The organism is Bradyrhizobium sp. AZCC 2176, assembly GCF_036924645.1.
Taxonomy (GTDB): Bacteria; Pseudomonadota; Alphaproteobacteria; order Rhizobiales; family Xanthobacteraceae; genus Bradyrhizobium.
On the sequence record NZ_JAZHRX010000001.1, the window covers coordinates 6,272,952 to 6,386,212 of the forward strand.

Annotated in this window: 116 protein-coding genes (1 of these 116 only partly in view); 54 read left to right on the forward strand and 62 right to left on the reverse strand. The window is 62.9% G+C overall.

Translation table 11 applies throughout. The features are described from left to right. Positions 1-176 precede the first annotated feature (176 nt). Together V1288_RS29655 and rnd are read left to right on the forward strand one after the other, a co-directional pair. Entirely contained in the window at positions 177-1,649 is a 1,473-nt protein-coding gene (locus V1288_RS29655; protein ID WP_334360395.1) for a protein adenylyltransferase SelO, read from the forward strand. A 613-nt stretch (positions 1,650-2,262) separates the two neighbouring features. Continuing rightward, positions 2,263-3,411: a ribonuclease D gene (gene rnd, locus V1288_RS29660; RefSeq protein ID WP_334360396.1), complete on the forward strand. Its 1,149-nt coding sequence runs from the start codon at positions 2,263-2,265 to the stop codon at positions 3,409-3,411. A gap of 138 nt (positions 3,412-3,549) precedes the next feature. Here the strand turns inward: rnd and V1288_RS29665 are convergent, their stop codons facing one another. Beyond that, a complete protein-coding gene (locus V1288_RS29665; RefSeq protein ID WP_334360397.1) occupies positions 3,550-4,677 on the reverse strand; it encodes an autotransporter outer membrane beta-barrel domain-containing protein in 1,128 nt (375 codons plus the stop codon). 380 nt (positions 4,678-5,057) lie between these two features. Between V1288_RS29665 and V1288_RS29670 the strand changes: the two genes are divergently transcribed. After that, complete coding sequence (locus V1288_RS29670) at positions 5,058-5,261, forward strand: cold-shock protein (RefSeq protein WP_334361437.1); 204 nt, start codon at positions 5,058-5,060, stop codon at positions 5,259-5,261. Between the two features lie 64 nt (positions 5,262-5,325). Here V1288_RS29670 and V1288_RS29675 read toward each other — a convergent pair whose 3' ends face one another. The 3 genes from V1288_RS29675 to purM form a co-directional block, all read right to left on the reverse strand. Beyond that, on the reverse strand, positions 5,326-6,057 hold the full coding sequence (locus V1288_RS29675; RefSeq protein ID WP_334360398.1) for a glutathione S-transferase family protein: 732 nt from the start codon (positions 6,055-6,057) through the stop codon (positions 5,326-5,328). Between the two features lie 63 nt (positions 6,058-6,120). Further along, positions 6,121-6,774 (reverse strand): phosphoribosylglycinamide formyltransferase, encoded by a 654-nt coding sequence (gene purN, locus V1288_RS29680; protein WP_334360399.1) that lies wholly within the window; start codon positions 6,772-6,774, stop codon positions 6,121-6,123. Further along, positions 6,771-7,844 carry a phosphoribosylformylglycinamidine cyclo-ligase gene (gene purM / locus V1288_RS29685; protein ID WP_334360400.1) on the reverse strand — a complete coding sequence of 358 codons (1,074 nt, stop codon included), beginning with the start codon at positions 7,842-7,844 and terminating at the stop codon, positions 6,771-6,773. Before purM ends, purN begins: the two co-directional genes overlap by 4 nt. A gap of 148 nt (positions 7,845-7,992) precedes the next feature. Here purM and V1288_RS29690 point away from each other — a divergent pair, with 148 nt between their 5' ends. The 6 genes from V1288_RS29690 (at position 7,993) to V1288_RS29715 (ending at position 15,428) form a co-directional block, all read left to right on the forward strand. After that, entirely contained in the window at positions 7,993-8,535 is a 543-nt protein-coding gene (locus tag V1288_RS29690; protein WP_334360401.1) for a CDP-alcohol phosphatidyltransferase family protein, read from the forward strand. Positions 8,536-8,573: 38 nt separating this feature from the next. After that, positions 8,574-9,251, forward strand: a complete 678-nt coding sequence (locus tag V1288_RS29695; RefSeq protein ID WP_334360402.1) for a chromosomal replication initiator DnaA — start codon at positions 8,574-8,576, stop codon at positions 9,249-9,251. A 147-nt stretch (positions 9,252-9,398) separates the two neighbouring features. Next, positions 9,399-11,594, forward strand: coding sequence for an RNA degradosome polyphosphate kinase (locus tag V1288_RS29700; RefSeq protein WP_334360403.1), 2,196 nt, complete (start codon positions 9,399-9,401; stop codon positions 11,592-11,594). A 12-nt stretch (positions 11,595-11,606) separates the two neighbouring features. Beyond that, positions 11,607-13,109 carry an exopolyphosphatase gene (gene ppx / locus V1288_RS29705; protein ID WP_334360404.1) on the forward strand — a complete coding sequence of 501 codons (1,503 nt, stop codon included), beginning with the start codon at positions 11,607-11,609 and terminating at the stop codon, positions 13,107-13,109. Between the two features lie 209 nt (positions 13,110-13,318). Beyond that, positions 13,319-14,761 carry a HAMP domain-containing protein gene (locus V1288_RS29710; protein WP_334360405.1) on the forward strand — a complete coding sequence of 481 codons (1,443 nt, stop codon included), beginning with the start codon at positions 13,319-13,321 and terminating at the stop codon, positions 14,759-14,761. Beyond that, the gene (locus V1288_RS29715) at positions 14,667-15,428 is read left to right on the forward strand and encodes a methyl-accepting chemotaxis protein (protein ID WP_334360406.1); all 762 of its coding nucleotides are present in this window, start codon (positions 14,667-14,669) and stop codon (positions 15,426-15,428) included. The genes V1288_RS29710 and V1288_RS29715 overlap by 95 nt, the downstream gene beginning before the upstream one ends. A gap of 78 nt (positions 15,429-15,506) precedes the next feature. On the opposite strand, the gene V1288_RS29720 is transcribed toward V1288_RS29715, so the two are convergent. The 7 genes from V1288_RS29720 to V1288_RS29750 all read right to left on the reverse strand — a co-directional run bounded on the left by V1288_RS29720 (position 15,507) and on the right by V1288_RS29750 (position 21,300). Beyond that, positions 15,507-16,832 carry an NAD(P)/FAD-dependent oxidoreductase gene (locus tag V1288_RS29720; protein ID WP_334360407.1) on the reverse strand — a complete coding sequence of 442 codons (1,326 nt, stop codon included), beginning with the start codon at positions 16,830-16,832 and terminating at the stop codon, positions 15,507-15,509. 306 nt (positions 16,833-17,138) lie between these two features. Continuing rightward, on the reverse strand, positions 17,139-17,750 hold the full coding sequence (locus V1288_RS29725; protein ID WP_334360408.1) for a class I SAM-dependent methyltransferase: 612 nt from the start codon (positions 17,748-17,750) through the stop codon (positions 17,139-17,141). A 217-nt stretch (positions 17,751-17,967) separates the two neighbouring features. Next, complete coding sequence (locus V1288_RS29730) at positions 17,968-18,183, reverse strand: hypothetical protein (RefSeq protein WP_334360409.1); 216 nt, start codon at positions 18,181-18,183, stop codon at positions 17,968-17,970. Between the two features lie 273 nt (positions 18,184-18,456). Beyond that, on the reverse strand, positions 18,457-19,161 hold the full coding sequence (locus V1288_RS29735; RefSeq protein WP_334360410.1) for a c-type cytochrome: 705 nt from the start codon (positions 19,159-19,161) through the stop codon (positions 18,457-18,459). After that, positions 19,158-19,292: a hypothetical protein gene (locus tag V1288_RS29740; RefSeq protein ID WP_334360411.1), complete on the reverse strand. Its 135-nt coding sequence runs from the start codon at positions 19,290-19,292 to the stop codon at positions 19,158-19,160. The genes V1288_RS29735 and V1288_RS29740 overlap by 4 nt, the downstream gene beginning before the upstream one ends. A gap of 412 nt (positions 19,293-19,704) precedes the next feature. Beyond that, entirely contained in the window at positions 19,705-19,962 is a 258-nt protein-coding gene (locus V1288_RS29745) for a hypothetical protein (protein ID WP_334360412.1), read from the reverse strand. Between the two features lie 204 nt (positions 19,963-20,166). Beyond that, on the reverse strand, positions 20,167-21,300 hold the full coding sequence (locus tag V1288_RS29750; protein ID WP_334360413.1) for an alpha/beta fold hydrolase: 1,134 nt from the start codon (positions 21,298-21,300) through the stop codon (positions 20,167-20,169). A gap of 172 nt (positions 21,301-21,472) precedes the next feature. Between V1288_RS29750 and V1288_RS29755 the strand changes: the two genes are divergently transcribed. Both V1288_RS29755 and V1288_RS29760 read left to right on the forward strand, forming a co-directional pair. Continuing rightward, positions 21,473-21,595, forward strand: coding sequence for a hypothetical protein (locus V1288_RS29755; protein ID WP_334360414.1), 123 nt, complete (start codon positions 21,473-21,475; stop codon positions 21,593-21,595). A 68-nt stretch (positions 21,596-21,663) separates the two neighbouring features. Beyond that, entirely contained in the window at positions 21,664-22,203 is a 540-nt protein-coding gene (locus V1288_RS29760; protein WP_334360415.1) for a hypothetical protein, read from the forward strand. 162 nt (positions 22,204-22,365) lie between these two features. Here the strand turns inward: V1288_RS29760 and V1288_RS29765 are convergent, their stop codons facing one another. The 6 genes from V1288_RS29765 to V1288_RS29790 all read right to left on the reverse strand — a co-directional run bounded on the left by V1288_RS29765 (position 22,366) and on the right by V1288_RS29790 (position 29,152). Beyond that, the gene (locus V1288_RS29765; protein WP_334360416.1) at positions 22,366-23,010 is read right to left on the reverse strand and encodes a DUF1109 domain-containing protein; all 645 of its coding nucleotides are present in this window, start codon (positions 23,008-23,010) and stop codon (positions 22,366-22,368) included. Further along, entirely contained in the window at positions 23,007-23,564 is a 558-nt protein-coding gene (locus V1288_RS29770; RefSeq protein ID WP_334360417.1) for a sigma-70 family RNA polymerase sigma factor, read from the reverse strand. The genes V1288_RS29765 and V1288_RS29770 overlap by 4 nt, the downstream gene beginning before the upstream one ends. Positions 23,565-23,697: 133 nt before the next feature. Continuing rightward, on the reverse strand, positions 23,698-26,892 hold the full coding sequence (locus V1288_RS29775; protein ID WP_334360418.1) for an efflux RND transporter permease subunit: 3,195 nt from the start codon (positions 26,890-26,892) through the stop codon (positions 23,698-23,700). Next, on the reverse strand, positions 26,889-28,292 hold the full coding sequence (locus V1288_RS29780) for an efflux RND transporter periplasmic adaptor subunit (protein ID WP_334360419.1): 1,404 nt from the start codon (positions 28,290-28,292) through the stop codon (positions 26,889-26,891). The genes V1288_RS29775 and V1288_RS29780 overlap by 4 nt, the downstream gene beginning before the upstream one ends. Then, positions 28,289-28,696 (reverse strand): FixH family protein, encoded by a 408-nt coding sequence (locus tag V1288_RS29785; RefSeq protein ID WP_334360420.1) that lies wholly within the window; start codon positions 28,694-28,696, stop codon positions 28,289-28,291. Before V1288_RS29785 ends, V1288_RS29780 begins: the two co-directional genes overlap by 4 nt. Positions 28,697-28,777: 81 nt before the next feature. Next, positions 28,778-29,152 carry a hypothetical protein gene (locus V1288_RS29790; RefSeq protein ID WP_334360421.1) on the reverse strand — a complete coding sequence of 125 codons (375 nt, stop codon included), beginning with the start codon at positions 29,150-29,152 and terminating at the stop codon, positions 28,778-28,780. 216 nt (positions 29,153-29,368) lie between these two features. On the opposite strand from V1288_RS29790, the gene V1288_RS29795 reads away from it, so the two are divergent. Next, on the forward strand, positions 29,369-29,773 hold the full coding sequence (locus V1288_RS29795) for a four-helix bundle copper-binding protein (RefSeq protein WP_334361438.1): 405 nt from the start codon (positions 29,369-29,371) through the stop codon (positions 29,771-29,773). Between the two features lie 16 nt (positions 29,774-29,789). On the opposite strand, the gene V1288_RS29800 is transcribed toward V1288_RS29795, so the two are convergent. Beyond that, entirely contained in the window at positions 29,790-30,428 is a 639-nt protein-coding gene (locus V1288_RS29800) for a class I SAM-dependent methyltransferase (protein WP_334360422.1), read from the reverse strand. A 256-nt stretch (positions 30,429-30,684) separates the two neighbouring features. On the opposite strand from V1288_RS29800, the gene V1288_RS29805 reads away from it, so the two are divergent. From V1288_RS29805 to V1288_RS29825, 5 genes are read left to right on the forward strand one after another with little or no spacing between them, the layout of a single operon-like run. Then, positions 30,685-31,008 (forward strand): ArsR/SmtB family transcription factor, encoded by a 324-nt coding sequence (locus tag V1288_RS29805; protein ID WP_334360423.1) that lies wholly within the window; start codon positions 30,685-30,687, stop codon positions 31,006-31,008. Continuing rightward, positions 31,005-31,436: an SRPBCC family protein gene (locus V1288_RS29810; RefSeq protein WP_334360424.1), complete on the forward strand. Its 432-nt coding sequence runs from the start codon at positions 31,005-31,007 to the stop codon at positions 31,434-31,436. Before V1288_RS29805 ends, V1288_RS29810 begins: the two co-directional genes overlap by 4 nt. Before the next feature lie 50 nt (positions 31,437-31,486). After that, positions 31,487-31,708 (forward strand): hypothetical protein, encoded by a 222-nt coding sequence (locus tag V1288_RS29815; protein WP_334360425.1) that lies wholly within the window; start codon positions 31,487-31,489, stop codon positions 31,706-31,708. 12 nt (positions 31,709-31,720) lie between these two features. Next, the gene (locus tag V1288_RS29820; protein WP_334360426.1) at positions 31,721-32,185 is read left to right on the forward strand and encodes a DUF1801 domain-containing protein; all 465 of its coding nucleotides are present in this window, start codon (positions 31,721-31,723) and stop codon (positions 32,183-32,185) included. Positions 32,186-32,216: 31 nt separating this feature from the next. After that, complete coding sequence (locus V1288_RS29825) at positions 32,217-32,648, forward strand: DUF1801 domain-containing protein (RefSeq protein WP_334361439.1); 432 nt, start codon at positions 32,217-32,219, stop codon at positions 32,646-32,648. Between the two features lie 31 nt (positions 32,649-32,679). Here V1288_RS29825 and V1288_RS29830 read toward each other — a convergent pair whose 3' ends face one another. The 3 genes from V1288_RS29830 to V1288_RS29840 form a co-directional block, all read right to left on the reverse strand. Then, on the reverse strand, positions 32,680-33,675 hold the full coding sequence (locus tag V1288_RS29830) for a Bug family tripartite tricarboxylate transporter substrate binding protein (protein ID WP_334360427.1): 996 nt from the start codon (positions 33,673-33,675) through the stop codon (positions 32,680-32,682). Between the two features lie 79 nt (positions 33,676-33,754). After that, the gene (locus V1288_RS29835; protein WP_334360428.1) at positions 33,755-34,972 is read right to left on the reverse strand and encodes a CaiB/BaiF CoA transferase family protein; all 1,218 of its coding nucleotides are present in this window, start codon (positions 34,970-34,972) and stop codon (positions 33,755-33,757) included. Continuing rightward, positions 34,969-35,925: a hydroxymethylglutaryl-CoA lyase gene (locus V1288_RS29840; protein ID WP_334360429.1), complete on the reverse strand. Its 957-nt coding sequence runs from the start codon at positions 35,923-35,925 to the stop codon at positions 34,969-34,971. Before V1288_RS29840 ends, V1288_RS29835 begins: the two co-directional genes overlap by 4 nt. Positions 35,926-36,028: 103 nt before the next feature. Between V1288_RS29840 and V1288_RS29845 the strand changes: the two genes are divergently transcribed. Continuing rightward, complete coding sequence (locus tag V1288_RS29845) at positions 36,029-37,003, forward strand: LysR family transcriptional regulator (RefSeq protein ID WP_334360430.1); 975 nt, start codon at positions 36,029-36,031, stop codon at positions 37,001-37,003. Between the two features lie 44 nt (positions 37,004-37,047). On the opposite strand, the gene V1288_RS29850 is transcribed toward V1288_RS29845, so the two are convergent. From V1288_RS29850 to ndk, 6 genes are all read right to left on the reverse strand, one after another. Beyond that, entirely contained in the window at positions 37,048-37,464 is a 417-nt protein-coding gene (locus tag V1288_RS29850) for a GFA family protein (protein WP_334360431.1), read from the reverse strand. A 35-nt stretch (positions 37,465-37,499) separates the two neighbouring features. After that, the gene (locus V1288_RS29855) at positions 37,500-37,964 is read right to left on the reverse strand and encodes an SRPBCC family protein (protein ID WP_334360432.1); all 465 of its coding nucleotides are present in this window, start codon (positions 37,962-37,964) and stop codon (positions 37,500-37,502) included. Between the two features lie 2 nt (positions 37,965-37,966). Continuing rightward, positions 37,967-38,281 carry an ArsR/SmtB family transcription factor gene (locus V1288_RS29860; protein ID WP_028346460.1) on the reverse strand — a complete coding sequence of 105 codons (315 nt, stop codon included), beginning with the start codon at positions 38,279-38,281 and terminating at the stop codon, positions 37,967-37,969. Positions 38,282-38,425: 144 nt separating this feature from the next. Continuing rightward, positions 38,426-40,738 carry a xanthine dehydrogenase family protein molybdopterin-binding subunit gene (locus tag V1288_RS29865; protein WP_334360433.1) on the reverse strand — a complete coding sequence of 771 codons (2,313 nt, stop codon included), beginning with the start codon at positions 40,736-40,738 and terminating at the stop codon, positions 38,426-38,428. A 165-nt stretch (positions 40,739-40,903) separates the two neighbouring features. After that, positions 40,904-41,740: a TerC family protein gene (locus V1288_RS29870; protein ID WP_334360434.1), complete on the reverse strand. Its 837-nt coding sequence runs from the start codon at positions 41,738-41,740 to the stop codon at positions 40,904-40,906. Positions 41,741-41,805: 65 nt separating this feature from the next. Further along, positions 41,806-42,228: a nucleoside-diphosphate kinase gene (ndk, locus tag V1288_RS29875; RefSeq protein WP_108519317.1), complete on the reverse strand. Its 423-nt coding sequence runs from the start codon at positions 42,226-42,228 to the stop codon at positions 41,806-41,808. 336 nt (positions 42,229-42,564) lie between these two features. Between ndk and V1288_RS29880 the strand changes: the two genes are divergently transcribed. From V1288_RS29880 to V1288_RS29890, 3 genes are all read left to right on the forward strand, one after another. Further along, a complete protein-coding gene (locus V1288_RS29880) occupies positions 42,565-42,828 on the forward strand; it encodes a sulfur globule protein precursor (protein WP_334360435.1) in 264 nt (87 codons plus the stop codon). Between the two features lie 206 nt (positions 42,829-43,034). Continuing rightward, positions 43,035-43,208, forward strand: a complete 174-nt coding sequence (locus tag V1288_RS29885; protein ID WP_334360436.1) for a hypothetical protein — start codon at positions 43,035-43,037, stop codon at positions 43,206-43,208. A 67-nt stretch (positions 43,209-43,275) separates the two neighbouring features. Continuing rightward, positions 43,276-45,150, forward strand: coding sequence for an ABC-F family ATP-binding cassette domain-containing protein (locus V1288_RS29890; RefSeq protein WP_334360437.1), 1,875 nt, complete (start codon positions 43,276-43,278; stop codon positions 45,148-45,150). A 276-nt stretch (positions 45,151-45,426) separates the two neighbouring features. On the opposite strand, the gene V1288_RS29895 is transcribed toward V1288_RS29890, so the two are convergent. From V1288_RS29895 to V1288_RS29920, 6 genes are all read right to left on the reverse strand, one after another. Further along, a complete protein-coding gene (locus tag V1288_RS29895) occupies positions 45,427-46,077 on the reverse strand; it encodes a septal ring lytic transglycosylase RlpA family protein (RefSeq protein WP_334360438.1) in 651 nt (216 codons plus the stop codon). A 764-nt stretch (positions 46,078-46,841) separates the two neighbouring features. Continuing rightward, positions 46,842-47,510: a hypothetical protein gene (locus V1288_RS29900; protein WP_334360439.1), complete on the reverse strand. Its 669-nt coding sequence runs from the start codon at positions 47,508-47,510 to the stop codon at positions 46,842-46,844. Continuing rightward, complete coding sequence (locus V1288_RS29905; RefSeq protein WP_334360440.1) at positions 47,476-48,141, reverse strand: adenylate/guanylate cyclase domain-containing protein; 666 nt, start codon at positions 48,139-48,141, stop codon at positions 47,476-47,478. Before V1288_RS29905 ends, V1288_RS29900 begins: the two co-directional genes overlap by 35 nt. 259 nt (positions 48,142-48,400) lie before the next feature. Then, the gene (locus tag V1288_RS29910) at positions 48,401-48,895 is read right to left on the reverse strand and encodes a hypothetical protein (RefSeq protein ID WP_442893994.1); all 495 of its coding nucleotides are present in this window, start codon (positions 48,893-48,895) and stop codon (positions 48,401-48,403) included. Positions 48,896-49,106: 211 nt separating this feature from the next. Then, positions 49,107-49,559 carry a DNA polymerase III subunit chi gene (locus tag V1288_RS29915; protein WP_334360441.1) on the reverse strand — a complete coding sequence of 151 codons (453 nt, stop codon included), beginning with the start codon at positions 49,557-49,559 and terminating at the stop codon, positions 49,107-49,109. 15 nt (positions 49,560-49,574) lie between these two features. Then, a complete protein-coding gene (locus V1288_RS29920) occupies positions 49,575-51,077 on the reverse strand; it encodes a leucyl aminopeptidase (protein WP_334360442.1) in 1,503 nt (500 codons plus the stop codon). A 346-nt stretch (positions 51,078-51,423) separates the two neighbouring features. Here V1288_RS29920 and lptF point away from each other — a divergent pair, with 346 nt between their 5' ends. The 7 genes from lptF to V1288_RS29955 all read left to right on the forward strand — a co-directional run bounded on the left by lptF (position 51,424) and on the right by V1288_RS29955 (position 60,161). Continuing rightward, positions 51,424-52,593, forward strand: coding sequence for an LPS export ABC transporter permease LptF (gene lptF, locus V1288_RS29925; RefSeq protein WP_334360443.1), 1,170 nt, complete (start codon positions 51,424-51,426; stop codon positions 52,591-52,593). After that, positions 52,590-53,687 (forward strand): LPS export ABC transporter permease LptG, encoded by a 1,098-nt coding sequence (gene lptG, locus V1288_RS29930; RefSeq protein ID WP_334360444.1) that lies wholly within the window; start codon positions 52,590-52,592, stop codon positions 53,685-53,687. The genes lptF and lptG overlap by 4 nt, the downstream gene beginning before the upstream one ends. Continuing rightward, positions 53,687-56,182 carry an LPS-assembly protein LptD gene (locus V1288_RS29935; RefSeq protein ID WP_442893873.1) on the forward strand — a complete coding sequence of 832 codons (2,496 nt, stop codon included), beginning with the start codon at positions 53,687-53,689 and terminating at the stop codon, positions 56,180-56,182. The genes lptG and V1288_RS29935 overlap by 1 nt, the downstream gene beginning before the upstream one ends. Positions 56,183-56,254: 72 nt before the next feature. Further along, positions 56,255-57,196: a SurA N-terminal domain-containing protein gene (locus V1288_RS29940; RefSeq protein WP_334361442.1), complete on the forward strand. Its 942-nt coding sequence runs from the start codon at positions 56,255-56,257 to the stop codon at positions 57,194-57,196. Then, positions 57,196-58,227 carry a 4-hydroxythreonine-4-phosphate dehydrogenase PdxA gene (pdxA, locus tag V1288_RS29945; RefSeq protein WP_334360445.1) on the forward strand — a complete coding sequence of 344 codons (1,032 nt, stop codon included), beginning with the start codon at positions 57,196-57,198 and terminating at the stop codon, positions 58,225-58,227. The genes V1288_RS29940 and pdxA overlap by 1 nt, the downstream gene beginning before the upstream one ends. Next, the gene (gene rsmA, locus V1288_RS29950) at positions 58,224-59,090 is read left to right on the forward strand and encodes a 16S rRNA (adenine(1518)-N(6)/adenine(1519)-N(6))-dimethyltransferase RsmA (RefSeq protein WP_334360446.1); all 867 of its coding nucleotides are present in this window, start codon (positions 58,224-58,226) and stop codon (positions 59,088-59,090) included. The genes pdxA and rsmA overlap by 4 nt, the downstream gene beginning before the upstream one ends. 12 nt (positions 59,091-59,102) lie before the next feature. Continuing rightward, positions 59,103-60,161: an alcohol dehydrogenase gene (locus V1288_RS29955; protein ID WP_334360447.1), complete on the forward strand. Its 1,059-nt coding sequence runs from the start codon at positions 59,103-59,105 to the stop codon at positions 60,159-60,161. Between the two features lie 123 nt (positions 60,162-60,284). Here V1288_RS29955 and V1288_RS29960 read toward each other — a convergent pair whose 3' ends face one another. From V1288_RS29960 to V1288_RS29970, 3 genes are all read right to left on the reverse strand, one after another. Beyond that, on the reverse strand, positions 60,285-61,172 hold the full coding sequence (locus V1288_RS29960) for a hypothetical protein (protein WP_334360448.1): 888 nt from the start codon (positions 61,170-61,172) through the stop codon (positions 60,285-60,287). Positions 61,173-61,255: 83 nt separating this feature from the next. Then, positions 61,256-61,630 carry a hypothetical protein gene (locus tag V1288_RS29965; RefSeq protein ID WP_334360449.1) on the reverse strand — a complete coding sequence of 125 codons (375 nt, stop codon included), beginning with the start codon at positions 61,628-61,630 and terminating at the stop codon, positions 61,256-61,258. 210 nt (positions 61,631-61,840) lie between these two features. After that, a complete protein-coding gene (locus tag V1288_RS29970) occupies positions 61,841-62,314 on the reverse strand; it encodes an Lrp/AsnC family transcriptional regulator (protein WP_334360450.1) in 474 nt (157 codons plus the stop codon). 39 nt (positions 62,315-62,353) lie between these two features. Here V1288_RS29970 and V1288_RS29975 point away from each other — a divergent pair, with 39 nt between their 5' ends. Continuing rightward, complete coding sequence (locus tag V1288_RS29975) at positions 62,354-62,962, forward strand: RBBP9/YdeN family alpha/beta hydrolase (protein ID WP_442893874.1); 609 nt, start codon at positions 62,354-62,356, stop codon at positions 62,960-62,962. A 116-nt stretch (positions 62,963-63,078) separates the two neighbouring features. Here the strand turns inward: V1288_RS29975 and V1288_RS29980 are convergent, their stop codons facing one another. Then, positions 63,079-64,059: a LysR family transcriptional regulator gene (locus V1288_RS29980; RefSeq protein WP_334360452.1), complete on the reverse strand. Its 981-nt coding sequence runs from the start codon at positions 64,057-64,059 to the stop codon at positions 63,079-63,081. Positions 64,060-64,194: 135 nt separating this feature from the next. On the opposite strand from V1288_RS29980, the gene V1288_RS29985 reads away from it, so the two are divergent. From V1288_RS29985 to V1288_RS29995, 3 genes are all read left to right on the forward strand, one after another. After that, positions 64,195-65,160 carry a Bug family tripartite tricarboxylate transporter substrate binding protein gene (locus V1288_RS29985; RefSeq protein ID WP_334360453.1) on the forward strand — a complete coding sequence of 322 codons (966 nt, stop codon included), beginning with the start codon at positions 64,195-64,197 and terminating at the stop codon, positions 65,158-65,160. 34 nt (positions 65,161-65,194) lie between these two features. After that, positions 65,195-65,995 (forward strand): class I SAM-dependent methyltransferase, encoded by an 801-nt coding sequence (locus V1288_RS29990; RefSeq protein WP_334360454.1) that lies wholly within the window; start codon positions 65,195-65,197, stop codon positions 65,993-65,995. 1,034 nt (positions 65,996-67,029) lie between these two features. Beyond that, entirely contained in the window at positions 67,030-68,145 is a 1,116-nt protein-coding gene (locus V1288_RS29995) for a hypothetical protein (protein WP_334360455.1), read from the forward strand. Positions 68,146-68,163: 18 nt separating this feature from the next. Here the strand turns inward: V1288_RS29995 and gmk are convergent, their stop codons facing one another. The 10 genes from gmk to V1288_RS30045 form a co-directional block, all read right to left on the reverse strand. Beyond that, the gene (gene gmk / locus V1288_RS30000; protein WP_334360456.1) at positions 68,164-68,817 is read right to left on the reverse strand and encodes a guanylate kinase; all 654 of its coding nucleotides are present in this window, start codon (positions 68,815-68,817) and stop codon (positions 68,164-68,166) included. A 3-nt stretch (positions 68,818-68,820) separates the two neighbouring features. Beyond that, a complete protein-coding gene (locus tag V1288_RS30005) occupies positions 68,821-69,708 on the reverse strand; it encodes a YicC/YloC family endoribonuclease (RefSeq protein ID WP_334360457.1) in 888 nt (295 codons plus the stop codon). A gap of 125 nt (positions 69,709-69,833) precedes the next feature. Then, positions 69,834-71,117 (reverse strand): endolytic transglycosylase MltG, encoded by a 1,284-nt coding sequence (mltG, locus tag V1288_RS30010; RefSeq protein ID WP_334360458.1) that lies wholly within the window; start codon positions 71,115-71,117, stop codon positions 69,834-69,836. 125 nt (positions 71,118-71,242) lie between these two features. After that, a complete protein-coding gene (gene fabF / locus V1288_RS30015; protein WP_334360459.1) occupies positions 71,243-72,508 on the reverse strand; it encodes a beta-ketoacyl-ACP synthase II in 1,266 nt (421 codons plus the stop codon). Positions 72,509-72,605: 97 nt separating this feature from the next. Next, positions 72,606-72,845, reverse strand: coding sequence for an acyl carrier protein (locus tag V1288_RS30020; RefSeq protein WP_006610957.1), 240 nt, complete (start codon positions 72,843-72,845; stop codon positions 72,606-72,608). A 303-nt stretch (positions 72,846-73,148) separates the two neighbouring features. Next, positions 73,149-73,886: a 3-oxoacyl-[acyl-carrier-protein] reductase gene (gene fabG, locus V1288_RS30025; RefSeq protein WP_334360460.1), complete on the reverse strand. Its 738-nt coding sequence runs from the start codon at positions 73,884-73,886 to the stop codon at positions 73,149-73,151. Positions 73,887-73,908: 22 nt separating this feature from the next. Further along, the gene (fabD, locus tag V1288_RS30030; RefSeq protein ID WP_334360461.1) at positions 73,909-74,862 is read right to left on the reverse strand and encodes an ACP S-malonyltransferase; all 954 of its coding nucleotides are present in this window, start codon (positions 74,860-74,862) and stop codon (positions 73,909-73,911) included. Positions 74,863-74,971: 109 nt separating this feature from the next. Further along, positions 74,972-75,598 carry a LysE family translocator gene (locus tag V1288_RS30035; protein ID WP_334360462.1) on the reverse strand — a complete coding sequence of 209 codons (627 nt, stop codon included), beginning with the start codon at positions 75,596-75,598 and terminating at the stop codon, positions 74,972-74,974. A gap of 66 nt (positions 75,599-75,664) precedes the next feature. Then, a complete protein-coding gene (locus tag V1288_RS30040) occupies positions 75,665-76,690 on the reverse strand; it encodes a fatty acid desaturase family protein (RefSeq protein WP_334360463.1) in 1,026 nt (341 codons plus the stop codon). Further along, complete coding sequence (locus tag V1288_RS30045; protein ID WP_334360464.1) at positions 76,687-77,406, reverse strand: TetR/AcrR family transcriptional regulator C-terminal domain-containing protein; 720 nt, start codon at positions 77,404-77,406, stop codon at positions 76,687-76,689. Before V1288_RS30045 ends, V1288_RS30040 begins: the two co-directional genes overlap by 4 nt. A 330-nt stretch (positions 77,407-77,736) precedes the next feature. On the opposite strand from V1288_RS30045, the gene rpsF reads away from it, so the two are divergent. The 4 genes from rpsF (at position 77,737) to rplI (ending at position 80,208) form a co-directional block, all read left to right on the forward strand. Then, the gene (rpsF, locus tag V1288_RS30050) at positions 77,737-78,213 is read left to right on the forward strand and encodes a 30S ribosomal protein S6 (RefSeq protein ID WP_334360465.1); all 477 of its coding nucleotides are present in this window, start codon (positions 77,737-77,739) and stop codon (positions 78,211-78,213) included. 5 nt (positions 78,214-78,218) lie between these two features. Next, a complete protein-coding gene (gene rpsR / locus V1288_RS30055) occupies positions 78,219-78,458 on the forward strand; it encodes a 30S ribosomal protein S18 (protein ID WP_002711478.1) in 240 nt (79 codons plus the stop codon). A gap of 124 nt (positions 78,459-78,582) precedes the next feature. Next, positions 78,583-79,554, forward strand: a complete 972-nt coding sequence (locus tag V1288_RS30060; protein WP_334360466.1) for a hypothetical protein — start codon at positions 78,583-78,585, stop codon at positions 79,552-79,554. A 54-nt stretch (positions 79,555-79,608) separates the two neighbouring features. Continuing rightward, a complete protein-coding gene (rplI, locus tag V1288_RS30065) occupies positions 79,609-80,208 on the forward strand; it encodes a 50S ribosomal protein L9 (protein WP_334360467.1) in 600 nt (199 codons plus the stop codon). A gap of 38 nt (positions 80,209-80,246) precedes the next feature. Here the strand turns inward: rplI and V1288_RS30070 are convergent, their stop codons facing one another. From V1288_RS30070 to V1288_RS30080, 3 genes are all read right to left on the reverse strand, one after another. Next, positions 80,247-80,711, reverse strand: a complete 465-nt coding sequence (locus V1288_RS30070) for a PaaI family thioesterase (protein ID WP_334360468.1) — start codon at positions 80,709-80,711, stop codon at positions 80,247-80,249. Then, complete coding sequence (locus tag V1288_RS30075) at positions 80,708-81,313, reverse strand: TetR/AcrR family transcriptional regulator (protein WP_334360469.1); 606 nt, start codon at positions 81,311-81,313, stop codon at positions 80,708-80,710. The genes V1288_RS30070 and V1288_RS30075 overlap by 4 nt, the downstream gene beginning before the upstream one ends. 101 nt (positions 81,314-81,414) lie before the next feature. After that, a complete protein-coding gene (locus V1288_RS30080) occupies positions 81,415-82,530 on the reverse strand; it encodes a hypothetical protein (protein WP_334360470.1) in 1,116 nt (371 codons plus the stop codon). 260 nt (positions 82,531-82,790) lie between these two features. On the opposite strand from V1288_RS30080, the gene V1288_RS30085 reads away from it, so the two are divergent. The 4 genes from V1288_RS30085 (at position 82,791) to alr (ending at position 87,636) form a co-directional block, all read left to right on the forward strand. Beyond that, positions 82,791-84,041 (forward strand): cyclopropane-fatty-acyl-phospholipid synthase family protein, encoded by a 1,251-nt coding sequence (locus tag V1288_RS30085; protein WP_334360471.1) that lies wholly within the window; start codon positions 82,791-82,793, stop codon positions 84,039-84,041. 330 nt (positions 84,042-84,371) lie between these two features. Further along, positions 84,372-84,536: a hypothetical protein gene (locus V1288_RS30090; protein WP_334361483.1), complete on the forward strand. Its 165-nt coding sequence runs from the start codon at positions 84,372-84,374 to the stop codon at positions 84,534-84,536. Between the two features lie 316 nt (positions 84,537-84,852). Then, on the forward strand, positions 84,853-86,352 hold the full coding sequence (locus V1288_RS30095; protein WP_334360472.1) for a replicative DNA helicase: 1,500 nt from the start codon (positions 84,853-84,855) through the stop codon (positions 86,350-86,352). Positions 86,353-86,400: 48 nt separating this feature from the next. Further along, complete coding sequence (alr, locus tag V1288_RS30100) at positions 86,401-87,636, forward strand: alanine racemase (protein WP_334360473.1); 1,236 nt, start codon at positions 86,401-86,403, stop codon at positions 87,634-87,636. Between the two features lie 48 nt (positions 87,637-87,684). Here the strand turns inward: alr and V1288_RS30105 are convergent, their stop codons facing one another. Further along, positions 87,685-87,903 carry a cysteine rich repeat-containing protein gene (locus tag V1288_RS30105; RefSeq protein ID WP_334360474.1) on the reverse strand — a complete coding sequence of 73 codons (219 nt, stop codon included), beginning with the start codon at positions 87,901-87,903 and terminating at the stop codon, positions 87,685-87,687. Between the two features lie 49 nt (positions 87,904-87,952). On the opposite strand from V1288_RS30105, the gene V1288_RS30110 reads away from it, so the two are divergent. Beyond that, positions 87,953-88,723, forward strand: a complete 771-nt coding sequence (locus V1288_RS30110; RefSeq protein ID WP_334360475.1) for an exodeoxyribonuclease III — start codon at positions 87,953-87,955, stop codon at positions 88,721-88,723. A 103-nt stretch (positions 88,724-88,826) separates the two neighbouring features. Further along, entirely contained in the window at positions 88,827-89,798 is a 972-nt protein-coding gene (locus tag V1288_RS30115; protein WP_334360476.1) for a tripartite tricarboxylate transporter substrate binding protein, read from the forward strand. A gap of 15 nt (positions 89,799-89,813) precedes the next feature. Here the strand turns inward: V1288_RS30115 and V1288_RS30120 are convergent, their stop codons facing one another. Then, complete coding sequence (locus tag V1288_RS30120) at positions 89,814-90,263, reverse strand: cupin domain-containing protein (protein WP_334360477.1); 450 nt, start codon at positions 90,261-90,263, stop codon at positions 89,814-89,816. Between the two features lie 164 nt (positions 90,264-90,427). Here V1288_RS30120 and V1288_RS30125 point away from each other — a divergent pair, with 164 nt between their 5' ends. The 11 genes from V1288_RS30125 to V1288_RS30175 all read left to right on the forward strand — a co-directional run bounded on the left by V1288_RS30125 (position 90,428) and on the right by V1288_RS30175 (position 102,818). After that, positions 90,428-91,156, forward strand: coding sequence for an adenylate/guanylate cyclase domain-containing protein (locus V1288_RS30125; RefSeq protein WP_334361443.1), 729 nt, complete (start codon positions 90,428-90,430; stop codon positions 91,154-91,156). A 145-nt stretch (positions 91,157-91,301) separates the two neighbouring features. Beyond that, positions 91,302-92,024 carry a sulfite exporter TauE/SafE family protein gene (locus V1288_RS30130; protein ID WP_334360478.1) on the forward strand — a complete coding sequence of 241 codons (723 nt, stop codon included), beginning with the start codon at positions 91,302-91,304 and terminating at the stop codon, positions 92,022-92,024. A 143-nt stretch (positions 92,025-92,167) separates the two neighbouring features. Then, the gene (locus tag V1288_RS30135) at positions 92,168-93,052 is read left to right on the forward strand and encodes a prohibitin family protein (protein WP_334360479.1); all 885 of its coding nucleotides are present in this window, start codon (positions 92,168-92,170) and stop codon (positions 93,050-93,052) included. Between the two features lie 212 nt (positions 93,053-93,264). After that, positions 93,265-93,954, forward strand: coding sequence for an HAD family hydrolase (locus V1288_RS30140; protein WP_334360480.1), 690 nt, complete (start codon positions 93,265-93,267; stop codon positions 93,952-93,954). 96 nt (positions 93,955-94,050) lie between these two features. Further along, positions 94,051-95,454 (forward strand): adenylate/guanylate cyclase domain-containing protein, encoded by a 1,404-nt coding sequence (locus tag V1288_RS30145; protein ID WP_334360481.1) that lies wholly within the window; start codon positions 94,051-94,053, stop codon positions 95,452-95,454. Between the two features lie 107 nt (positions 95,455-95,561). Next, positions 95,562-97,019 (forward strand): DNA repair protein RadA, encoded by a 1,458-nt coding sequence (gene radA / locus V1288_RS30150; protein ID WP_334361444.1) that lies wholly within the window; start codon positions 95,562-95,564, stop codon positions 97,017-97,019. 164 nt (positions 97,020-97,183) lie between these two features. After that, entirely contained in the window at positions 97,184-97,813 is a 630-nt protein-coding gene (locus V1288_RS30155) for a CvpA family protein (RefSeq protein WP_334360482.1), read from the forward strand. A gap of 29 nt (positions 97,814-97,842) precedes the next feature. Next, positions 97,843-99,348, forward strand: coding sequence for an amidophosphoribosyltransferase (gene purF, locus V1288_RS30160; RefSeq protein WP_334361445.1), 1,506 nt, complete (start codon positions 97,843-97,845; stop codon positions 99,346-99,348). Between the two features lie 154 nt (positions 99,349-99,502). After that, positions 99,503-100,243, forward strand: a complete 741-nt coding sequence (locus V1288_RS30165) for an SDR family NAD(P)-dependent oxidoreductase (RefSeq protein ID WP_334360483.1) — start codon at positions 99,503-99,505, stop codon at positions 100,241-100,243. A 187-nt stretch (positions 100,244-100,430) separates the two neighbouring features. After that, positions 100,431-101,498 carry a hypothetical protein gene (locus V1288_RS30170; protein ID WP_334361446.1) on the forward strand — a complete coding sequence of 356 codons (1,068 nt, stop codon included), beginning with the start codon at positions 100,431-100,433 and terminating at the stop codon, positions 101,496-101,498. A 93-nt stretch (positions 101,499-101,591) separates the two neighbouring features. Continuing rightward, positions 101,592-102,818, forward strand: coding sequence for an ABC transporter substrate-binding protein (locus tag V1288_RS30175; protein ID WP_334360484.1), 1,227 nt, complete (start codon positions 101,592-101,594; stop codon positions 102,816-102,818). A gap of 110 nt (positions 102,819-102,928) precedes the next feature. Here V1288_RS30175 and V1288_RS30180 read toward each other — a convergent pair whose 3' ends face one another. The 4 genes from V1288_RS30180 to V1288_RS30195 are packed head-to-tail and all read right to left on the reverse strand — an operon-like array spanning position 102,929 to position 106,821. After that, the gene (locus tag V1288_RS30180; protein WP_334360485.1) at positions 102,929-104,176 is read right to left on the reverse strand and encodes a TCR/Tet family MFS transporter; all 1,248 of its coding nucleotides are present in this window, start codon (positions 104,174-104,176) and stop codon (positions 102,929-102,931) included. Then, positions 104,173-105,558, reverse strand: coding sequence for a ribosome biogenesis GTPase Der (gene der / locus V1288_RS30185; protein WP_334360486.1), 1,386 nt, complete (start codon positions 105,556-105,558; stop codon positions 104,173-104,175). Before der ends, V1288_RS30180 begins: the two co-directional genes overlap by 4 nt. Before the next feature lie 55 nt (positions 105,559-105,613). After that, positions 105,614-106,138: a hypothetical protein gene (locus tag V1288_RS30190; protein WP_334360487.1), complete on the reverse strand. Its 525-nt coding sequence runs from the start codon at positions 106,136-106,138 to the stop codon at positions 105,614-105,616. A 29-nt stretch (positions 106,139-106,167) separates the two neighbouring features. Beyond that, complete coding sequence (locus V1288_RS30195) at positions 106,168-106,821, reverse strand: tetratricopeptide repeat protein (protein ID WP_334360488.1); 654 nt, start codon at positions 106,819-106,821, stop codon at positions 106,168-106,170. A 243-nt stretch (positions 106,822-107,064) separates the two neighbouring features. Between V1288_RS30195 and V1288_RS30200 the strand changes: the two genes are divergently transcribed. After that, entirely contained in the window at positions 107,065-107,943 is an 879-nt protein-coding gene (locus tag V1288_RS30200) for a hypothetical protein (RefSeq protein WP_334360489.1), read from the forward strand. On the opposite strand, the gene V1288_RS30205 is transcribed toward V1288_RS30200, so the two are convergent. The 6 genes from V1288_RS30205 to V1288_RS30230 all read right to left on the reverse strand — a co-directional run. Further along, entirely contained in the window at positions 107,940-109,544 is a 1,605-nt protein-coding gene (locus V1288_RS30205; protein WP_334360490.1) for a class I adenylate-forming enzyme family protein, read from the reverse strand. The genes V1288_RS30200 and V1288_RS30205 overlap by 4 nt on opposite strands. An 11-nt stretch (positions 109,545-109,555) precedes the next feature. Next, complete coding sequence (gene panB, locus V1288_RS30210; protein WP_334360491.1) at positions 109,556-110,377, reverse strand: 3-methyl-2-oxobutanoate hydroxymethyltransferase; 822 nt, start codon at positions 110,375-110,377, stop codon at positions 109,556-109,558. Position 110,378: 1 nt separating this feature from the next. Next, the gene (locus V1288_RS30215; protein ID WP_334360492.1) at positions 110,379-110,963 is read right to left on the reverse strand and encodes an NnrU family protein; all 585 of its coding nucleotides are present in this window, start codon (positions 110,961-110,963) and stop codon (positions 110,379-110,381) included. Between the two features lie 85 nt (positions 110,964-111,048). Next, the gene (locus V1288_RS30220) at positions 111,049-111,651 is read right to left on the reverse strand and encodes a hypothetical protein (protein ID WP_334360493.1); all 603 of its coding nucleotides are present in this window, start codon (positions 111,649-111,651) and stop codon (positions 111,049-111,051) included. Between the two features lie 70 nt (positions 111,652-111,721). Continuing rightward, a complete protein-coding gene (locus V1288_RS30225) occupies positions 111,722-111,970 on the reverse strand; it encodes a hypothetical protein (protein WP_334360494.1) in 249 nt (82 codons plus the stop codon). Positions 111,971-112,134: 164 nt separating this feature from the next. Further along, positions 112,135-113,261, reverse strand: the 3' portion of a protein-coding gene (locus V1288_RS30230) for a peptide chain release factor 3 (protein ID WP_334360495.1). Its footprint extends 493 nt past the window's final position; only the last 1,127 of its 1,620 coding nucleotides appear in the window; its start codon lies off the right edge, out of view; it ends in the stop codon at positions 112,135-112,137.

The window sequence follows — 113,261 nt, forward strand, 5'->3', positions numbered from 1 at the left end:
CAGATGTCGGAGGTCAGAATCGGGGCCAAAGGCCGCGCGGATTGCGGGAGGGTTTACCCGACGCCGCGAGGGGCGGCAACCAATGGCAGGGCCTGTTTTGCGCTCCGAAAGCGAGATTTCCGCTGCCGGCGGCCCGAACCGTTTGCCTATTCCCTGCCCGCGCCTATCTTTAGGCCATGACCGTCCATTTCCCGTTCCAGAACACCTATTCGGCCCTGCCGGCGAGCTTTTTCGCCCGCGTGGCCCCGACGCCCGTAGCCAGCCCGCGGCTGGTCAAGCTGAACCGGGCCCTGGCCGTCCAACTCGGCCTTGATCCTGACGTGCTGGAGAGCCCGGAAGGGGCCGAAATCCTCGCCGGAAAGCGCCTGCCCGACGGCGCCGACCCGATCGCGATGGCCTATGCCGGCCACCAGTTCGGCCAGTTCGTACCCCAGCTCGGCGACGGCCGGGCCATCCTGCTCGGCGAGGTCATCGATAAGGATGGCATCCGCCGCGACATCCAGCTCAAGGGAAGTGGCCCGACGCCATTCTCGCGCCGGGGCGACGGCCGCGCCGCGCTCGGCCCGGTCTTGCGAGAATACATCGTCAGCGAAGCGATGTTTGCGCTCGGCATCCCCACCACCCGATCGCTGGCCGCCGTGATCACCGGCGAGAGCGTCATGCGTGAGACCATGCTGCCGGGCGCGGTGCTGACCCGCGTGGCCGCAAGCCATATCCGCGTCGGCACCTTCCAGTTCTTTGCCGCGCGCGGCGACACCGATGGCGTGCGAGCGCTCGCCGACCACGTCATCGCCAGGCACTACCCTGAGATCGCCGGCGCCGAGCGTCCCTATCACGCGCTGCTCGAACGCGTCGTCGCCCGCCAGGCCGATCTTGTGGCGCGCTGGCTTCTGGTCGGCTTCATTCATGGCGTCATGAACACCGACAACACGTCCATCTCGGGCGAGACCATCGACTACGGCCCCTGCGCTTTCATGGACGAGTATAACCCCGCGCAAGTGTTCTCCTCGATCGACGAGTTGGGCCGCTACGCCTACGCCAACCAGCCGCGCATCGCACTGTGGAACCTGACACGGCTCGCCGAATGCCTGCTGCCGCTGTTTGCCGACGACCAGGACAAGGCGATCGAACAGGCGCAACTCATCCTCGGCGAATTCGCCGAAAAATTCACCGCCGCCTATCAGGCCGGCCTGCGCAAGAAGATCGGCCTGTTTACCGTTCGCGACGGTGACGAAGCGCTGGTGCAGGATCTGCTCGACGCCATGGCGAAGAACACGGCCGACTTTACCCTCACCTTCCGCCGCCTGAGCGATGCCGCTGCAGATGCCGATGACGACAGCGTCAGGGCGCAGTTCACCGATCCCACGGCCTTCGATGAATGGGCTACACGCTGGCACCAACGCCTCGCCGACGAACCGCAGTCTGCCGCCGAACGGCAGGCCGCAATGCGCGCGGTCAATCCAGCCTTCATCCCGCGCAACCACCGCGTCGAAGCCGTGATCGCGGCCGCCGTGAACAACGACTACGCGCCGTTCGAGGAATTGCTGACGGTGCTGTCGAAGCCGTATGAGGATCAGCCGGCTTACATCGCTTACACAGAGCCGCCGCTCCCCGACCAGCGCGTGCTACGCACGTTCTGCGGAACGTAGGAGCCACCGACCTTTCCACGTCATTGCGAGCGAAGCGAAGCAATCCAGTCTGCCGCGGAAAGAAAGAATAGATTGCTTCGTCGCTTCCACAATGACGATTGGGTGTCAGTTGCAGTGCCCCGATCCGTTAACCGAACTCCTTAAGCGCCCATCCACCATCCGCGCACGCGCATCTCTCCCAATTCCAAAAATTAAGAAACGGTCAACGCGCTCCCCACAATTCTAACGGTTTGTCGGGGAGAATTGCCGTGGACGCCTTTGCCTTCGAATTCATGGGAATGGTGATGATCGGGCTCTGCCTTGCCGTGCTCGCGATCCCGTCGGGCCGTCGACGGTCGCGGCGCGTCCGGTACGAGTAAGCGGTTTTTCGGAAAAGCGCCGTCATACCGCAAAAAGCGGGTATCCAGGACGCCGCGGCCTCTCCATTCATCACGAGCGTCTCCGGAATACTGGGTCGCCACGTCAAGCCGGCAATGATCAAGCCGTATCCGGCCGCCAGACGGACGCAAAAAAGCCGTGCTCAGGCTCAAATGCAGGGCTCAAATCTTCCGCGACACCCTTGACATATCAGCGTTTTCGGCAGAACGCCTGTCGGACGCGTCATGGATTGTTCATGGATCTGATTACGACCACTTCCGACCTCGCCGCCGCCTGCTCACGGCTCGCCCAGCATAAGGTCATCACCGTCGACACCGAGTTCCTGCGGGAGACGACCTACTACCCCCTGCTCTGCGTCGTGCAGATGGCGAGCGCGGAGGAAGCCGTCGTGATCGACACGCTGGCGCCTGGCATCGACCTCAAACCATTCTTCGACCTGATGGGGAACGAAGCGGTGCTGAAGGTGTTTCACGCCGCCCGCCAGGACATCGAGATCGTCTGGCACCAGTCCGGCACCATTCCGCATCCGATCTTCGATACGCAGGTCGCGGCGATGGTGCTGGGTTATGGCGACAGCATCGCCTATGACCAGCTTGTCGAGCGCGTCACCGGTCACCGGCCGGACAAGACCCACCGCTTCACCGATTGGTCGCGCCGGCCGCTGACGCCCGAACAGATGCATTACGCGGTCTCCGACGTCACCCATTTGCGCGACGTCTTTGCAGCACTCGATGCCGACCTGAAGAAGCGCGGCCGCAACGACTGGGTCAGCGAGGAAATGGAAGTCCTGACCTCACCCAGGACCTACGATTTCCACCCCGAGCGCGCCTGGGAGCGGCTGAAGACGCGCGTGCGCAAGCCGAAGGAACTCGCGGTGCTGATGGAAGTCGCGGCCTGGCGCGAGCAGGAAGCGCAAAGCCGCGATGTGCCGCGCTCGCGCGTGCTCAAGGATGATGCGGTCGGCGACATCGCCACCCACGCGCCGACCTCACTGGAGCGGCTCGCCAGTCTGCGCTCGCTGCCTAAGGGCTTCGACCGCTCGAAATGGGGCGCCGATATCATCGCCGCCGTGCAGCGCGGCCTCGCCCGTGATCCCCATACGCTGCCAAAAATCGAAAAGCCGCGCGGCAACTCCAACGGGGCTGCGACCGTCGAGCTCCTGAAAGTGCTGCTGCGGATGACATCGGAGCGCCACGCCGTCGCGAGCAAAGTGATCGCCACCGTCGACGACCTCGACCAGATCGCCGCCGACGACCACGCTGACGTCGCCGCCCTGCATGGCTGGCGCCGCGAATTGTTCGGCGAAGCGGCGCTGGCGCTGAAACACGGCAGGCTGGCGCTCGCGATCGAAAAAGGCCGCGTCGTCAGGGTGGATCGGGCTTAGGCCAGACGCTCGCGTTCCCCGGATGCTGCGCAGCGCGAAGCGGTGCGCTGCTGATCCGGGGTCCATACGCCGCAGCCATGGGTCCCGGCTCTGCGGTGCATCACTACGTGCTGCGCCGCGTCCGGGACACGAAGTCCACTACCACTTCAACTCCACCCCCACCGTGCCCTGATGCGACTGCATCAAGTTGCGGAATTTGGCGTCGTAGTTGACGTAGAGCCGCGCGGAATTGGTCAGGCTCAGCGACGCCGAGGCGCCGGCATCGGCGCCGTACTGGCTCTCGCCGATACCCTGGAACGTAATACTCTGCACGCCCTGGCTGACGGTGATGTCGGAGAAATTCTGCACGACATTGTCGACGAACTTGCCGTAGCCCGACAGGTCGAAGATCTTGCCATCGAAGATCCAGTAATGGCCGATCTCCGCGCCGATCAGCAGGCGTGCACGCTGCACGGTAGCGCCCGTCGCCATCACCGGGTCGAGGCCACCGATCTCCTGGAGCGCCCCGGTCTGGGCGCGGACATATTCGAACGCGGCCTTGGGCACGATGCGGCCCTGGTCCTTGGTCCAGTAATAGCTGATCTCGCTCAGGACGCCGTCGAGCTTCGCACTGTATCCGGCGGCCGCAAGACCGAGGCCAGTGTCGCGGCGCGAATTGATGTGGCCGAAACCGTGCACCACCGCGCTCGCCCAAGTCCACGGCCCGCTGTCGACGGAAGCGGTGAAACCGATCTGGGTCAGGTCGATTGCCGCCGACTGCAGTGCCAGCGGAATATCGATCGCGGAGCGGCTTTGGTCGATCGACAATCCGATATTGATGCCCGGCGCCACCCGCGCGCCGACCCCGGCCACACCGCCCCAGGTCTTTCTGCTGTCGCCGACGAAATCGCCGACTGCGCCGTTCTTGGTCGAGTTCCCGTAGCCTTCGAACCAGGTCCGGTAACGCGGCGCTTCGGTGCTCTCGGAGGCGCCGCCGCCGCCCGGATTGGTCCGCTGCAGGCGGTTGAAGCCGTTGCTCGACTGATTGCCCAGCCGTTCCAGGAAATTGTTGCCAAGATTGGTCACCGCCGCGCCCGACGACACCGTCGAGTTAATCACCGTAGGCGTCGGGCTTGGAGTAGGTGAAGGCGTCGGGGTAGGTGTCGGCGATTGCGCCTGCGCGGCAGACATGATGCCGACGAGAACGAACGCAATCGCAGCCAACCGCACGCACGCACGGCCGATGCCGATTTTTCGTGCCCGCGAAAGCCGCGATAAGCAGCGCATGCAATCCATTCCCAAAGGCAAAAGCGCCGGCCCGAAAAAATGCTCAAATCCCGATCAACCGGAGCGATTTGCCCCCAGTTCGCCGGAAGGGTCAATCGGTCAGCCCCCAGGCCGGCCGCCGAATACGCATCATTGTTGTTCGGCTGCCACAGCTCGCGCGACACGCGGCCACGCTTCCGGGCCCTGCCGAAACCTTGCGAACGCGCAAATTTCGTGTTGCAATCCGAGGTGCAATCGGATTCAGGCCGTTCGACTGTGCGTTTCGCGAGCAGGAAAATCTGGCAGCTACCGGGAAGCCCGTTTGTGGCGTGGCACGTGGAAAACGTGGCCGCGTCTTTTTTATATCTTATCTAGTCCAAACTTGGAGACAGGCGATGGCGATGCACAAGGGCAGCGTCAAGTGGTTCAACCCCACCAAGGGGTATGGGTTCATCAAGCCGGCGGGCGGCGAAAAGGACGTATTCGTCCACATCTCGGCCGTCGAGCGTGCGGGGCTCACCACTCTCAACGAGAACCAGCACATTGAGTACGACCTCGTCGAAAACCGCGGCAAGACATCCGCGGAAAACCTCAAAGTCACCTAGACTTGGTCATGCTGATTGCCCCCGGCCTCGCCGGGGGATTTTGTTTGCGCCCTGCCCTGGGCATTCAAGCCGCGGCCCGGCAACCGGCGATTTCGCCGAGTTCCGGATAGAACCGCGCGGTCATCCGGCCGACATACCGCCGCAAACTGTCATGGCTTGCGGCCGCCCGCTGCAGATCCGACTCGAACAGCGGACAAATCGCACTGACCGCGAAGGCAAACATTGTCGCATCGATGCCGGCGGGCGCGCTACCCATGAAGAACGGCTTGTCGCCGAGATAGGCCGCCATCGCGTCGATCGAGCGGATTCCGATCGCGGTGATCTCGTCGGCGGAGTGACGGCCGATCCCCTGCCCGTGCAACGTCTTGCGCAGGCGGCGGCGAACCATTGAGGCGACGACGGGCCGGACCGGCGCAGGGACCCCCTTGAAGAAACTGACCGGCCCTTTGCGGAAATTGTCGTCGATCATCCAGCGGAAATAGACGCTGGCCCAGTATAAATTATCCTCCGCCATTTTCTCGAACGCCCAGGAGATGGCGAGCTGCTCGGCGGTGAGGCCCTGATCGAAGTCGATGCCGTATTTCTTCTCGAGGTGCCAGCGGATCAGCGTGGAGTCGCCGAGCAACTGGCCGTCGTCCTCGATGTAGGGGATCTTCCCCTTGGGCGCCTTCGAAAAGCTCATCAGCGCCTTTTCGAACGGGAGTTTCGACATCCGCAACAAGGTCTCGGCCTTGGTCACGAACGGGCTTGCGTCGGGAAGACCGAAATTGGGTCCGGAGCCATAGAGCGTGATCATGGAACCTCCATGAATTTGCGGAGCGCGGCTATCGCGCTCGTTCGCGCACACCGGCAGATAATATCAGATCGTCCGCGGCGAAATCAGGGTGCCGTCGCGGTCGGCGCTGTCGGCGAACTTGCATATGTCGCCTTCGAGGCGAAGCTTGCCGCTCGCAAGCAAACGCAGCGCCTCGGGGTAGATGCGATGCTCGATGCCGAGAATGCGCTGCGACAGCGTCTCGGCCGTGTCGCCATCGGCCACCGTGACCGCGCCCTGCATTATGATTGGCCCGGCGTCGGTTTCCGGAATCACGAAGTGCACGGTCGCGCCCGAGATCTTCACCCCGGCCTGCAAGGCCTGGCCGTGCGGATCGAGGCCGGGAAAGGATGGCAGCAGCGACGGGTGAATGTTGAGCATCCTGCCGTACCAGCGCCGCACGAATTCAGCGGTGAACAGCCGCATGAATCCGCCAAGGCAAATCAGCTCGACCTGCTTTTCCTCCAGCTCCCGCTGCAGGACGGCTTCGAAGCCGGCGCGATCCTTGCCGAACGGCTTGCTCTCGATGACCCTGGTCGGGATGCCGCTCGCGGCTGCCCTCTCCAGCCCGGCCGCATCGGCCCGATTGGAAATGACGGCGACGATCTCGGCCGGAAAATCCACAGCCTTCGCCGCATCGATCAGCGCGGCCATGTTCGAGCCGCGCCCGGAAATCAGGATGGCGACACGGCGCTTCATTGCGCGAGATCAAGGTGACCGTTGTAGACCACGCGATGTTCGCCCGCCGCCGGGATCACTTCGCCGAGCAGGGCGACGGTCTCGCCGCTTTCGGTCAGCACCTGCGTCACCTGCTCGATCGCATCCGGCTTGACGATCGCGATCATACCAATGCCGCAGTTGAAGGTGCGCAACAATTCGAGTTCGGCGATGCCGCCTTGCTCCGCCAGCCATTTGAACACTGGCAGCACCGGCAGCCGCGCCAGGTCGATGCCGACGCCGAGATGCTTTGGCAGCACGCGCGGAATGTTGTCGGTGAAGCCGCCGCCGGTGATATGGGCGAGGCCCTTGATCGCGCCGGTCTCGCGAATCGCGCGCAGGCAGGACTTCACATAGAGCCGCGTCGGCACCAGCAGCGCGCCCCCCAACGTCATCACCGGCGAGAACGGCGCCGGTGCATCGAAGGTGAGGCGCGAGTTTTCCACGATCTTGCGGACCAACGAGAAGCCATTGGAATGCACGCCCGACGAGGCCAACCCGACCACGGCGTCGCCCACTGCGATGTCCGCGCTCGGCAGCAGCGTGCCGCGCTCGGCGGCTCCGACCGCAAAGCCCGCGAGGTCGTAATCGCCGTCCTTGTAAAGGCCCGGCATTTCGGCGGTCTCGCCGCCGATCAGGGCGCAGCCGGATTCCCGGCAGCCCTCGGCGACGCCGGCCACAATGGCCGCGGCCGCCTGGGGGTCGAGCTTGCCGCAGGCAAAATAGTCGAGGAAGAACAGCGGTTCCGCGCCCTGCACCACGAGGTCGTTGACCGACATCGCCACCAGGTCGATGCCGATGCCGCCATGCAGGCCGGTTTCGATCGCGATCTTGACCTTGGTGCCGACGCCGTCGGTCGCCGCCACCAGCACCGGATCCTTGAAACCCGCCGCCTTGAGGTCGAACAGGCCACCGAATCCGCCGATTTCAGCGTCTGCGCCCGCCCGGGCGGTGGCGCGGACCATCGGCTTGATGAGATCGACCAAGCGGTTGCCCGCCTCGATATCGACGCCCGAATCCGCGTAAGTGAGCCCGTTTTTGCGGTCGATCATGCCCAATTCCAGTATGATGACGGCTGGTTACGAGGAATTCCGCGATCCTGCAATGGCTCGCAAGCGCTTGGCGCATATACTATGTAGATAAGGACCGGCTGAACCCGCCAGGGGCCGGATTTAGGCCGGAAGCCGGGAAGCGACCGAGTTGAGCATTCCGAATATCATTACGCTGGGCCGCATCATTCTGGTGCCGGTCATCGTGTGGGCGATCGTTTCCAGCCAGATGGAGATCGCCTTCGCGATCTTCGTCATTGCCGGGGTCAGCGACGCCGTCGACGGCTTTCTCGCCAAGCGGTTCAACATGTCGAGTGAGTTGGGCGCCCTGCTCGACCCGCTCGCCGACAAGGCCCTGCTGGTGTCGATCTTCGTGGCACTCGGCATCTGGGGCGCGGTTCCGCGCTGGCTCGTCATTCTTGTGGTGTCGCGCGACATCATGATCGTCGCGGCCGTGATCGTCTCATGGCTGTTCGACAAGCCTATACCGATGAAACCGCTGATGGTGTCGAAGCTCAATACGGTGGCGCAGGTAGCGTTCGCGGCGCTGGTGCTGGCTTCGCTCGGTTTCAATTTCAAGCCGGCACCCTATGACGTCATCCTGATGGGTTTTGTTACGGTCTTTACATTGGTTTCCGTCTCGCTCTATCTCGTCGAGTGGGTGCGGCACATGAGCACGATCGAAGCGCGCTAGATCGTGTATTTGGCCAATATCCCGGCCTGGAGATTTGCGTGGCAGTCCGCGTTCAACCTCGTCAGCTAGCCTTTGCGCTGCCGCATGCGGAAAGCGTGACCCGCGACAATTTCCTGGAAGGGCCGGCAAATGAAGCCGCGCTCTCGCTGATCGAAAGCTGGCCCGACTGGCCGAACCGCATCATGCTGCTGGTCGGACCTGAGGGCTCCGGCAAAAGCCATCTCGCCGCGATCTGGGCCGAACAGGCCGGCGCGCGCGCGACATCGGCCCACGCGCTTGATCCCGCCGCCGTACCCGGCGCGCTCGCCACCGGCGCACTGGTGATCGAAGATTTGAGACCGGCCGATTTCGACGAACGCGCGATGTTTCACCTCCTGAACCTGGCGCGCGAGGACGGAGCCTTCGTCCTGATCACGGGGCGCATACCGCCTGTGGCGTTCGAGATCGAACTGCGCGATCTCAGGTCGCGGCTGCGCGCCGCACCCGTCGTGTCGCTATTGCCGCCCGACGACCTCCTGTTTCGCGGCCTGATCATCAAATTCTGCGCGGACCGCCAACTGAGCATCGACGAGACGGTGGTAAGCTACCTCGCGAGCCGGATCGAGCGCTCCTATGCCGCCGCCCGTCAGGCAGTAGAACTCCTGGATACCGAAGCGCTGCGGCTCGGCCGGCCGGTAACCCGGGCGCTGGCCGCGGAACTGCTGCGCGACGCCTGACCCGACGGGTGCGTGCTGCTTCCTGCCGCCTTGACGGCGGCTGTCGGCGGAACATCAATGTCATTGAAACGTCATCGGCGTATCACATGGTGTGGGCGGCATCCCCTTAGTCTAGCTCACACCTCTCCCGAGATGGATCAAAGCCTTATGGAATCGGCGCAAGTACTTGAAATAAAAGAAAAAGAACCGATTACCGAAGCTCCGCCCTCGATTGCCACGAGCCCGGAACGATTCATCAATCGGGAGCTGTCCTGGCTGCATTTCAACCGGCGGGTGCTCGAGGAGTCGGTCAATCCAGGCCATCCCGTGCTGGAACGGGTGCGATTCCTGTCGATTTCTGCCAATAACCTTGATGAGTTCTTCATGGTCCGCGTCGCCGGCATCAAGGCGCAGGTCCGCGAAGGCATCGCCGAGCGCAGTCCGGATGGGCTAACCCCATCCGAGCAGCTCACCCTCATCAACAAGTCGGTTTCGGAACTCGCGTCCGATCAGCAGGCAATCTGGCGCGATCTACGCAATATCCTGTCCGACACCGGCATCCTGCTGGTCGACGGCCATGATTTCACCAAGGCGGAGCGCGGCTGGCTCGAGGATCACTTCCTCCGCAACATTTTCCCGCTGCTGACGCCGCTGGCGATCGATCCCGCGCACCCGTTCCCGTTCATCCCCAGCCTCGGCTTCACTATCGCCCTGCAATTGTCGCGGACTTCCGACGGCAAGGCGATGAACGCGCTGATCCGCATGCCCGGCAAGATCGACCGGTTCATTCGCATGCCCCACAAGGACGGCGCAGTGCACCTGATTCCGCTCGAGCAGGCCACCGGCCTGTTCATCGGCCGCCTGTTCCCCGGCTACACCGTCAAGGGCCAGGGCGCGTTCCGCATCATCCGCGACTCCGAACTCGAAATCGAGGAAGAGGCCGAGGATCTGGTGCGCGTCTTCGAGACCGCGCTGAAGCGGCGCCGGCGTGGTTCGGTGATCCGGCTGGAGATGGAAGCCAAGATGCCGGAAGCGCTGCGCGCCTTCGTGCAGGAGGCGCTGTCCGCCGCCGACGACGAGGTGTTTCTGGTCGACGGCGTACTGGCGATGAACGAACTCTCGCAGCTCACGCGGCTCGACCGGCCCGACCTCGAATTCATGCCCTATGTGCCGCGTCATCCCGAGCGGGTGCGCGACCATGGCGGCGACATCTTCGCGGCGATCCGGCAGAAGGACCTCATCGTCCATCACCCCTACGAATCCTTCGATGTCGTCGTGCAGTTCCTGCAGCAGGCCGCGCGCGATCCCGATGTCGTCGCCATCAAGCAGACACTCTACCGCACCTCGAACAATTCTCCGATCGTACGCACGCTTGCCGAGGCTGCGGAAGCCGGCAAGTCGGTGACCGCGCTGATCGAGTTGAAGGCACGGTTCGACGAGGAAGCCAATATCCGCTGGGCGCGCGACCTCGAACGCGCCGGCGTGCAGGTCGTGTATGGTTTTCTCGAACTGAAGACGCACGCCAAGCTGTCGATGGTGGTGCGACGCGAGGGCGGTAGTCTGACGACCTATGTGCATACCGGCACCGGTAATTATCATCCGGTCACCGCGCGGATCTATACCGACCTATCCTACTTCACCTCGGATCCGATCATCGGCCGCGATGCGGCGCGGGTGTTCAACTACATCACCGGCTATGCCGAGCCGAGCGACATCGAGCGGATGGCGGTATCGCCGCTGACGCTGCGCAAGCGCATCATCGAACACATCAAGGGCGAGACCAATCACAGCAGGCATGGCAAGCCGGCAGCGATCTGGATGAAGATGAACTCGCTGGTCGACCCTGACATCATCGACGCGCTCTACGAGGCCTCGCAGGCCGGCGTTTCGATCGAACTGGTGGTGCGCGGCATCTGCTGCCTGCGCCCCGGCCTGCCCGGCCTGTCCGACAACATCCGCGTCAAATCGGTGATCGGCCGCTTCCTGGAGCACGGCCGAATCTACTGCTTTGGTATGGGGCAAGGCCTGCCCGGCCCGAAAGCGGCTGTGTATATCTCGTCGGCCGACATGATGCCGCGAAACCTCGACCGTCGCGTCGAGGTGCTCTGTCCATTGCAAAATCCCACGGTGCATCAGCAGGTTCTCGAACAGATCATGGTCGCGAACCTGAAGGATACCGAACAGAGCTGGCAGTTGTTGCCGGACGGGTCGTCAACGCGTATGAAGGCCGCGAAAGGCGAAGAGCCGTTCAATCTACACAACTATTTCATGACGAATCCGAGTCTGTCAGGCCGTGGAAAGTCTCTCAAGGAATCTTCGCCGCGTCGCCTCACGCGCCGTACCGAGCGCCAGCAATCGTCATAAGGGGCCGCGGCTGTGAAGCGGCCGCGCAAGCGCGCTTCCAGCGTCGCCGTCATCGACATCGGTTCGAACTCGGTTCGTCTCGTCGTCTATGAGACGATGGCGCGCAGCCTCGTCACCATCTTCAACGAGAAGGCGCTGTGCGGGCTTGGACGCGAGGTGCAGAGCACTGGTTTGTTGGCGGAGGACGCGGTTGCCAAAGCGCTGACGGCGCTCCGGCGATTCCGGGCGCTGTGCCGCATCCAGCAAGTGGGACGCGTCTTCGCCATCGCCACCGCAGCCTGCCGCGACGCCAAGAACGGTGCGGACTTCATCGCCAAGGCCGAGCGTATCTGCGGCGCCAGCATTCAAATCCTGTCGGGGCCGCGCGAGGCAAAACTTTCCGCGCTCGGCGTCGTCTCCGGCATCCACAATCCCGACGGCATTGTCGGCGATCTCGGCGGCGGCTCGCTCGAACTGATCGACGTGAACCGCAACCGCGTCAGCAGCGGCGTCACGCTGCCACTCGGCAGCCTGGCGCTGCAGGACCTGTCGCACAAATCACTGAAGCGCGCCGAACGCATCGTCAACAACGATCTGTCCGACGTGGCCCAGCTCAAGGCCGCCCACGGCCGCACCTTCTATGCGGTCGGCGGCACCTGGCGCGCGCTGGCGCGCATCCACATCGTCCAGAGCGGCTATCCGCTACGGGTGATGCACGGCTATTCGCTACCCGCCGCCGACGCGCTGGATTTCGCGCGGCGCCTGCGCCGGCTCGCAGCCGCCAACATGCTCGCCGATATCGAGGTGGTCGCCGACGCGCGGCGACCGCTCCTCACCTATGCGGCGCTGGTGCTCGAATACATCATCCGCGTCGGCAAGCCGAAGACGATCGTGTTTTCGACCTTCGGCGTGCGCGAGGGTCTGCTCTACGAGATGCTGCCGCCGCAGGAGCGCGGCAAGGATGGCTTTATCTGCGCCGCGCAAACCCTGAACGGGCTGCTGTCGCGCTCCGCACGCCATGCCGAAGAACTGGTCGCCTGGACCGATCGGCTGGTGCGAGTCGTGAGGCTGCGCGAGACCGAGGAAGATCGCCGCCTGCGCCACGCCGCGTGCCTGCTTTCCGATATCGGCTGGCGCGTGCATCCCGACCATCGCGGCGAGGAAACGCTGAGCCTGATCACCAACGGCAATTTCGGCTCGATCAGCCACCAGGGCCGCGCCTTTGTCGCGCTGTCGGTGTTCTACCGTTATGCCGGCCTGAGCGAGGAGAACGAACCGCCGACGCAGATTCGCGAACTGGTGCCGCCGGTGATGGACGAGCGCGCCCGCATTCTTGGCGCCGCCTTCCGCGTCGCGCATCTGATCTCGGCGGCGCGCACCGGCGTGCTGCCCGCGACGCATTTCCGATCCCGCAGCCGCAAGCTGATGCTGGTGTTCGAGCACCGCATGGTCGATCTCGTCGCCGACCGCGTCGGCAGCCGCTTCAAGCAACTGGCACGGCTGGTCGGCCGCGCGGGCTCGATCGTGCGAAGCTGAGAATGGCTTTCCCGCACTGCGCGCCACCGTCCCGTCTGCGCCTGCAACTTAAGGGACGTGACCAATCCGCGCGAATATCAGAAAATGTCGAAAAGACTTTCAAAACAGAGCCTTGGCAATACAACCGATTGCTAAGGTTAGCGGCTTGGTAACGGCCAACTGGTAGTAACGAAGAGGCCATCATCAGGGCCGCTACCGGGAGGTATCCCATGCATGCGAAGCGCGAGGCTGTTTCGGGCACCCTCACCGTCAAGACCACCCTCGCCCTCATCGTTGGAGTGCTCGCGGCACTGGTTCTGATCTCCTGCGCCATTGCCGGAACGGATGCCTGGCGCAGCTACGCAGCCGCCGTCCGTGTCGCCGAGGTGAATGCAAATGCCGATCAATTGCTCAAGGGGTTGGAGAACATTCAGCTCGAACGCGGCCAGACCAACACCGCCCTGCAGGCCCCTGCCCCGACAAACGCGGAGACGCGCGAATTGATCCAGAAACGCCGTTCGCAGGGCGATGCCGTCCTGGCACCGGCGCTCCGGCAGATTGCTGCCACCGCGACGCCGGAAGGCAACAAGCTGATTGCCGAACTCGAGCAGGCCTATGAACGCGTAAAGCAGCTCCGCCGCAGCGCGGATTCCGCCCTTCAGGCTCCGAAGGAGCAGCGCGACGCCGAACTGCTGAAATCCTGGTACCCGGCGGTCTCGGATCTCCTGACGCGGGTTCAATCGCTCTGGACCGCAGCCTCGCGCGAGATCAGCAAGGAAGACGCCATCGTCGGCGAGCTGACGATGGTCAAGCAGAGTGCGTTCCTGATGCGCGAATATGCCGGCCGCGAACGCGCTGTTCATGCCGGCAACATCTCGGCGAGCCGCGCGCTGTCGACCGAGCAGCAACGCGACATCGCCGGCTGGCGGGGTCATGTGCAGTCGAACTGGCAGACGCTCCGCGATCTAACCGCCGGTGCGGCGCCGCCGCTGACATCCGCGGTCGCCGCCGCGGAGCAAAACTTTCTCGGCAACTTCAAAGTTCAAACCGATACGGTCTACAAGGCCGGCGCGGCCGGCGCCAGCTATTCAACGACGGTCCAGCAATGGTACGACGCGTCGAACCCTGCGCTGGAATTCATCGTGCGTATCAAGGATGCCGCGGTCGAAGTCACCAACGTCCACGCGGCGGCCAAGGCTGCAGCGGCGCGGGCGCAGCTCCTTCTGGTCGCCCTCGTCACGCTGCTCGGTATCGGTGTCAGCCTGACGTCGATCTGGATTCTGTCTCGCCGCATCATCCGCCCGGTGACGGCCATGACGGCTGCCATGCAACGCCTCGCCGGCGGCGACATGTCGATTGACATTCCGGCGCTCGCGCGGGCCGACGAGGTCGGCGAGATGGCGCGGTCAGTCGCGGTCTTCCGCGACAACGCCATCAGGGCAAACACACTGGCTGCCGATCAGCGAGCGGGAGCAGCAGAAGAAGGAGCATCGCCAACAGGTGATGGAGACGCTGACGCAGGGCTTCGACCAGAATGCCACCCACGTGCTCGATGCCGTCGCCACATCGATTGTCGAGATGCGCGCCACCGCCGAAAAGATGGCGGCCGTCGCGAGCGAGAATACCAGCAAGGCGTCGGCGGTGGCATCGGGCGCGCAGGAAACGTCGAGTAACGTCCAGACCGTGGCGACCGCCACGGAGGAACTATCCGCATCCGTCACCGAGATCAGCCGGCAGGTCACCCAATCGGCGGTCATCGCAGCAAAAGCCGTGCAGGAAGCACAAGGGACCAACGCCGAGATCCAGGGGCTCGCCGCCATGGCCCAGCGGATCGGCGACATCGTCAAGCTGATCAACAACATCGCTTCGCAGACCAATCTGCTGGCGCTCAATGCAACCATCGAAGCGGCGCGCGCCGGCGACAGCGGCCGGGGCTTTGCCGTCGTCGCGGCCGAGGTGAAGAGCCTGGCCGAGCAGACCTCAAAGGCGACCGAAGAAATCGCCTCCCAGATCGCCGCGATCCAGGGAGCCACGCAGAAATCCGTCGTCTCGATCGAGGCGATCGGCAAAACCATCGGCGAAATCAGCGAGATCGCAACGACCATTGCGTCCGCCATCGAGCAGCAGGGCGCAGCCACCCAGGAGATCGCGCGCAATGTGCAGCAGGCCGCGGCCGGTACCCAGGAAGTATCCGCCAATGTCGGCGGCGTGACCGAGGGCGCCGCGGCCACCGGCCTTGCGGCAAACCAGGTCGAGACCGCCGCCAGCAACCTGTCGCGACAATCGCAGCAATTGCGCGAGCAAGTCGACGCGTTTCTCAGTCAGGTGCGCGCGGCGTAACCCCGCTCGGCCGCGGGCGCCGAGCCGGTGCTCCACATGATCGGCAGCAGTCATCTTCGGACGCACCCTCGTTGCCCATCACATCAGCGACATCACGCGCGCCGCGAGCGCCGGGTCGCGCAGCGCGGCCTGCGGCTTGAGCAGTTGCGAGACTTCCACCGTCAGCCGGTGCACCTCGGGATCCTCAGCGGCGAGCTTGGTCAAGGCCATACCGTATTGCAGGCGCTGCGCGAGGTCGGCGGGCCGAACGCCACGCGTGGCGGGATAGACGAAATCACTGACGGCAACGCCCCACGGCGTCGCGATGGTGTCCTGGATAGCAGCGAAGAAGTCACGCGCCAGCCGCTCCATGGGAACATCTTCCGCCAACAACCGGTCCAGGATCACGGCTTCCTGTGCTGCCACGCTCATGCCCTGGCCGAAGACGGGATTAAAGCGGCAGAGGGCATCGCCTATCGTGAGCAGCCCTGCCGGGAAAGACTCCAGGCGCTCGAAATGCCGCCGTATGCTGCAAGGTAGCCGGTAGCGGACAATATCCGTCAGCGGACGGGCTTGCCTGACTGCGTCATAGATGGTCGGGGTGCGTAGGTTCTTGACGAAATCCATGAATGCCGCGCGATCGCCCGGAGGCGCATCGCCATGATTGGCTCCGACGGAAAGCAACCATCGCTGCTTCTCGATCGGAAACAGGAACGCTCCGCGGCTGCTGGCAGGTGCGGACGGCAGGACAATATTGCCCAGCCAGTCGGCATTGTGATCGATTGGTCGCTCGACGATGGTGCTCGCGTAAGCCTGATCAATGCCGATCTCGGTCTCTTCGGGCGTCTGCAGAGAAAGCTCTTCGAGCAGCTTCAGCGTCAGGCCGCAGCGGCCGGAGGCATCAACAACCAAGTCAGCTTCCACGACCACGGCAGGCCGTTCTTCGCTATCGTAACGGACCGCCTCGATCCGCATTGCATCGCGCGATGCAACAAGCCCGATTACGCGAGCGCGCTCGCAAATGTGGACATTCAGGGTCCGCAGAACGCGTCGTCGGGTAACGGCTTCGAGCAGTGGGCGCGACATGCAGAAAATGTCGATGCCGAGATCGCGAATCGGGAAAGGATCGAACCCTGGGCGCTCAAACCTTATATCCTTACCCGTGCGGATCTTCACGGCGCCCGCTTCCGCCAGATCGTTCTCAAATCCCGGAAACAGGGTCTGCAGGGCCTTCAGTCCGCCCGCGAGCAGCATATGGGCATGCTGGGCCTGCGGCGTACCGCTTCGGGGCGCGGCCTCGGCGGGAAGCAGGTCCCGCTCGATGATCGTGACGTTCCCGAAATGCCTGGAGAGCGCCTGAGCGGCCGCAAGGCCGGCCATGCCTGCGCCAACGACCACGGCATGACTTCTTGCAGGATCTGGCACGTCTTCCTCCCAGAGTATGTCAAATAGGATCGAAAACGGATCAACCGACACGTACGCCCGGAGCAGTTGCTTCGGGTAGACCGAGCTTATCTGATCTCTTTTGGGGCAATAGTGAACGGCGTCACAAGTTTTGGTTCGGAGCCCGCCACCAACGGTCAGCTTAGCCAGCTTGCAAACAGCGCCTGGAATTCCACTGGCTCCTGCTGATGTTCGAGCACTGCATGGTCGATCCCGTCGGCAGCCGCTTCAAGTAACTGGCAGGACTGGTTGCTCGATCGTGCGAAGCTGAGGCGGAGCGCCACCGATCTAGCCTGGCCGTGCGCTGCCTTCGTACATGAAGGTCATCGGCTTGGGTCCGGGCATGTAGCCGGTTTCCACCCGATCAATCCTGAATCCGCCGCTCTCGATCATGGTTCGGATCGGTCGATTGAGGTGACAGCCCCCGCCAATGCGTTTCCAGGCAGGCGTCAGCCAATCCTGCCATCGCCGGACATTCCTGTCCGGCGCCATGCCGTGCTCCGCGAACAGGAGCTTGCCGTTCGGCCGAAGCACGCGACGCATTTCGGTGAGCGCCATGGCGGCATCTGGAATGCTGCACAAGGTCCAGGTCGTCACGACGGTATCGACGCTGTCGTCGTCGAGTGGGATGGCTTCTGCTGACGCTTCGATGAAGCTGACTTGCATACCCGGTTGCAGCGCATCCCGAGCCATCGCGATCAGCTTCGCAGACGGCTCCAGCGCCAACACCTCCTGCACCGGTGGCCGATAGAAGGGCAGATTCCGGCCCGAGCCGACCCCGATCTCGATCACCCGCCCTTCAGCCGCACCGACCACCCGCTCGCGATACGGCCGCAGTTGCTTGTTGCGCATCGCGAGATCGCAAACCCGCGGCAGGATATGGTCGTTGTAGAAGCCCATGCTTTGGTCCTCGGCCTCGTTTCCTCGGAGCTGGCGATGTTTGACATATTGATCAGCGGCGACTTCGGACGCCCGCTCCGCCCATTGCGACATGAAAGCCGATAAAGGCTGGGTTCAACAATTCAACTGTCCGTGGGGACGCCGGCGGCTTTCGCTCTCCGTGGCGCTCTCCTGCCTTTCCCCGAAGTGGCAGCGACGATCGCTGGCCCAATCATCCCTAGCGCCGAACGATCTGCAGCTCCAGCAATGCGAGCCTTTGCAGGATTTGCGGGTCGCGCTCTCCCTCGTCGGCGGCGCGCAGGATGGCTTCCGCCAGGCATTGAACATGGGTGGAATGGACGGGTTCGGGAAGCGAAGCCACCGCGGCATCAAGCGCCTCCTCCATCACCGAGATCACCTCGGGCGGGAAGGACGCATTGGCGAAATCCTTCATGGCGGCGGCGACGAAAAAGACGGCTGCCAATGCGCCCTGGGGGGCGGGACTGCATCGGCAGCCGCTCGAGTTAAGGTGTCCATCCCTTGGACAATTGCATAATTTTCCCGACCAAGAATTGTTCCTCGGGACGGCGAATTCGCGCACGTCGGATGCTTGATCCAGGCGCCGATGCCCGTCGTGGCCTGCATCGGCTGGTCTTTCAACCTTGCCGGGATTTCCGCTCGAGATGCGGCTTCGGCAACGTTGGCCGGCCGCGAAGGCACGCAACTCTCAGCATCGCGCCTCGATCGCCTTGCTGATTTCTTCCGGTGCGGCAAAAATCACGTCTGCCCGGTCACCCATCATTCCCGCGGGCACGAGGGCTGGTGCGCCACTTTGCGGACCATCTGTTCCGGAATCAGTTTTCATGCGCAGATTGCGCTCCCAAAAGGCGCGGGTCTTGCCATCAGCCGTGGTCACCCGATAGGTGTCGTGACAGTAGGTGATCGTCTTCACCAGCGTGTTCGACTCCAGGCTTTTCAGATTGGGAACGCGGCCGCCACCCATCATCCCGCCCATGCCTCCCATCGGTCCTTGAGCGCTCATTTGCGGCGCGGCTTCAGGCTTGGTTGCTTCCTTGAGAAAGGCGAGCAGGTCTGCACGGCGTTGCGGGTCCTTGATGCCGTTAAACGGCATTTCGTTGTCCGGCACCATGCGATCGGGATCGGTCAACCAAGCGTCCAGCGAACGATCGTCCCAGATGATGCCAGACGACTTGAGAGCATTGGAGTAGCGTTCGAAGCTCGGCAACGATCCGGCCTTGCGGTCCCAGAGACCGGCAAGGCTTGGTCCCGTCATGTTTCGATCGGCCTCCAGCGAATGGCATGGCGCGCACATACGGAAATCCCGTTGACCTCGCGCGACGTCGGCATACTGAGCGGATGCCGGGAATGACAGTGCAATCGTCGAAAGCCCAATGACAATGAGCTTGTTCATTGCCGACCGTCCTTGCTCCCGGTGCGAAGGTACTTGATCAGCGCCGCGGCCGCCAGGATCAGGACGATTACGACCAACAACCAGACGAACCCCATGCCCCACATCATTCCAGGCATCATATTGTCCATCATCGGCTCCCTCCGTCATCTCGCGGAGCAACCGCCTCTTGAGGCTGCCTGCAGCTCGCCCGTTTCATGCACATGAGCATCATGAACGTGCACGGCAGCGACGCCATGATCCGAAATATCTCGGCGCCTGTCAGCCAAGTCCAATTCCAGGCGACACTCAAGGAAACCGCCGTTGCAAAGACGACATACAGCGCCATCCGATAGCGGGCGAAATAATTGCCCAAAGTGACGATCAGTGAGGTCCTGCCCATAGGTGTGTCGTGGTCCTGACTTAAGGTCATAGGAACGCCTCTTGCTGGGATGAAAGGAAATCTGACGGGGGTGCGGAGTAGACGATCAACCGCCCCCCCTTGCTTCAGATCGCGCCAATGCTTCGGCCGGCGGCCTTCGTACGACAATATAGCGCCCGTGGGTATCAACGCCCCTTCGGACCGCCTTGGTAGCGGAACCCCGATCCGCCGCTGGCGGTGGCGGGCGCCAAACGTGATGCCGCTCGATCGTAGGCGAACGCTGAATACGGACCAGTTTGCGAGACAGCACCGATCGGCGTGCTCTTCCTGGCGTCGTTCGGCCAATAGCTCTTATCGGTAATGGTCGAGCCTGCCTGTGCAGTCGCGGAGACCGCCACGAGCGGCAACAAGAGGGACATCGTGAGAAGGTGTTTGGTTGACATGTTCCGGCTCCATGATGTTTGAAAGCGCCGCGATGTGTGCTTCTAACCATGAGTTCGGAGCCGATTGTCAGCCGGTTACAGGCTCACGCCGACGTGAAAACCGCTATCGCCGCAACAAGTCTTGGGCTCAATGCTGCGCCCGCGAAGGTGCGAAGCACAATTGCGCAATCAGGCCCCGTCCCAAGTTCAACCGAATAGGCACGATCAATGCACATCGTTGATCGCCTTCTTCCAGCCGCGGAATCGGTAGCCATGGCCTGTCACGGTTTCGATGGACGTTGCGAAGGGGCCAAGCTTCTTCCGCAATGATCCGACTACGGCATCCACCTTGTTCGAGCCCGCGAAGGGGGTGTTCCAGATCTCGGCAAGCATCTCGTCGCGCGTGACGACGCGTCCACTCGCCTGGATCAGGGTGAGCATCACAGCGTACTCCAGCCGCGTCGTTGGCCGACGTTGACCCTCCAGGACGATCTCACGATTGGCCTCGTCGAGCCGGCATCCGGATAACGGTGCTGAGGCAGCCGCGCGTACCTCATCGCCGGCAAGAAACGAATGGACCGCGTCGGCAATCGCGTCGCCGTCGATCCATGGCAGGTGTATGTCGCCGTCCAGTGTTATGAGGCGTGCGCGAGGTAATTCGGCAGTGAGCTTTTGGCCAGCTTCAAGGGGGATCACGCGGTCCCTGCGCCGATGTATGACCAGCGCCTCGGTCCGGATGCGTGAGAGGACATCTGCCGCAGCATTCATCTCACAGCTCAGGTGCAGCAATTGTGCCGCCTGCGGCGCATTCGCCCAGTCCCGCTGGTTTCGGGAGAAGTCCTCCGAATCCTGTATCGACGCGCCGGGTAGGAATAGCGCGGTCAGTGCGACTGAGCCAAGGCCCCAGTGCGCCTTCACGAGGTCAGTGAGCGCATCCCGCAGATCCGGCGTTGCGACATCGGACCCCCTCGCATACGAGCCATAAAAGCACAGGCGGCGGACGCGTTCCTGGTGCGTAGCCGCATAAGTGAGTGCAACCGGTCCCGCGCAAGACACCGCGAACAATGAGAACTCGTTGTCGCCAAGCTCATCAACGAGCGTTGCGAGTAGTTGCACCTCGTCCGCTTGCGTTCGCGGTGGAACGTCGCGATCGCTCAAACCGGTGCCCGGCCGGTCGTAGCGGACGACGCGAAAGCCCTCCGCGAGCCGACTGAAGAAACGCCGAAATCCCGGCTGCTCCCAATCGCGCTCGACGTGACTGACCCACCACGCGGGGCAGAGGATAAGCGGCCCTTCGCCGACCGTGGCATAGGCGATCCGGGCCCCGTTTGCGTCCCGAATGAATCGAATGACCTGCACCGCCGGTATCGATCTCCCATGGCTCTCATTCAATTCTCATAACAATTTCATTAGCTTTTCAAGCTGGGTCCGGCCGTCGCCCGATAGACTCGATGGAATCGGCGGGGCCGCTTTATCCTGGCGATCCTTCGATTGTCACCTCCCTCGAACGATAGGATGTTGGAGACAATTCATGACTATGGACATGACTACGATGGGCTCCGGCGCGTTGCTGGCAATGGGGATTTATCACCTCGCCATTTTCACCTTCGCTGTGCTTGGGATCGCGGCGTCGATCAAATACCTGCGCTCCTGATTTGTCAGGCTGCCTGACGTTCGGGATCACAGAAATCGCTCGAACGTGTGCGCCGGAGGGTAAACGACATGTTTGCGATTGATGGTGCTGCACGACGCACTGCTTCTGTCACGGTAACCGCAATCCGGACGCTGTGGAGCGAGCGAATTTCGTCGGGCACATTCCTCCTTGGTCTGCTGGCCGGTGCGGGACTGACCGTACAGATACACAAATGGTGGACCTCCTCCTTGAGCCTCTGCTTGTCCTCCGCTGGACTCCGTCAACTCAACGACACCCAATCCTATCTGGTCCTTGCGTTCACGTTGTATCCGGTCACTACGTCGGCCGGACAAATGGCAGTGCTCACTGTCGCGGTCGCCGCGCTTATTGGGTTTCTGCTCTGGACCAAGCGAGCGACCTCGGCCTCATTCTTTTTAGGCGTGCTCGCGGGCACTGGCTTCGTTTTGAGCTTCGATATCGTCTGGATCCATTGGATCTTTGGCCTCCATCACCTGACGAATACACAAATGGACCTCATCCTTGAACCCGTGTTCGTCCTCCTCGGACTCGCTTTCTTGTGGTTTGCGATTACGCGAGAGCATCGCCGCGCCCAAAGTAGCGGCACTTAGGAAGCACTCTCAATCGCGATCCGATTCGGCTCGTGGGGATGCTGGTTTCGACGTGAGCGAAGCACAGCGCGAGAAGTTTCCAGCGAGCTTTTGGTTACTCGGCAGCCCTTACCCCGGCGTCGCATCGGCGCCACTCGCGCCGATATGCATCACAGGCATCATTCACCAGCGCAACAGCCGCGGCCCCAACAACGCGCCAGCCAGAGTGCACAGCACAATCGTTCCGCCGTACCAGACGGCAATAAACGGCAGCGAATCGTCCGTGCAATGGAGCGCATAAGCCATTGCGCTGACGCCTCCCGCGATGAGGCCTGCGAACGCGCCGGCTCGCGAAAGATTGGTGGGAGCACCTTTTCGCACGGCCCAAATTGAAACAGCGAAAGGAACGATCGCAATGATCGGAATAGAGAGAAGACATTCCAGCCATTCATCGCCCACGATCATGGTTTCCCAATGCGACCGGGGTGCGGATCCAAGGCTGATGGCGGCAAGAACCATAATGACGAGAAACGGCACAGCGACAAGCAAGGCGGGGGAGATTTTCCGCTCCCCGCCCGGCCGGGCCAGTCTCGTCAGGTAAAGCAGCGCGAGGTCGACGATCCCGATTGCAAAGGCGAGCTTTATGGCGAGAAACATCAGTGCACGGGCTGTCATCAAGTCGGCGCGGAAGCCCAAGCCGACAACGGCGACGCCGAACGCCACGATCGATCCTGCAGCAATTGCCACGTAAAGCGTGCGAGCGACCGCTTTGCGGTCGACGGGCTCAAGATTCGTGCTCAGGAGTGCAACGAGATCGTTCGTTCTCATGTTCGCATTTTCCCGGCGATCAAGGCGGCCAGTGCCCTGAGTCCACGGTGAATATTTACTTTTACACCCGACTCGGACTGACCGCATTTCTTCGCCGCTTCAGCAATGCTCAGTCCCTCGATCTTCACGGCTTCGATCGCACACTGCATGGCTTTCGGCAGCCGCTCCAGCAGCCTCTTGACGTCATACGTACTTTCAGCGCTCGCATGGTCATCGTGCGCCATCATCTCGTCGGCGTCGTCAATGGGTACCTCGGCGTGCCCCACGCGATTTCGACGTAGAAAATCGATCAATTTGTAACGCGCAATGGCGTGCACCCATGGCGTCAACGGCTCCCCTGGATCGTAGGTATGCCGCTTGATGTGTATTGCCAGTACGGTTTCCTGAACCAGGTCTTCTGCCTCTGACGTGGCTTTACCGAGCGCTGCCAGCTTGGCCTTGTAGTAGCCGCGCAGACGGCGGCTCAATTGATCGAGTAGCGACCGGTGCGATGCCGCATCGCCATTCAGGCTCGCTAGCATTAGGTCTTTGAGCTCGATTTCGAGGCCCGTCATCTCCTCTATCTCGCTATTTCGGTGGGTCGAGCGATTTGGTTACACCTTTTCGCAATTGGGGCGGAAGGAAATTGGGCGCGGAAGTACCCTAGAATGCGACAACTGTGTGCGCGAATGGCCATGATGCGGTTCCTCATTGAGCGGGCTCCGGAACCGGCTGCTTGCGTTCAGGAGGCGCACTCGTCAGTGTCGATACCTGAAGTCCAGAATCGTCCCCATTCTTCAGCCTAAAGCCCTTTACGAGGCCGAAGATCGCCGGGATCACGATCAGCGTCAGTAGCGTCGAGGAGATCATGCCGCCGATCATCGGCACGGCGATGCGCTGCATGATTTCGGAGCCGGTGCCGGTGCTCCACATGATCGGAAGCAGGCCTGCCATGATGGCCACCACCGTCATCATCTTCGGGCGCACGCGCTCGACCGCGCCCTCCATGATGGCATCGTAGAGGTCGCTGCGCGTCAGGACGCGGCCCTCGGCTTCGCGACGGCCCTTGATCTCGGCCAATGCCTGGTTGAGGTAGATCAGCATCACCACGCCGGTCTCGGCAGCTACTCCAGCCAGCGCAATGAAGCCGACCGCGACCGCGACCGACAGGTTGAAGCCGAGCCACCACATCAGCCAGAGCCCGCCGACCAGCGCGAACGGCAAGGACAACATCACGATCATCGTCTCGGTGACGGACCGGAAGTTGAGGTACAAGAGCAGAAAGATGATGAGCAGCGTCGTGGGTACGACGATTCTGAGCCTTGCAGTGGCGCGTTCGAGATATTCGTACTGACCGCTCCACATCACATAGTAGCCGGGCGGAAACTGGATGCTGGCCTGCACCGCCCGCTGAGCGTCAGCAACATAGCCGCCGAGGTCGCGGTCGCGAATGTCGACATAAATATAGGTCGCCAATTGACCGTTCTCGGTGCGGATCGAGGATGGGCCGCGCGCCGGCGCGACTTTTGCGACTTCGCCGATCGGCACGGCACCGCCGGCCGGCATCGGCACCAGCACCTCGCTTGCGATCGCCTTCGGATTGTCGCGCAAATCCCGCGGATAGCGCATATTGACGGAAAAGCGCTGACGTCCCTCGACCGTCGTCGTGACCGTCTGCCCGCCAAGTGCCGTTGCTATCGTATCCTGGACATCCTGGACCATGATGCCGTAGCGCGCCATCGCTTCGCGGTCCGGCGTGATCTCCAGATAGTAGCCGCCGATGCCGCGCTCGGCATAGGCCGATGAGGTGCCGGGCACCGTTTTCAAGACCTGCTCGATCTGCTTGGCAAGCTTGTCGATCTTGGCCAGGTCGGTACCGATCACCTTGACGCCGACTGGAGTGCGGATACCAGTCGACAGCATGTCGATGCGCGCCTTGATCGGCATGGTCCAGGCATTGGAGACGCCGGGAAACTGTAGCGCCTTGTCCATCTCCGCGATCAGGCTGTCGATCGTCACGCCGGCCCGCCACTCCTGCTTCGGTTTGAGATTGACCACGGTCTCATACATTTCCGATGGCGCCGGATCGGTAGCCGTCGCGGCGCGGCCTGCCTTGCCGTAGACCGATGCGACTTCCGGAAAAGACCGGATGATCCGATCCTGGGTCTGCATCAGTTCAGCGGACTTGGTGACAGAGATGCCCGGCAATGTCGTCGGCATGTAGAGTAGCGTACCCTCGTTCAAGTTCGGCATGAACTCGGTGCCGAGCTGCCGGGCTGGCCACACTGTCACCGCCAGAACGGCAAGCGCGATCAGGATCACCAGTATCTTGGCGCGCATCACACCCTTGATGACTGGCCGGTAGATCCAGATCAGGAAGCGGTTGATCGGATTCTTGTGCTCCGGAACGATTCTGCCGCGGACGAAGATCACCATCAGCGCCGGCACCAGCGTAACCGAGAGCAGCGCGGCGGCGGCCATCGCGAAGGTCTTGGTGAACGCCAGTGGGCTGAACAGCCGCCCCTCTTGCTGCTCCAGCGTGAAGATCGGCATGAACGATACGGTGATGATCAACAGGCTGAAGAACAGCGCCGGTCCGACCTGCGATGCAGCCTCGATCAGGATCGCCACGCGGGGCTTTCCGGGCTCCGCTCGTTCGAGGTGCTTGTGCGCATTCTCGATCATGACGATCGCTGCATCCACCATGGCGCCGATCGCGATCGCAATCCCGCCGAGGCTCATGATGTTGGAGCCGATCCCGAGCAGCTTCATCGCCCCGAACGCCATCAGCACGCCGACCGGCAGCATCAGGATGGCGACCAGCGCGCTGCGGACGTGCAGCAGGAACACGATGCAGACCAATGCTACGACGACGCTCTCCTCGAACAGTGTGTGCTTGAGCGTATCGATGGCGGCGTAGATCAGGTTCGAGCGGTCGTAAACCGGCACGATCTCGACCGACTTCGGCAGGCTGCTGGCGATTTCCGTAAGACGCTTCTTGACGTTCTGGATTACGTCGAGCGCGTTGACGCCGAAACGCTGCAGCACGATGCCGCTCGCAACCTCGCCCTCCCCATTCAGTTCAGTGATGCCGCGCCGCTCGTCGGGGCCGAGTTCCACCCGGGCGACGTCGCGCAGCAGCACCGGCGTGCCGTTGTTCACCTTCAGTACGACGTTGCCGAGGTCGTTGATGCTCTTCAGGTAGCCCTTGCCGCGGATCACGTATTCGAACTCGGATAGCTCGACGGTACGGCCGCCGACGTCGGCGTTGCTGGCGCGGATCGCATCGCGCATCTTCTGCATGGTAACGCCGAGATCGCGCATGCGCTGCGGATCGAGGATCACGTTGTACTGCTTGACAAAGCCGCCGACGCTAGCCACTTCCGCGACACCCTCGGCCTTGGCGAGCGCAAACTTCAGATTCCAGTCCTGGATTGTGCGTGTCTCGGAAAGGTTCAGCTCCTTCGACATGATGGCGTATTGGTAAACCCACCCGACGCCGGTGGCGTCAGGGCCAATGGTCGGTGTCACGCCGGCGGGAATGCGCGAGGTCGCGCTGTTCAGGAACTCGAGCACACGCGAGCGCGCCCAATAGATGTCGGTACCGTCCTCAAAGATAACGTAGACGAATGAGACGCCGAAGAACGAGAAGCCGCGAACCACTTTCGACTTCGGTACCGTCAGCATCGCCGTGGTCAGGGGATAGGTGACCTGGTCCTCGATGACCTGCGGCGCCTGACCGGGGTACTCCGTGTAAACGATGACCTGCGTGTCAGAGAGGTCGGGGATGGCATCGAGCGGCAGATGGATAAGTGCATAGAGGCCGGCCGCTGCAGCGAAGCCGGTGCCGAACAGCACCAGCAGCAAGTTGCGGGCCGACCAAGCGATCAAGCGGGCGATCATTGCTGCGCTCCCTCGGCAAAGCCCTTGAGAGCCGCCTTCAGGTTACTCTCCGCATCGATCAGAAAATTGGCGGCAACGACAACGGGCTCTCCGTCTTTCAGCCCGCTGCGGATTTCGATCATTCCGCTGCCCCGACGGCCGATCTTGACTTCACGGGGCTCGAACCGGCCCTCGCCCCTGTCGACGAGGACGACCTGCCGAGCGCCCGTATCGAGCACCGAACTGTCGGGAACCGACAAAACGGATTCTGAGCCGCCGATCTCGATGTCGGCGTCGACGTACATATCCGGCAGCAACGCAAGGTCCGGATTGGCGAGTTCGACCCGGACGCGGGCTGTGCGTGTCTCGCGATTGAGCTGGGGGTAGACAACCGAGATTCTTCCGGAGAAGTCCCGCGCCGGGAAGCTACGGGCCCGAACGGTTACGGGCTGTCCGACCGCAAGCGAACCGAGGTCGCGCTCGGCCGCGTCGATCAACGCCCAGACAACCGAGGTGTCGGCGATGCGGAAGAGCACGTCGCCTGGTTGAGCTCGCATGCCCTGGACCGCGTTGCGTTCCAGCACGATGCCGTCGCGCGGCGCCGACCACTCGACAGTCACGGGAACGACCCGCGTCTTTTCGATCGTGGTGATCACGGCGTCGGGCACATCGAGGTTCATCAACCGCTGCCGCGAACCGCGTCCGTAGGAGGGCTCGCCCGCGGTCGTCCGGGACGTCAGCGTCGTCACGTACTCGGCGGCCGCACTGGAAACTGCGGGACTGTAGACCTGCATCAAAGGCTGCCCCTTCTTGACGAAGGTGCCGGTTGTGACGTCGGCAACCGATTGCAGGTAGGTTTCCGCGCGCATCGCGATGACTGAAACTCGGCGCTCGTCGAGCTGAATTACGCCTGGCGCGCGCACGACCGTCCGGATCGGACGGAGGGCCGCCGGCTCCGATCTCACGCCGGTTCGTTGAATCTTGCCGGGCGATAGCTTGATCGAGCCGTCGTCGGTGTCCTCGCCTTCGTAAACGGGAATGTAATCCATCCCCATCGAATCCTTTTTCGGCGTGGACGACACGTCCGGCAGGCCCATCGGATTGCGGTAATACTTGATCTTGCGAGCGGCAGTCCGTGCGGCTGCCACGTCTGCCGGCGTATCGTCGAAACTGATGTCGGCGCCCGGCGGGACGGCGCGGTAGTCGCGGCCGTCAGGCGTCTTCTTCGGCGTTAGCGAATAGAAAGGCTTGCCGTCCGGGTCCTGATAGTAGATCGCCGCGCCCGGTTCGGCGTGCGCCTGCTCCATGACGTGTGCGTGCTTCATCTCTCCGCTCGGCCAGACATATGGACGCGAGAGGACGCCGGCGATCGCCACAGCGGTCATGGCAGCGGCGATTCCAATTGGGACCGAGCGCTTCATTTGTCGGCCTGAATGACGAGCTTGTCTTCGACCGTGCCGGTCTCACCCTGCACCTTGGCGCCAAGCGACAATTGCCAGCGGCCGGCCATGCTGAAATTGGCCTTGAACCGGTAGGTGCCCGGCTCCGATCCCTGCACGGGAGTGAGCTTGGTGACCATCTCCTGCATGCCATCGGGTGCCATGTCGAGGCGCGTGGCGAAGATGACCGCGTCCGGAACAGCTTTGCCCGTCGTCTTGTTGACGAGCTTCACGGTGACGGTCTGGTCGGGGCCGGTCTTGACGGTCGGTTCGACCAGCTTGAACTCGTAATTCTTGACGTCGGCGAGCGCGACGGCAGCGGCGCACGTCAGGGCGGCGGCGGTCAGCGCAACCGCCAGGCTGCGCGAAAACTGATTGGCCTTCATAGTGATGATCCTCGATCTTCTGATCTGCTGCCCACGCAGCATGAACGCGGACGCCACGAAGCGCCGCGCGCGAATTCGGCGTTACGCCGAACGGACCAGGGATCGGGGAGGCTTTGGAGGGGGTGAGTATCCGACGCTTTCCACTTCGGGATCGCTGCCCGGAAGCAGCGTCCGAAGCGTAACGGGCTGGATTTCAACGACACCAGCCGGCAGCGGCGCCTGCAACGTTGTCGCGACGCAGAGCGCCATCAACGGGCACTGGTCGCAATCGGCCGGCGCCGACTTGTCCGGGCAACACGGCATGTCGTCGGACATGGCGGCCGTGTCATCGGACATCGACGTCATCGCCATCGATGCCGTCGCGCCCGTGTTCGCCCGCGCTGTGAGCGGGGCGATGACGAGGCCGACGATCACAAGGACCGCCAGCAGCCGGCAAAGGTGGATCGAGCGTTTCACGGAGCCAGTTTCGCACAAACCGACCCGCGATGGGAAGCAAAGTTCCATCACGAAACCGCGGGTTTCGTTAACATATCCCGGTCGGGATAGATCGCATTGTGTTGGATCAATCGGATCTGGTCCCAAATGCCGGAATATCGCCGAGGGCCAGAACATTTTTGCCCGCTGCGGCTTGAAATAGCGGCCGCCCGTTGGCCCTCAAGCAAGGAGCCCGCCATGCACGCCCGCGAAATGATCGGCACCCACCCGGCCGTCCAAGGCCAGATCAATGACGCCCTGATCCGCTGCATCGAGGAATGTTATTCCTGCGCCCAGACCTGCACCTCCTGCGCCGACGCCTGCCTGTCGGAGCGCATGGTGCAGGACCTGACCCAGTGCATCCGCCTGGACCTCGACTGCGCCGACATCTGCAATATCACCGGCCGCATCATGACCCGGCGGACAGGTTACGATGATGAAGTGATGCGCCGCATGCTCAGCGTCTGCGCTGCCGCCTGCCGGCTTTGCGCGGAGGAATGCCAGAAGCACGCAGCCCAGCATGATCACTGCCGCATCTGCGCGGAAAGCTGCCGCCGCTGCATGGAGGCCTGTCAGGAATTGGCGCGCGGCATGGCGCATTAACGCGCTTGGATCCGGATCAGCCCTCGTGCCTGAATATGCTGAACTGGAAGATCTGCCGGGAGTCCCACGGGGTCGCGTGTTCGTGCCGTTGCGTGTGCACCAGCGTAAACGCGGCGCCGAGCGTCTGCCCCAGGCTTGCGCTGTCATAACGCGCGACCGGCAGGCCGCTGCACTTTTCGGGGCCGTCGAGCGCGAAGGTAGCCATGATGGCGTGCCCCCCGATTTTCAGGCCGCGCTTAAGGCGCGCGATGTAGTCGGCGCGATCGCTCGCGTCGGTGAGAAAGTGAAACGCAGCCCGGTCGTGCCAGATGTCGTAGCGCCTGGCCGGCTCCCAAATCGTCGCGTCGGCGACGATCCAGCTAACCCGCTTGGCGCTGGCGCCAAGGCGGCTCTCAAGGCGGCTTTTGGCGGCGGCCAGCGCCGCGCCCGAAAGATCAAGCACAGTGACATCCTCAAACCCCTGCCCGACGAGATGGTCGACCAGCCGCGAAGCACCGCCGCCGATGTCGATGATGGCTGACTTGCTGGTGGCACCCGCCTGCACGATCAATTCGAGCGAGGGCGCCGGCCTCTGCTGAAACCAGCTCACCTCGTTCTCGCCCTTCGTCGTGTAGACGCTCTCCCAATGGGCCTGACGACGGCTGGCATCTCCCATAAGACCCTCCCTTGCTGTCCGGACGCTCGATATAGGCCATCCCTAACGCGCGAAGACCAGACCTTCGGCGGTCGCACGCGCGGCGGAGGGCGCCGGCCAAGCCGACCATAATGTATAACCAGTGGGATATGGAGACTTCCGAAGACGGACCGGTCGCAGTTTTGGGCGATTTCGTGTCGCTCCGTGTTCCCTCTTGACTAATACATATCTCCGCGGTTATGAGTTTGATCAATAACCCAAAGGTTATCGATCCCAGATGCCGAACCCGCACGACGTGCTCTTCAGAACCCTTGCCGATCCCTCCCGTCGGGCGATCTTCGAGCGGTTGTGCCGCGAAGGAGAGCAGACGGTGGGGGCCCTGACGGCGCAGGCCGGGATCTCGCAACCGGCCGTCTCGAAACATCTCGGTGTTCTCAAGCAGGCCGGGCTGGTGCGTGATCGCCACGAAGGCCGACAGACCCACTATAGCGCGCAGCTCGGCGCCCTGGCCCCGCTGATCGACTGGACCAGCGAGATGGCGGGGTTCTGGCAAAGGAAATTCGACGACCTCGAAGATCTGCTCAAACGGATGGACCAATGACCAATACTGCAACCGAAGCCCGCTCCGTCATCATCGAACGGGAGATCTCTCATCCGCCGGAAAAGCTCTGGCGCGCGCTCACGCAGCCGCATTTGATCGAGGAATGGCTGATGAAGAATGACTTCAAGCCAGCCGTGGGCCACCGTTTCAATCTTCGCGGCGAATGGGGCGGCGTGCTGGACTGCGAGGTGCTTGCCATCGAGCCGAGCCGGACGCTGTCCTACACCTGGAATTTCAAGCACGAGGATGCGGCCTACGATCTGCAGAGCGTGGTGACGTTTACGCTCACCCCAACAAGCGCGGGGACACTCCTGCGCATGGAGCAGTCGGGCTTCCGGCCGGATCAGAAGCGGGCCTTTGGCGGCGCCAAGGTCGGATGGCAGCAGTTCTTTGCGAAACTGGAGGAGGTTTTGGCGCGGACGGATTGAATTCTGCCACGTCGCTGCGTCCGGCTCATTTCAAATCAAGGGAGGTCTCATTGAACTGGAATACGTCCATTCGGCAAATCCACCGCTGGCTGTCCATTGCCTTTACGGTGACCGTCATCGCCAACTTCGTCGCGATGGGATTGGGTGAACCTCCGATCTTGGTCGTCTACTCGCCACTGCTTCCGCTGTTTTTGCTCCTGTTCACGGGTCTGTACATGTTCGTGCTGCCGTATGCCGCCAAGTTGCGCGGCGGGCGAGGCGCCGCCGGATAGAAGCGAACCGCAATGGCCAAGAAGAAGTCGGTGAACGTCGCAAGAAAAGCCGCCGCGAAGCGGGGCGCTGCGAAGCCGACCCTCCTCGCAGGCGGCAACCCTCAGATCGCGAAGGGGGACGGCGACGCCCCGGTGCAGGCCTACATTGCGGCCATGCCGGGCTGGAAACGGGACGTCGGGCGCCACCTCGACGCCCTCATCGTGCGCACCGTCCCTGGTGTGCGGAAGGCCGTGAAATGGAACTCGCCCTTCTATGGCGTCGAGGATCAAGGCGGCTGGTTCCTTGGCTTTCACTGCTTCACGAAGTACGTCAAAGTAAGTTTCTTCCGCGGCACGTCGCTGCGCCCTCTCCCGCCCGGCGAGTCCAAGCACAAGGAAGTACGCTACCTCGATATTTGCGAGGACGTCCCACTCGACGAAGCTCAGTTTACAGCCTGGGTGAAGCAAGCCAGCCGATTGCCCGGCGAGCGATTGTGAGCGGAATGACAGCAAGAAAGCGATGACAAGCATGAAGAAGAGCGGCACGAAGGAAGCAAAAGGTGAAGGCTCTCCCCCTCAGCACATCGACGCGAGGATCAAGGAATTGGGCGATTGGCGCGGCGAGACGCTCGCGCGTGTGCGGAGCATCATCAAGCAGGCCGATCCCGAAGTGGTCGAGGAGTGGAAGTGGCGCGGCGTTCCAGTGTGGGAGCACGACGGAATCATCTGCACCGGTGAGACCTACAAGGCTGTCGTGAAGATGACCTTCGCCAAGGGCGCCGCACTGGACGACCCGTCAGGCCTCTTCAACTCCAGCCTGGAGGGTAACACAAGGCGTGCCATCGATATCCACGAGGGCGACAAGATCAACGAAAAGGCGTTGAAGGCGCTCATCCGCGCAGCCGTGGAACTGAACATGTCGGCGCGAGCTGCCCGCTCCCGGAAAAAGAAGAGCGCTTGAGGCTACGTCCTCGACTAGGCGCTTGCCTCACTCACTCGCCGGTAATGCCGAGCGAGCGGACCAGCTCACCGCGCGCCTGATAGTCGACTTCGATCTGGCGCCTGAAATCATCAGGCGTGCCGCCGACGGCGACCATGCCCTGCTTGTCCAGCCAGGCGCGCATCGAATCCGTTGCAAGTATCTGGTTCACTTCCTTGTTCAAGGCAGCGATCACCGGCTTCGGCGTGTTCCTCGGAAGCATGAACCCGATATAGCTGGTGATCTTGAACTGCGGAAAAGTTTCGCTGATCGCCGGCACGTTGGGCAGCAGCGGAAATCGCTTCTCGGATGTGACGCCGAGCAGCTTGATCTTTCCCGCCGTTGCCAGCGGCTCCACCGCCGTGGGCGCACCGAACAGCAGCGGGATCTGCCCGCCCAGCAGATCGTTCACCGACGCCGCCGTTCCCTTGTAGGGAATGTGGGTCATGGTGAAGCCGCCATACTTCTGTAGCAACTCGCCGGCGAGGCGGTGCGGCGTGGAGCTGCCTGAGCTACCAAAGCTTAGATTCTGCGTCTTTTGCTTGCCCAGCGCGACGAGCTCGGCCACCGAATTCGCCGGCACATTGTTGGCCGCGGCCAGCAGTAGCGGCGCCCACGCGACGTTGATGACCGGCTCCATCGCCTTCGAAAGGTCGAAGTGATTGCTGGTGGCGAGGTGCGGATCGATGGTGACCATCGCATCCGTCACCATCAGGATGGTGTATCCGTCGGGCTCGGCGCGTGCGGCGGCCTGCGCCGCGATCATGCCGTTGGCCCCCGTCTTGTTCTCGATGATGACAGATATTTTGAGATTCTCGCCGAGCTGCTTGCCGATGATCCGGGCCAGCGCGTCGGCCTGCCCTCCCGCGGAATAGCCGACCAGCATCGTGATCGATCGCGATGGATATGGCTGTGCCCGTGCAGGCAATGCGATCGCGCTCAGCGCAAGAGCCGCGGTCGCCACACCGAGGATGCGAGCTTTCGCTCGAACCAGTTTACCGGAAATCATGCTCCGCCTCCTCCCTGACCATGTGGCATTGCGCGAAGCGGTTGGACCGCTCTTCGTGTTCGCTTCGTCTTGTTCGCTTCTATGCGGGCACGCTCGCAGCCGTGCCCAATACGCCCGCCGAATACAGTTCGATGATTTCCTGCTCCGAATATCCGGCCGCGCTCAGAATCTCGCGCGCGTGCTCGCCGACCCGCGGCGGCTGGCGCTCGAGACCTGCGCGTTCGCGCCCGTCGCCGAATTCCACCGGCAGCGCGGGGATTCCGACCAGCGGTCCGCCGCCCGATCCGGATACGGCTGTCGCAAGCAGCCCGCCATGGGCAAGCAGATGCGGATCGATCGACAATTCATCGGGCCGTCCGACGCGCGAATAGGCCACCCGCGCCGCTTCGCACTTTTGAAGGATTTCATCGAGCGGCAATTTCGCGATCTGCCGCTCAAGCTCGGGAAGCATCCACTCGCGCGCCGCGCACCGCCTCGCATTCCCTGCAAGCCGCGGATCGTCGCGCCAGTCGTCGAATCCGAAGGCTTCGCAGAAGCGTTGCCAGTGTCCATCCGACGTGCAGCCGATGAAGACCTGGCCGCCGTCGGAAGCGGTGAAAACGTCGTACACGCCCCAGGCGTTCTTGCGGACCGGCATCGGCGGCATCGGTCCGCCCGTTACGGCACTTCCCACGACGATCGCACCGAGCATGAACGTCGCGCTTTCAAACAGTGAGCTTGCGACCTTCTGCCCGATGCCGGTGGCGTCGCGCTCGCGAAGCGCGGCCAGTGCAGCAACTACGCCGAATACGCCGCCGAGAATGTCGATGACTGGTGCTCCGGCACGCAACGGCCGGCCGGGCGGCCCCGTCATATAGGCGAGCCCGGACTGCATCTGCACCACCTCGTCGAGCGCGCCGCGGTTCTCGTAAGGACCTTTCAGGAAACCTTTCATCGAGAGGTAGACGAGGCGCGGGTTGATCTGGCGCAGATCCTCCCAACTGCATTTCAGCCGCTCGATCGTTCCCGGGCCAAAGTTCTCCAGCACGACATCGGCATCTTTCACCAGCCGATGCACGATCGCCTGTCCCTCGGGCCGTTTCAGGTCGATCGCGATCGAGCGCTTGTTGCGGTTGTAGGTCGCGAAGAAACCGGCGGCGAAGCCCGGCAACCGCCGCGTCGGATCCCCGTCGACCGGCTCGATCTTCACGACGTCGGCGCCGAGATCGGCAAACACCACGCCCGCGCACGGCCCCATGATGGTGTGGCCGAAATCGAGCACCTTCAGCCCCGCCAGCGGTCTGGAGGAAGTCGTCATGCAGCCCGTCTCCTGAATGCGGCGAGCGTTCCCGATCGCAGCGCGGCGCTCGGCAGCCGATGTCCGACGATCCGCTCGGCGAGCCGCCCAGCCTCGATCAGCGCCTCGATGTTCAGGCCGGTGGCGATACCCATCTCCTCGCAGAGCAGCGCGAGTTCTTCGGTGGCAATGTTGCCCGGCGCCGCCGGCTGGCCGGCAAATGGGCACCCGCCGAGCCCTGCCACCGCGGCATCGAACGCCGTGACCCCGAGCCGCAGGCCCTCATAAGCGCAGGCGATGCCCTGCCCGCGCGTGTCATGGAGATGAAGGGCGATCCGCACATCGTCGAAACGTTCCCGAACCGCGCCGATGGCGTCCGCGACACGCCGGGGCGTCGCCCAGCCCATGGAGTCCGCGAGCGCAACGTCCTGTATCTCGACGCCCGCTTCGCGCGCGATGGCGAGCGCGTCCGCTACGGTTTCGACGACTTTGGCCGGCGAGATGTCCCCCGCAAAATTGCAGCCGAAGGCGGCCATGACGATGATTTTTGCAATCGGCACGCCGGCTTCCCGATGCACGCGCACATATTGGCGCATCGCCTCGATCTGTCCGGCACGGTCGCGGTTGAGGTTCCTGATCGCGAACGGTTCGGATGCGCTCAGTGAAATGAATCCGGCAAGAGTGAGTTTGTCCTTGAACGCCAACGCGCGCTGCATCCCGGCTTCGTTGAACCATACCGCGGAGTATTCGACGCCTTCAGGCGCGGCAAACCCTTCCACGACCGCCTCGGCATCGGCCCAGCCCGGAACGTGCTTGGGATTGACGAAAGAGGCGACCTGGATCCGGCGGAGCCCGCACGCGGAGAGCGCGTCGATCAGCGCGATCTTGTCTGCCGTCGCGATCGGACCCGGCTCGATTTGAAAGCCTTCGCGCGGCCCCTCCTCGCTGATGACGACGCTATCAGGCAGGTCCACGCCTCGCTCCTCCGGATTATCCTTGTTGGTCGTGAACCGAGCTTGCCGCGCGCATAGACATCTGACAAATATAATATGAAGATCATTTCGTTCTGATAATTAGATGCGAGGGGCGATTTCAGTGGCGCTCGGATTGCGGCAGATCAGATATTTCATCGCCATCGCCGACGCCGGTGTGCTGTCGCGGGCGGCCGAGACGCTCAACGTCGCCCAGTCGGCGTTGAGCCACCACGTCGCAGCGCTCGAAACCGATCTCGGCGTCAAGCTGCTCGAACGACGGCCGCGCGGGATCGCGCTGACCGCGGCCGGCCGGCGGCTCTACGAACACGCCAGCGCCGTGCTGTCGGCGCTCGGCAAGGCGGAAGAGGACGTACGGACCTATAACGAAGCCGCGACCGGCCCGGTTGGCCTCGGGCTCAGCCATACCGCGCTCTCGATGGTCGCCCTCGATGTCATGAAGGCGGTGCGAAAGAACTCCCCGGGCGTTCACCTGACGGTCGTCGAGGCGCTGTCGCCCGCACTGATCGAGCGCGTCTTCTCAGGGACCGTCGATCTCGCGCTAACCTATAATCCACCCAGGGATGCCCGCCTCGAGGTCGAGTCGCTGCATGACGAAGACCTCTATCTCGTCGGGCATCCGAGCCTGATCGGCAGGTCATCCGGTCCGATCGCCTTTTCTGCGATTCCGCAACGAAGCGTGGTTGGACTGACGCCGATGCCGGCCTCGCGCGCCATCATCCAGACCCAGGTTCTGCGCAACCAGATCACGCCGAGCGAAACACTCGAAGTCGATTCATTGTCGGCGTTGCGCATGGCGCTCGAGGCAGGGCTCGGATGCGCAATCCTCTCCCGCGCCACCGTGCTCTCCGACCTGGCGGCGGAGAAGTATCACGCACGGCGCATCATCGATCCGCCGCTGACGCGCTCGTGCGCCTTGGTTTCGCTCGCGGATCGGCCGCAGACCAAGGCCCTCCTCGAGGTTCGCAGGACCGTGGTCGAAATCGTCCGCGCTGCCGTCAACGAAGGGCGCTGGCCCACGAAAGGAAACGGCCGGAGGAGCAAGCGCGCTACGACCTAGCGCCTCCGATCAGAGCCGGCGTTGGTATGGCTCCCCGGCGACATTTAGCCAGGCGGCATTCGCTCGAATTTCTGCAGCGAGGAATCCATCGTGTCCCACGCATGGCCGCGGACGTTGTATGTGACCACTTGCGGATTGAACTGGCTTGGGTCGTCGAGGCTGGTCGCGTGGATCGCGATCGGTTCCGGCATGGCGACGAATGTCACGTAGACCGGCGTTCCGCAGGTCGGACAAAAGGCGTGGAGCTTTTCGTTCCCGCTGTCGCCTGCTACCCGCCAATTCTTCGCTTCGCCCGTAATGGTCATGTCGGCTCGCCGGGGGAAGACCAGATAGGATCCATGCCCCGTACCGCTTCGTTTCTGGCAATCGCGGCATTGGCAGTGGCTCTCGGCGATGGGTTTGCTGCTCGTCTCATAACGGATCGCGCCGCACGCACATCCGCCGGCATAGGGCTTGGTCATGGTCATTCTCCAGTTCCTGATTGATACGCCAGCGATCAGGCCGATTTCGGCTTGGCGAAAACGTCGAGGCCCTGGCCGGTTTCCAGCAAGGATTTCAGGCTGGCGAGGACGACCGGCCACCCCTTCTTGATGCCGTTCGCCATCCCGCTGCCGGCAGCGAGTTCGTCATGGGTGACAGTCAGCCGGACCATGGCCTCGTATTCCTCGATCTCGAACGTCACTCGGCTGTAGGCGGAAGGATCGGAGGCCTGCGACGCATTCGCCCAGGTGATGACGAGACGGGCCGGCGGCGAGACTTCGACGACCTTGCCGACGAGTTCGACGGTCCGCTCGTCATTGGCGCGGACGTGCTCCCATTTCGATCCGGGGTTCCAGTCAGAGACGTTCTCGTGGCCCCAGTAACGCCTTGCGATCTCTGGTTTCGTGATCGCCGCGAACACCTTGTCCGGCGTCGAGCGGATATAGGTCACGTAGACAAAGCTGGTCGTCTCTTTGGTCATTGTCATTCTCCTTCGAGCTCTTTCTTCAGGTCGTGCAGCAGGCTGAGCCGCTGTCGTTCGAATTTTCGCACCCACCGTTCGTAGACCTCGTGAAGCGGCACGGGGTTGATGAAATGCAGCTTTTCCCGGCCACGCCTGACCGTGCTGACCAGATTGGCCGCCTCCAGGATTTCGAGGTGCTGCGTGGCGGATTGCCGGGCCATGTCGAGGTTTTCGCAAAGCTGACCGAGCGTCTGCCCGTTCTTCTCACAGAGAAGGTCAAGCAGCTTTCTGCGTGTCGGATCACCCAGCGCTTTGAAAACCTTGTCGGCCTGCATCGTTCTCGCTCTTAGTCGAGAACATCATATGCAGGTAAATACCTGCATGTCAAGCGACGGCAACCAGGCTCGCGATCAGGTGATCGTCACCTTGCGGTTCAGGACGGACGATCAGGATTGGCGACGGATCGCAACTGGATACGGCTATCGCGCGGCTGCCGCCTGGATCGCGTGCCAGATGCGGGCGGGCGTTGCCGGCATGTCGAGATGCCGCACGCCGAGCGGCGCGAGCGCGCTCATCACCGCGTTCATGATGGTTGCGGGGGCTGCGATGGCGCCGGCCTGACCGCTTCCCTTCACACCCAACCGGTTGGCGCGGCTCGGAAAGTCGCCCGTCAGGCTACCCTCGAACGCCGGAAGATCGCCCGCGCGCGGCAGCGCGTAATCCATCAGCGAGCCCGAGAGGATCTGGCCGGTCTCCGCATCGAACAGCGCGTGCTCGAACAATGCCTGCCCGATGCCTTGCGCGACGCCGCCATGAACCTGCCCGAGCGTCAGGCGAGGATCGAGCAAACGGCCGTAGTCGTCGAAGATGACGTAACGATCAAGCTTCACCTCGCCGGTTTCAGGGTCGATCTCGACCTCGGCGACATGGCAGCCGTTGGGAAAGGTGTAGCGGTCGCAGAGGTGGGTCGCCTTGTACGCCAGTCCGGGCGCGACATCGTCGCCGGGCGTCTGATACGAGGCCCGCGCCACCTCCTCGAGGCTGAGTTCCTGCCCGGTCGCGGCCACGCGCAACATGCCGGCTTCGTAATGAACCGCATCGACGCCGGCCTGCAGCAGGCGCGCCGCAAGCCGCCGTGCATTTTCGATCGCGCCTTCGGCCGCCATCAGCAGCGCGGTGCCGCCCTGATGCATGGAGCGCGCCCCGCCATGGCCGCCGCCGGCGTCGAGGTCATCCGTATCGCCTTGCCGAAACCGGAAGCGCGCAAGCGGCAGGCCAAACGCATCGGCCGCGATCTGGGCAAATGTCGTCTCGTGGCCCTGGCCGTTGGAATGCGTGCCGACCTTCAGGTCGATCACGCCGTCCTTGCCGAAACCCACCTCCGCCACTTCATTGGGCTGGCCCCGCGACGTTTCGAGAAAGCAGGCGTAGCCGAGGCCACGCAGCCTGCCCCGCTTGCGTGAGCTTCGCCGGCGCGCATCGAATCCGGCGGCCGCCTTGACCGCGCGATTGATCGCGTGGGCAAAGCTGCCCTGCTCGACCGTAAGCCCCATCGCGCTGGAATGGGGAAAGCGGCGAAAGATATTCTTGCGCCGCAACTTCAGCGCATCGATCCCGAGCTGGTGGGCTGCAATGTCGATGCAGCGCTCGATCAGATAATTCGCCTCGGGCTTGCCGGCGCCGCGATAGGCGTCGATCGGCGTCGTGTTGGTGAATACCCCGCTGGTCTGAAAGGCGATCAGCGGAATGTCGTAGACGCCGCCCATCGCGCTCGCCATGGCCCTGGTTGGCACGCCCGCCGCCAACGTCGAGATATAGGCGCCCAGATTGGCGAAGACTTTGGTGTCGAGCGCGAGGAAGCGGCCATCGCGGTCGAGCGCCAGGCGGGCCCGGACCAGGCTGTCGCGGCCATGGACGGAGCCGACAAAGTCCTCGCTGCGATCGCCGATCCACGTAACGGGGCGGCCGAGCCGGCGTGCCGCCCACAGCACCAGCACCCATTCCGGATAGAGAACGTTCTTCATCCCGAAGCCACCGCCTACATCGGGAATGCTGACGCGAAGTTTTTCACGCGGGATACGGAAAACGGAGTCAGCGAGCAGGTCGCGGATCATGTGCGCGCCGGCGGCCGAGGCGGTCAGGTGCAGGCGGCCACTCGAGGCATCGAACTCGCCCAGCGCACCGCGTGTTTCCAGCGGCGCAGCGACGACGCGGTTGTTGACCAGCTCGCATTCCACGACATGGGCGGCGCCACGGATAGCAACTTCGACCGGGCCGATCTCGCCGCGGTTGAACTGGAACGCAATGTTGCCCCTCGCCTCCGGCCAGATCGACGAGGCGTCCGGCAGAATGGCATCCGCGATCGATACCACCGGCGGCAGCGGCACATAGTCGACCACAATGGCCTCGGCGGCATCGCGCGCGCGTTCGGCGTTCTCCGCAACCACGAACGCGATCGGCTCGCCGACATAGCGAACGACGTCGCGCGCCAACGCGTGACAGGGCGGCACCACGAGCGGCGTGGTCATCGGAATACCGGTCACCGCGCAGGGCAGCGGTCCAATACTGTCGGCAGCCAATTCCTGTCCCGTGAGCACGGCCGCAACGCCGGGCACCCGGCGCGCCGCATCGACGCTGACCGCGGCGATCTGTGCATGCGCATGCGGCGAGCGAACGACGACGCCATGAAGCGCCTTTGGCGTCACGAGATCGGCGACGTAGCGCCCGCGTCCCCGCACGAAGCGCTCGTCTTCAAGGCGATCGATGCTGCGCCCCAATAACGGCTCGGTCATGGGAAGCTGTATGGAACCGGAGGGCTTCAAACGCAAGCCGCGCCACGGTCAAGGCCGCCGAACGGACGACCGCGAGCCGGCTCACCGCGTCGAACTCTGGCGACAGAGGCCCCGCAAATGCGGGGCCTCTGTCCGCCACCATCCGCTGGCCGGAAGCTTAATTCCCTACGCCGGGGCGGAACGCTCCGCGCCCTGCAGCTTGCGCTTTCGCCAGACCGATCCCGCGATCAGCACCACGACGATGCCGATGATTCCAAGGATCACCTCGCCGCCATGCCCGCCATTGGCGAACTGCGGCGCCATGCCGAGCGATTTGAGGAGTCCATCGAGGCCGACACCGACCGGACCGTCGAAGAACGCGTGCAGCGATGGCTGCACCGCGGGGTCGGTCGCCATCACCTCGCCGGCGATCCAGCCGAGCAAGCCCGCGCCGGCCCACACCAGCGCCGGAAGGCGCGTCAGCAGCGCCATGATCAGCGCGGCACCGGCGACGATCAAGGGAACGCTGATGGCAAGTCCGATGACAAGCAGGGGAATGCTGCCATTGGCGGCCGCGGCAACCGCGATGACGTTGTCGAGGCTCATCACGATGTCGGCGATCGCCACGATCTGCACGGCCGCCCACAGATGCGCCGCCGCGTCCACGTCGCTCTCGTCCTCGTTTTCAGGCACCAGCAGCTTTGCCGCGATCACGAGCAGCGCCAATCCGCCGACCAGCTTGAGGTACGGCAGCCCCATCAACGTCACGACGATACCGGTGAAGATGATACGCAAAAAGACCGCAACGCCGGCGCCAAGGACCATGCCCCAGAACCGCTGCCGCGGCGGCAGCCCGCGGCACGCCATCGCGATGACAAGCGCGTTGTCACCTGACAGCAGGATGTTGATCCACATGATCTTGCCGAGCGCAACCCAGAAAGCCGGTTGCTGCACCTCGGCCTGGAACTGGCTGAAGAACGCCGAGATCGTCGCGGGATCCAAGATTTGCCACAGCCAGTTCACAAGCGTTTCTCCCCCGGCCCGTCAGCCGTTGCGCGCGGCTATTGCTGGCCGCTTTCCCAATTGATTCAGCCGACGATTTCGTTGCCGGAAAAAAACTGCGCGATTTCGATCGCGGCGGTCTCTGGTGCGTCCGAACCGTGCACCGAGTTTTCGCCGATCGACTTCGCATGCACCTTGCGGATCGTGCCGTCCGCCGCCTTCGACGGATCGGTCGCGCCCATCACGTCGCGATATTTCAAAACGGCGCCCTCGCCTTCCAGCACCTGCACCACGACCGGACCCGAGGTCATGAAGTCGACCAGTTCGCCGAAGAACGGGCGCGCCTTGTGAACGGCGTAGAAGGTTTCCGCCTGTTCGCGGGTCATGCGAATGCGCTTCTGAGCGACGATACGGAGCCCGGCCTTCTCGATCAGGGCGTTGACGGCGCCGGTCAGATTGCGCTCGGTCGCGTCTGGTTTGATGATCGAGAAAGTGCGTTCAATCGCCATTGTTTACGTCCTTGCAAACCGCTGGGTGGAGAGTTGCGGGGGCTTATATCGGCGCCACCTCACGACGGCAAGCGACCCGGTGACGCGGCCTGCCGGTCATTTTCGAGGTGTTTTCGCGTGGCAAACCACCCCGAGCCCGCTCATAGGCGCCGCAAATTACAACAATTTCACGAAGGTGAACCCATTCTGTAACCGCCGTCACGCCGCCATTCAGCTTCGCCGCCGTAGACTTAACGATGATCGGACACCGGCCGCGCATCCGCGGGGCCAGGGGCGTTACGGGAGGCGATCTCACCGATGGCGCGCATTCCGCGCCAAAACCTTGAGGAGACGATTATGTTACGCAAACTCTCGCTTGTTGCAGTGGCCGCGGCATCGCTGGGAGCGGCCGCGCTGATGCCGACATCGGCCTCGGCCGGCGGCTGGCATCACGGCTGGCACCATGGCGGCTGGCATCACCATCATCACGGTTGGGGTGGCCCGCGCGTCTTCATCGGCGGCCCGGCCTTTTACGCCGGCGGATATGGCGGCTGCTATGTGCGGCGCCTGGTTCCGACCCCCTGGGGTCCGCGCTGGCGGCTGGTGAACCGCTGCTACTGAGCTGATTTGAGCTTCCCCCTGAGACTGACGCCCCGGCCGCCGCGCCGGGGCTTTTTTTGCTCGGAACCGAATCGCAGACCGCATCTCACTACTTGTAGGCGAACGCATGCGGTCATGCACGGAAACCAATCTCGCCGTTGTGACTTGACCATTTAATATCAATCAAGCCTTGCGAATACTGCAAGGTGGAACTCATAGAGACGCCGATGGATGGCCGAATCAACAACGATTTTGAACGGATCGATCACAAGACCTGCGTGTCGATCTGTGATGCCATCGGCGAACGGCTGCAGCAAAACCTGCGTCCCGACACCGAACTGCCGCCGCGCTTGCGCGAACTCGTCGATGAGTTGCGTCGCCGCGATAATGAGTTGCATTGAGGGCCAAGGACAGCCGATTTGCCGATAAATGAGTTGCGTTTGGCGCCGGGTCCGGTGACAACCCCGCATGCTCTCCATCACAGATATTTCGGTCCGGATTGCCGGGCGGCTTTTGATCGACGACAGTACGGTGCAGATCGTGCCCGGCGCGCGCGTCGGCTTCGTCGGCCGCAACGGCGTCGGCAAATCGACGCTATTTCACGCGATCCGTGGCGACCTGCCGGTCGAATCGGGGAGCATCACCCTGCCGCCGCGTTGGCGCATCGGCAGCCTGGCGCAGGAGGCGCCGGACGGCCCGGAAAGTCTCATCAATGTCGTGCTGAAGGCCGATCTGGAGCGCGATGCGCTGCTCCGTGAGGCCGAAACCGCCACCGATCCGCATCGGATCGCCGAGATCCAGACCCGGCTGGTCGATATCGACGCGCACTCCGCGCCGGCCCGCGCGGCCGCGATCCTGAGCGGGCTCGGATTTTCCACCGCAGATCAGGCGCGGCCATGCTCGGAATTCTCCGGCGGCTGGCGCATGCGGGTGGCGCTGGCGGCGACGCTGTTCTCCGCACCGGACCTGCTGCTGCTGGACGAGCCGACCAACTATCTCGATCTCGAAGGCACGCTGTGGCTGGAAGACCATCTGGCCAACTATCCGCGCACCGTGATCGTGATCAGCCACGACCGCGACCTGCTCGACACCTCGGTCGACCAGATCCTGCACCTCGATCGCGGCAAGCTGACGCTCTACAAGGGGACCTATTCCTCGTTCGAGGAACAGCGCGCCACCCGCGAGATGCTGGACGCCAAGCACGCCAAGCGCCAGGCTGACGAGCGCAAGCGGCTGCAGGCCTTCGTCGATCGCTTCAAGGCAAAAGCCTCGAAAGCCCGCCAAGCCCAGTCGCGCGTGAAAATGCTGGAGCGGATGAAGCCGGTCACCGCGCTGGTGACGCAGGACGTGCGCGAGATTTCGTTTCCGACGCCGGAGAAAATGCTATCGCCGCCGATCCTCGCGGTCGATGACGTCTCGGTCGGCTATGATCCGAAAAAGCCGGTGCTCAACCGCGTGACGCTGCGGATCGACACCGACGACCGCATCGCCCTGCTGGGCTCCAACGGCAACGGCAAGTCGACGCTGGTGAAACTTCTGGCCAGCAAGCTGCCGCCGTTTTCGGGCCGTATCACGCGTGCGGAGAAGCTCTCGGTCGGCTATTTCGCACAACATCAGGTCGACGAGCTCAACCTCGACGCTTCACCTTACGATCACATTCGCAAGCTGATGCCCGATGCGCCGGAAACCAAGGTACGTGGCCGCACCGGCGCGATCGGCTTTTCCGGCAAGGCCGGCGATACCCTGGTCAAGAGCCTGTCGGGCGGCGAGAAGGCGCGACTATTGCTCGGGCTCGCAACGTTCTACGGCCCGAACATGATCATCCTCGACGAGCCGACCAACCATCTGGACATCGACAGCCGTGCGGCGCTGGCGGAAGCGATCAACGATTTTCCCGGCGCCGTCATCATGGTCTCGCACGACCGCTATTTGATCGAAGCCTGCGCCGATCAATTGTGGGTCGTCGCCAATCAGACAGTGACGACTTACGACGGTGACCTCGACGAATACCGGCGAATGGTGTTGTCGATCGGCGACACACGCGGCGGTTCGCGCGAGCGCAGCGGCGAGCGTATCAAGGAAAACGCAAGGCCTGAGCGTGGCAAAAGCGAACGGCGAACGCCGCTGAAGCAGCGGATCGCCGTGGCCGAAGCCGAAATCGAGCGCATCACCGGCATCATCGCCAAGATCGACACGGCGCTTGCGCTGCCGGACCTGTTCGCGCGTGATCCCAAGCAGGCCGCCCAGCTCGGCAAGGCGCGCGCCGGCGCCGAAAGCGCGCTGCGGCGGGCCGAGGAAGCCTGGCTTGAGGCCAGTTCGGAATTTGACGAAGCAGCAGGCTAGGCCGGTGAACCCATAAGTCGCCGTGGATGGCTTGCTTGAGTCCGCCGTGCCCCGATAGCGACCAAAATCTCGCGGGCAGCGAAATTACGCGATGTGCCAAGAGGGAACCATTCGGCCAGGCTCTTCTCTACATTTCAGAACTGATGGCAACGCAAATTGCGCCAGCTAGCGCCTTGCCGCCAGAAGTGGCATCGCTTCAAAGATCGGCGGCGGGGAGGCATCGAGGCGTTCTCACTATCCAGGAGGGCCGTGCTCTACTTCTTTCGCGTGCGATGTTCAGCCAACTGGTCCGGGGATCCAATAGTCGCCGGAAAGCGGCCTAACTCTCACGCCGTAAATTACCCCGAGCTGCAAGCTTGGATCGAAATGGCGCATCGCCCGCTCATTGAGGTCAATGATGCGGCCAGGCGTTAGTGGCCCCACGTCATTTATCTTGACGATGACCTTCTTGCCTACGGCCTCAACGAGGGCATACTTCGGCCTCGCGCCGTATTGGACCCCACCAAATTTTTGGCGCAAACTCGTCTTGATGGCAGCCGCCCAGACAGAGGGATCATAGCCCTCGCCAGAGGCTGTGTTCGGGCCGCCCTCCCGCCATCCAGGCCGGAACGGATTGTACGTAGATGCTGCGCCAACGATCGCATCCCCAGAAGCGGCATTGACGACGGCGCTTGAATGAACTGCACCGATTTCACCTCGAGCAACGGTAACAGAAATGGCAAGCGCAACTACGGCGCCGCAAATCGCGGCGCTCGAGCGAAACAACATTACAACTCCTTGATTGATTTTTAGATGGTTCGGTTCCCGATGCCGCAAAACTTGGTCGAGCGAATGCGGATGCGTTAACGAACTCGCGCCAATTTTTTGCGGATTCGTGCCAATCCCGGCGACGGAACCGTTGTGGGAACGAGGGTGGTCCTCGCACAAGCGTTTTAGTTCTCGCCGACTAAGACAGAAATTGCGTCAGCAGCATGACTGAATAGCGCCTCTTTGTTAGGGCGTGAGCAGGAGCAAGCGTCTGACCGACGCCGCTCGGGGTCAATCGCGTCGCTTTGGCCGTCTGCGCGCTACTTCCGGTTTCCCTGCAACCGGACGGAATTGGGTCCAGCGAGCGTGTCTCGAAAGTGCCAACATGAGACTCATGCGGTGCAGAAACGTTGGTCGCTCAAATCATTACGTGAAAAGCAGCTAACTTGAGATCCGCCCGTCTGCCTATTCGGGGAATCCAGCACTCCGCAGTCCCATGGTAAATCTCGCTATATGCTCGGGCCGCTTCGTTGTTAGATATTCATGAATATTCGAAATCCGCGCCTCAGGGGTGACTTGCCTTAGCCGAGCCACGGCTTGTTGCGCGACTTGTTGACGACCTATGAGCGCGTTGCTCACAGCGGCGTAACGAAGGGCGACAGGCCAATTGGGCCGCAAACGTAATGCCCGATCCGCCCATACTGCCGACTCGTTGTAACTGCCTTGGAAAAAATATGCTGACGACATCCCGGATTGTGCCAAATGCATGAGCGGGTCTAACGGGTTCAAACGCATCGCACGATGAAAGTGCTCAATCGCTAGTTCGCATTGGCCCGAGGCGATGCGAATCCAACCGCTGCGTTGCCAACCCACGGCGAGATTTGGATTAAGCTCTAGAGAACGATCAACGAGGGCGATTCCGTTTTCCCAATCACCGGCCATTGTCAGCGCGTGGGCGCTCCAACTAGGGCATTGTTACGTCCAAGTTCTTCGGCACGCCGAGCCAATCGTCCGGCCTCGGCATTCTCAAATATCCTATCCAGCATCCAGCCATTCGACCTTCGCATGATGTAGCAGGCAACAGCCATCGCATAAGGTGTCGCGAAACTTGGATCACATTCTATGGCACGATAAAATAATTCCAGTGCTGCGTTGTGGGCGGCCTGTGTCCACTCATGCCAGCCCGCCATACCTCGCAAGTAAATCTGATAAGCATTGAGGTTCTCTGTTGGCTTGTTTTTTGCTCGTTCAATTTCAGCCAATTCGATTTTTGGCGCAATCGCTCCTACGACACTTGTAGTCATCTCGTCTTGAATATCGAAAATGTCCTCGAGTTTGCCTTCATACTTGTCCGCCCAGATATGGATACCCGTTAAGGCATCTACGAGCTGTCCCGTGATCCGCACGCGGTTCGCAGCTTTACGCACACTGCCTTCGAGCACGTAGCGCACGCCGAGATCTCGGCCAACTTGACGGATGTCAACAGCCTTATTTTTGTACGTAAAGCTCGAATTGCGTGCGATGACGAATAACTCGTTGAACCTCGACAATTCCGTGATGACGTCCTCTACCATGCCGTCAGCGAAATAATCTTGCTCTGGATCGCCGCTCATGTTCTGGAACGGGCAGCACAGCGATGGAGGGTTTGTCGGGCAGTGGAAGGGGTTGGGCGGTCTCGATTGATAGCTTCGGCGACGGTAACGCAGACGACTTCACGTCGATCCTCAATCGCCACGCGCGCATCGGTTCAGCAATATTCTTGAGAGTTTGAGCGCCCATATCCTCTAAGGTGCCCTCAACCTTGCCACGAACCTGCCGGTGAACATCGTCGGAAATGCAAATCCCGCCCGGCTCTGCGATCCCTTCGAGACGCACTGCAATATTGACACCATCACCAAAGATATCATCGTCTGCGATGATAATATCACCGAGGTGAATGCCGATGCGAAATTCGATCCGCCTGTCCTGCGGCACATCGGTATTTTGTTCAGCCACGCCGCGTTGGATCTCGTCGGCACATCGCACGGCGTCGACCACGCTGGCGAACTCAACGAGAGCGCCGTCCCCGGTGTTCTTGACGACACGTCCGTGATGCTGAGCGATCTTGGGATCGAAAAGCGCTTTTCTGAGAGCTTTCAGTTGCGCCAGCGTGCCTTCTTCGTCGATCCCTATCAAGCGGCAAGAGCCCACGACATCTGCCGCCAGAATAGCCGCCAATCGCCGCTCCACGTGCTCGCTGTTCATGATGCACCCCCGGGCTCGGGGACAACTGAAGATTCAATAGCACAATTGTGGACCGATGTCCGGCTATGCCCACGTCCGAACGGGTCATTCGCAACCGTCGGCGAACCGGAGGCAAGTCCGGCCATGTCCACTATGCCGTCGAAAGCGGAAGTAAATTCAGAGCATCAGTCTAGCGGGCTTGGACGCATTTTCTTAGCGCGAGCCGGCATCCGGTTCGTTCGAAAACGCTATAGCCAACGGGAGGGGCGCAAGCACTGGGTCACGTCGCGGCCGGCTTCTTCTTCGGCTTTGCGCCCTTGGCCGGCGCGACCGGCTCCGGCGCGCGCTCGATCGACGTCAGGCGTCCCGCCGTGAAGGTGTAGATGCCGGCACGCTGGCCGCGCGAATAGCTGACGACCGCCACGCGGTCGCCGCGGGGATTGTTGGAAAAATTGACATTGTCGGGTGCACCAATGCCACGCACAACGTCGCACTCGGTGTGCCCCAGCGCCACCCTTCCCGTCGTGGAGGGAGGCGGGCTGCCTGCAGCACCGTTTGTCAACGCGTTGGCGTCGGCACCCGGCGCCGCCATTCCGGGACAACCGCCGTCGGCACTGACCAGTTCATCCGGCGTAACCGGCTTGTCCGGACTGAGCGGAGGTGTTTCGATCGACACGTTTCGGATGAACACGCGTCCGGTACGCGAAAACCAGTCCGCATCCTTCGACATAATATCCGTCGCGCCGGAACAGCCTGCAAGCGTGGGCCCGAGCAGCAACAATGTCAGCAGTGGCTTTCGATCGATTGTTCCGCGTCGCACGCTAGACCCCGGCTCCCGCCCTTACTGTAACCATTTGTCCGACCATCACTTTGCGGCACGACCATGACTGCTCGCAAGGTCCGGCGCAGAATCCGCAGATTATCATTGATTCCCAAGGATTCCCAAGCATCGCTAATTTCCAGGGATCGCTAACTTCCCAGCATCGCTATTGCCGCCGCTGCCACCGGCCGCGCTCATCGGCCTGCCAATAAGTCACCTCGAACCCCCGCGCCTTGCAATCGGCCCAGGCGCCGCGCGCCGCGGTCAGCGCGTCGGTATCGTCGCCGTTGAAGACCAGCACCACCCGTTCGTAGCTGTCGCAATCGACGGGCAACGCCGCGTTGTCGATCAGGAACCTGACATTGGCCCGGTTCGGGTTGCCCTCCTCGATCGAGAGAATGATGGGCTGGTCCTGCGCATCGCCGACACGCCATGTCGCGTGCGGCAGGAACGAATCGTCGCTGTAAGTCCACAAATGCGCATCGAGCGCCTCGGCGCGCTCCGGCGAGGTCGATTGCACGACCACGCGCCAGCCGCGCTCGAGCGATTTTTCCAGAAGCGGCGGCAGTACGCTTTCGAGCGACATGCTCTGCAAATGATAGAACAGGACTTCCGTCATCCGGCTGCGACCAGTTTACTTTGTGGCTTCGTAGTATTCCGCGACCAGCCGGTCCAGCAGGCGAACGCCATAACCTGAACCCCAACTTTGGTTAATGTCGGTTTTCGGCGCGCCCATTGCAGTTCCCGCAACGTCGAGGTGCGCCCACGGCGTGTTGTCGACGAAACGGTGCAGGAACTGCGCGGCGGTGATCGAACCGCCATGGCGCCCGCCAGTGTTCTTCATGTCGGCAAACTGCGAATCGATCTGCTTGTCGTATTCGGGACCAAGCGGCATGCGCCAGACGCGCTCACCGGTTTCGTTCCCGATCTTGCTCAGCCGCTCTGCCAGTTCGTCGTTGTTGGAGAACATGCCGGAATATTCGGTGCCGAGCGCGACCATGATCGCGCCGGTGAGCGTCGCAAGATCGACCATGAATTTAGGCTTGAATTTCTTGGCGACGTACCAGAGCACGTCGGCGAGCACGAGCCGGCCTTCGGCGTCGGTGTTGATGATCTCGATGGTCTGCCCCGACATCGAGGTGACGATATCGCCCGGGCGCTGGGCATTGCCGTCAGGCATGTTCTCGACCAGGCCGATGGCGCCGACCGCGTTGACCTTCGCCTTGCGCGCAGCCAGCGCATGCATCAACCCGACGACGCAGGCCGCACCGCCCATGTCGCCCTTCATGTCTTCCATGCTGGCAGCTCCCTTGATGGAGATACCGCCGGTATCGAAGCAAACGCCTTTGCCAACGAAAGCAACGGGTTGATCGCCCTTCTTACCGCCGTTCCAGCGCATGATCACGGTGCGGCCGGGCTGCGTCGAGCCCTGTGCGACACCGAGCAAGGCGCCCATCCCGAGCTTCTTCATCGCCTTGACGTCGAGCACCTCGACATCGACACCGAACTTCTTTAGTTGGCTGGCGCGGCGCGCGAATTCGATCGGGTACAGCACGTTGGGCGGTTCGTTGACGAGTTCGCGCGCGATGACCACGCCGTCCACGACATGGGATGCCGGCGCGAAGGCCTTTCGCGCAGCAGCGACATCCTCGACGGCAATTGAAACGTCGGCGCCAAGCGCGCCGTTCTCGCCGTCTTTCTTCTTGGTCTTGTAGCGGTCGAATTTATACGCGCGCAGCCGGATGCCCGACGCGATCGCGGCAGCGGCATCGCCCTGCATTGCCGCCTCGGGCAGTTCGGCGATCACGGTGACCGATTTACTGGCGGCGTTGAGCTTGCCCGCCGTCACCCCGCCGAATTTGAGAAAATCCTTCTCCTTGATATCGGCCGTCTTGCCGACACCGACCACGATCAGGCGCTCCGCCTTGATTCCGTCCGGCGCCGGAATATCGAGCGTCGATCCGCTCTTTCCCTTGAACTGGTTGGCCGCCGCCGCCCGCTTGACGGTATCGGCCGCCTTTCCCAGCGCCTTCCGAGTGGCCTCGCCGAATTTCAACGCGTCATCGCAAAACACCACGAGAACGCCGCGGGGCGCTGTGGAAAAAGCGACAAAGCCGACCTTGACGGCGTCGGACATGGGTAAATCCTCCAGAATTCAGGGCTGTCTTGCGGGTCCGGAATCGGCCCCTACTATGGAATATTCTCTTCGGTATGGCCCAAATGGCTCCGGACCTGATGCTTTCCGCACTATGACCCGTTAGCCGCAGCACTGCCAAGGGCCGCAGTGACCGGAAGGCCACATGAAGTGAATTATTAGTCATACCGGAAGCGCGCCACGGCCCGGCCATTTTGTTGACGGATCAAAGGGATGGTAGTGAAAATCTAGACGGCTGGCGGTTGGCGGCCCGACCAAGGGGAACCCTCGAACAGGGGTTGGTCGGAAGCCGCTCTTTGGGCATGCAAGGTGGGATCGTGCGGTAACGATGGGGTCGATCGACAGGTACATTTTCCGCACGACGCTCGCGTCGTTTGCGCTGGTCCTGGTCAGCCTCACCGGCGTGATCTGGATTACGCAGGCGTTGCGCGGCATCGACCTGATGACGAGCCAGGGCCAGACCATCATCACCTTTCTCGGAATCACCAGTCTGGTGATTCCGGCGCTTGTCCTGGTCATCGCGCCGATTGCGCTGATGATCGCGATCTCCCACACGCTGAACAAGCTCGCCACCGATTCCGAAATCATCGTGATGAATGCCGCCGGCTTTTCCCCGTTCCGGCTATTCCGCCCGTTCTTCTTCGCCACCTGTGTGGTGGCGGCCCTGGTCACCTTCATCGCTGCCTATCTCGCTCCCGACGGCCTGCGCCGGATCAAGCAATGGGACGCCGAGATCACCGCCGATGTGCTGACCAACATCCTGCAGCCCGGCCGTTTCGCCCAGCTCGACCAGAACCTGACGATTCGCATCCGGGAACGGCAGCCGGGCGGCGTACTCGCCGGCATCTTCGTCGACGACCGCCGCGATCCCAAGGAGCGCGTCACCATTATTGCCGACCATGGCACGGTGCTGAAGAACGAGAACGGCTCTTACCTGGTGCTGGAGAACGGCAATCTCGAGCGTTTCGAGGCGGGAAAACGCGATCCGGCGCTGGTCGCTTTCGCCCGCTATGCTTTCGACATGTCGAAGTTCTCCAATCGCGGCCGCGACGTCGCACTGGGAATTCGCGAACGCTATCTCTGGGACCTGGTTTCGCCCTCCGACGACGATCCGGTTTTCAAGCAACTCTCCGGACAGTTTCTCGCCGAACTGCATGACCGCTTCCTGGCGCCGGTATATCCCTTTGCGTTCGCCGTCCTGACCTTTGCCTTCCTCGGCACGCCGCGCACCACGCGCCAGAGCCGCAATTTTTCGGTCGGCGGATCCATCCTGGCGGTGTTCGGCCTGCGTATGGCGGGCTTCGCTTGTTCGGTGATGACGGTGAAGACGCCGGGCATGGCTGTCGTCCAGTATTTGATGCTGTTCGGCGCGATCGGCGTCGGGCTGTGGATGATCATCGGCGGCATCGTGGTGGAGCCGCCGGCAGCGCTGATGGAGGCCATCAACAGGTCGAACGCACGGCTGGCGCGGCTCTTTGGACGGCCCGCCACAGCATGAGCATGATGACCAACACGCTCGGGCGATACTTTGCAGGCCGCTTCCTGGTCGCGGCGGTGGGCGTGTTTGCGAGCATTTTCGTGTTGCTCGTGCTGGTCGACTACATAGAAATGGTCCGCAAGACCTCCGGGCTGGTGTCGGCATCCGCGATCACGGTGGCTCAGACGTCGCTTTACCGGGTGCCGCAACTGCTCGAAAAGCTAATGCCGTTCTGCGTCCTGATCGGCGCCATGACCTGCTATCTGGCGCTGTCGCGGCGGCTTGAGCTGGTGGTCGCACGTGCGGCCGGCGTATCTGCCTGGCAGTTCGTCGCACCGGCGCTGGCCAGTTCGATCCTCCTCGGCACCGTGGCAACGGTTGCCTACAACCCAATGTCGGCGAACCTGCGCGAACTCTCCAAGCGGATGGAGGCCGAACTGTTCGGCTCGGCGCCCGGCGGCGGCATCCAGGATGCCTCCGGCTTCTGGCTCAACCAGATCAACAGCGACGGCCAGTCGATCATCAATGCGGCGCGCAGCGAGCAGCAGGGTGTCCGGCTGACGGGACTGACCGTGTTCCGGTTCGATACTGATCTGCAGTTCAAGGAGCGAATCGAAGCCCGCGAAGCATTCCTCGAGGAGGGCCGGTGGGCCTTCAAATCGGTACGAAGATACTCCCTGGATAAACCTCCGGTTGATCAAGACAATTATTACCTCTCAACCACCCTCACCCCGGCCCAGGTCCGCAACAGTTTCTCCACCCCGGAAACCGTGTCTTTTTGGCAACTTCCCGGCTATATCCGCTCTTCCGAAAGCTCGGGCTTCGCGACCGCAGGCTACCGCCTGCAGTACCATAAGCTTATCGCACAGCCGTTTTTGCTGGCTGCAATGGTGATGTTGGCGGCTTCCGTCAGCCTTCGCTTCTTCCGGATGGGCGGCGTGCAGAAGATGGTTTTGAGTGGCGTGGGCGCAGGCTTTCTGCTCTACGTTCTATCGAAAGTTACTGAGGATTTGAGCAAGGCTGAGTTGATGCATCCCATCGCTGCGGCGTGGTTGCCCGTCTGCGTGGGCGGCCTCACCGGTTTTTTGGCCTTGTTGTACCAGGAGGACGGGTAGTGGCCGTTGTCGCCGCCCGCAAGTTGAGGTCGCCTGCGTTCAGGCGGCGCACCATTGTGCGCCGCTACCGAGCCCGCATGGCCGCCGTTTGCGCCCCCATGTTTGCCCTGCTTGCCGGGCTGGTTTTCGCCGGCTCGATCGAGCTTGCCCTGACTGTGCCGGCCTCGGCGCAGACCTTCACCTATAATCCGCGGCCGCCAAAGCCGCCGCCACGGCCTGCCAACAACGACGGCAAGATGCTCGTGCAAGCGGTCGAGGTGGACTACGACTACAACAACCAGCGCGTGTCGGCGGTCGGCAACGTGCAGATGTTCTACAACGGCACCAGCGTGGAGGCCGACAAGGTCATCTATGACCAGAAGACCAAGCGGCTGCATGCGGAAGGCAACATCCGCCTGACCGACGCGGAAGGCAAAGTCACCTACGCCAACATCATGGACCTGAGCGACGACTACCGTGACGGTTTCGTCGATTCGCTGCGGGTCGATACCGCGGATGCCACGCGGATGGCGGCGACGCGCGCCGACCGGTCCGCCGGCAATTACACCGTGTTCGAAAACGGCGTGTATACCGCCTGCGCGCCCTGCAAGGACAATCCGAAGAAGCCGCCGCTGTGGCAGGTCAAGGGTGCGCGCATCATCCACGACCAGACCGACAAGATGCTGTACTTCGAAAACGCGCAGCTCGAGTTCTTCGGCGTGCCGATGGCGTATCTGCCGTATTTCTCGACGCCCGATCCGACCGTCAAGCGCAAGACCGGCTTCCTGATGCCCGGCTACAGCTCGGTCTCGACCTATGGCTACGGTGTCGAGACGCCGTTCTATTGGGCGATTGCGCCGGACTATGACGCGACCTTCAATCCGCGATTCACTACCCGGCAGGGCGTGCTGTTCCAGGGCGAATTCCGCCAGCGGCTGATCAACGGCTCGTATCAGATCCGCGCCTATGGCATCGACCAGCTCGATCAGGACGCATTCAAGGGCCAGCCGGGCGACCGTCAGTTCCGCGGCGGTGTCGACACCAAGGGCCAGTTCGCGATCAACGACAAATGGGTCTGGGGCTGGGACGGCGTCCTGCTGTCGGACTACTACTTCTTCTCGGACTACCGGCTGGCCCAGTACAAGGATCCGCTGGGCTCGTTCCTGAGCCTTCCGACGGAAGCCATCTCGCAGCTTTATCTGACCGGCGTCGGCAGCCGCAGCTTCTTTGACGCGCGCACGATCTATTACCTGTCCTTCTCCGGCAGCCAGGACAAGGTGCCGGTGATTCATCCGGTCATCGACTATTCCAACGTCATCAACAGCCCGATCCTCGGCGGCGAGTTCAGCTACAAGACGAATTTCACCAGCCTGTCGCGCACGACCGCGGCCTTCGACCCGATCACGACGCTGGCGAATACCAACGGCCTGTGCCTGACCGCATCGGCCGATCCGATGGCCCGGATCCCCTCGCAGTGTCTGCTGCGCGGCATGCCTGGCACCTATACGCGGCTGACGGCCGAAGCGCAGTGGCGGCGCTCGTTCACTGACCCTCTCGGTCAGATCTGGACCCCGTTTGCGATCATGCGCGCCGACGCCATCGACGCCTCGATCTCGAACCAGCCCGGCGTTTCGAACTTCCTGCCCGTCGGCGACACCCAGGCGGTCCGCCTGATGCCGACGGTCGGCCTCGAATATCGCTACCCCTTCATCAACGTTCAGCCTTGGGGCACGACCACGATCGAGCCGATTGCGCAGATCATCGCTCGTCCCAACGAGACCTATGCCGGCAGGCTGCCCAACGAAGACGCCCAGAGCATGGTGTTCGATGCCAGCAACCTGTTCGCGGTCGACAAGTTCTCCGGCTACGACCGTGTCGAAGGCGGCGGCCGCGCCAATGTCGGCGTCCAGGCGACCACGCAGTTCGACCACGGCGGCAGCGTCAACGTGCTGTTCGGACAATCCTACCAGTTGTTCGGCCTGAACTCGTTCGCGGTGGCGGACGCGACCAATACCGCGGTCAATTCCGGCCTGCAGAACTCCCGATCCGACTACGTCGCCCGCATCAATTACTCGCCGAACCGGACCTATACGTTCAGCGTGCGCACGCGCATGGACGAAGCGACGCAGAATCTCAACCGCTTCGAGGCCGAAGGACGCGCCGCGTTCGACCGCTGGTCGGTGAGCATGATTTACGGCAATTATGCCGCGCAGCCGGAACTCGGCTATCTGACCCGGCGCGAGGGCCTGCTCGGCAGCGCATCGATCAAGGTAGCATCGAACTGGGTCGTGTCGGGCTCGGCACGGTGGGATCTTGAAGCCAACAAGCTGAACCAATATGTCGTCGGCGCCGGCTATGTGGATGACTGCTTCGTGCTGGCGGCCAATTACGTCACGTCCTACAGCTACTCCGCCGGGACGACGCCGCCGGTGCTCAGCCACGCGTTCATGCTCCAGATCGGCCTGCGGACCATCGCGAATTCGTCCTCGTCGGCCGGCGGCACCGGCGTTCAGTAGCGTGAGGCCTGACCTTGCCGGAGAGTACCCAGCGCAACGCGGTACCAGTTGGTTGATACGGCTGACATGACCATGACGACCATTACGTTCCTTTCTCGCCGGCTTTGGTCCCTTGCCGCCGGCTGCGCCGTCGCGCTTGCGATGCTGGCCGGTAGCGCCTCACCGCTGCGGGCACAGTCCGTGGTCGTCATGGTCAATGGCGAGCCCATCACCAGTCTCGATATCGAGCAGCGCACCAAGCTGATCTTTCTGACCACGCGCAAATCGACGCCCCGGCAGGAAGTGATCGACGAACTGATCAACGAAAAGGTGAAGATCAAGGAAGCCAAGAGGTTCGGTGTCGATCCCACTGCGAGCGATATCGATCAGGCCTATGCGGGAATGAGCCAGCGGATGCGGCTGTCGCCCGAACAGCTCACCAAATCCCTGGAGAGCCAGGGTGTCCGGCCGGAAACGCTGAAGGCCCGCCTCAGGGCCGACATGGTTTGGGGCAGCCTGGTGCGCGGCCGCTTCAAGGAGAGCCTCCAGGTCGGCGAGAAAGACGTTGACGCCGCCGCCCAGCAAAGCGGCGAAGCGACCCAGACCGAGGCATTCGAGTACAGGCTGCAGCCTATCGTGCTGATCGTGCCGCGCGGCTCGGCCCAAAGCGCAATCGACCTGCGGCGCAAGGAGGCGGAATCCTTGCGCGAGCGAGTCCAGACCTGCGAGCAGGCCAACAGCTACTTCAAGTCGATGCAGAACGCCGCGATTCGTGAAACCGTCACCAAGACCTCGGCCGACATCCCCGGCCCGCTTCGTGAACTGCTGGACAAGACGCCGATCGGTCACCTGACCCCGCCCGAGATCACCAAGCAGGGCGTGGAGATGGTGGCGTTGTGCGACCGGAAGCCGACCAAGGTCGACACGCCGAAGAAGCGGGAAATCCGGGAAAAGATGTACGCCCAGAAATACGAGACAAAGTCGAAAGCTTACCTGGCCGACATCCGCAAAGCCGCGATGATCGAATATCGGTGATGGCCGAGATTCTGGAGTCAGAGGCTCTGAAGAAAGCTCTCGCGCTGACATCGGGCGAACCCGCGGGCATTGGCCCCGACATCGCCCTCGCCGCCTGGCTGCGCCGCACCGAGCTGGACCTGCCGCCGTTCTATCTGCTCGGCGATCGCGCCTTCTTCGCCGACCGCGCCAAAATCCTGGGCTTGCAGGTCGATCTCGCCGATGCGGTCCCTGAGGAAGCGAGCGCGGCATTTGCAAAAGCCTTGCCCGTGGTGGCAACGGGCGAACTCGCCACCGCACGGCCCGGACAACCTGACGACACCAGCGCCAACGCCGCGCTCGCCTCGATACGCCACGCGGTCGACCATGTCAGGCGTGGGCGGGCCGGCGCCGTCGTCACCAACCCGATCGCCAAAAGCGTGCTGTACCGCGCCGGATTCCTCCATCCCGGCCACACCGAGTTTCTCGCCGAGCTTGCCGCCGATGGCGGACAAGTCCCGCAGCCGGTGATGATGTTGTGGTCGCCGGCGCTCGCCGTCGTTCCCGTCACCATCCATCTTTCGTTGCGCGAGGCGCTGGTCCAGCTCTCGACCGAGTTGATCGTGACGACGGCCCGGATCGCGGTCGCGGACCTGAAGGCCCATTTCGGGCTGGCCCGGCCGCGGCTTGCCGTGTCGGGCCTCAATCCGCATGCCGGCGAAGACGGCTCGCTCGGCCGCGAAGACATCGATATCGTCGCACCCGCCATCGAGGCGCTGCGCATCGAGGGCATCGACGCCAGGGGCCCGCTGCCGGCGGATACCATGTTTCACGCCGCGGCGCGGAACACCTACGACTGCGCGATCTGCATGTATCACGACCAGGCACTGATCCCTATCAAGACGATTGCGTTCGAGGACGCCGTAAACGTGACGCTGGGATTGCCGTTCATCCGCACCTCGCCGGACCACGGCACGGCCTTCGACATTGCCGGCACCGGCAAGGCCAACCCGTCCAGTCTCGCCGCAGCCTTGCGGCTCGCCGCGCGCATGGCGGCCATCAAGCCTTCATGAGCGCGATCGACGATCTGCCGCCCCTGCGCGACGTCATTCGCGAACATTCCCTGTCGGCACGCAAATCGCTCGGCCAGAATTTCCTGCTCGACCTCAACCTCACGGCGCGGATCGCGCGCGCCGCAGGCCCGCTCGAAGGCGCCACCATCATCGAGGTCGGCCCCGGCCCCGGCGGGCTGACGCGCGCGCTGCTGGCGCTCGGCGCCAAGCGCGTCATCGCGGTTGAACGCGACGAGCGCGCGCTGGCGCCGCTCGACTATATCGCCAGGCGCTATCCCGGCCGGCTCGAGATCGTGCACGCCGACGCGCAGCGCTTCGATCCACGCCCGATGCTGGGCGGCGAGCCGGCCAGGATCGTCGCCAACCTGCCCTACAACATCGCGACTGCGCTGCTGGTGGACTGGCTCTCGATCGAGCCGTGGCCGCCCTGGTATGACATGATGGTGCTGATGTTTCAGCGCGAGGTCGCCGAGCGGATCGTCGCCAAAGAGAATGACGAGGCCTATGGCCGGCTCGCGGTGCTCGCCAACTGGCGCACTGAAACGAAAATCCTGTTCGACATTTCTCCGGCCGCCTTCGTGCCGCAACCAAAAGTGACCTCCTCGGTGGTGCGGCTGGTGCCGCGCAGCGCACCTGAAACGTGCGACCGACGCGCCCTCGAACAGGTGGCGGCCGCCGCCTTCGGCCAGCGCCGCAAAATGCTGCGCCAGAGCCTCAAATCGCTGTCGGTCGACCCGGCGCGGCTGGCCGGAGCCGCGCATATCGACGCCACAAGGCGCGCCGAAACCATTCCAATCTCGGGCTTTGTTGCCATGGCTCGCGAATTGACCGATATACGAAACACAAAACCAAACGTCGTTTAAGGAGTGAACGCCATGGCGCGAATGGTTCGCCAATCCCTCGTCAAGTTCGATGCGCCATTGTGCGAAACCATCGTCGACACGCCGAAGCCGCAGGGCCGCGAAGTTCTCGTTCGCATCGAACGCTGCGGTCTCTGCCATTCCGACCTGCACATTCAGGACGGCTATGCTGATCTGGGCGGCGGCAAGCGGCTCGACACCACACGCGGCATGACGCTGCCGTTCACGCTCGGGCACGAGATCGCCGGCGTCGTCGATGAAGTAGGCCCCGACGCCCCGAAGGATCTGATCGGAAAGAAGCAGGCGGTATTCCCCTGGATCGGCTGCGGCCAGTGCCGCGACTGCGCCGACGGCGACGAGAACCTCTGCGTCAAGCAGCGCTTCCTCGGCGTCTCGATCGACGGCGGCTTTGCCACCCACGTGCTGGTGCCTGACGTAAAATACCTGCTCGATTACGATCCGCTGCCGGTCAACCAGGCGGCAACGCTGATGTGCTCGGGCGTTACCGCCTATGGTGCGTTGAAGCGGCTGGTCGACCGTCCGCGGCAGCGCAATCTGCTGCTGATCGGACTCGGCGGCGTCGGCATGATGGGGCTTTCATTCGCGCAGGCGATGTTCAAGCAGAACATCACGGTCGCCGATCTCAGCCCCGCCGCACGCGAAACCGCACTGAAGAACGGCGCCGCGGTTGCCTACGATCCGGCCGAGCCCGAGGTCATAAGGCGCATCCTGAAAGAGACCGAGGGCGGCTTCGACGGCGTCGTTGATTTTGCCGGCAACGAGAAATCGATGGCGTTCGCTGTTGCGACGGTGGCGCGCGGTGGCAAGGTCGTGGTCTCCGGCCTGATGGGCGGCAATTTCAGCCTGCCGATGGTGCAATGGGTCTACAAGCGCATGACCATCGAGGGCTTCATGGTCGGCACCCTCGCCGAAGCCAAGGAACTGATGGCGCTTGCTCGCGCCGGCAAGATCAAGCCGACGCCGATGAAGGAAGAGCCGATGGCGGATGTGCAGAAATGGATCGACGAGCTGCGGGCCGGGAAAGTCGTCGGACGCATTGTTCTGAAGAACTGAGGCGTTCGCGCGCCTCATTGCGATGACGATGCATTCGTCCCGCGCGGTTCCGTTGGCTTGAGCATGATCTGCGCGCCCACGCGTTCCGCATTTGTCGCGACGGGTATCCGCCAGGGCGTGTACTCATGACTGAAAAGTAAGTGCATTGCTCATACTCCGTCCATCGCCCTGAGGTTGTGGCCGTCCGCCGGTGGGGTCCAGCGCGCGGCGCAATTGCCCCTCGAGCTCGTCAAGCAGGAAGAAGCTGACGTCGTCGACGGAGCCGCGTCCCTTGGCGAAGGGCTGTTCGAGGAGCCGGATCAGATACAGGACGTAGACGAACATGTAGGTAATGAATCCGAACAGCAGGGCCGCCGCCGGGTCGCCCTCCGTCTTCAGTAGAAGCAACAGCAGGATGATCGAAACCACCAGCGTCTGCACCAGGACATGCACCGACGGTACGAACTCGACGCGCTGTATGGTGTAGATGCGAAGCAGTGCCCTTCGAATCCCGTCCTGGTTGGTGCGGAGGCGCACGACGAAATTCGCAGCCATGCCCATGCCCTCCAGGGCGCCGAGGATCGGCGTCAACTTGGCCAGTTCGTCAAGCACAGGGGAAATGTTCTTGTGGTCGTAGGCATGGCCGAGACCTTCGCGCAGCTTTCCAATGACACCCAGCAGGATCAGCCGCGCTTCCCCAAGGTTGAAACGCTCATTGGTCCGCCCGAAGCATTCCAGATCCCCGTCGATCGCCTCGATCGCGGTGCGCAGTGCCGTCGGAATTTGCTCGGCCTCCTTGTAGTCCTTGAGAATGCTCGACAGCAGGAAGCCGATGATGAAGATGGCGCCACCGATGCCACTTGTCACCAGGCCGTTGAGATCGAGAAATTCGAGTTCGACATAGTGAACGATTGCCTTGACGCCGCCGAGCAGCAGGACGATGACCCCGACCGTAAAGAACAGGCGAAATTTCTTTCGGAGGCTGAGTTCTGCGCCGCCGAGCGGGAGATGCGAGATTATCGAAGACGGCAAGTGTTAGTATCCCGTCGAACTGCTTACGTCGAAATGGCCTGAGAGGTGGGCACGGCGCGAAGTGGCCGTGCCCACGTTTGAAGCTACCTGCCGTAGACCACGGGCGCGCGGCGGAACGCCACGCGCGGCGGCGGGCCGATGTCGCGCTGCCAGACGCGGCCATCATCGAACTGAATGCGCATGCCATCGGGCGAATAGACAGCGCCCTCGTCGCGCGCATCGATCCAGATTCGGCTAAAGGGCGCGGTCCAGTCGGGCCAGGCCCGGTAGGACTCACCCGTTTCCGTCGTAAGGTTCACCGCGTCCCCGTTCTGCGTGACGAAGGTGGGCGCGCCGAGCATGCCGTCCCGGCACATTTGGATGCACCGGTAAGTGCCGGTCAGGTTGACCGTTTCGGCCGAGGCGCCAGTGGCGGCGCACGCAGCCAAGAGGCCCAAGGCCAGCGACAATCGTCTCATAAGGATTACTCCATCGCTTGTATGAGGAATGAGCCCGAGCAAGCGGACAGGGGAACAAGCGCTGACGAAAGCGGCTTGTTCCCCCTGTTCCCTGCAGTTCCAACACCTCTGCGTGAAATGGAACGAAAGGCGCGCGCCGGTGTCTTCAGGGAATTACAGCTACGGTACCAGATGGGCATCCGTTCCGAGCCGGTCGGAACGAAAAAGGCGTTACCGCTGCATCAACGCGCGCCCGATCGGTTTTGGCTGCTCGTTGCGCAAAACCAGCGACGTCGTGACTGCACCATGTCGAGCGACTGCATCCACGATCGTTTCCAGTTCTTGCGGGGACGGCACGAAAACCTTGAGAATGAAACAATCCTCTCCGGTCAATCGCAGCACCTCCATGACGTGCGGCATTTCGGAAAACTGCTTCAGGCAGGCCTGAATATGTTCATGGGTTGTACGCAGGCGGATGACGGCCATCATCCTCAAGCCGAGCGCGGCCGGATTGATCTTCGCGGTATAGCCGGTAATGATTCCGCGCTCCTCCAACCGCCTGACCCTCTCCGACGTCGCTGGCTGCGAGAGCCCGACCTTGCGGCCAAGCGCGGATATCGCGATGCGCCCATCCTCCTGCATCGCTTCGATGATCGCGATGTCGGTCGGATCCAGCGCTGGGACGGAGCTTTCTCGAAGTGACATCGCGACCTTGAATCCATCGGTGAGAGGGCATCTTTTCCGATGATTGCCCATTCCAGATCGCAACGGAAGACGTCAATTTCGCCCGGCTACAAAAACAACGGAGCCGACATGACCGACATCGTTATTCTGCCGGGGATTGGGGGATCGGGTGAATTGCACTGGCAAACCCGATGGGAAAAGACCGACCCGCGGTGCCGACGCTTCCAGCCAACCGATTGGAATCGTCCTGAACGTGAGGACTGGATCTCTGCGCTGGATCGCGCAGTTCGCGCCACTCCGAATCCACCGCTTCTCGTCGCGCATAGCCTGGCGTGCCTTTTGGTTGCCCACTGGCAGCGGGTTTCCACGGCACCGATCGCGGGCGCATTTCTCGTTGCAGTTCCGAATCCGCAAGCCGAGACCTTCCCCCTCGAAGCCGCCGGTTTCGCCAATCCGCCGCCGCGCAAGTTCAGCTTTCCCTCACTCATCATCGCGAGCGCAAACGATCCATACGGCACGATCGAATATGCGCGCGACAGAGCGAACCAGTGGGGGAGCGGCTTCCTGGAAGTGGGACAGCTTGGCCACATCAATGAGGCAAGCGGGCTTGAGGATTGGCCGCAGGGAAAGGCATTGCTCACGGCTTTTGCAGCCGGTATCGCGAATTGACGGCCAAAGCATTCCAGAATCCTGGTGACGGTAGTTGCGGTGAAAGTGCACTTAACAAGCGTCTATTGAATGTGCTGGCACCGTAACTCGCAATTGGTATTGCATAGCGCGGCGCGTTAGCGCTTCGCGCGCTGATTGCGCCATCGACCGGCAAGAACACGCTTGGCTTGAGCGGGGAGATCGGTCGGCTCTGTAATGGGGAATATCTCCCGAACGTGTTTGGCCAGCATCTCACAATAGGCTTTCGCGTAACCTGGGAGGGGACGCCGCTTGTCCCACAAGATCAGCATTTTCTCGCGCAATGGCTTGCCACGGTATGTCAGTCCTACGATCCGCAATTGGTGGGAGCGGATACGCAGCTGTGACGGAATGATTGCGACGCCATGTCCAGCCTCGGCGAGTGCGAGCAGGGTATGCGGCGTGTGGCTCTCAAGGAATATGTTTGGCTTGAAATTGGCGAGGCGGCACCCGGCGTCAAAGGATCTACGGACCACGAAACTCGAATCCAGCAGCAGCAACGGATATGGCGCGAGCTTCCCGATCTCAACCGTGCGCGTCCCGCTGAGCACGACCGACGGATGACATGCTGCGAGCAGATCAATGTGTTGCAGCGAAAGGCTGGATAGTCGCCGATCGTCGGGATCGACGATGTGGGCGAGATTCTGCCCGAGATGAACCTCGCCTCGCTCCAACATTTTCATGATATCGAGGCCTCCAGCTTCGATCAGTTTCACCTGCACGTTAGGATATCGCCGCGCATATAGATGCAGAAATGTCGATAGCACACTCTCGATATGCTGGGGCGAGGCAGCCACCTTCAGCACACCATTTTCGCCACGCTGAAGCAATTGAGCGCGCTCGCCAATAGCGCCGGCAAAGTTCAAGAGACCTCGGCAATCATCGAGCAACTGCTCGGCTTCGCCGGTCAGCACCAGTCGGCCGCCTATGCGGTCAAACAACTTCAGGCCGAGTTCTTGCTCGAGCGCGGCGATCTGCCGGGAGAGCGCAGGCTGGGCGATATGCAGCTGCAGCGCGGCCTTCGACACGCTGCCGAGCTCCGCGACGGCTACGAATGTTCGCGCGTGTCGCAGGTCCATCTCCATCCCCCTATGCCCATTCGGCATGCACAGCTAGCGAAAACTAATATTGGACGGCCGGCAAGGTCTTTCGGCACACTAATCGGGCCCCGGCGATCGCTGGCTGCCATTAGTCCTCATGTCAGGGAGGAGCACATGAAGCCATTTAGCCCCATGCTCGCTATCGGAATCAGCTTCGCATTGGTATCCGCGGCCGGAGCTGAGACCTGGCCAGCCAAGACGCTGCGCGCCATCGTTCCAGTCGGTGCGGGCAGCACCACCGATATCATCCCGCGCCTGGTGTTCGAGCAGCTCTCTTCTCAACTTGGGCATCGGATAGTCGTTGAGAACCGCAGTGGCGCGGGAGGAACGATCGGGGCTGCTTTTGTCGCCAAAGCTGATCCCGATGGCTACACATTGCTCGTCAACTCCAACGCTCACACGATCGCGCCGGCGCTTTATCCTAACCTCAGCTATGATCCGGCGCGCGATTTTGCCGCCGTGATCCCACTGGGTGGTTTGCCGGGCGTGCTGGTGGTTTCGCCGGAAAAGGGCTTCAAGACGGCAGGCGATCTTGTGGCGGCTGCCAGGGCAAGGCCCGGCGCACTTACTTTTTCGTCAGTGGGTGTCGGCACCGCAACGCATCTTGGCGCAGAACGGTTTCGTCTCGCCGCGGGCATCGATGCATTGCACATTCCGTTCCGAGGCGGCGCCGAAGCCATGTCCGAGGTGATGGCAGGTCGAGTCGACTTCTTCGTCGGACCGGTCGGACTTGTGCTGCCGCTTGTTCGGGACGGCAAGCTGGTTGCGCTCGCGGTGAACGCCGGACAACGCTCGGCGGCACTGCCGGACGTGCCAACCACGCTGGAGGCAGGCTTTGTCGATGCGGAATATCCTATCTGGATTGGCGTTTTCCTGCCGGCAAAAACGTCTCGCGATGTCGTTGATCAGCTTTCCAATGAGACGCTGGCGGCGCTGCGGAGCTCCCAAGTGGCCGCCAAGCTGTCCGCGCTGGGAGTGGACCCAATCCCAATGACGCCATCGGAGTTCGACGCCTATGTCAGAAAAGAAATTGCGGTCAACGCTGCATTGGTCAAATCCATTGGCCTCAAGGCTGATTGAGCGGAATGACGATGACCGCCCATCGGAAACATATTTGACCAAGTGCGAGAGAGAGGCTGCGTACCGCTTCAACGATGGAGTTGCCTACGAGCGCTTCATGGGCCGCTGGAGCCGTTACGCAGGTAAGGTGTTCCTCGACTGGATTGCGCCGCCTCCGGGTGCGTGCTGGCTCGACGTTGGTTGCGGCACTGGCAGCTTCACTGAATTGATCGTCAAGACGTGCTCGCCCGCATCGGTCTTTGCGATAGATCAAGAGCGGGCACAGATCGATCACGCAAGGAATGGGCCTATGGCTAACCGAGCCCATTTCAGGGTCGGAGACGCGCAGGCGCTGCCCTTCGCCAGTCGGACGTTCGATATTGTTGCCTCGGCTCTGGTTCTCAATTTCATTTCGGATCCGGCTCGGGCGCTATCGGAAATGCTGCGCGTTGTGCGGAGAGGCGGAACCATCGGCGCCTATGTCTGGGATTTCGCAGCCGAACTTTCCCCGACCTGGCCGCTGCGCTCCGGACTGCGCCAACTCGGCGCTTCAATCGTGCCGACGCCGGGCGCTGAACACACTGGTACGATCGCGCTGAATACGTTGTACGAGCGTGCCGGATTGGAAGAGGTCGTAACCGTCGCAATCGACGTTACAATGCGGTTTGCCGATTTTGATGAGTTTTGGGCAAGCCAAACTCCGAGCTTTAATCCCATAGCCAAAAGGATTGACGAGTTGAAGATGCGCGACCGAACGAGATTGATCGACTCTGTTCGGGCGAAGGTGCTTCGTCCTGACGGCACCGTCGAGTACTCGGCGCGTGCGCATGCTGCCCGTGGACGCGCGCCGGAATAACTATACTTCCGCCCCAATCACTGATTTGCCCCCCATGGCAAGAAACTTATTTCGCGCTTCGTGAAGATTTTTCGCTTAACGCGCCACCCAAATCAAATCTACAACTCCCGCTATCCTGTCCCGCCAAGAGGGGCGTTGGCCATCGTCACGAACGTTGGGACAGGTTGCGGTGGACGCGGCAGCGTCGGGCGCGCGCGTGGTTGCAGGGCGGTTATTCCCGTGAGCGATCGGACGGCGCGCGAGACGAACGGCGCTTAAACGCCTCGGTCGAAACTTCTTCCGGCAGCATGCGGGCCGGTCGAGGCGTATGGCGCGAGGAAGCTGCGGACGGCAAAAGCGTGTGGTTCTGGCACCCGTTGCTGGTGTCAAGCCGGCGGAGGTTCGTAAAGCCCAACCGGGCGATGCGAGCCGCCAATTCGCCGGCGACGGAGGCAAGAGGAATTCGTCTCCGGGAAGAGCGCGCCATAAGCCGTAAAACCACTGCGCAGGGAAGGCCGGGCGTTCCGGCGCACCTGCGGTCCGCCGTGTGCATTTTTGCGCACGACTGCGGGTGTCGTGGGCACCCGGCTTTCCCTGCGCCCTCTATCTTGAGAGGGCATCGTAGATCGCATAACTTCGGGCGCGGCGCGCCGCGAGATCGCAATGTCGTATCCAGCCGCCAGCCGCATCTATCAAAGAGACGATACGCACAGGCAGTGCGGACATAGCTCTACCCGCGGGTCAGTCAGCCCGAATGGTGCCACGAGGACCGGCGGATCCATCCAGGGTCTGAGCTGAAACAGTTCCGGGCGTTTTTCGGGCGGCATCGGCTCCGGCTCGTTCGTGCGGTCCGACGGCTGTACCGGACGCTGGACCGCGGCCAAACAGAAGAAAAAGCGCCGGTTTTCCACAGGTTTAGACCGCCTCACATGAGGCGGCGCGTCAGCCCCAATTATACCCCATCCGCTCCGAAATTGCGGCTCATTGCCACCCAAGTCTCTGACCAGATTGGGTGCATCAAGCGTCGTGTTGCGTTGCGTTGCCGGGGATACAGAATGTCGAACCGTTCCGTGAAATTCGTCCCGGCTCTGCTCGCCGGTATTGTGGCAGGCACCAACCTGGCCACCGTGACGGATCTTCGGGCCCAGGTGCTGACAACAGCCGCGGAAGCCGCCACATCAGCGACCCAGGCCGCCGCGGACAGTTGCCTGTCGGCGCCGCAGGGCGCGACCCCCTCGGGCAGCCATTGGTACTATCGCATCGACCGCACCACCAAACGTCAGTGCTGGTATCTGCGGGAGGAAAGCGACAGGGCCGACGACAAGTTCGCCCGCGCCGCACCGCCAGCTTCGTCGCCCGCGCCGTCATCGGCGGCAGCAGAACCGGCACCGCCGCAGCCGCCAGCGAGCACAAGCAAGTCGATCGCCGATGCGCGTGCCGAATGGGTTTCCCAGCAAGCCCGCGCCGAGCCGAATCCGCCCGCCAGAGCCGAGCCGCGAACGGTCGGCGCAGTCCCCGCCCCGGCCGCTCAGAATGCCCAGCGCGCAACCATGCCGAACGTGCTCGCGCCGGCGCCGCTGGCGTCGGTGCGATGGAACGACGCTCCCACCACAAGGTCTTTGACCACGCCAACCAATCTCCAAACGGCGGCGGCCGCTTCGCCCGCAGACCAGCCGGCGCAGGCCGAGGAAGTGCAACAGCCCGCAGCAGATCAGGTTACCCCTGCCGCGGCGGAGCCGGTGACGGCAAAGCCGACCGCGTCGTTGCAAAAGCTGCTTCTGGTGATGGCCGCCGCGCTCGCGCTGGCCGGCCTCACGGTCAGCGCGATCGTCAGGATGGGCCGCATGCGCGCACGGCGTGCCATGCGCCGCAAGCGGCGCGCGATGTGGGATTCCGCAAAGACAAGGCGGCGTTCGCCGCAGCCGATGTTCCACGACGAGGACGCCGGGCTGCGCCGCACCGGCGCCGTTCACCATACGACGCGCATGCCTCAGGAGCGGCCGCGCACGCGCGCGCCCCAGGAACGGCCACGCGCGCCGCAGGACCGACCGCGCGCACCCCAAGAGCGGCGACTCGCGCCCCAGGGACACATGGCGGGACACGTGGCGCAGGATCGGGAACAGCAGGTTACGGAAATGCTGGCCCGGCTCGCCCGCAGCGCGCAGACCTGATCGAAACCGACGCCGCAGCTATTTCTCCAACTGGCGCTGCAGCTTGCGAACGAACTCGGTCAGGCCGGTGCGGCGCTCACGCTTGAGCCGCTCGGCCTTGAGGATCGACTGCACCTCGGCGAACGCCTCGTCGACATTGTGGTTGACGACGATATAGTCGTATTCCGCCCAGTGGCTGAGTTCGTGAGTGGCGCGGCTCATGCGCCCGCGAATGACCTCGTCGGAATCCTGCGCGCGCGTGTGCAGCCGTTTCTCGAGATCGGCGGCCGACGGCGGCAGGATGAACACCCGGACCACATCAACGCTCGCCTTCTGATGCAGTTGCTGAGTGCCCTGCCAGTCGATATCGAACAGAACATCCTGTCCCGCCGACAATGCCGCTTCGACCGGCGCGCGCGGCGTACCGTAGAGATTGTCGAATACGGTGGCCCATTCGAGCAGTTCGCCCTGCTCCACCATCTTCTCGAATTTCTGCTTGTCGACGAAAAAATAGTCGCTTCCCTCGACCTCGCCCGGGCGCATCGGGCGCGTCGTCGCTGAAACTGACATCTTCAGGCCTGGCTCGCGCTCAAGCAGCATGCGCGACAGCGTCGTCTTGCCCGCGCCCGAGGGCGACGACAGCACGAACATCAGCCCTCGCCGTTCAACCCCGTCGAAACCTCCAGCCGTCATCAGTTACTCCAGGTTCTGGACCTGCTCGCGGAATTGCTCGACCACGTTCTTCATTTCGAGCCCGGTCTGGGTCAATTCCAGATCGTTCGATTTGGAGCAGCAGGTGTTGACCTCGCGGTTGAATTCCTGGGCGAGGAAGTCAAGCCGCCGCCCGACCGGTCCGCCCTTGCCGATCATCTCACGGGCCTGTGCGACGTGCGAGGCGATGCGGTCGAGCTCTTCGCGGATGTCGGCCTTGGTCGCGATCAGGATTGCTTCCTGATTGAGCCTGTCAGGATCGAAGCGCTCGGAAGTTTCCAGCAGTGCCGTCACCTGCTCGGCCAGCCGCGCCCTGATCGCCTCGGGCTTGCGGCCGGGGGCCGCCTCGGCCTTCTTCGCCAGTCTCTCGATCTCATCCATGCGCTGGATCAGGATTTGCCCGAGCGTCACGCCCTCGCGGCGGCGCATCTCGACCAGTTGGGACAGCGCCTGTTCGAAGGCAGCGGCCGCGGCATCCCTCGCCGCCTTGTCTTCCATCTCGTCGCTTTCGGGTTCGACGACCTCGATGACGCCCTTGATGCCGAGCAGCCCGTCGATGCTGGGCGCCACCGCGTCGATCTTGGAGGCGAGCACGCCCGCGACCTTCACGATCGACGACAGCACGTCTTCATTGATGCGTATGGTCGAGACCGCGTTGGCGCGCTTGACGTTGAGGTTGGCGTACACCGTGCCCCGGGAGAGCACCTCCCCCGCGCGCTTCTTGGCGAAGGCCTCCAGCTCGTCCCAGCCGGGCGGCAGGCGCAAGCGCAGGTCAAACCCCTTGGCGTTGACGGACTTCAGTTCCCATTCGAACGTATAGGGGCCGCTGGCACCGTGGCTCCGGGCAAAACCGGTCATGCTCGATAGCGCCATCGCGTAACACTCTCCGAAAGACAGGGATTTCGAGACTCGAAAGGAACGGCGACCTTAAGCCGATTTCCGCCAAAGTGGAATTACGTTCCGGCTGTAGCCGGAACTCCTGTTCAACCAGCCGGGCGTCAGCGCTGAACCACCGGCGGCGTCGTGGTCGACTGCGCAGCGCCCTGGCGGGCCGGCGCCGTCGCAGGCGCCGCAGGACGGGCAGGCGGCTTTTTCGCCGGCGCCGCCGGCCGCGGCGTGGTCGCGGTTGGATTGGTATCGGGCGGCGCTCCGCCGGCCGTCGGCGGCGGCGCATCCTCGCTCGGCTCGACGGTGTCGTTCTGAATCTGTTTTTCCAGCGCCCGCAGCTTGACGACGTTCTTCTGGTGCTGGTCGTAGGTTTCGGTAAAGGCGTGTCCACCGGTCCCGTCGGCCACGAAGAACAGATCGCGCGTGCGCGCCGGGTTGGCTGCCGCTTCGAGCGAGGCGCGGCCCGGATTGGCGATCGGCCCAGGCGGCAGGCCTTCGATGACATAGGTGTTGTAGGGCGAAGGCTGCGTGATCTCGGAGCGCTTGATCGGCCGGCCCAACGTTCCCTTGCCGCCGACCAGACCATAGATGATCGTCGGATCGGATTGCAGCTTGATCCTCTGCCGCAGGCGATTGGTGAACACCGCCGCCACGCGGCTGCGCTCGTCGGCCCGGCCGGTCTCCTTCTCGATGATCGAGGCCAGCGTGATGAGCTGCTCCGGCGACCTGACCGGAACGTCCGGATTGCGGCGTTCCCAAATTTCCGTAAGCACCCGTTTCTGGCTCTGTTGCAAGCGGTGGATCACCTGCTCGCGCGTGGTGCCGCGCGGGAATTTGTAGGTTTCCGGCAGCAGCGTGCCTTCGCGTGGCATTTCGCGCACCGATCCAGCGAAGATGTCGTTGTCGATGAGTCGCGCCACGATTTGTTCGGAGGTCAGACCTTCGGGAATCGTGACGGCGTGCTGCACCACCTTGCCTTCGACGATGGTGGCGATGACGTCGCGCAGGCTGGCGTTCTTCTGGAACGAGTATTCGCCCGGCTTGAGGTCGGAGCTCGCCTTCAGTGCGAACACGCCACCGATGAACGCCCAGGGACTGACGTTGATCACGCCCTCGCGCAGCAGCGCATCGGCGATGTCGCGCTTGCCGGCACGCACGGGAATGTTGACGATCTTGTCTTCCCGCAGCGGGCCCGGCGTCTCCAGCATTTGTCTGCCGTAATAGTACACCGTTCCCGCCCCGATCATCAGGATAATCAGGATGGTGAAGATGGCATTGCCGATCACCACGAACGGATTGCGGGCGCGCTCAGACCGCTTCGGCGGCGGCGGCACCTGCTCGGGCTCCAGCGCAGCGCGCGGGCTTCGTGGTGAAATGGGCGGCCTCTCACTCATCGATGCAACCTGAATCCTGTCGGTTCAATCGCGGCCCGGCAATCCCTGCCCGGCCGATAGCATACGCCCACATGTAGAAGTCATCGCCGAATACGGCAAAACGGTGGAGTAGTTATAAACACTTGCTAGTCGGCCATGCGCCGCACGATCACCGAGGCATTGGTGCCCCCGAAACCGAAGGAATTCGACAGCGCGATGTTAATCTCGCGCTTGCGCGCCGTCTGCGGCACCAGATCGATCGCGGTTTCCACAGACGGATTTTCCAAATTGATGGTGGGTGGAGCAACGTTATCGCGAATCGCAAGAATACTGAAAATGGCCTCGATTGCACCGGCAGCGCCGAGCAAATGCCCGGTCGACGATTTCGTCGACGACATCGACACCTTGGAGGCAGCATTGCCGAGCAGCCGCTCCACCGCGCCGAGTTCGATCTCGTCGCCGATCTGCGTCGAAGTTCCGTGCGCGTTGATGTAGTCGATATCGGATACCGCGATCCCGGCGCGCTTGATCGCCGCGCTCATGCTGCGGAAACCACCATTGCCATCCGGCGACGGCGATGTGATGTGATAGGCGTCGCCCGACAGGCCGTAGCCCACCACTTCGGCATAGATTCTCGCACCGCGGTTTTTCGCGTGCTCATATTCCTCGAGCACGACGACGCCGGCGCCCTCGCCCATCACGAAACCATCGCGATCCCTGTCATAGGGCCGCGACGCCCTTTGCGGGGTTTCGTTGAAGCCGGTCGAGAGCGCGCGCGCCGCGCAAAATCCCGCCATCGCCAGCCGGCAGATCGGTGATTCGGTCCCGCCCGCCACCATGACGTCGGCGTCCCCGAGCGCAATCAGGCGGGCGCCGTCGCCGATCGCATGCGCGCCGGTCGAACACGCCGTCACCACGGAATGGTTGGGGCCCTTGAGGCCATGCTCGATCGAGACATAGCCAGAAGCGAGATTGATCAGCCGCCCCGGAATGAAGAACGGCGATACCCTGCGCGGCCCGCGCTCCTTCAACAGCAGCGACGTCTCCGCAATGCCGGACAGGCCGCCGATCCCCGAACCGATCAGGGTGCCGGTGGCGCATTTGTCTTCTTCGGTCGAGGGATGCCAGTTGGCGTCGTCGAGCGCCTGGCGCGCCGCAGCCATCGCAAAGATGATGAAGTCGTCGACCTTGCGCTGTTCCTTTGGCTCCATCCACTGGTCGGGATTGAACGTGCCGTTCGTGCCGTCGCCGCGCGGAATCACGCAGGCGATCTGGCTCGCCAGATCGGCGACTTCAAATGTATCGATCTTCCTAGCGCCGCTCTGGCCGTTGAGGATACGCGCCCACGTTGTGTCAACGCCGCAGCCGAGCGGCGTAACCATGCCCAGCCCCGTGACGACAACCCGCCTCATGTCAAAAACTCCAACCCGAAATTGGCGGACCAAAACAAGAAACCGGGGGGCCGTTCGACAACGGCCCGTCCGGCTCTGTCTCTACCCGCCCGGGACGTCAGCTTTTCGCGTTCTTCTCGAGAAACTTCGTCGCGTCGCCGACAGTCAAAATCGTCTCGGCGGCGTCATCGGGGATCTCGCAACCGAACTCTTCTTCAAATGCCATCACAAGCTCGACGGTGTCGAGGCTGTCGGCGCCAAGGTCGTCGATGAAACTTGCGTTGTCGACAACCTTCTCGGGTTCAACACCGAGGTGTTCGACCACAATCTTCTTAACCCGCTCGCCAATCTCACTCATCGTTTAACCTCGTGCTTGTTCCAATGGACCCGACCCCAAGACGCTATAGAGACGCTACGAGCTATCGTGGTCGTTAAACTTCCTTCGCTATCGCGCATAGTCTTGATTCGGCCCGTTGGTAGCCGACAAAGCCCCGGCGAACGGCAGGCGTGCCACGCCAATATACAGGGTTTCAAAATCCTGCAATGGCCTTGTTTGCCCATCCGTCGGGGGTTCGGTTATCATACTTCCCAAGCCTTGACTACAAGCCTCAACCGCCCCGGAAAACGGCCTTTGGCCGCATCGATCGGGGCAATAACTCGCTCAAATCATGGCCATTCCGCCGTTGACGTGAATCGTCTGGCCGGTGACGTAGGCCGCCTCGTTCGAGGCAAGATAGACGGCCGCCGCGGCAATGTCTTCCGGCGTTCCCAACCGCGCCGCAGGAACCTTGGTCAGGATGGTTTCGCGCTGCTTGTCGTTGAGCGCGTCCGTCATCGGCGTCTTGATGAACCCCGGCGCGATGCAATTGGCGGTCACGTTGCGCTTGGCGTATTCCGCGCCCAGCGTCTTGATCAGGCCGATGATTCCGGCCTTCGACGCGGTGTAGTTGGCCTGGCCGGGATTGCCGGTCACGCCCACGATCGAGGTGATCGCAATGATCCGGCCGAAGCGCTTGCGCATCATCAGTTTGGTTGCGGCGCGGGCGAGGCGGAACGTCGCGGTCAGATTGACCTGGATGACGTCGTCCCAATCCTCGTCACGCAACTGCACAAAAAGGTTGTCGCGCGTGATGCCGGCATTGGCGATCAGAATGTCGACCTGTCCCATCGCGGCTTCCGCCGCCGGCACCAGCGCCTCGACATCCGCGCTGTTGGAGAGGTTGCACGGCAGCACGTGGACGCGATCGCCCAGCTTGCCGGCAAACGAATCCAGCACCTCGCGGCGCGTTCCGGATATCGCCACCGTCGCGCCCTGCCCATGCAACGCCTGCGCGATCGCCCCGCCAATGCCGCCGGTCGCACCGGTTACCAGCGCCGTCCTGCCCGTCAAATCGAACATCAAATGTCTCCTTCCGGGAGCTTCAGGCCGAAGCCGCCAATGCGTCCTTGGCCGCCGCAATGTCGTTGGGCCCCCCGATCGACACGCCGATAGCGCCGTCGGCGATGCGCTTGACCAGCCCGCTCAGCACCTTGCCGGCGCCGATTTCGAAGAACCGCGTGACGCCATGCGCGGCCATGTAAGCCACCGACTCACGCCAGCGCACGGTGCCGGTGACCTGCTCGATCAGGCGGCGGCGAATCTCGTCGGGATCGGTGATGGGCGCCGCCAGCACGTTCGACACCAGCGGCGAGGCCGGCGTCTTGATCGTCACGCCAGCCAGCGCCTCCGCCATGGCATCGGCCGCGGGCTGCATCAGCTTGCAATGGAACGGGGCGGACACCGGCAGCAGCATCGCACGCTTGGCGCCCTTGGCCTTGGCGATTTCGAGCGCGCGTTCGACGGCGGCCTTGTCGCCGGACACCACCACCTGCCCGCCGCCATTGTCGTTGGCGGCCTGGCAGACCTGTCCCTGCGCGGCTTCGCTGGCTACCGCCATCGCGGTCTCATAATCGAGCCCGAGAAGCGCTGCCATGGCCCCGGCGCCGACCGGCACCGCCTTTTGCATCGCAAGGCCGCGGGTGCGCAGCAGGCGGGCAGAATCGCTGATGCTGAGGCTGCCGGCCGCAGCCAGCGCGGAATACTCGCCGAGCGAATGGCCGGCGACGAAAGCCGCATCCCGCCCGACGGAAAAGCCCGCCTCGGTCTCCAGCACGCGCAGCGTGGCAATCGAGACCGCCATCAGGGCCGGCTGGGCGTTTTCGGTGAGCTGGAGGATTTCGGCCGGGCCGTCCCAGATGGTGGCGGTCAGCTTCTCGCCTAGCGCCGAATCGACCTCGTCAAACACCGCCCGCGCGGCCGGAAAGGCCTCCGCCAGGGCCTTGCCCATACCGACCGCCTGGGAACCCTGCCCAGGAAAAGTAAATGCAGCCGTCATCGGCGCTCCCTCATCAGAATGGGCCGTAAGACACTGACCGAGGCAGGGATGTCAAGCCGCGGTGCGGAATGACGCGTTCCGCGGAACGTCGGAATTGAGGCGGACAGGTTTAGCGTTCTTGCAGCGCCAACCGGATGCCCAGAGCACAATAGATGCCGCCGACTGCCTTGCCTTGCCATTTTAGCACAGTGGGATTTCGACGGAGAAACTTGCCCAGTCCTCCCGCGCAGACCGCAAAAACCGCCGTGCTGACGAGTCCCAACAGGACAAAAAGGATTCCCAGGATCGTCAATTGAAGCATGACCGCTCCGTTTTCGGGCACCACGAACTGGGGGAGGAACGCGAGAAAAAATAGCGCGGTTTTTGGGTTTAGCACCTCGGCCCAAATGGCCTGCCTGAATGCCTTGCCGGCCGAGATTGGCAGGGCGCCGGCCGTCAGACTTGCTGGCGTTCTCTCAAGGATTGCACGAATGCCGAGGTACACAAGGTACGCAGCGCCAATGTATTTGATGATGCTGAACAGCAGCGCCGAAGTAGCAATGATCGCCGAAATGCCGACGATCGCCATAAAGGTATGAATCATGTCGCCAGCAGCGATCCCGACGCCGGTCGCGATTCCCACCCTGGTGCCCGAACTCGTCGCCCGTGCAACGGTGAGGAGCGTGGCGGGACCCGGAATGAATACAAAGCCGAGCACAACTGCCCCATAAGCAACCAAAGTGGTCAGATCGATCATGCGCTCGCTCCTTCACGGCTATTGTCGCCGAGGGAAGCACCTATGGGCGAAAGGAGATGTCCACCTCTAGAAGCCACCTGCGGCCTGATCACCGCCGACCTCCTTCCCGGCCCGTGCGCGGCGTGCGCCGCTCGCCAGTTTGCCCGGACGATCCTCGTGATCTGGCCTGGCGGTCGCAAGCCGCAGCACGGCGGCGTAATTCGGCTGCACCTCCATCCGATCCGCATACCGGCTCTCACTGAGTATGCGGTGGACGCGCGGCAGGTTGTAGCAGGGCACGTAGAACAGCAAATGGTGCTCGAGGTGGTAGTTGACGTAATAGGGTGCGATGAATAGCCGCTCGAAGAAATTCGCGCGCGTGGTGCGGGTGTTGCGCAGGGGATCGTTCGAGTCGGGAACGACCGCGTGTTCGGCGATGTTGCGGATGCGGGTGATGACCATCTGCCAGGTGAGCAGCGGCAGCAGCCAGAGCAGTGGATAAGCCCACCATGCCCCGGCCGCGGCAAGGCCCGCGAACATCACGCCGTTGACGACAAACTGCGGACCAAGCTTTTCCCAGAAATGCGCAGCGCGTCGTACCCACGGCCATTCCTTCGGTCCCAGCGCATTCAGCAATTGCGCCTTGCGTTGCTGGTAACCGGTCCGGCCGGTGATATCGCGGAAGAACTTGCGACGGTAGCTCATCTTCGTGATCGGAAACGGCGCCGACAGCACCAAATCCGGATCGTCTTCCTGCTGCGTCCGTGCATGATGCTGCAGGTGATAGCGGCGATAGGCACGGGTCTCGGCGAAGATCGGATAGGCGCAGAGCCACTGGCTGAGCGTCAGGTTGACCTTCTCGTCCGCCGACAGGCAACCATGCGCGCCGTCATGCATCAGGATCGCAAGCCCGAGCTGGCGCGAGCCGATGATGCCGACCGCGATCAGGAAGGTCAGCGGGTTGGGCCACCACGCGACCAGTGCGATCGAACCCAGGATCAGCGCCCACGCATGCGCGATCAGGGCGATGCCTTTCCACGTCACGCGCTGGCGGACGGCGATCAACTGGTCCTCGTTCAGAAAATCACGGGCACGCATGCGCAGCGCGGTCATGCTGATCCCTCCCCCTCCGGTGAATCCGTATCCGATGCGTCGCTGACGAGGCGCAGCCCTGCGTCGTTGGCGGCAGGTTTTGTCGTCGCCTGATCGCCCAGCACGCGCAGCATCTCGCCACGCAGTCCCTCGGCCGAACGGCCCATGGCGTAGCCCTCGACAATCACGCCGATCGCGACAGCCCAGAACCGCCGCGAACTGGCGTCGGGATCGCGCAAGCTCTTCCAGCCATGCCGCTCGATCTGGCCGGCATAGGCGCGCATCCCTTCAGCGTGCAGCCGCTCGATGGTGCGTTCCACCAGCGGCGCGAGATCCTGGCGGCGGCGGGTGAGCGTCAGCGCTTCGGTAAAGAAGGCGACCGAATCCGTCGCTGTCACCGTCTCGACCAGTGCATACGTGTAGTCGCGCGGCGTATGGGCCTGCGTTGCCGCCTGTTCGGCCGCGCGCGCCACGTACAGCATGTCGCGGCAGGCGGCTTCAACGAACAGCGCTTCCTTGGTACGAAAATAATAGGTGATCTGGCTCGGAAAGGCGTCCGCGGCCGCTGCAATGTCCGAGATCAAGGTTCCGGCCAAGCCCCGCTCCTTGAACAGCCGGCTGGCGACGTCGAGCAGCCGCGAGCGCATCTGGCGTCCCGCTGTACGCGTGGCGCGGGCGGCGTGCTTGGGATCGCTGGCCAGCGCTTCAGAGGCAGTCTGGACGGGCTTGGAAGCCATTTTGCCCTCTTGTCCAAATATTTGTATGAAATACAAACAAAGATGTCAACCGGCCGGGCGGGCTCATCGCCGCCCGCGGGCAGGTCAGTTACCTTCGGCCCCTCCGCAAGAAGTCTTGCCAGCGTTCTGAAAATCCTTATAAACCGCGCATCCGTGGATCCCGGCCGGGAGCTGAACGGACGGTCTCAGCAATCTCCTTTTCGGATTGAAGTGGCAGGGCCAGTCGGCCCGTCGTCCCGTGCTTCCGCCTTCTGAGCATTATCGAGTCCTTTCCGGAGGTCTCGAAGGGCTTGCCGCCGGGAACCGCGCCAACACTAGGAAAGGACACCCATGCCTCTTTATGAGCATGTTTTTCTCGCGCGTCAGGATGCGAGCACCCAGCAGGTCGAAGAGTTGACCACCCAGATGACGGGCATCGTCGAAGGGCTCGGCGGCAAGGTCACCAAGACCGAGAACTGGGGCGTGCGCTCCCTCACCTACCGCATGAACAAGAATCGCAAAGCGCACTTCGTGCTGATGAACATCGATGCGCCCTCCTCCGCGGTCACCGAGATCGAGCGCCAGGAGCGGATCTCTGAAGACGTCATCCGCTACCTCACCGTCCGCGTCGAAGAGCACGAGGAAGGTCCCTCGGCGATGATGCGCAAGGCCGATCGTGATCGCGAGCGCGATGATCGCGGCGGCGGTTTCCGCGGCGACCGCGAAGGCGGCTTCCGTGGCGATCGTGAAGGCGGTGGATTCCGCGGCGACCGTGGCCCGCGCCGTCCGCGCGAAGACGCCGCTGTTGAAGCGACGGAAGAGGAGTAAGAATCATGGCTGAAGCTGGTGCACGCCGTCCGTTTTTCCGTCGCCGCAAGACCTGCCCGTTCACGGGTCCGAATGCGCCGAAGATCGACTACAAGGATTCCAAGCTGTTGATGCGCTACGTCTCCGAGCGCGGCAAGATCGTGCCGAGCCGCATCACGGCAGTGTCTGCCAAGAAGCAGCGTGAGCTCGCGCGCGCCATCAAGCGCTCGCGTTTCCTCGGCCTGCTGCCCTACGTCATTCGCTAAGGCATCTCCGATCGGCGGCGTCCGCGCCGCTGATCGTTATTCTTCATAAGGCTTCCGGGTCGTCCGGTCGCCGATGGTTGGGGTCGGGACGACCTCTAACCGCTCGAAAGGGGCGGGACAGCTGATGATCGCGGTTATTTTCATTGGTCTTGCGGCCGGCTGCGCGTCGGCGCTGATGTTCGTCTCGACGATCTCGGGCGCGCCGATCTCGTTGCTGCTCTCTTTATTCGCACCGCTACCACTAATGGTGACGGCGCTCAGTTGGGGACCGCTCAGCGCAACAATCGGCGGCATCGCGGCAGCTTCCGGCTTCGGCGCGCTTATCGGTCTGCCCCATTGCCTTGCTTTTGCGGTTGCCGTGGCATTGCCGGCCTGGTGGCTTGGCCATCTCGCGCTGCTGGGACGACCAACGGCTGCTGTCGAAGCGGACAACGGCACACACCCCGCGGCGGAGAATCTCGAGTGGTATCCGATCGGACGGATCCTGCTTTGGATCGTCGGCTTTGCCGTCATGTCCTCCATCGCGTCCTGGCTGGTCTTCGGCAAGGATGCCGATGCCATTGCCGCGGCCCTGCGAAGCGGGCTGACGAAAGCGCTTTCTGGCCGTGAAGGGTTATCGCCGAGCGACATCGAGCGGTTGGCTGACACACTTGTAACGATCTTCCGTGGCTTGTCGGCAATGCTCGTCGTGACGACGCTAACGCTCAACCTTTGGCTCGCCGCAAAAATATCAGCGATGTCCGGCCGGTTCCGTCGCCCCTGGCCGGACTTGAAGAACACAGCGCTGCCGCCGATGACGCTTGTAGCACTCTGCGGGACATTGGCATTCTGTTTCGCGGGCGGAGCCTTTTCGATAGCGGCGCAGATCATGACAGCCGCGCTCTTCATGGCTTACGCGCTCGTCGGTCTTGCCGCCGTTCACACGTTAACGCTGGCGCTGAAAAGCCGCGCGGTTTTGCTGAGCTGCACCTACGGGATCCTGGTGCTGTTGCCATGGACGGTCGTTTTGATGATCGCCCTCGGCCTTACGGAAGAAATTTTCGGATTGCGCCAACGTTACTTGCGCCGAAAACCGCCGCCTTTGCCCGCAGCCTGAAAATACAACCATTCACCTAAACTCGAGACTGAACACCTAATAAGGAGAACGAAAATGGAAGTGATCTTGCTGGAACGCGTCGTCAAGCTCGGCCAGATGGGCGAAGTCGTCCGCGTCAAGGACGGGTTTGCCCGCAACTTTCTGCTCAAGCGCGGCAAGGCGCTGCGTGCCACCGCCGACAACCGCGCCAAGTTCGACGGCATGAAGGCCGAACTCGAGGCCAACAACCTCAAGGCCAAGGGCGAAGCCAGCAAGGTCGCCGAGAAGATCAACGGTCGCAACGTCATCGTGCTGCGCCAGGCCTCGGAATCCGGCCAGTTGTTCGGATCGGTTAGCATTCGCGACATCATCGCCTCCTTCGAGGCCAACGGCGTCACCATCGACCGCAGCCAGGTCCTGCTCGACGCCCCGATCAAGACCATCGGCAAGCACGAGGTCTTGATTGCCGTGCATCCGGAAGTCGAAGCCACCGTCAGCGTCACCGTGGCGCGCAGCGCTGATGAAGCTGAGCGCATCAACCGCGGCGAGGACATCTCGACCCGTCAGGAAGACCAGGATGCCGCCGCCGAGGCGCTTGCCGCCGCCGGCGAGTTCTTCGATCCGGAAGCCCAGCACGACGACGTCGCGCCGGCGCCTGCTGAAACCGAGAAGTAACGCCTCTAGCGCGCCAACGAGTTTCAAGCCCGGCCCCTTCAGGCCGGGCTTGGGGTTCTGGCCGCCGCCTTGTCGTCCAGCATCGCGATCGAGGCCAGGGCCGTGGCGGTGTGTTTCTCGACGCCGTCCGTCACGCAAAACACGTCAGCCGCGACGACCGCGACCTGACGTCCGGGCTTGATCACGCGCGCGCGGCAGATCAGGCGCTCGCCGATAGCCGGCGACAACAGATTCAATTTGTATTCCGCCGTAAGCGCCGATTGCCCGCGCGAGGTCGCGGCCGCGATCGTCGTTGCGTTGTCGACGAGGAACGCGGTCACGCCGCCATGGAACAGGCCGTGCTGTTGCAACAGCTCTGGCCGCCGGTCGACCGCAAGCGTGCATGCGCCGCGCGTCAGCTCGGACAGTTCCGCCCCGATATGGGTCATAAAGCCTTGGCGGCCGACACTGTTGCGGATGCGGACCGCGATCGGCGCGAAGTCGGGATCGGTGCTCGCACTCATACGGTTTCTCCCGGTGTGTGGATCGCATCGGACGCGACCACCGCGCGGATCGCGCAGGCGATCAGGATTTCGGCTTGCTCCCTCGGATCGGTGCGCTCGCGGCCCGACAGCCATGCGCGGCAGAAGATCTGCGCCGGTCCGATGATCTGGCTGAAGAACACCGACGAAGTCATCGGCAGCAATTCGCCGCGCGCGACGAGCGGCGCGCGCCAGCGCTCGACGGCTTCGGCCAGGCGCGAATTCTGTGCGCGCTGCGCGCCGCGGATTTCCTCGGTCCATTCACTGCGGGATATCTCGAACAGATAGCGCGCCTCGCGCCTGGAATTGATGACCCACTCGAGATGGGCGCGGATCAGCCGCGTCACGCCTTCCCGCGCTCCGCAGGAATCATCGACCGCAGCGATGACGGCGGCGTGGTAACGGGCGAGAATTTCCAGGAACAGCGTGCCGGCCAGTTCCTTCTTCGACCCGAAGAAGTGGAAGAAGCTGCCATTGGACGCCCGCGCGCGGGTCCTGATGGCGGCAACGGTAGCCCCCTCGAAACCGTCGCGGTCGAACACCGCCAAACCCGCCGCCAGCAGATCCTCGCGTGCCGTGGTCATTCACCCGTCTTTCGAGTCATTGGATTGTTACTCTAGAGTACCACTCTAGAGCTGGTCAAGCGACATCGCACCGTCGGCCGCGCGTTCGGAGATATGAAGTCTTAGCGCGAGATGGGCGGCGCGGGCGGGCCGGCGGGCGCTGCCGGCGGCGATGTCGGCGCCGTGGCCGTTAGCGGTGGAGGCGTCGCAGGTGCCGGCGCCGCTGCGGAGGGGCTCGCGGCCGGCTCAGGCGCGCTCGCTGCGGAAGCTGGCGGCGCCGGCGGCACCGGATCGGGCCGAAGGGGCGTCGGCTCGCTGCCCATGCCTTCCTTGGGAGCGTCGACCTTGGCGCTGTCGGATCTGCCCTCCCGGGCCGGCGTTTCCGACTCGCCGGCGGGCTTCGCTGCCTCGTCGACGGGCTTGGTTGTCTCGTCGGCGGGCCTGGTTGCCGCGCCGGCCGGTTTGTCGCCCTCGTCCTTGAGCGCGTCGGTCCTGGCGGGATCGGTCGTGCCGGCTTCAGGCTTGGCAGTTTCAGGCTTGGCAGCTTCAGGCTTGGCAGCTTCAGATTTGGCAGCTTCAGATTTGGCGGCATCCCGGGCCGCGTCTTCCTTTGCGGCGTCGCCGCGGACGGCCTGCTCGGTTTTCGACGGCTCCTCGGCGGCAGGCCGCTTGCCGCGCCTGGCCTGCTTCTGCCTGACGCCCGATTTGCTGTCGGTGGCGGCCTGCACCGGGGCCTGCCCATCTGTAGGCCTGGCGGCATCAGGCACCGCTTGCGGCCGCGCGAGCCGCTTCGCGTCGCGGCCCGGACGCGTGCCCTCGCCTTGCGGCGTCGCGCCGTCGGCATCCGGCCGGGAGGCCTCCTGCGCAGGTGCGGCCGGCGGCTGCCGGCGGCCGAACCGGTCCGGTTGATCTGGCCTTCCGTCCTGCTTGGCGTCCTTCTTCTGGTCCTTGCCCTGATACCTGGGGTCGGCGGCCCCGTTGGATATCAGATACGAAGAGAGCACCGAGGCCATGTCGGTGCCGGTCGTATAGTGCTGGCGCAAGAAGCCCGGCAACGAGGAGGCGGACACGCTCTTCAACAGCCCACGCGGGCTCTTGTGGCAAGCGCTGCACGTGTTCGAGAATATCTGGGCGGGACTCTTGCCGGCGTCGAGATTTTCAACCGCCCACGCCACGCCTGCTATGAGGCAGCCGATCAGGAGCGTCACCGTCGCTAAACTGAGCGCTCGGCTCAACATTCCCTGCTTCTCCAGAGGTGGAATCGCTGCCGGCGTCGCATCATGTAGCCGGCGGCGGGGTCACCTTTTAGCCGATTATGACGCGAATGGAAGCGCGCTTATTGCGCATCTGCGTGATCGCCACATTCGGGAATATCCGCTTTGACTCCAACGCAGTAGCGCCACGGCATCATCATACTTATGATTTTATTGATCCATCTTTGGAACCAACCTTTCCAGAGTGCGTCGGTATAACGGTAGCTCGCTCCATTGGTGCTTTGATGGATCGGTTGTTGCGTTATTTTCTTGGCCAATTCATCCGCCGCGGCACAATGACGTTTACCGCTGCGAACGGGACCAGATTTACCTGCGGCGACGGAACCGGCCGTCCGGTGTCGGTGCGGTTCATGAACGAACGGACCCAGGTCCGGATCCTGCTCAATCCCGAACTGGCGCTCGGCGAAGCCTTCATGGACGGCAGCTTCGTGGTCGAGGACGGCTCGATCGCGGACGCGATGGAAATCCTTCTCGATCAGCCCGAAATGCTGCCGCGCTGGGCCAAGCTGCAATGGTGGCTGCGTTATTTCTTCAGACACTTCAGGCAATTCAATTGGCGCGGCCGGGCGAGAAATAACGTCGCCCATCACTACGACCTCGACGGACGGCTCTATTCCCTCTTCCTCGACGCCGACAAGCAATATAGTTGCGCCTATTTCGAAACGCCGGACACGACGCTCGACGATGCCCAGCTCGCCAAGAAACGTCACCTCGCCGCCAAGCTCCTGATCGGGCACGGCAACCGCGTGCTCGACATCGGCTCGGGCTGGGGCGGCCTTGGCCTCTATCTGGCCGAAATGACCGGCGCCGATGTCACCGGCATCACGCTGTCCTCGGAGCAATTGGCAGCCTCGAATGCCCGCGCCGCCGAAAAGAAGCTGACCGGATCGGCAAGATTCCTGCCGAGCGATTACCGCGATATTGCCGGCCGGTTCGACCGGATCGTGTCGGTCGGCATGTTCGAACATGTCGGCATCGACTTCTATGAAACCTATTTCCGGCGCTGCGCCGAACTTCTCACCGACGACGGTGTCATGGTGCTGCACTCAATCGGCCGCTCGACCGGGCCCGATGCGACGAGTCCGTGGATCACGAAATACATCTTCCCCGGCGGCTATATCCCCGCCCTTTCCGAGGTCATCCCCGCCATCGAGAAGGCGGGCCTTCTGGTCTGTGACATCGAAATCCTGAGGCTGCATTACGCGGAAACGCTGAAGGCGTGGCGCGACCGCTTCATGGCGCGGCGCGAAGAGGCCGTGCGTCTCTATGACGAGCGTTTTGCCCGCATGTGGGAATTTTATCTGGCGGCGTCGGAGATGTCGTTCCGGAAGCAGAACCTGATGAATTTCCAGATCCAGCTTGCCAAGCGACAGGGCATCGTGCCGATGACGCGCGATTACATTACGCGGGAAGAAGCACGGCTGCGCGGGATAGAACTCGGAAGGCAGCCACGGCTGCAGTTGGCGGGCGAATAGGCCGCCGCACTGGCGATGGCGTCAGTTTCGCAGGCTGTAAGCCGAGGCATCGGGCGTGCGAAACGATGCCGGACGGGCTAGTTGGGCTCGCAACGCCGCAAGCACCTGACCATCGCAGGGCACGGCGCGCAGTTCCGGGCGCGATATCTCTTCCATCGCGTCAATCAGCATCGATAGCCAGAGGCGTTGGCCGCTTGCCGATCGCCATCCCTGGATTTGCTGACCCATCGCCTGTCCTTCCGGTCCGCTACAACTGGCAACTCGAAGATCGCCGGCCCGTTCCCGATTTCGTAACCAATCCATTCTGCCGCGAAGAAAATCACACCCGATGTGATCTACTTCACAGAAGCCCCCGGCGGCCCGCCGTACACCTCCGCCATGAGCCGGCAGACCTACCCAGCCCCGTTCGATTCCGACATCAGGATCGACTACGCCTTGATCGCATTCGGCGTGGGCGCCGCCTTGTTCGCGTTCATCTACCTGCTCCTGGCTTGATCAACGCTTAAGACGCGGCTCGAAACCCTCGCCCGCGCTCGGATAGGTCTGTCCAAGTCATGGTAAGGTTCAGGCTCTCCTAAGATTTTGCCTAAGATTATCCTGGCATTTTCGGCGAAAGGCGTTCGAAACCCCGTCAAGGGGAGATGTCTACCGGCCGGGATTCGTTCACACCTCGCATGTGTGAATCGTGCATAAGGCGGCTTCACACTTTCACCGGGCCTGCGAGTGGCGCTTTATCGCCCCCCACTTTGGGGAATCGCGACCTTCCGGCGGAATCCCAACAACGCCAAGAATCTGAAGCATAATCCGACCCATGGCTCTGACTGATTCGAACGTTCTCAAACTCGCTCCCGACGCGGGAACTCCTGTTTACCGGAGCGCACCGCACAATATCGAGGCGGAGCAGAGCCTGCTGGGCGCCATCCTGGTCAATAACGACGCGTTCTACCGGGTTTCCGACTTTCTGGAGCCGAAGCACTTCTTCGAGCCGATCCATCAGACCATTTTCGAGACCGCTGGCAGCCTGATCCGGATGGGCAAGGTCGCCACGCCCGTGACGTTGAAGACGTTCCTGCCCGCGGATACCGATATCGGCGGCATGACGGTTGGCCAATACCTTGCGCGCCTTGCCGCCGAGGCCACCACCATCATCAATGCGCAGGACTACGGCCGGACCATCTACGACATGTCGCTGCGACGCGACCTGATCCGGATCGGCGAGGACATGGTCAATGTCGCCTTCGACGCGCCGGTGGACTTTGCCCCGCGCGCCCAGATCGAGGATGCCGAGCGCCAGCTTTATGAACTCGCCGAGTCCGGCCGTTACGACGGCGGCTTCCAGCGCTTCTCGCAGGCGCTGACCACCGCCGTCGACATGGCGGCCAAGGCCTTCCAGCGTGACGGAAGTCTGTCGGGCGTCGCTACCGGCTTACGCGACCTCGACATCAAGATGGGCGGGCTGCAGGCTTCCGACTTGATCATCGTCGCCGGCCGCCCCGGCATGGGCAAGACGGCGCTCGCCACCAACATCGCCTACAATATCGCCAAGGCGCATCGCGCCGAGGTGCAGCCCGACGGCACGATGAAAACCGTCAATGGCGGCATCGTCGGCTTCTTCTCGTGCGAAATGTCGGCCGAACAGCTCGCCACCCGTATTCTGGCCGAACAGACCAGCATCGCCTCCAGCATGATCCGCCGTGGCGGCATCAGCGAGGCCGATTTCGAAAAGATCCGCGACTATTCGATCGAGTTGCAGTCGCTGCCGCTTTACGTCGACGAAACCGGCGGCCTGTCGATCTCGCAGCTCACGGCGCGGGCGCGCCGGCTGAAGCGGCAGAAGGGTCTCGACATGATCGTGATCGACTACATCCAGCTTCTGCAAGGCTCAGGCAAGAAGTCTGATAATCGCGTGCAGGAAGTGACTGAAATTACCACCAGCCTCAAGGCGCTCGCCAAGGAACTCAACGTTCCGATCATCGCGCTGTCGCAGCTATCGCGTCAGGTCGAAAACCGTGATGACAAGCGGCCCCAACTGGCCGATTTGCGCGAATCCGGTTCGATCGAGCAGGACGCCGACGTCGTGATCTTCGTGTACCGCGAGGAATACTACCTCGCCAACAAGGAGCCGCGTATCGGCACCCCCGAATACGAAAAATGGCAGCTCGACATGTCGCTGGTGCACGGCAAGGCCGAAATCATCATCGGCAAGCAGCGCCACGGCCCCACCGGCACGGTGGAAGTGCAGTTCGAGGGTCAGTTTACCCGGTTCAGCGATCTGGCGCAGGACGGCAATCTACCGGATCGCGGCTATTGAGCACCGAGCACAGTTGAACCGCCGCGTTCGGCCGCGTAAAACTGTGGCATGAACGTGGCCCCCGATCCCAAGTCCATTCCACAAGGCACCCTGCTCTCGCCCCAGGCGAACCAGGCTGCCGTGCTCGCGACCGCAACCGGCGTGCTGACGGTCGATCTCGACGCCATTGTCGCGAACTGGCGCAAGCTCGAGAAGACCGCGGTGCCGGCCGAATGCGCAGGCGTCGTCAAGGCGGACGCCTATGGTTGCGGCGCCGAACAGGTCGCGCGGGCGCTTGCTGCCGCCGGTTGCAAGACGTTCTTTGTCGCCACCCTCGATGAGGCGCGCTTGGTTCGCGCCGCAGCGCCCGCGGCCGCAATCTACGTGCTCGACGGCTTCTTCCAGAACACCGGCGAGGCCTACGCCAGGATCGACTGCAAGCCCGTGATCGGCGACCTCAACGAGCTCGCCGAATGGGACGTGTTCTGCCGCCGCTCGGGTTGGTCGGGCGGAGCGGCGATTCACATCGATACCGGCATGAACCGGCTCGGACTGACCGTCACCGAGGCGCAGGGCATCATCCCGCGCATCAACGCCGGCGACCACGGCATTACGCTCGTGATGAGCCACCTCGCCTCTGCGGAATTGCTCAACAATCCCGCCAACGCCCGCCAGCTCACGGCCTTCCGCGAGATCGCGAGCCTGTTTTCCGGCGTACCGGCATCGCTGGCGAATTCGTCCGGTGTTTTCCTGGGCGCCCAATTCCAGTTCGACGTGGTGCGGCCGGGTTGTGCGCTCTACGGCATCAATCCGACGCCGGAAGCCGACAATCCGATGCAGCCGGTCGTCGAATTGAAGGCGCGAATCGTGCAGATCCGCAACGTCGAACGCGGCGATACCGTCGGCTATGGCGGCACCTGGACGGCGCGACGCCCGACCAGAATAGCCGTCGTTTCCGCGGGCTACGCCGACGGCTATTTCCGCGCCGCCAGCGCCAATGACGGCACCCGTGGCGCGGAGGTGGTGGTTGCCGGCAGGCGGTGCCCGGTCGCGGGGCGGATTTCGATGGACCTGACGGCGGTCGACGTCACCGATCTCGACAAGAACGCCGTGCGGCGCGGCCATATGGTGACGCTGATCGGCGAAGGAATCACGGTCGACGAGCTCGCCCACCATTTCGGCACTATCGGCTACGAAGTGCTGACCAGCCTCGGCAAGCGCTACGCGCGAATCTACAAGGGCGGGAATGCCACTGCAGAGCCCCCTGCTCCGCCTCCAGCGGAGCCGGCCGCTGCTTCCACCTAATTCTTCGTTCCTGGTGTTCGTTCGCAACACCTCATGGCGAGGTGCGTCTTACTGTGCCTTCCGGCTAGCCAACACTTTCTTGCAGGCGTCGCTGAGCTGAGGAAGCTGCTTGTTAAGGCACGCGACGACACGGCCGCCGCCGGGCAGCGTGCCGGCGCAATATTTGTCATAGTCCGCCTTGCAGGCGCCGCGCTGGTCGGTTTGAGCAATTGCGGATCCGGAGCATCCAATGGCGAGTACGAGAACGGCGAAGCGTAGTTTCGACATGGAATCTCCAGATGTCAGGCGAAGCATAGTGATGCCGGGCTAGCTCTACATGAAGATCGCGACCTTCAACATTAATAATGTCAACCGCCGCCTGCCGAACCTGTTGCGCTGGCTGCGTGCGGCTAAACCCGATGTCGTCTGTCTGCAGGAACTGAAATCGACCGATGCCGAGTTCCCGATTCTGGCAATCGAGAAGGCCGGCTATGGCGCGGTGTGGCGCGGACAAAAGACCTGGAACGGCGTCGCCATCCTGGCGCGGAGCGCCGAGCCGGTGTTGACCCGGACCGCGCTGCCCGGCGATCGGAATGATAACGAGGCGCGCTATATCGAAGCCGCCGTCAACGGCGTCGTCGTCACCAGCATCTATCTGCCGAACGGCAACCCGCAGCCCGGACCGAAATTCGAATATAAGCTCGACTGGTTCAAACGGCTGCGGTCACATGCCGGCAAATTGCTCAAGCAGGACATCCCGGTGGTGCTGGCCGGTGACTACAATGTCGCGCCGACCGTATCAGATATATATCCGACGAAATCCTGGGACAACGACGCGCTGATCCAGCCTAAGAGCCGCGCGGCCTTCAAGGCGCTGGTGGACCAAGGCTGGACGGACGCGATCCGGACACTTCATCCGTCGAAACCGATGTTCACGTTCTGGGACTACAAACGCAACCGCTGGCCGCGCGACGCCGGATTGCGGCTCGATCATCTGCTGCTGAGCCCACAGATTGCGCCGCGCCTGATCAAGGCGGGCGTCGACCGCGCGGTGCGGGGCGAAGAAGGCGCGAGCGACCACGCGCCGGCGTGGATCGTGCTCCGGTAGGCAGGGCTTATGCCGGCCGGCTGGCAGTTTCTTTCGCACTGCGAACCAGGGATTGTTATGCTTCGCGCAAGCCGCAAAGCAGGCAATGACGGGAGGAACGCGCGTGGGAATCTTGAAGACGGTCGCGACGGCGGCAGCACTTCTTTGTGCGCTTGTGAATTCTGGTGCGGCCGCTGACGAAGACTACCCTTCCCGTCCGATCACGCTGACACACGGCTTCGGTGCCGGCGGCAACGCGGATGCGATCACCCGTATCGTCGCCGATGGCCTTTCCCGGCGGCTTGGCAAACCCGTCGTCGTGGAAGCCCGTCCGGGCGCCGGCGGCAACATTGCGTCAGATCGCGCCGCAAAAGCCGCGCCGGACGGCTATACACTGATCATGCTGACGGGGGGCCACGCGGTTTCAGCGGCGATGTACAAGGCGCTGCCGTTCAATCCGGTCGAGGATTTCCAGATGATTTCGACGGTGGTCTTCTTTCCCTTCGTCGTTGCCGTCAAATCGAACCACCGGCTTCAGACGCTGGCGGATTTGATTGCTGAGGCGAAAGCCAAACCGGACACGCTGACTTATAGCTCGGTCGGCGTCGGATCGACGCAACATCTGGCCGGCGAATTGCTGTCGTCGATGGGCGGCATCAAAATGATCCATGTGCCCTACAAAGGCGGCGGCGGCCCCATCAACGACCTCCTCGGCGGCCAGATCGATATTCTGATCGACACACTGACCATCACTGCTCCGCAGCTTGCGGCCGGCACGATACGAGGCCTCGGTGTGACCAGCGAGAAACCGTGGTTTTCGATTCCCGACGTGCCACCGATCGGCACCGTGATTCCGGGTTACGAGGTTCGATCCTGGCTCGGCATCGCGACCAGCAAGAAGGTTCCTCCACCCGTGGTCGACAAGCTCAATCGCGAATTGCGCGCGGTTCTCGAAATGCCCGACATCAAGGGCAAGCTCCAGGCCATGGGAAACGAGGTCCGCAGCGGTTCGCCCGACGACATGCGCGGCATGATCATCTCCGAGATTTCCCGCTGGAAACGGGTGATCGACACCGCGGGAATTCCGAGACAATGACCGCCACTTAGCGGATCAGCCCTTGCGGGTGTGTCCCCAGGCGACGTCCCAATCCTCGCCGGCGGCATCGATGACGCGGCCATCCGCCTCGAAGAACTTGTTCGGCACCTGGAAGATCGCGAGCATCAGTCCTCCTTCCGGACACCAGGCGACATGGCGGCTGCCCTCCTCGCGCCAGATGAATTCGCCGGCCTTGCATTCGATGCCCTTCGCCGGGCCTTCCTTGTCGACGAGCGATCCTTCGAGCACGTAGGTCTGCTCGATGTTGACGTGTTCGTGGTCGGGCAGCACCGCGCCCGGCGCGAACCGCATCAGCGCGGTCATCAGGCCGGTCTTGCGATCGAACAGCAGCGTCTTGGCTTCGCAGCCGGGGAAACGGGTCTTCTGCCATTCCATGCTGTCGGGGCGAACCAGGTGGGAATGCACATCTGCGGTCTGTGCGCCCTTCGGGGTCACGGCGTTCATGGCGATCCTCCGTTCTGCTTGTTTTGACGCGATCCTAGCAGTTTTGCCTTGGGCCGCCAGCCGGCAGGCGTGCGCTGCGGTGGGCTTGTCTTGCTCAACCCCGCCGCCGACGATAGGATCGTCATACCTGCCACTCCCGGGAGTCGCGGCTGAAAATGGCAGCTCTGCAACATTCGCTTATCTGCAAAGGGTGCTGGGAGCAGATGCATGTGCCGGTGCTGCTTCGCGGCGTGGCCGCGGCGCCGTTTCGCGCATTCGGCATTCGGCCGAGCCGGATGAATCCCAACACCTGCACCATTTGCGAACTGATGTTCACGAAGGTGATGCGGGCCCGCAAGATCACCATCGATGCGACCATCATGTTCGCCGATCTGCGGGGCTACACCAGTCTGTCGCAGTCGCAATCGGCGGACGCCGTTTCAGGCCTGCTCGACGCATTCTACGACGAATGTGCAAGTGCGATCTGGCAGCATGACGGGCTCCTCAACAAGACGATCGGCGACGCGGTCATGGCGGTCTTCAATTTTCCGCTGAAGCGCGAGCAGCATGCCCGAAGCGCCGTGCTTGCGGCGCGCGACATTCAGAGGAACTGGCGCGACCGCCGCGAAGCCCTGGTTGCCGCGCACGGCCTCCCTGCGAGCGAACTGGGCATCGGCATCGGCATCCATTCCGGCGAACTCAGCTTTGGCGAGTTCGGCCACTCGCACCGTGATCTGACGGCGATCGGCACCGTCGTCAACACCGCCTCCCGGGCCCAGTCGGTCGCCGAAGCCGACCAGATCCTGGTGACGAAGGCCGTGTTTGACCGCGCCCAACCGGATTTGAAGGACAGCCCCTCCAAGGCATTTCAGCTCAAGGGATTCGACGTCCCGATCGAGCTTTACGCCGCGTAGCCTGAGCTGGTGGCCCCTGCTGTCATCACAATAGCAGTTTCCCTTGATCAGCACGATCGGCTCCTTTCCGAGTGATATTTAGGCTCGTAACCTGAGCCTGCTGCCACCATGATGTCGGCATCAGGGAATCGCGAAAGACTGCAGCTTGGGTTTCCTCTTCGTCCTCATTGTCGGCCTGCTCGCCGGCACCATCTCCGGCATTGTCGGCACGGGCTCGTCGATCATGCTGATGCCGGTGCTGGTCTATCAATACGGGCCGAAGGAAGCCGTTCCGATCATGGCGGTCGCGGCTGTGATGGCGAACTTCTCGCGCATTCTCGCCTGGTGGCGCGAGGTCGACTGGCGCGCCTGCCTTGCCTATTCGGTCACGGGGATTCCGGCAGCGGCGTTGGGCGCGCGGACGTTGCTCGTGCTGCCCTCCCACGCCGTCGATATCGCAATCGGCCTGTTTCTCATCGCGATGGTGCCAGTACGGCACTGGCTCGCGCGCCATCAACTTAAAGCACGCCTCTGGCACCTGTCGGTCGGTGGCGCCATCATCGGCTATCTGACGGGCATCGTGGTTTCGACCGGGCCGCTTAGCGTGCCGCTGTTTCTGTTTTACGGGCTGACCAAGGGCGCCTTCCTCGCCACCGAAGCCGCAAGCTCGCTCGGCCTGTATCTGAGCAAGTCCGTCACGTTCGAACGCTTCGGCGCGCTGACGCCCGACGTCGCGCTGAAGGGCCTGATCGCTGGCTCCTCCCTGATGTTCGGCGCCTTCATCGCCAAACGCTTCGTGCTGCATCTTCAGCCCGACGTCTTTCGGCTCCTGATGGACGCCATCATGGTGGTAGCCGGCCTTTCGCTGCTGTGGACGGCATTTTCCTAAGGATTCGGCGAAACCTAACCGCTCTGCCTGAACCATTCCCCATCAACGGCCGACCAAGTGACGCGTGTCACATCCGTTCGGCGAATGACCATAGATCAATGCCGCGAACGGATTCGCATCACCCACGTCTGGAGAGACTTAAAATGCCCAGGGGAACCATCGGCGCCATTATCGCCGTCATTGTCGTCGCCATCATTGCTGCGGGAAGCTGGTACACCGTCGATCAGACCGAGCGCGGCGTGAAGCTGCGCTATGGGGCTGTGATCGGCACTGCGCAGCCAGGCCTGGGCTTCAAGGTCCCGCTGATCGACACCGTGGAGAAGGTCAGCGTCAAGACCTTCACCTATGCCTGGGACAAGATGAACTCCTACTCCTACGACCAGCAGCCCGCCGACCTCAAGATCAGCGTCACCTTGCGTGCCTCGCCGGACAAGGTTGCCGATCTCTATGCCAAGTTCGGCGGACTGGACACCGCGGTCAAACAGGTGGTCAGCCCGGCCGTCAATCAGCAGGTCAAGATCGTGTTCGGCCGCTACACGGCGGTGAAGGCGATCCAGGAGCGCGGGCCGCTGAACTCCGCGATCAAGGACGCCATCACGGCGTCGCTGAAAGATGACCCGATGATCATGATCGAGAGCGTCCAGCTCGAAAACATCGAGTTCAGCGCGAACTATCTGCACTCGATCGAGCAGCGCATGCTGGCCGAGGTCGAGGTGCAGAAGCTGCAGCAGAACGCCGAGCGCGAAAAGGTACAGGCACAGATCACCGTCACACAGGCGACCGCCAAAGCCAACGCGGTCCGCGCCGAGGCCCAGGCCAGCGCCGACGCGCTGCGGCTGAACGGCGAAGCGCGGGCGACCAATATCAGGATAACAGGCGAAGCTGAAGCCGCCGCCATCGAAGCCCGCGCCAAGGCGCTCGGCACCAACCCGAACCTCGTCACGCTCGTGCAGGCCGAACGCTGGAACGGCGCGCTGCCGACCACCATGGTGCCGGGCTCGTCAGTACCGTTCGTGTCGGTGAAATAGAACCGAAGCTTGTCGTATGGCAGCGCCCGAGACGGTGCCGGACGCCGTCGTTACGTCCCGTATTTGAGACCGAATGATGCGGAAGCGGCGAATCGCTGGCGGCCGCTGATACACAACGCAACGGAAAGTGTTCGACTATTTCGTGCGCACATCCCTTTCATGCCGGGCATTATGTTTAAATGCGCGAACCCTGATCTTTCCCGGAATTGAAATTGTTCTTTCCCGGAATTGAAATTGTGTGCGCACTGATTTTTGACTTCGACGGCGTCATCGCCGACAGCGAGGCGATTGCCAATACCGTTCTGGCGGAAACTATTACCAGGCTCGGTCATTCAACGACGCTCGACGAGGCGCTCACCCGCTATTCAGGTCGGAGGTGGGACGAAGCCGTGGCGGAGATCGAAGCGGCGATCGGACGGCCGCTGCCTTCCGATTTTTCCGGCCGGCTCAAGCTCGCGACGCTGAACCGGTTCCGAACGGATTTGAAGGAAGTGAGCGGGGCGACAGATTTCATCAGACGTTTTGCCCACATCCCCCGATGCATCGCCTCCTCCAGCTCGATTGATCGCCTGCAGCTGTGCCTTTCGGTGTTGGCCTTGGAAGCGGAATTCGGCAGTCATGTTTTCAGCGCCGACATGGTCGCGCGAGGCAAGCCGCACCCGGACATTTTTCTGTTCGCCGCAGGCAAATTGGGCGTGCGCCCGGACGAGTGTCTCGTGATCGAAGACAGCGCCGGCGGGATCCGGGCGGCCGTTGCCGCCGGCATGACGGTCGTCGGCCTGTGCGCAGCCAGTCACATTCGCGAAGGCCATGATCTCAAGCTGCGCGATGCCGGGGCCGTGCATCTAGCGCATTCATGGTCGGACGTCGAACGTTTCGCCCTTCACTTTTTCAACAGCTAGTACGCACGCCCTCCGATGGTATCATGCCGGCGTGAACGGTGCCCTGTGCCGTGGCATGGGGCATCATCCGATACATTCAGTTTGGGGACGAGCGTCTTGAGCGCATTGGCGGAAACGGCTGAGATCACAAATCTCCGGAACGAAGCGGCCGGACGAGCCGACGCCCAGCAAGAGACCCAGAAGTTCGCTGAAGCGGCGATTGCGGACAGCAAGCGCCAGGGTCTCTTGCTCGCTGTCCGGGCCCGCTGGGTCGCGCTGGCAGTGATTGCCGTTACCTTGCCGATCATCAACCCGAACTGGGACGTGATCTACTACATCGTGATGCTCGGCTTTTTTGCCTTGATCGGCTGGGCCCAACTCAAGGTCGGCAAAGTGGGGCGTTCGCAGCCGGAGCTTTTCCTGATCTTTTGCGATCTGGCGTTAATCACCCTCCTCACCGTCGTGCCCAATCCGCTGAGTGCCGAGAACTGGCCGGTCGGCATGCAATTCCGGTTCGAGACTTTCATCTATTTCTTTGTCTTCCTGGCAACGGCGACCCTTGCCTATTCGTGGCGTACGGTGGTCGCGATGGGCTTCTGGACCTCGGCTGTGTGGGCGATCGGCGTCGGCTGGGCCTACCTGCAGCCCGAAACCCACGCCGAGTTGTCGGAACGCGTACGAGCCGCTGTCGGCTCCGACGTCAGAATGTTCGACGTCATCAACCCCGCCGCGATCGGCATTCCGGCGCGATTCCAGGAAATCACGGTATTCATGATCGTCGCCATGACGTTGGCGCTGGCGGTGCGCCGTTCCAACGCCCTGCTGATCAGCCACGCCGGAATAGAACGCGAGCGGGCCAACCTGGCGCGGTATTTTTCGCCCAATGTCGTCGAGCAATTGTCTGGAAATGACGAACCTCTCAAGCAGGTTCGAACCCAGAATGTTGCAGTACTGTTTGCCGACATCGTCGATTTCACCGCCTATACGGATGGCCGAAGCCCGATGGAGGTGATCGGGACACTGCGATTATTTCACGAGCGGATGGAACGGGAGGTGTTCCGGCATGGCGGCACGCTGGACAAGTACCTTGGCGACGGATTGATGGCGACGTTCGGCACGCCCTCCGCCAGCGATTCGGACGCCGGAAACGCGCTGCGCTGCGCGCAGGCCATGATCGCGTCGATCGGCGAGTTCAATCGCGAACGAAAAAATCGCGGCGAGCCGTCGATCAGGATCAGCGTCGGCCTGCATTACGGCCAAGTCGTGCTTGGCGATATCGGCTTGAACCGGCTCGAATTCGCGGTCATCGGAACCACCGTGAATGCGGCAAGCCGCCTTGAATCACTTACCCGCGAGCTTGGCTGCGCCATGATAGCCAGCGACGACCTGGTACGGCAGGCGCGCGCGGAAGCCAGCAGTTCGGACGCCGACTTCGTGCAACTGGCCGCACAGCCGCCACGGACGATTCGCGGTCTCGAGCAGCCGGTCGGCATCTGGACGTGTGCCGACAACAATTCCTGATACCCGAATGCGATAAGGCGCTCGCAAGCTCTCTATCGCGTAGCGCTGCTTTTTTTCATGCTATGAAGATCGGCCCGTTTCACCGAGACTGCGACTCACTCCCCATCATGGCCAAATCCACTCTCTCCTTTGTCTGCCAGAACTGCGGCGCGGCGTATAACCGCTGGCAGGGCAAGTGCGAGTCCTGCGGCGAGTGGAACACGCTGGCCGAGGAGGACACGACCGGCAGCGTGCCGGTGTCGATCCGTTCAAAGCGCCGGGGCCGGACGTTTGCGCTGGAATCACTGACCGGCAAGAGCAACGACGCCCCCCGCCTGTCCTCCGGCATGACGGAGCTCGATCGCGTCACTGGCGGCGGTTTTGTGCGCGGCTCGGTGCTTCTGGTCGGCGGCGATCCCGGCATCGGCAAATCGACTTTGTTGACGCAGGCCACCAGCATGCTGGCCCGCGCCGGGCATCGCGCGGTCTATATTTCGGGCGAAGAGGCCGTGGCGCAGGTGCGGCTGCGCGCCGAGCGGCTCGGCCTGGCGGATGCGCCGGTGCAGCTCGCCGCCGAAACCTCGGTCGAGGACATCGTCTCGACCCTCTCGGAGGGCGCGGTGCCGCGCCTGATCGTGATCGATTCGATCCAGACCATGTGGACCGACACGGTGGAATCCGCGCCGGGAACGGTGACACAGGTCCGCGCCTCGGCGCAGTCCCTCATCCGTTTCGCCAAGAAATCCGGTGCCGCAATCATCCTCGTCGGGCACGTCACCAAGGACGGCCAGATCGCGGGCCCCCGTGTGGTCGAGCATATGGTCGACGCGGTGTTGTCGTTCGAGGGCGAAGGCTCGCAGCAGTTCCGCATCCTGCGCGCGGTCAAAAATCGATTCGGCCCGACCGATGAAATCGGCGTGTTCGAAATGACGGGCCTGGGCCTTCGCGAGGTCTCCAACCCCTCCGAATTGTTCCTTTCTGAACGCGACCTGGGCAGCCCGGGCACAGCGGTCTTTGCCGGGATCGAAGGCACCCGCCCGGTCCTGGTGGAATTGCAGGCATTGGTGGCCCCGACCACGCTCGGCACCCCTAGGCGGGCGGTGGTCGGCTGGGATCCGAGCCGGCTGTCGATGGTGCTGGCGGTGCTGGAAGCCCATTGCGGGGTCAAATTGTCCGGCTACGACGTCTATCTGAACGTAGCTGGCGGCTTGCGGATCCAGGAGCCCGCAGCCGATCTCGCGGCGGCAGCCGCCCTGGTGTCCTCCTTGGTGAACGCACCGTTACCGACTGATGCGGTTTATTTCGGCGAGATTTCGCTCTCGGGCGCGGTCCGGCCGGTGGCACAGACTTCGGCCCGGTTGAAAGAGGCCGTGAAACTGGGATTTGGCCGTGCCGTTCTGCCCGAATCGGCCCGTGGCGAGGTGGGCTCCGATGGCGGTCTGACGCTGAACAGCGTCGGCGGGTTGACCAGCCTGGTTGCCGAAATCGCCGCGCGCGGCACGCCGAGAAGCAACCGGGACACCAATCGCGAGGGTGCGGCAGAGAAAAATGCCACACCGGCGCGATTCCGTCGTGAAAACAGCTAAAGCGGCGTGACGCGCCCCGCCCTCGCCGCTATACAACGCGCGCGAAAGGCGAGCGGGATGGCGCGATATCCGGCCTTGCGGGATGCGCCGTCTGCCCCTCATTTGGGGTGACCCTGACCCGTCGATTCGCTGCTTGAGAACTTACGAGCGGACCTGACCAGCCGATGCCGATAACGATACTCGATCTCGTCCTGCTCGGAGTAATGCTGATTTCGGGGCTGCTCGCCATGGTGCGCGGCTTCATGCGCGAAATCCTGTCGATCGCAGCATGGGGCGCGGCGGCGCTGGTGACGCTTTATGCTTTCTCGAAGCTGCTGCCGACCGCCAAGACTTATTTCAATAACGACACGGTGGCTTCCGTGGTAGTGGTGGCCGGCACCTTCATCGGCACCCTGATCGTGGTCTCCGTCATCACGGTGCGGATTTCGGACATGATTCTGGATTCCCGGATCGGCGCGCTGGATCGCACGCTCGGCTTCCTGTTTGGGTTGGGTCGCGGCCTTTTGATCGTGGTGGTCGCCTTCCTGTTCTTTAGCTGGCTGGTCCCAGACAAGCAGCGGCCGGACTGGATCACCAACGCGAAGTCCCGAACAGTGCTGGATGGAACCGGGCAATGGTTAATGTCGCTCTTGCCTGACGACCCCGAGAACACCATCTTAAAGAGATTCAAGAAGAATAAACCGGAAGACGATCAAACTGACGCCGACCAGGCAGCGCCTGCGTCCGGCGATGGCTACAGCAAACCTGCCCGTGACAGCCTTAAAAAGCTGATCGAGAAACCCGCGGGCCGCTAATTCTGGCCAAAAGAGAGGCGATGGACGCGATGCAAAACCCTTCCGATCCCGCCGGCCAACTCGACCCGAATGCTGGCATCGAGTTGCAGGACGATCTCGAAGGCGACACGCTACGCGAGGAATGCGGTGTGTTCGGTATTTTCGGCCACCCCGAGGCCGCCGCCATCACCGCCCTCGGACTACACGCCCTCCAACATCGCGGCCAGGAAGCCGCCGGCATCGTCTCCTTCGACGGCAGCCGCTTCCATTCCGAACGCCGCCTCGGCCTCGTCGGCGACACCTTCTCCCGTCGCGAAGTGATCGAGCGCCTGCCCGGCATCGTAGCCGTCGGTCATGTCCGCTACTCCACGACCGGCGCCACCATCCTGCGCAATGTGCAGCCGCTGTTCGCCGAACTCAATGCCGGCGGTTTCGCGGTCGGCCACAACGGCAACCTCACCAATGGCCTGACGCTCCGCCGCGAACTGGTCAAGGGCGGCGCGATGATGCAGTCGACCACCGACACCGAGGTCATTCTGCATCTGGTGGCGCAATCCAAGCGCGGCCGTTTCATCGACCGCTTCATCGAGTCGCTGCGTGCGATCGAAGGCGCTTACGCACTGGTCGCGCTCACCAACAAGAAGCTGATCGGGGCGCGTGATCCGCTCGGCATCCGCCCGCTGGTGCTCGGCGATCTCGACGGCCATCCGATCCTGACCTCGGAGACCTGTGCGCTCGACATGATCGGCGCCAAATATGTCCGCGACATCGAGCCCGGCGAAATCATCGTGTTCGACGAGGCCGGTGCGCACAGCCACAAGCCGTTCCCGCCGAAGCCGCCGCGGCCCTGTATCTTCGAATACATCTATTTCTCGCGGCCGGACTCCATCGTCGGCGGCCGCTCGGTCTACGACGTCCGAAAAGCCTTCGGCGCGCAGCTCGCCCGCGAAAGCCATGTCGAGGTCGACGTCGTGGTGCCGGTGCCGGATTCCGGCGTGCCCGCCGCGCTCGGTTACAGCCAGCATTCCGGCGTGCCGTTCGAACTCGGCATCATCCGTAACCACTATGTCGGCCGCACCTTCATCCAGCCGACGCAGAGCGTGCGCGAACTCGGCGTGCGCATGAAGCATTCGGCCAACCGCACCGCGATCGAAGGCAAGCGCATCATCCTGATCGACGACTCGCTGGTACGCGGCACCACGTCGAAGAAGATCGTGCGCATGATGCGCGACGCCGGCGCGCGCGAAGTGCATTTCCGGCTCGCTTCGCCCCCGATCCTGTATCCCGACTATTACGGCATCGACCTGCCCGACCGCGGCGGACTTCTGGCTGCCACCCATTCGCTGGAAGAGATGCGCGACATCATCGGCGCGGACTCGCTGGCGTTCCTGTCGATCGACGGCATGTACCGCGCGATGGGCGAACCCGGCCGCGATCCAGCCAATCCGAAATTCTCGGACCACTGCTTCACCGGCGCCTATCCGACCCACCTCACCGACCAGACCCAGGTCGAGCCGCAGCCCCGGCAATTGTCGCTGCTGGCGGAGGCGAGTTGAGGGGTCTCAACCGTCGTCCCTGCGAACGCAGGGACCCATAGCCACCGGCCGTCGTTTTTCGGAGGCCATTTGATACGAATACCTTCCGCCTCATAGCCGTCACGGCGTATGGGTCCCTGCGTTCGCAGGGACGACGACGATAGAGTTTACTTCAATGCCCCAACCCCTCGCCTCCCGCATCGCCCTCGTCACCGGCGCCTCACGGGGCATCGGCCATGCCACAGCGCGCGCGCTCGCCCGCGCCGGTGCGCATATCGTTGCCGTCGCGCGCACGCAAGGCGGCCTTGAGGAGCTCGACGACGAGATCCGGAAAGACGGCGGCAGCGCCACGCTGGTGCCGCTCAACCTCACCGATTTCGACGGCATCGCGCGGCTCGGTGCGGCGCTGTATGAGCGCCACGGCAAGCTCGACATTCTCGTCGGCAATGCCGGCATCGCCGGTCCCTCCTCGCCGCTCGGCCATATCGAACTAAAACCCTGGAACGACGTGATGGCGGTGAACGTCACCGCGAACTTCCAGCTCATCCGCTGCATGGACCCACTGCTCAGGGTCTCGGACGCCGGCCGCGCCGTATTCGTGACCTCGGGCGCCGCCAGCAAGGCGAACGCCTATCAGGGTCCCTACGCGGCCTCGAAGGCCGCGCTGGACACGCTGGTGCGCTCCTGGGCCAACGAGACCGTGAGCACCAAACTGCGCGTCAACCTGTTCAGCCCCGGCCCGATCCGCACCCGCATGCGCGCGAGCGTATTTCCCGGCGAAGACCCGATGACGCTGGATACGCCGGAGCAGGCGGCGGAATTCATCGTGCCGATGTGCGCGCCCGACTGGAACGAAACCGGCAAATTGTATGACTACAAGACTCGCACGCTGATGAGTTTCCGCGCGCCGGAGTGAGCTTGCGAGTCGCTGCGCTCGCAATGCCGATGTCAAACCGTTGACTCCTCTTCGTCCCCGCGATTGACTGCCCTCCCAAGCGGGACGACCCGCCAAGAAAAAACATCGGGAGGCACCTATGACGCCGACGCGTAATCGCGCCCGCCAAAATCTCTGCAGAGCCATTTCCGCCTGCTTCACCGCCACTATGTTGATTGGGACGCCCACGCTGTCACACGCCGGCGACATCCCGACGTTTGCGGTCGATGCGTCCTGGCCAAAACCGCTGCCGAACAACTGGATCCTCGGTCAGGTCGGCGGCATCACCGTCGACGCGCAGGGCCACGTCTGGCTGATCCATCGTCCACGCTCGCTGACCGACGACGAAAAGGGCGCGACGCTAAATCCGCCTCGCTCTAAATGCTGCATCCCGGCGCCGCCGGTGCTCGAGTTCGATGCCGACGGCAACCTGCTGCGCTCCTGGGGCGGCCCCGGCGAAGGCTATGAATGGGTCGGCCGTGAACACGGCATCGAGGTGGATGAGAAAGGTTTCGTGTGGGTCGGCGGCAACGCCGACAACGACAATGCGATCCTGAAATTCACCCTCGACGGCAAGTTCGTAATGCAGATCGGCAAGATCGCACCGAGCAAGGGTTCTGGCGACACCACGCAGCTCGGCAAGCCCGCCGAGACCGCGATCGACAAGGATGCGAACGAAATCTTCGTCGCCGATGGCTACGGCAATCGCCGCATCATCGTGTTCGACGCCACGTCAGGTGCCTACAAGCGGCACTGGGGCGCTTATGGCAAACCGCCGAACGATGAGAAGCAACCGCCCTACGATCCCAAGGGACCGCCTCCGCAGCAATTCGCCAATCCCGTCCATTGCGTAAAGCTTTCCAATGACGGGCTGGTCTATGTCTGCGACCGCATCAACAACCGCATCCAGGTGTTCAGGAAAGATGGAACCTTCGTTAAGGAATGGTTTTACGAAAAGAGCACGCTCGGCAACGGCGCAGTGTGGGACATCGCGATCTGGCCCGATCCGAAGCAGACCTATTTGCTGAGCGCCGATGGCGAGAACAATGAAATCCGGGTGCTGAAGCGGGATGATGGTACCGTAGTCGGCAGTTTTGGGCGCAGCGGCCGCAATGCCGGGCAGTTCCACTGGATTCACGCCATGGCGGTGGATGCCAAGGGTAACGTCTATACCGCGGAGGTCGATACCGGCAAACGGATCCAGAAGTTCAAGCTGACCTCGGACGCGCTACGATAGGTGGATTGCCCGTCCCAGCGAGAAGGACTATCGCAAAGCCGCTGGCAGGTTCCGAAAAGAGAGCCGGCGAACAACCATTTCCGGAGGAATACCATGACGACCAGAATTGCGCGGCGCTTAGCCGCTTCCGTGGCGCTTGCCGCGCTCGGCCTCGCGACGCCGACATTGGCCCAGGACAAGACCGTCAAGATCGGCGTGCTGAACGACATGTCGAGCCTCTATGCCGACATCGGCGGCCCCAATTCGGTGGTTGCGGTCAAGATGGCGGTCGAGGATTCCGGCCTCAACAAGAAAGGCTGGAAGATCGAGGTGGTGAGCGGCGATCACCAGAACAAGCCTGATGTCGGCGTCAACATTGCGCGGCAGTGGATTGATACTGAGAAGGTCGATGCGATCGCCGACACGCCGAATTCCGGTGTCGCGCTGGCCGTCAGCAACCTCGTCAAGGAAAAGAACGCCGTGCTGCTCAACTCGGGTGCGGCGACCGCCGACCTCACCGGCAAGGCCTGCACGCCGAACACGATCTCGTTCACCTATGACACCTACATGCTGGCGACCGGTACCGGCAAGGCACTGACCAAGGCGGGCGGCGATAGCTGGTTCTTCCTCACCGCAGACTATGCCTTCGGTCACGCGCTCGAGCGCGATACATCGGCGGTCGTGACCGCCAACGGCGGCAAAGTGCTCGGCGGCGTGAAGCATCCGCTGAACACGTCCGACTTCTCGTCCTTCCTATTGCAGGCCCAGGCCTCCAAGGCGAAAGTCGTCGGCTTGGCCAATGCCGGCGGTGACACCACCAATGCGATCAAGCAGGCGTCCGAATTCGGGATCGTCGCGGCCGGCCAGAAGCTTGCCGCGCTGCTGCTGTTCATCAACGACGTGCATTCGCTGGGCTTGAAGACCGCACAAGGCCTGACGTTCACGGAATCCTTCTACTGGGACCTGAACGACCAGACGCGCGCCTGGTCGAAGCGGTTCTCGGCACAGGCCAACAAGAACGCAATGCCGTCCATGACGCAGGCCGGCAACTACGCCATGGTGCTGCATTATCTGAAGGCGATGGAAGCGCTCGGCGGCAATCCGCATGACGGCGCCAAGGTCGTCGCCAAGATGAAGGAATTGCCGACCGAGGATCCGCTGTTCGGTAAGGGCCCGCTGCGCGCCGACGGCCGCCGCCTCATCCCGGCCTATCTGTTCGAAGTGAAGAAGCCGGAAGAGTCGAAGGGACCGTGGGACTATTACAAGCAGATCGCCACGATCTCGGCGGAAGACGCTGCAAAGCCGCTCGAAGCCAGCGAGTGTCCGCTGGTGAAGAAGTAACGGCGTAGCAGGGAGCGTAAGGTGGGCAAAGGTGCACTTGCGCCGTGCCCACCGCCTCTGCGGATTTGATCGTGAACGGTGGGCACGTTGCGCTTTTCCCACTCTACGATTCAGCGCTTAGGCGCCAACGTCCGCCATGCGATCACAAGCCCCAGCCCCAACAACGCCGCTGCCAGCAGGAACGGTGCGCCCGGCATTTTCAACGGCGCCTTATCGCTGATGAAATAAGCAAAGGTCAGCGTAAACAGGAATGGGCCCGCCATCTGGGCGATGCTGTTGACGCTGTTGGTTGCCCCCTGCAATTGCCCCTGCTGATCCGACGCAACGAGTTGCGTCGTCAATGCCTGGATCGCCGCCCCCGCCACGCCCCACAGCGCCATCACTGGGATGCCGATCCAGAACAGTGGTCCGGTCGGGGCCGCGCCATAGATGAAAAATCCCAACGCACCGCAAGCAAGCCCTAGCAGCAGCGCCCTGCGCTCGCCGAGGAGCTTGACGATCGGCCCGACGCCCGCACCTTGCACCACCATGGCGCACACGCCGACCAAAGCCAGCGTGAACCCTACCGTCGTCGTATCCCAACCATAGCGGTAGGTGGCATAGAGCACGAAGGTGGACGGCAGCACCACATGCGCGACCTGCCCGAAGAAATTCGCCAACGACAGGCCGGCGAGAATTCGGTTGGAACGCAACAGATGCAGGGCGCCGAGCGGGCTGGCGCTTTTCCAGTGGAACGGTGCGCGTCGCTCCTGCGGCAGCGACTCGGGAAGGATCAGCCAGCCGTAGAGCGTGTTCGCAAAGCTCAAGCCTGCCGCGATCCAGAACGGCAGGCGCGGATCCATGCCGCCGAGCAGGCCGCCGATGGCGGGGCCGAGAATGAAGCCGGCGCCGAACGCCGCGCCGATCTTGCCGAACACCGCGGCACGCCGTTCCGGCGGCGTCACGTCGGCGATATAGGCAAAGGCGGTCGAGATGCTCGCCGAGGTAATGCCGGAGATCACCCGGCCAATGAACAGCCAGGTCAGCGACGGCGCCAGCGCCATCAGCACATAGTCCAGCGCCAAGCCGAAATTCGATAGCAGCACCACCGGCCGCCGGCCGAAGCGGTCCGAGAGCGCGCCGAGGATCGGCGAGAACAGGAACTGCATCAGCGCCCAGGCGGTGCCGAACAGGCCGAAGATCCGCGCCGCCGTCGCCGTGTCGTTGTCGACAAAACTTTCCACGAGCTTTGGCAGGATCGGCAGGATCAGGCCGAGCGCCAGCATGTCGAGCAGAATGGTGACGAAGATGAAGGCTGCCGCGCCGCTGCGCACCGGCGGCTTGTCGTCGGCAACAGCGGTGGACGCCGCTTCGCTCATGACGGCCGCTTGCGCTTATGCGCGAACGGATTTGCCTTTTCGCGCAGCGTGATCCGGATCGGCGTGCCCGGCAGGTCGAAAGCCTCGCGCAGGCTGTTGGTGAGATAGCGCAGATAGGACTGCGGCACCGCGTCCGCCCGCGAGCAGAACAGCACGAAACTCGGCGGACGCCCCTTGGTTTGCGTGATGTAGTTCAGCTTCAGGCGGCGGCCCGACACCGCGGGCGGCGGATTGGCGTCGACCGCCTGCTCGAACCAGCGATTGAGCGCGGCCGTGGGCACGCGCTTGTTCCACACCGCATAGGCGTCCTGGATCGCCGTCATCAGGCGGTCGATGCCCTCGCCCATCAGGCCGGACACCGCGACGATGGGCGCGCCCTTGACCTGCGGCAGCCAGTGATCGGCATCGCTGCGCAGCGCGGAAATCAGATGGGGCTTGCGCTCCATCAGATCCCATTTGTTGACCGCAAGCACGATCGCCCGCCCCTCGCGCTCGATCAGGTCGGCGATGCGCAGGTCCTGTTCCTCAAACCGGTTCTGCGCATCCATCATCATCACGACGACTTCGGCAAAGCGCACCGCGCGCAGCGCGTCAGCCACCGACAATTTTTCCAGCTTCTCCTCGATCCGCGAGCGCCGCCTTAGCCCTGCGGTGTCGAACACGCGGAACTCGCGTCCCTGCCAGGTAATCTCCACCGAAATGGAATCGCGCGTGGTGCCGGCCTCGGCGCTGGTCAGCAGCCGCTCCTCGCCGAGCAGACGATTTATCAGCGTGGATTTTCCGGCATTGGGACGGCCGACGATGGCGACACGGATCGGGCGTTGTGCGAGTTCTTCGTCGGATACGATGATATCGTCGTCGTCGAACTCTTCGGCCTCCTCGACGGGCTCCGGCATCAGCGCGGCGAGCGCATCATAGAGATCGCTCATGCCCTCGCCGTGCTCGGCCGAAATCTGGATGGGATCACCGAGCCCCAGCGCGTAGGATTCCATTGCGCCGACTTCGCCGTGCCTGCCCTCGCTCTTGTTGGCGACCAGCACCACCGGCTTGTTGGCACGGCGCGCGAAATCGGCAAAAGCGCGATCGTTCGGCGTCAGGCCTGCGCGCGCATCGATCACGAACATCAGCGCGTCGGCCAGGCCGACCGCGGTTTCGGTCTGCTCCTGCATCCGCGCCGTCAGCGAGCCCTTGGCGCCCTCATCGAGACCGGCGGTATCGATCACGGTGAATTCAAGATCGCCGAGACGTGCATTGCCTTCGCGGCGGTCGCGGGTGACGCCGGGCTCGTCATCCACCAGCGCAAGCTTCTGCCCGACCAGCCGGTTGAACAGCGTCGATTTGCCGACATTGGGGCGGCCGATGATGGCGATCGTAAACGACATAAATGTTCCAAACGCCCTCTTTCGAAGGGCGTGTCAATCGAACGAAAAGGAAAAATCAACGCGTGAACGTACCGCTCGGCATCGGCGCTGGGAACGCGGATTGTTGTGGGGATTGTGCAGGCGCGGCCGATTGATCGGGCGGCGGCGCGGTTGTGCGCTTGCGCGTGATCTTGGCCGGCTTGGGCGCTGGCGGCGCAGCGGCGGTGCTGCCGTCTTCCTCGGGCGCGGCGTCGGGATCCGCAGCCGCAGCGGCGGGAGCGGCGGCCTGTTTGCCCTTGGATTTCGCGCCACGCTTCGATTTTGGTTCTTCCGCCGGCGGAGGCGCTGCGGCGGCAGCCTGCGCGTTCGGGTCGTCGACCTGCTGGCGGGAGCCCTTGTAGAGATCCTTCGGCACGCCCTGCTCAAGGCCCGGCACGCCTTCGGGGAACACCGGCTTGCGCTCACCGGGCAGCTTCTTCTTGGTATCGAGGAAGTCGAGCAGATCGCTCGGATCGAAATTGCCCATGCTGCCACAGCCCGCCAGCGCGCTCGAAAGCGCGATGAGGACGGTAGCTGCGATCAAACGTTGCGGGCGGCGCATGGTCGGTTTTCCACTCAGCTCGTTTTGCGTCAGCTCTTGGCGACCGGCGGCAGCAAGGCTTCCAGTGCTTCGGCCCGCGAGCGCAGGCTCGGCGGCGTTGCGCCGTCATTGGTGATCATATCCAGCCATTGCCGGGTCGCCGTGGCGTCGTTGGCCCGCCAAGCCGACAGTGCCAGCAACTCGCGCGCGGTATGGCGAAAGGTGGCGCCAGGCGCGGCAGCGGCTTCGAGGCGCTCTTTCATGTTGGGATAGCTCGTGCTTTCCAGGAGCAACTGGGCGGCGCGAATCCGTGCCAGATCCTGCTCGGCGACGCCGACGCTGCGATCGGCGGTGATCTCGTCGAACAGCTTTGCGGCGGCCTGCGGGTCGCGGTTGGCAACCTCGGCCGCCATGCGCAACCGCGCCAGTACGCGGTATCCGAACGGCGCCTTGGTCACGAGATCGGCGAAGGCCGCTTCGGCCTCGGCGTGCTTGTTGGCTTCGGAAAGCTCGACCGCCTTGTCGAACGCAGCCCCCGCCTCGGCCGCCTTCTTGGCTTCCAGATATTGGTAGCCGCGCCAGCCGCCCACGGCGGCGATGATCAAAATCAGGCCGGCGATGATATAAAGCGAGTATTGGTCCCACAGCTTTTTGAGCTGATCGCGACGGACTTCCTCGTCAACTTCATCAAATAATTCAGACACTTAAAGGTATCCCATCCCCGAGGAACCGCGCCTTGGGCAGCAGCATCGCGCGCCCGATCCCCGCATCGCCGCGGCGTAGCCTATCGATATGGCGGTGGCAAGGCAAAGCGAGGTGGATCAAAGCGTTAACAGCGGCTCAGATCCGCCTCCGAAATCGGCTGGCAATGTTGACATCGCGGTTCAAAGCTTGGCGTAATCCCGCCCGCTTCCATATTGGCCTATTTCCGATTTCTTGGGTGTTTCATGCCTCGCCATGTGCTGATTTCGATGCTCGCCCTGGCACTGGTCTTGGCACTGGCAATGGGGCTGACGTCCCTGCCCGCGGCGTCACTGGCTGACGACATCAAGCCGAAGGCGCCCGAGACGGCATTCTCGGACAAATTGCGTCCTGACATTTTGGGTATCTCGACCGAATCGAACGCCGAATCCGCGCGCGCCATCCTTGATTCACTGTTCAAGGGCCGTACCGACACCAAGAGCGACATCCAGCAGCAGAAATTCGGCGGCGCCAGCTATGTCGCTGCGCTGAATTTCAGTCTCGCCGCCGGCGCGAAACAGAACGGCGAGATGCTCTCGACCAGCTTCTCCTCGCCCGCGAGCGCCAACCGTGCCTATTTCGTGGCCCGCAATCTGACCTTCGCCCAGGACCAGCAGCCGTCGAAGGCCGACATGATCAAGGAAGTCATGGGCAAATACGGCGTGCCCACCATCGTCGGCGATCAGCACCTGTATTACATCTACCGCAAGGGCTCGATCATGTCCGTCGGCGGCAAGTACAAGGAAGCGACCGCGCTGGAAGCGATCGACAAGCCGCTCGATCCGCGGGCTGCCGTCAAGCTCAACGGCGACACCGTCCGCGGCAGTTGCGTGGCGGTCGTCAAACGCGCGCAGACCAAGGCCAAGGAACCGAGCCTCATGCTGGCCGAGGCCAAGGGCGCAAACTGCGACGGCGTATTGAGCGTGCAACTCGTCCCGGGCACGCCGGCCGACCGCGTCGGCATCGCGCAATTCACCCTGCTGGACGTCAGGCAACTCATCAGCGCTGCCGCGATCGACAATGCCGCGCTCGCCGTCGGACAGAATGACGGCTCAACGCCCAAAGGCAGCGCGCCGAAGCTTTAACGGGTTGGCGGCGCTAGCACGGCCTCGCGCAACTGCCGTTTCATCACCTTGCCGTTGGCATTGCGCGGCAACAGGTCGGTCCGCACATCCATGGTTTCCGGCACCTTGTAATCGGACAGCCGCTCGGCGCACCAGGCGCGCAGCAGTTCGGTCCGGACCGTGCCGCGGGTTACGACGACCGCATGCACGCGCTCGCCCAATACCGGGCACGGCTTGGCGATGATCGCGCTCTCGACCACGTCGGGATGGCCTGCGAGCACCGACTCGACCTCGGCTGAATAGATCTTCAGCCCGCCGCGGTTGATCATGTCCTTCTGGCGATCGAACACGCGAACAAAATTCTCTTCGTCGATCGAGCCGAGATCTCCAGAATGCCAGAAGCCGGCGGTAAAGCCCTCGGCGGTGGCTTTCGGATTATTCCAGTAGCCCTTGATGACCGAGCCGCCGTGTATCCAGATTTCGCCGATCTCGCCGCGCGGCAGCTCGCGGCCCTCGGCATCCATGACGAGGATCTGCGCGCCTGGACAGGGCAAGCCGACGCTGTCGATATGGTTGGCGGTCAGTTCGCCCGGCATCATGGTCGACGGCGATGTGGTCTCGGTCGCGCCGTAGCAATTCATCAGCTTCAGCCCGGGAATCTTGGCATCCAGCTTTTCGATCGTGGCGACCGGCATCGGCGCGCCGCCGAAGCCGCCGATCCGCCAGCCCGACAGATCGCAGCTGTCGAAATCCGGCTGCAGCAGGCAGAGATTGTACATCGCCGGCACCATCACGGTGTAGGTGACACGCTCGCGCGCCGCCATCTTCAGATATTCGGCAGCCTTGAACTCCGCCATGACGATCAGCGCGCCGGCACAGCGGACCATGGTCATGATATTGGCAACGACGCCCGTGACATGACCAAGCGGCACCGCGGCGATCGAACGATCCGCCGCCGTCAGTTTCAGGCACGACACGAACACCATGGCCGAATGAATGATGTTGCAATGGGCGAGCATCGCGCCCTTGGGCCGCCCCGTCGTGCCCGAGGTGTAGAGGATCATGGCGGTATCTTCTTCGCCGACTTCGACTGGCGCTGCCAGCGGCGCGTTGTCGGCCAACTCCGAAAATCGCGAGAGCCGAGCATCATCATCGACCGCGATCCGGTGCATCACATCGGGAATGTCACCCGCATTGGGCACGCGGTCGGCCAGCGCGGCCTCGTGAATCAGGAGCCGCGCGCCGCAATCGGTCAGCACATAGGCGATCTCGGGCTTTTGCTGGCGGGTCGAAAGCAGCACGGTCACAAGCCCGGCATGCGCCGCGCCCAGCATCGTCAGCACGAATTCGGTTCTGTTGCCGAGCAGCACCGCGACGCGGTCGCCGCGCTGCAGGCCGAGGTTTTGAAACCCGGCCGCGATCTGCGCCGATTGCTGCGCAACTTCGCGCCATGTCATTCGCGTAGCGCCGCAGACCAGCGCCTCGCCATCGCCGTTTCGTGCCACGGCTTCGGCGACCATCGCCGAAATACTCCTGGGCCGCTCGCAAAAGGCCCGAACGATACGGTCGCCGAAGCGCGGTTCGAGCCGCATCGCCGGAATGGAGTGCTGCGACCAGTCCATGGCGCGCCTCGTCAGCTCTTCTTCATCTCGTAGACGTGTTCGGGTCCGGGGAAGGCGCGCGAGCGGACGTCGCTGGCGTAGCCCTGGATTGCTGCTTCGATCGCGGGGCCGAGATCGCCATAGCGGCGAACGAATTTCGGCGTCCGCGGCGACAGACCCAGCATGTCCTCCAGCACCAGCACCTGCCCGTCGCAAGCCGCGCTGGCGCCGATGCCGATGGTGGGAATGGCAATGGTCTGCGTGATCTTTCGCGCCAGCGGCTCTGCGACCGCCTCGATCACGACCGAGAAGGCCCCGGCATCCGAGATCGCCTGGGCATCCCCGAGGATCGGGTCCCAACTGCCCTCGTCGCGGCCCTGCGCGCGAAACGAGCCGAGCGTGTTGATGGATTGCGGCGTCAATCCGATATGGCCCATGACAGGCACGCCACGCTCGACAAGAAACGCCACCGTCTCCGCCATGCGCGCACCGCCTTCGAGCTTCACCGCGCCGCAATGGGTTTCCTTCAGGATCCGCACCGCGGAATGAAACGCCTGCTCCTTCGAGGCCTCATACGAGCCGAACGGCATATCCACCACGACCAAAGCGTGCTTCGAGCCGCGCATCACCGCATGTCCCTGCAGGATCATCATGTCGAGCGTCACCGGCACGGTGGTCTCGAAGCCGTGCATGACATTGCCGAGGGAATCGCCGACCAGGATGACGTCGCAGTGCCGATCCACCAGGGCTGCGGTATGCGCATGGTAGGACGTCAGCATCACGATCGGCTCGCCGTTCTTGCGCGCGCGGATATCCGGCGCAGTTTTGCGCTTGATGACAGACTGAACCGACATGCTAGGCTCCAACCACGGGGACGCCGATCACGACCGGGTGGAACGCGAACGCCAGCGCCAGATAGGCGACGAGGCCGACCGCGACCGCGATCAGGTCGTTGCCGGGACCACCGACGGGGATCGGCGGCGCGCCGGCGTCGGAACGAGATTTCAGCGAAATACGGTCATATACCGCCCAGGCGAGAAACGAGCCGAACAGGATGATCGAGCCGAGATCGCCGTTGGCGAGCAGATGCGCCGCAGCCCACAGCTTGATGCCCGTCAGCATCGGATGCTTCAGCGTCGTATAGATCCGGCCGCGGATGTAGGACGCGACCACCATGATGACCGCGGGCAGCATCAGGGCTACCGCGATGTGCTTGAGCGCCGTCGGCGGGTTCCAGACGTCGATCCAGCCGGTCGCGCGATACTTGGCAAAGCCCCAGATGATCAGCGCAAGCCCTGCGAAGGATGCCAGCGCATAGCCGATCTTGTAACCGCCCTCGCCCGTCGCGGCGATGACCTGCGCGCGCAGCTTGCGCTGAATGGTAAGCGTGTGAACGCCAAAGAACAGGATCAGGCCCAGGATCAGCACCAGCAGTCCCATGATATCCTCCCGCTGCGCGGCCGGTTTGCTGATTACCCGCGTATCATTTTAAGGGCTTGGTGCGCAATGCGCCACGCCGCCGTCGTCACGGCTTCTCCGCCTGCTTTCCCGGATCGCGGTTGTCGACGTAGCGAATCGCGATCGGCCGTCCGGCCAGCGCACCGCCCAGCCCACCGGTGAATTTCAGGGGCTGGCATGCCTGCAGCGACGCATTGATCGCCTTGAGATAGGCGGCGCGGGTATCTGCCGGAACGCCGGCCGTGGCATAGGTCACGCGCGGGGTGGCGATGATTTCGCCCGAGCGCTTGAAGCTGAAGCGAATCGACATCTGCATGCCCGGCCGCGCGATGTCGGGAGGCGGCGGCGACCAGCAGGACCGGAGCGCCGCGAACAGGTCGCCGATCGTATCGAGATCGTGATCCGGCTTGCGGTATTTCGCGGCCTGGTCCTGCGGCGGCACGGTTTCGATCGTGAGTTGCAGGTTCTGGCCGTAGGGATAATCGATCTCGGGAATACAGGGACCGTCGTTGAACACGCTGCAGAACGATGGCGTGCACGGCTGGCCGTCGAGCACGCTGCAGGGCGCATGCGAAAACGGCGTCGCGTCGATCTGGCGCCGCGACTGGGCATCGGCGGCACCCATCCCGACGAAGAGCGCGATCAGACAGGCGATGATGCGCCGAACCATTTCAGCGGGTCCTCATGGGCGACCCAAGCAAACTGGTGTGCGTATTGGTCCGCATCAAGGCGGATGCCGTTCACATCCCCGCGTTCATGGCCGACAGTTCCGCAATCAGGGCCTTCTCGCCGGGCTGGTCGAGGACACCGGCCGTGTAGAGCGAGATGCCGCCATAAAGCGTGATGTAGACCTTCATCACCGCGCGGCGGCGTTCGGCCGGGCTCTCGATATCCTGGCAGAATATCCGCATCGCCTGGGTGATGACCTTGTGGACCGCGGCCTGCAGCGGCGGGTTGTGCTTCATGGTGGCGTGCGGGCGGCTGGTCATCAGGGCGTAGAGCGCGCGCCGAGGAGGCGGCGCAAAAGCTCGCCACGCTCAACATGGCCAGTATTCCAGAGACGGTGGGTGATTGACGGATAGGCCGCGGCGTACTGAGTCCCCCGCTTTCGCGGAGTACGACAGTGGAGATCGGCGTAAGAAGCGTGGCCGCCTTACGCCTTCTTCTTCACGTCCTTGACGTTGGAAAAATTGATCCCCTCGGCTCGTTCGCGGGTATAGCCGAGATAAAATTCGTTCTTGGCCATGAACACGGGGTCGCCGTCGACGTCATCGGCGATGCCCGAGCCGTTGGCGGCGATGAAGGCCTCTAACTTCTTGCGGTCGTCGGACGAGACCCAGCGCGCGAGCTGGAACTCCGAGACCTCGAATTCCACCGGCAGCGAATATTCAGCGTCGAGCCGCGCTTTCAGCACGTCGAGCTGCAGCGGGCCGACGACGCCGACCAGCGCCGGTGCACCGTCGCGCGGCCGGAATACCTGCACCACGCCCTCTTCCGACATCTGCTGCAGCGCCTCTTTCAGCTTCTTGGCCTTCATCGCATCCGTCAGCCGCACACGGCGGACGATTTCCGGCGCAAAGCTCGGAACGCCTACGAAGGTGATGTCTTCGCCTTCCGTCAGCGTATCTCCGATACGCAAGGTGCCATGGTTCGGAATGCCGACGACATCGCCGGCAAAGGCTTCGTCGGCTACCGAACGGTCTTGGGCGAAGAAGAACTGCGGGCTCGACAGGCTCATGTTCTTGCCGGTCCGCACCAGTTTCGCCTTCATGCCGCGGCTGAGCTTGCCGGAGCACAGCCGCGCGAAGGCGATGCGGTCACGGTGGTTCGGATCCATGTTGGCCTGGATCTTGAACACGAAGGCGCTCATGCGCGGCTCGGCCGCCTCGACCTTGCGCAAATTGCTGTCCTGCGCGCGCGGCGCAGGCGCAAACCTGCCGAGTCCTTCCAGCAGGTCGCCGACGCCGAAATTACGCAGCGCGCTGCCGAAATAGACCGGCGTCAGATGGCCTTCGCGAAATGCCTCCAGTTCGAACGGCTTGCAGGCTTCCGAGACCAGCGCGAGTTCATCCTTGACCTCGCCGACGTCGAGATTGGCGTTGCGGCCGGCGAGATCGGCGATGTCGATCTGCTCGGTCGCGCCGGTCTTGGCGCCGCCGCCTTCGAGCAGGCGCACGCCGCCATTGACGACGTCATAGGTGCCGAGGAAATCGCGGCCGCGGCCGACCGGCCAGGTCATCGGCGTCGTATCGAGCGCCAGCGTCTTTTCGATCTCGTCCA

Coding starts and splice junctions, on each gene's coding strand:
- V1288_RS29860 (WP_028346460.1), bottom strand. CDS start 38,281: ATGCAGGCCGACAAGGTTTTCAAAGCGCTGGGTGATCCGACACGCAGA.
- ndk (WP_108519317.1), bottom strand. CDS start 42,228: ATGGCGATTGAACGCACTTTCTCGATCATCAAACCAGACGCGACCGAG.
- V1288_RS29735 (WP_334360410.1), bottom strand. CDS start 19,161: ATGAACAAGCTCATTGTCATTGGGCTTTCGACGATTGCACTGTCATTC.
- V1288_RS30005 (WP_334360457.1), bottom strand. CDS start 69,708: ATGGCGCTATCGAGCATGACCGGTTTTGCCCGGAGCCACGGTGCCAGC.
- rpsR (WP_002711478.1), top strand. CDS start 78,219: ATGGCTGAAGCTGGTGCACGCCGTCCGTTTTTCCGTCGCCGCAAGACC.
- radA (WP_334361444.1), top strand. CDS start 95,562: ATGGCCAAATCCACTCTCTCCTTTGTCTGCCAGAACTGCGGCGCGGCG.
- V1288_RS29795 (WP_334361438.1), top strand. CDS start 29,369: ATGCACGCCCGCGAAATGATCGGCACCCACCCGGCCGTCCAAGGCCAG.
- V1288_RS30220 (WP_334360493.1), bottom strand. CDS start 111,651: ATGGTTCGGCGCATCATCGCCTGTCTGATCGCGCTCTTCGTCGGGATG.
- V1288_RS29965 (WP_334360449.1), bottom strand. CDS start 61,630: ATGAGACGATTGTCGCTGGCCTTGGGCCTCTTGGCTGCGTGCGCCGCC.
- V1288_RS29920 (WP_334360442.1), bottom strand. CDS start 51,077: ATGTCCGACGCCGTCAAGGTCGGCTTTGTCGCTTTTTCCACAGCGCCC.
- purF (WP_334361445.1), top strand. CDS start 97,843: ATGCAAAACCCTTCCGATCCCGCCGGCCAACTCGACCCGAATGCTGGC.
- V1288_RS29985 (WP_334360453.1), top strand. CDS start 64,195: ATGAAGCCATTTAGCCCCATGCTCGCTATCGGAATCAGCTTCGCATTG.
- V1288_RS29825 (WP_334361439.1), top strand. CDS start 32,217: ATGAAGAAGAGCGGCACGAAGGAAGCAAAAGGTGAAGGCTCTCCCCCT.
- V1288_RS29810 (WP_334360424.1), top strand. CDS start 31,005: ATGACCAATACTGCAACCGAAGCCCGCTCCGTCATCATCGAACGGGAG.
- V1288_RS29655 (WP_334360395.1), top strand. CDS start 177: ATGACCGTCCATTTCCCGTTCCAGAACACCTATTCGGCCCTGCCGGCG.
- V1288_RS29745 (WP_334360412.1), bottom strand. CDS start 19,962: ATGTCAACCAAACACCTTCTCACGATGTCCCTCTTGTTGCCGCTCGTG.
- alr (WP_334360473.1), top strand. CDS start 86,401: ATGAACGTGGCCCCCGATCCCAAGTCCATTCCACAAGGCACCCTGCTC.
- V1288_RS30200 (WP_334360489.1), top strand. CDS start 107,065: ATGCCTCGCCATGTGCTGATTTCGATGCTCGCCCTGGCACTGGTCTTG.
- V1288_RS29775 (WP_334360418.1), bottom strand. CDS start 26,892: ATGATCGCCCGCTTGATCGCTTGGTCGGCCCGCAACTTGCTGCTGGTG.
- V1288_RS29975 (WP_442893874.1), top strand. CDS start 62,354: ATGATTGCCCATTCCAGATCGCAACGGAAGACGTCAATTTCGCCCGGC.
- gmk (WP_334360456.1), bottom strand. CDS start 68,817: ATGACGGCTGGAGGTTTCGACGGGGTTGAACGGCGAGGGCTGATGTTC.
- lptG (WP_334360444.1), top strand. CDS start 52,590: ATGAGCATGATGACCAACACGCTCGGGCGATACTTTGCAGGCCGCTTC.
- fabD (WP_334360461.1), bottom strand. CDS start 74,862: ATGACGGCTGCATTTACTTTTCCTGGGCAGGGTTCCCAGGCGGTCGGT.
- V1288_RS30075 (WP_334360469.1), bottom strand. CDS start 81,313: ATGACCACGGCACGCGAGGATCTGCTGGCGGCGGGTTTGGCGGTGTTC.
- V1288_RS30155 (WP_334360482.1), top strand. CDS start 97,184: ATGCCGATAACGATACTCGATCTCGTCCTGCTCGGAGTAATGCTGATT.
- V1288_RS29915 (WP_334360441.1), bottom strand. CDS start 49,559: ATGACGGAAGTCCTGTTCTATCATTTGCAGAGCATGTCGCTCGAAAGC.
- V1288_RS30045 (WP_334360464.1), bottom strand. CDS start 77,406: ATGGCTTCCAAGCCCGTCCAGACTGCCTCTGAAGCGCTGGCCAGCGAT.
- V1288_RS29835 (WP_334360428.1), bottom strand. CDS start 34,972: ATGACGACTTCCTCCAGACCGCTGGCGGGGCTGAAGGTGCTCGATTTC.
- fabG (WP_334360460.1), bottom strand. CDS start 73,886: ATGTTCGATTTGACGGGCAGGACGGCGCTGGTAACCGGTGCGACCGGC.
- V1288_RS29765 (WP_334360416.1), bottom strand. CDS start 23,010: ATGAGAACGAACGATCTCGTTGCACTCCTGAGCACGAATCTTGAGCCC.
- V1288_RS30120 (WP_334360477.1), bottom strand. CDS start 90,263: ATGAACGCCGTGACCCCGAAGGGCGCACAGACCGCAGATGTGCATTCC.
- V1288_RS29850 (WP_334360431.1), bottom strand. CDS start 37,464: ATGACCAAGCCCTATGCCGGCGGATGTGCGTGCGGCGCGATCCGTTAT.
- V1288_RS29670 (WP_334361437.1), top strand. CDS start 5,058: ATGCACAAGGGCAGCGTCAAGTGGTTCAACCCCACCAAGGGGTATGGG.
- V1288_RS29770 (WP_334360417.1), bottom strand. CDS start 23,564: ATGACGGGCCTCGAAATCGAGCTCAAAGACCTAATGCTAGCGAGCCTG.
- V1288_RS29730 (WP_334360409.1), bottom strand. CDS start 18,183: ATGAAGGATTTCGCCAATGCGTCCTTCCCGCCCGAGGTGATCTCGGTG.
- V1288_RS29785 (WP_334360420.1), bottom strand. CDS start 28,696: ATGAAGGCCAATCAGTTTTCGCGCAGCCTGGCGGTTGCGCTGACCGCC.
- V1288_RS29805 (WP_334360423.1), top strand. CDS start 30,685: ATGCCGAACCCGCACGACGTGCTCTTCAGAACCCTTGCCGATCCCTCC.
- V1288_RS29865 (WP_334360433.1), bottom strand. CDS start 40,738: ATGACCGAGCCGTTATTGGGGCGCAGCATCGATCGCCTTGAAGACGAG.
- V1288_RS29955 (WP_334360447.1), top strand. CDS start 59,103: ATGGCGCGAATGGTTCGCCAATCCCTCGTCAAGTTCGATGCGCCATTG.
- mltG (WP_334360458.1), bottom strand. CDS start 71,117: ATGAGTGAGAGGCCGCCCATTTCACCACGAAGCCCGCGCGCTGCGCTG.
- V1288_RS29820 (WP_334360426.1), top strand. CDS start 31,721: ATGGCCAAGAAGAAGTCGGTGAACGTCGCAAGAAAAGCCGCCGCGAAG.
- lptF (WP_334360443.1), top strand. CDS start 51,424: ATGGGGTCGATCGACAGGTACATTTTCCGCACGACGCTCGCGTCGTTT.
- V1288_RS29675 (WP_334360398.1), bottom strand. CDS start 6,057: ATGATCACGCTCTATGGCTCCGGACCCAATTTCGGTCTTCCCGACGCA.
- V1288_RS29980 (WP_334360452.1), bottom strand. CDS start 64,059: ATGGACCTGCGACACGCGCGAACATTCGTAGCCGTCGCGGAGCTCGGC.
- V1288_RS30035 (WP_334360462.1), bottom strand. CDS start 75,598: ATGATCGATCTGACCACTTTGGTTGCTTATGGGGCAGTTGTGCTCGGC.
- V1288_RS29880 (WP_334360435.1), top strand. CDS start 42,565: ATGTTACGCAAACTCTCGCTTGTTGCAGTGGCCGCGGCATCGCTGGGA.
- V1288_RS29905 (WP_334360440.1), bottom strand. CDS start 48,141: ATGAACAGCGAGCACGTGGAGCGGCGATTGGCGGCTATTCTGGCGGCA.
- V1288_RS30135 (WP_334360479.1), top strand. CDS start 92,168: ATGCCCAGGGGAACCATCGGCGCCATTATCGCCGTCATTGTCGTCGCC.
- rnd (WP_334360396.1), top strand. CDS start 2,263: ATGGATCTGATTACGACCACTTCCGACCTCGCCGCCGCCTGCTCACGG.
- V1288_RS30070 (WP_334360468.1), bottom strand. CDS start 80,711: ATGAGTGCGAGCACCGATCCCGACTTCGCGCCGATCGCGGTCCGCATC.
- V1288_RS30105 (WP_334360474.1), bottom strand. CDS start 87,903: ATGTCGAAACTACGCTTCGCCGTTCTCGTACTCGCCATTGGATGCTCC.
- V1288_RS29725 (WP_334360408.1), bottom strand. CDS start 17,750: ATGGGCTTCTACAACGACCATATCCTGCCGCGGGTTTGCGATCTCGCG.
- V1288_RS29700 (WP_334360403.1), top strand. CDS start 9,399: ATGGAATCGGCGCAAGTACTTGAAATAAAAGAAAAAGAACCGATTACC.
- V1288_RS30020 (WP_006610957.1), bottom strand. CDS start 72,845: ATGAGTGAGATTGGCGAGCGGGTTAAGAAGATTGTGGTCGAACACCTC.
- pdxA (WP_334360445.1), top strand. CDS start 57,196: ATGGCCGAGATTCTGGAGTCAGAGGCTCTGAAGAAAGCTCTCGCGCTG.
- V1288_RS30190 (WP_334360487.1), bottom strand. CDS start 106,138: ATGCGCCGCCCGCAACGTTTGATCGCAGCTACCGTCCTCATCGCGCTT.
- rpsF (WP_334360465.1), top strand. CDS start 77,737: ATGCCTCTTTATGAGCATGTTTTTCTCGCGCGTCAGGATGCGAGCACC.
- V1288_RS29940 (WP_334361442.1), top strand. CDS start 56,255: ATGACGACCATTACGTTCCTTTCTCGCCGGCTTTGGTCCCTTGCCGCC.
- V1288_RS29885 (WP_334360436.1), top strand. CDS start 43,035: ATGGATGGCCGAATCAACAACGATTTTGAACGGATCGATCACAAGACC.
- V1288_RS29830 (WP_334360427.1), bottom strand. CDS start 33,675: ATGATTTCCGGTAAACTGGTTCGAGCGAAAGCTCGCATCCTCGGTGTG.
- V1288_RS29890 (WP_334360437.1), top strand. CDS start 43,276: ATGCTCTCCATCACAGATATTTCGGTCCGGATTGCCGGGCGGCTTTTG.
- V1288_RS30040 (WP_334360463.1), bottom strand. CDS start 76,690: ATGACCGCGCTGCGCATGCGTGCCCGTGATTTTCTGAACGAGGACCAG.
- V1288_RS30175 (WP_334360484.1), top strand. CDS start 101,592: ATGACGACCAGAATTGCGCGGCGCTTAGCCGCTTCCGTGGCGCTTGCC.
- rplI (WP_334360467.1), top strand. CDS start 79,609: ATGGAAGTGATCTTGCTGGAACGCGTCGTCAAGCTCGGCCAGATGGGC.
- V1288_RS29995 (WP_334360455.1), top strand. CDS start 67,030: ATGTCGAACCGTTCCGTGAAATTCGTCCCGGCTCTGCTCGCCGGTATT.
- V1288_RS29710 (WP_334360405.1), top strand. CDS start 13,319: ATGCATGCGAAGCGCGAGGCTGTTTCGGGCACCCTCACCGTCAAGACC.
- V1288_RS30180 (WP_334360485.1), bottom strand. CDS start 104,176: ATGAGCGAAGCGGCGTCCACCGCTGTTGCCGACGACAAGCCGCCGGTG.
- V1288_RS30060 (WP_334360466.1), top strand. CDS start 78,583: ATGATCGCGGTTATTTTCATTGGTCTTGCGGCCGGCTGCGCGTCGGCG.
- V1288_RS29740 (WP_334360411.1), bottom strand. CDS start 19,292: ATGATGGACAATATGATGCCTGGAATGATGTGGGGCATGGGGTTCGTC.
- V1288_RS29855 (WP_334360432.1), bottom strand. CDS start 37,964: ATGACCAAAGAGACGACCAGCTTTGTCTACGTGACCTATATCCGCTCG.
- V1288_RS29800 (WP_334360422.1), bottom strand. CDS start 30,428: ATGGGAGATGCCAGCCGTCGTCAGGCCCATTGGGAGAGCGTCTACACG.
- V1288_RS30215 (WP_334360492.1), bottom strand. CDS start 110,963: ATGGGACTGCTGGTGCTGATCCTGGGCCTGATCCTGTTCTTTGGCGTT.
- panB (WP_334360491.1), bottom strand. CDS start 110,377: ATGTCGGTTCAGTCTGTCATCAAGCGCAAAACTGCGCCGGATATCCGC.
- V1288_RS30205 (WP_334360490.1), bottom strand. CDS start 109,544: ATGGACTGGTCGCAGCACTCCATTCCGGCGATGCGGCTCGAACCGCGC.
- purN (WP_334360399.1), bottom strand. CDS start 6,774: ATGAAGCGCCGTGTCGCCATCCTGATTTCCGGGCGCGGCTCGAACATG.
- V1288_RS29970 (WP_334360450.1), bottom strand. CDS start 62,314: ATGTCACTTCGAGAAAGCTCCGTCCCAGCGCTGGATCCGACCGACATC.
- fabF (WP_334360459.1), bottom strand. CDS start 72,508: ATGAGGCGGGTTGTCGTCACGGGGCTGGGCATGGTTACGCCGCTCGGC.
- der (WP_334360486.1), bottom strand. CDS start 105,558: ATGTCGTTTACGATCGCCATCATCGGCCGCCCCAATGTCGGCAAATCG.
- V1288_RS30080 (WP_334360470.1), bottom strand. CDS start 82,530: ATGTTGAGCCGAGCGCTCAGTTTAGCGACGGTGACGCTCCTGATCGGC.
- V1288_RS29665 (WP_334360397.1), bottom strand. CDS start 4,677: ATGCGCTGCTTATCGCGGCTTTCGCGGGCACGAAAAATCGGCATCGGC.
- V1288_RS30165 (WP_334360483.1), top strand. CDS start 99,503: ATGCCCCAACCCCTCGCCTCCCGCATCGCCCTCGTCACCGGCGCCTCA.
- V1288_RS30085 (WP_334360471.1), top strand. CDS start 82,791: ATGGATCGGTTGTTGCGTTATTTTCTTGGCCAATTCATCCGCCGCGGC.
- V1288_RS29760 (WP_334360415.1), top strand. CDS start 21,664: ATGTTTGCGATTGATGGTGCTGCACGACGCACTGCTTCTGTCACGGTA.
- V1288_RS30095 (WP_334360472.1), top strand. CDS start 84,853: ATGGCTCTGACTGATTCGAACGTTCTCAAACTCGCTCCCGACGCGGGA.
- V1288_RS29780 (WP_334360419.1), bottom strand. CDS start 28,292: ATGAAGCGCTCGGTCCCAATTGGAATCGCCGCTGCCATGACCGCTGTG.
- V1288_RS29845 (WP_334360430.1), top strand. CDS start 36,029: ATGCGAGGGGCGATTTCAGTGGCGCTCGGATTGCGGCAGATCAGATAT.
- V1288_RS30225 (WP_334360494.1), bottom strand. CDS start 111,970: ATGACCAGCCGCCCGCACGCCACCATGAAGCACAACCCGCCGCTGCAG.
- V1288_RS29755 (WP_334360414.1), top strand. CDS start 21,473: ATGACTATGGACATGACTACGATGGGCTCCGGCGCGTTGCTGGCAATG.
- V1288_RS30110 (WP_334360475.1), top strand. CDS start 87,953: ATGAAGATCGCGACCTTCAACATTAATAATGTCAACCGCCGCCTGCCG.
- purM (WP_334360400.1), bottom strand. CDS start 7,844: ATGATCGACCGCAAAAACGGGCTCACTTACGCGGATTCGGGCGTCGAT.
- V1288_RS29900 (WP_334360439.1), bottom strand. CDS start 47,510: ATGAGCGGCGATCCAGAGCAAGATTATTTCGCTGACGGCATGGTAGAG.
- rsmA (WP_334360446.1), top strand. CDS start 58,224: ATGAGCGCGATCGACGATCTGCCGCCCCTGCGCGACGTCATTCGCGAA.
- V1288_RS29715 (WP_334360406.1), top strand. CDS start 14,667: ATGCGCGCCACCGCCGAAAAGATGGCGGCCGTCGCGAGCGAGAATACC.
- V1288_RS30170 (WP_334361446.1), top strand. CDS start 100,431: ATGTTGATTGGGACGCCCACGCTGTCACACGCCGGCGACATCCCGACG.